99 protein-coding genes, 1 tRNA gene and 1 pseudogene are annotated in these 106,402 nt (G+C 54.6%); 56 read left to right on the plus strand and 45 right to left on the minus strand.

Going from position 1 to position 106,402, the window contains the following annotated elements; genetic code table 11:
* On the plus strand, positions 1 to 208 hold a 208-nt coding region (locus C5687_RS25010; RefSeq protein WP_238380451.1), incomplete at its 5' end, for a hypothetical protein.
* A 79-nt stretch (positions 209 to 287) separates the two neighbouring features.
* Positions 288 to 1,634 carry an argininosuccinate synthase gene (argG, locus tag C5687_RS06085; protein ID WP_104556604.1) on the plus strand — a complete coding sequence of 449 codons (1,347 nt, stop codon included), beginning with the start codon at positions 288 to 290 and terminating at the stop codon, positions 1,632 to 1,634.
* 186 nt (positions 1,635 to 1,820) lie between these two features.
* On the opposite strand, the gene C5687_RS06090 is transcribed toward argG, so the two are convergent.
* The 6 genes from C5687_RS06090 to rlmE all read right to left on the minus strand — a co-directional run bounded on the left by C5687_RS06090 (position 1,821) and on the right by rlmE (position 7,413).
* Positions 1,821 to 1,907: transfer RNA gene (locus C5687_RS06090), tRNA-Leu, on the minus strand.
* Between the two features lie 9 nt (positions 1,908 to 1,916).
* A complete protein-coding gene (gene secG, locus C5687_RS06095) occupies positions 1,917 to 2,249 on the minus strand; it encodes a preprotein translocase subunit SecG (protein ID WP_045284760.1) in 333 nt (110 codons plus the stop codon).
* Positions 2,250 to 2,472: 223 nt separating this feature from the next.
* Complete coding sequence (glmM, locus tag C5687_RS06100; RefSeq protein ID WP_025756711.1) at positions 2,473 to 3,810, minus strand: phosphoglucosamine mutase; 1,338 nt, start codon at positions 3,808 to 3,810, stop codon at positions 2,473 to 2,475.
* A complete protein-coding gene (folP, locus tag C5687_RS06105; protein ID WP_104556605.1) occupies positions 3,803 to 4,651 on the minus strand; it encodes a dihydropteroate synthase in 849 nt (282 codons plus the stop codon). The genes glmM and folP overlap by 8 nt, the downstream gene beginning before the upstream one ends.
* Positions 4,652 to 4,749: 98 nt before the next feature.
* A complete protein-coding gene (gene ftsH / locus C5687_RS06110; protein ID WP_013098921.1) occupies positions 4,750 to 6,684 on the minus strand; it encodes an ATP-dependent zinc metalloprotease FtsH in 1,935 nt (644 codons plus the stop codon).
* A gap of 102 nt (positions 6,685 to 6,786) precedes the next feature.
* Positions 6,787 to 7,413: a 23S rRNA (uridine(2552)-2'-O)-methyltransferase RlmE gene (gene rlmE, locus C5687_RS06115; protein ID WP_003861812.1), complete on the minus strand. Its 627-nt coding sequence runs from the start codon at positions 7,411 to 7,413 to the stop codon at positions 6,787 to 6,789.
* Between the two features lie 127 nt (positions 7,414 to 7,540).
* Between rlmE and yhbY the strand changes: the two genes are divergently transcribed.
* Positions 7,541 to 7,834: a ribosome assembly RNA-binding protein YhbY gene (gene yhbY, locus C5687_RS06120; protein ID WP_003861814.1), complete on the plus strand. Its 294-nt coding sequence runs from the start codon at positions 7,541 to 7,543 to the stop codon at positions 7,832 to 7,834.
* A gap of 151 nt (positions 7,835 to 7,985) precedes the next feature.
* Here the strand turns inward: yhbY and greA are convergent, their stop codons facing one another.
* Entirely contained in the window at positions 7,986 to 8,462 is a 477-nt protein-coding gene (greA, locus tag C5687_RS06125) for a transcription elongation factor GreA (protein WP_025756709.1), read from the minus strand.
* A gap of 227 nt (positions 8,463 to 8,689) precedes the next feature.
* On the opposite strand from greA, the gene dacB reads away from it, so the two are divergent.
* Genes dacB through pmrB form a run of 3 tightly spaced genes read left to right on the plus strand, consistent with a single transcriptional unit; the run spans position 8,690 to position 11,828 of the window.
* Positions 8,690 to 10,123, plus strand: coding sequence for a serine-type D-Ala-D-Ala carboxypeptidase (gene dacB / locus C5687_RS06130; RefSeq protein WP_104556606.1), 1,434 nt, complete (start codon positions 8,690 to 8,692; stop codon positions 10,121 to 10,123).
* Positions 10,124 to 10,125: 2 nt separating this feature from the next.
* Positions 10,126 to 10,788 carry a two-component system response regulator PmrA gene (pmrA, locus tag C5687_RS06135; RefSeq protein ID WP_025756707.1) on the plus strand — a complete coding sequence of 221 codons (663 nt, stop codon included), beginning with the start codon at positions 10,126 to 10,128 and terminating at the stop codon, positions 10,786 to 10,788.
* Complete coding sequence (gene pmrB, locus C5687_RS06140) at positions 10,785 to 11,828, plus strand: two-component system sensor histidine kinase PmrB (protein WP_059385409.1); 1,044 nt, start codon at positions 10,785 to 10,787, stop codon at positions 11,826 to 11,828. The genes pmrA and pmrB overlap by 4 nt, the downstream gene beginning before the upstream one ends.
* A gap of 37 nt (positions 11,829 to 11,865) precedes the next feature.
* Here pmrB and cgtA read toward each other — a convergent pair whose 3' ends face one another.
* The 4 genes from cgtA to rplU all read right to left on the minus strand — a co-directional run bounded on the left by cgtA (position 11,866) and on the right by rplU (position 14,707).
* Complete coding sequence (cgtA, locus tag C5687_RS06145) at positions 11,866 to 13,041, minus strand: Obg family GTPase CgtA (protein WP_045284746.1); 1,176 nt, start codon at positions 13,039 to 13,041, stop codon at positions 11,866 to 11,868.
* Positions 13,042 to 13,056: 15 nt separating this feature from the next.
* Positions 13,057 to 14,022, minus strand: a complete 966-nt coding sequence (locus tag C5687_RS06150) for a DMT family transporter (RefSeq protein WP_059385408.1) — start codon at positions 14,020 to 14,022, stop codon at positions 13,057 to 13,059.
* Positions 14,023 to 14,118: 96 nt separating this feature from the next.
* Positions 14,119 to 14,376 (minus strand): 50S ribosomal protein L27, encoded by a 258-nt coding sequence (gene rpmA / locus C5687_RS06155; RefSeq protein ID WP_004385076.1) that lies wholly within the window; start codon positions 14,374 to 14,376, stop codon positions 14,119 to 14,121.
* A 19-nt stretch (positions 14,377 to 14,395) separates the two neighbouring features.
* Positions 14,396 to 14,707, minus strand: a complete 312-nt coding sequence (rplU, locus tag C5687_RS06160; protein WP_003025032.1) for a 50S ribosomal protein L21 — start codon at positions 14,705 to 14,707, stop codon at positions 14,396 to 14,398.
* Positions 14,708 to 14,964: 257 nt separating this feature from the next.
* Between rplU and ispB the strand changes: the two genes are divergently transcribed.
* The gene (gene ispB, locus C5687_RS06165; RefSeq protein WP_047959542.1) at positions 14,965 to 15,936 is read left to right on the plus strand and encodes an octaprenyl diphosphate synthase; all 972 of its coding nucleotides are present in this window, start codon (positions 14,965 to 14,967) and stop codon (positions 15,934 to 15,936) included.
* Between the two features lie 228 nt (positions 15,937 to 16,164).
* Positions 16,165 to 16,452, plus strand: a complete 288-nt coding sequence (sfsB, locus tag C5687_RS06170; RefSeq protein WP_047959543.1) for a DNA-binding transcriptional regulator SfsB — start codon at positions 16,165 to 16,167, stop codon at positions 16,450 to 16,452.
* A gap of 61 nt (positions 16,453 to 16,513) precedes the next feature.
* Here sfsB and murA read toward each other — a convergent pair whose 3' ends face one another.
* The 7 genes from murA to mlaF all read right to left on the minus strand — a co-directional run bounded on the left by murA (position 16,514) and on the right by mlaF (position 21,307).
* Complete coding sequence (gene murA, locus C5687_RS06175) at positions 16,514 to 17,773, minus strand: UDP-N-acetylglucosamine 1-carboxyvinyltransferase (RefSeq protein WP_025756701.1); 1,260 nt, start codon at positions 17,771 to 17,773, stop codon at positions 16,514 to 16,516.
* 50 nt (positions 17,774 to 17,823) lie between these two features.
* Positions 17,824 to 18,078, minus strand: a complete 255-nt coding sequence (gene ibaG / locus C5687_RS06180) for a BolA family iron metabolism protein IbaG (protein WP_008501458.1) — start codon at positions 18,076 to 18,078, stop codon at positions 17,824 to 17,826.
* A 126-nt stretch (positions 18,079 to 18,204) separates the two neighbouring features.
* Positions 18,205 to 18,498, minus strand: coding sequence for a lipid asymmetry maintenance protein MlaB (mlaB, locus tag C5687_RS06185; protein WP_094919362.1), 294 nt, complete (start codon positions 18,496 to 18,498; stop codon positions 18,205 to 18,207).
* On the minus strand, positions 18,498 to 19,133 hold the full coding sequence (mlaC, locus tag C5687_RS06190) for a phospholipid-binding protein MlaC (RefSeq protein WP_014885387.1): 636 nt from the start codon (positions 19,131 to 19,133) through the stop codon (positions 18,498 to 18,500). Before mlaC ends, mlaB begins: the two co-directional genes overlap by 1 nt.
* Before the next feature lie 18 nt (positions 19,134 to 19,151).
* A complete protein-coding gene (gene mlaD / locus C5687_RS06195; protein ID WP_047959544.1) occupies positions 19,152 to 19,700 on the minus strand; it encodes an outer membrane lipid asymmetry maintenance protein MlaD in 549 nt (182 codons plus the stop codon).
* Between the two features lie 4 nt (positions 19,701 to 19,704).
* Positions 19,705 to 20,487 carry a lipid asymmetry maintenance ABC transporter permease subunit MlaE gene (mlaE, locus tag C5687_RS06200; protein ID WP_010436044.1) on the minus strand — a complete coding sequence of 261 codons (783 nt, stop codon included), beginning with the start codon at positions 20,485 to 20,487 and terminating at the stop codon, positions 19,705 to 19,707.
* Between the two features lie 7 nt (positions 20,488 to 20,494).
* Positions 20,495 to 21,307, minus strand: a complete 813-nt coding sequence (gene mlaF / locus C5687_RS06205; RefSeq protein WP_025756698.1) for a phospholipid ABC transporter ATP-binding protein MlaF — start codon at positions 21,305 to 21,307, stop codon at positions 20,495 to 20,497.
* A gap of 227 nt (positions 21,308 to 21,534) precedes the next feature.
* On the opposite strand from mlaF, the gene C5687_RS06210 reads away from it, so the two are divergent.
* From C5687_RS06210 to npr, 11 genes are all read left to right on the plus strand, one after another.
* Entirely contained in the window at positions 21,535 to 22,512 is a 978-nt protein-coding gene (locus C5687_RS06210) for a calcium/sodium antiporter (protein ID WP_045284743.1), read from the plus strand.
* Positions 22,513 to 22,525: 13 nt separating this feature from the next.
* Entirely contained in the window at positions 22,526 to 23,512 is a 987-nt protein-coding gene (kdsD, locus tag C5687_RS06215) for an arabinose-5-phosphate isomerase KdsD (RefSeq protein WP_059385406.1), read from the plus strand.
* 14 nt (positions 23,513 to 23,526) lie between these two features.
* On the plus strand, positions 23,527 to 24,093 hold the full coding sequence (gene kdsC / locus C5687_RS06220; protein WP_059385405.1) for a 3-deoxy-manno-octulosonate-8-phosphatase KdsC: 567 nt from the start codon (positions 23,527 to 23,529) through the stop codon (positions 24,091 to 24,093).
* A complete protein-coding gene (gene lptC, locus C5687_RS06225; protein ID WP_047959546.1) occupies positions 24,090 to 24,665 on the plus strand; it encodes an LPS export ABC transporter periplasmic protein LptC in 576 nt (191 codons plus the stop codon). The genes kdsC and lptC overlap by 4 nt, the downstream gene beginning before the upstream one ends.
* On the plus strand, positions 24,634 to 25,188 hold the full coding sequence (gene lptA, locus C5687_RS06230) for a lipopolysaccharide ABC transporter substrate-binding protein LptA (RefSeq protein ID WP_025756693.1): 555 nt from the start codon (positions 24,634 to 24,636) through the stop codon (positions 25,186 to 25,188). The genes lptC and lptA overlap by 32 nt, the downstream gene beginning before the upstream one ends.
* Before the next feature lie 6 nt (positions 25,189 to 25,194).
* Positions 25,195 to 25,920, plus strand: coding sequence for an LPS export ABC transporter ATP-binding protein (gene lptB / locus C5687_RS06235; protein WP_025756692.1), 726 nt, complete (start codon positions 25,195 to 25,197; stop codon positions 25,918 to 25,920).
* Between the two features lie 47 nt (positions 25,921 to 25,967).
* Positions 25,968 to 27,401 (plus strand): RNA polymerase factor sigma-54, encoded by a 1,434-nt coding sequence (rpoN, locus tag C5687_RS06240; RefSeq protein ID WP_025756691.1) that lies wholly within the window; start codon positions 25,968 to 25,970, stop codon positions 27,399 to 27,401.
* Between the two features lie 22 nt (positions 27,402 to 27,423).
* The gene (gene hpf / locus C5687_RS06245) at positions 27,424 to 27,711 is read left to right on the plus strand and encodes a ribosome hibernation promoting factor (RefSeq protein WP_013098943.1); all 288 of its coding nucleotides are present in this window, start codon (positions 27,424 to 27,426) and stop codon (positions 27,709 to 27,711) included.
* Positions 27,712 to 27,793: 82 nt separating this feature from the next.
* Positions 27,794 to 28,285, plus strand: a complete 492-nt coding sequence (gene ptsN / locus C5687_RS06250; RefSeq protein ID WP_008501443.1) for a PTS IIA-like nitrogen regulatory protein PtsN — start codon at positions 27,794 to 27,796, stop codon at positions 28,283 to 28,285.
* A gap of 45 nt (positions 28,286 to 28,330) precedes the next feature.
* Positions 28,331 to 29,185, plus strand: a complete 855-nt coding sequence (rapZ, locus tag C5687_RS06255; RefSeq protein ID WP_014885397.1) for an RNase adapter RapZ — start codon at positions 28,331 to 28,333, stop codon at positions 29,183 to 29,185.
* Positions 29,182 to 29,454: a PTS phosphocarrier protein NPr gene (gene npr, locus C5687_RS06260; protein WP_025756690.1), complete on the plus strand. Its 273-nt coding sequence runs from the start codon at positions 29,182 to 29,184 to the stop codon at positions 29,452 to 29,454. The genes rapZ and npr overlap by 4 nt, the downstream gene beginning before the upstream one ends.
* 39 nt (positions 29,455 to 29,493) lie before the next feature.
* Here the strand turns inward: npr and mtgA are convergent, their stop codons facing one another.
* From mtgA to lptF, 5 genes are all read right to left on the minus strand, one after another.
* A complete protein-coding gene (gene mtgA, locus C5687_RS06265) occupies positions 29,494 to 30,219 on the minus strand; it encodes a monofunctional biosynthetic peptidoglycan transglycosylase (RefSeq protein ID WP_095441913.1) in 726 nt (241 codons plus the stop codon).
* Positions 30,216 to 30,869 carry an isoprenoid biosynthesis glyoxalase ElbB gene (gene elbB / locus C5687_RS06270; protein WP_025756688.1) on the minus strand — a complete coding sequence of 218 codons (654 nt, stop codon included), beginning with the start codon at positions 30,867 to 30,869 and terminating at the stop codon, positions 30,216 to 30,218. The genes mtgA and elbB overlap by 4 nt, the downstream gene beginning before the upstream one ends.
* Positions 30,870 to 31,090: 221 nt before the next feature.
* Positions 31,091 to 33,436 (minus strand): aerobic respiration two-component sensor histidine kinase ArcB, encoded by a 2,346-nt coding sequence (arcB, locus tag C5687_RS06275; RefSeq protein WP_104556607.1) that lies wholly within the window; start codon positions 33,434 to 33,436, stop codon positions 31,091 to 31,093.
* A gap of 135 nt (positions 33,437 to 33,571) precedes the next feature.
* Positions 33,572 to 34,654 (minus strand): LPS export ABC transporter permease LptG, encoded by a 1,083-nt coding sequence (lptG, locus tag C5687_RS06280; RefSeq protein WP_025756686.1) that lies wholly within the window; start codon positions 34,652 to 34,654, stop codon positions 33,572 to 33,574.
* A complete protein-coding gene (lptF, locus tag C5687_RS06285; RefSeq protein WP_045284739.1) occupies positions 34,654 to 35,754 on the minus strand; it encodes an LPS export ABC transporter permease LptF in 1,101 nt (366 codons plus the stop codon). The genes lptG and lptF overlap by 1 nt, the downstream gene beginning before the upstream one ends.
* Before the next feature lie 266 nt (positions 35,755 to 36,020).
* Here lptF and pepA point away from each other — a divergent pair, with 266 nt between their 5' ends.
* The 5 genes from pepA to ahr all read left to right on the plus strand — a co-directional run bounded on the left by pepA (position 36,021) and on the right by ahr (position 42,645).
* Positions 36,021 to 37,532, plus strand: a complete 1,512-nt coding sequence (pepA, locus tag C5687_RS06295) for a leucyl aminopeptidase (RefSeq protein WP_104556608.1) — start codon at positions 36,021 to 36,023, stop codon at positions 37,530 to 37,532.
* A gap of 83 nt (positions 37,533 to 37,615) precedes the next feature.
* Positions 37,616 to 38,059, plus strand: coding sequence for a DNA polymerase III subunit chi (holC, locus tag C5687_RS06300; RefSeq protein WP_025756683.1), 444 nt, complete (start codon positions 37,616 to 37,618; stop codon positions 38,057 to 38,059).
* Entirely contained in the window at positions 38,059 to 40,914 is a 2,856-nt protein-coding gene (locus C5687_RS06305; RefSeq protein WP_025756682.1) for a valine--tRNA ligase, read from the plus strand. The genes holC and C5687_RS06305 overlap by 1 nt, the downstream gene beginning before the upstream one ends.
* A gap of 124 nt (positions 40,915 to 41,038) precedes the next feature.
* Complete coding sequence (locus tag C5687_RS06310; protein ID WP_025756681.1) at positions 41,039 to 41,542, plus strand: GNAT family N-acetyltransferase; 504 nt, start codon at positions 41,039 to 41,041, stop codon at positions 41,540 to 41,542.
* 83 nt (positions 41,543 to 41,625) lie between these two features.
* Positions 41,626 to 42,645, plus strand: coding sequence for an NADPH-dependent aldehyde reductase Ahr (gene ahr / locus C5687_RS06315; protein ID WP_059385402.1), 1,020 nt, complete (start codon positions 41,626 to 41,628; stop codon positions 42,643 to 42,645).
* Between the two features lie 89 nt (positions 42,646 to 42,734).
* Here ahr and C5687_RS06320 read toward each other — a convergent pair whose 3' ends face one another.
* Positions 42,735 to 44,372: a dihydroxyacetone kinase subunit DhaK gene (locus C5687_RS06320; protein WP_047959551.1), complete on the minus strand. Its 1,638-nt coding sequence runs from the start codon at positions 44,370 to 44,372 to the stop codon at positions 42,735 to 42,737.
* Positions 44,373 to 44,509: 137 nt separating this feature from the next.
* Between C5687_RS06320 and C5687_RS06325 the strand changes: the two genes are divergently transcribed.
* Entirely contained in the window at positions 44,510 to 46,012 is a 1,503-nt protein-coding gene (locus tag C5687_RS06325; RefSeq protein ID WP_104556609.1) for a helicase HerA-like C-terminal domain-containing protein, read from the plus strand.
* Here C5687_RS06325 and mnmL read toward each other — a convergent pair.
* Complete coding sequence (mnmL, locus tag C5687_RS06330) at positions 45,992 to 46,933, minus strand: tRNA modification radical SAM protein MnmL/YtqA (RefSeq protein ID WP_104556610.1); 942 nt, start codon at positions 46,931 to 46,933, stop codon at positions 45,992 to 45,994. The two genes, C5687_RS06325 and mnmL, sit on opposite strands and share 21 nt — an antisense overlap.
* 687 nt (positions 46,934 to 47,620) lie before the next feature.
* Between mnmL and gltB the strand changes: the two genes are divergently transcribed.
* The gene (gltB, locus tag C5687_RS06340; RefSeq protein WP_094919370.1) at positions 47,621 to 52,081 is read left to right on the plus strand and encodes a glutamate synthase large subunit; all 4,461 of its coding nucleotides are present in this window, start codon (positions 47,621 to 47,623) and stop codon (positions 52,079 to 52,081) included.
* A 9-nt stretch (positions 52,082 to 52,090) separates the two neighbouring features.
* Positions 52,091 to 53,509: a glutamate synthase subunit GltD gene (gltD, locus tag C5687_RS06345; RefSeq protein ID WP_025756676.1), complete on the plus strand. Its 1,419-nt coding sequence runs from the start codon at positions 52,091 to 52,093 to the stop codon at positions 53,507 to 53,509.
* A 26-nt stretch (positions 53,510 to 53,535) separates the two neighbouring features.
* Here the strand turns inward: gltD and sspB are convergent, their stop codons facing one another.
* The 5 genes from sspB to zapE form a co-directional block, all read right to left on the minus strand.
* Entirely contained in the window at positions 53,536 to 54,033 is a 498-nt protein-coding gene (sspB, locus tag C5687_RS06350; protein ID WP_025756675.1) for a ClpXP protease specificity-enhancing factor, read from the minus strand.
* Between the two features lie 5 nt (positions 54,034 to 54,038).
* Positions 54,039 to 54,677, minus strand: a complete 639-nt coding sequence (gene sspA / locus C5687_RS06355; protein WP_025756674.1) for a stringent starvation protein SspA — start codon at positions 54,675 to 54,677, stop codon at positions 54,039 to 54,041.
* Between the two features lie 307 nt (positions 54,678 to 54,984).
* Entirely contained in the window at positions 54,985 to 55,377 is a 393-nt protein-coding gene (gene rpsI, locus C5687_RS06365) for a 30S ribosomal protein S9 (RefSeq protein ID WP_003860436.1), read from the minus strand.
* 15 nt (positions 55,378 to 55,392) lie between these two features.
* Positions 55,393 to 55,821, minus strand: coding sequence for a 50S ribosomal protein L13 (gene rplM / locus C5687_RS06370; protein ID WP_003860434.1), 429 nt, complete (start codon positions 55,819 to 55,821; stop codon positions 55,393 to 55,395).
* A gap of 302 nt (positions 55,822 to 56,123) precedes the next feature.
* Positions 56,124 to 57,248: a cell division protein ZapE gene (gene zapE, locus C5687_RS06375; protein WP_047959553.1), complete on the minus strand. Its 1,125-nt coding sequence runs from the start codon at positions 57,246 to 57,248 to the stop codon at positions 56,124 to 56,126.
* A gap of 189 nt (positions 57,249 to 57,437) precedes the next feature.
* Between zapE and zapG the strand changes: the two genes are divergently transcribed.
* From zapG to degS, 3 genes are all read left to right on the plus strand, one after another.
* Entirely contained in the window at positions 57,438 to 57,836 is a 399-nt protein-coding gene (gene zapG / locus C5687_RS06380; protein ID WP_008502832.1) for a Z-ring associated protein ZapG, read from the plus strand.
* 171 nt (positions 57,837 to 58,007) lie between these two features.
* Complete coding sequence (gene degQ / locus C5687_RS06385) at positions 58,008 to 59,375, plus strand: serine endoprotease DegQ (RefSeq protein ID WP_025756671.1); 1,368 nt, start codon at positions 58,008 to 58,010, stop codon at positions 59,373 to 59,375.
* A 92-nt stretch (positions 59,376 to 59,467) separates the two neighbouring features.
* Positions 59,468 to 60,535 carry an outer membrane-stress sensor serine endopeptidase DegS gene (gene degS / locus C5687_RS06390; RefSeq protein WP_045284728.1) on the plus strand — a complete coding sequence of 356 codons (1,068 nt, stop codon included), beginning with the start codon at positions 59,468 to 59,470 and terminating at the stop codon, positions 60,533 to 60,535.
* A gap of 89 nt (positions 60,536 to 60,624) precedes the next feature.
* On the opposite strand, the gene mdh is transcribed toward degS, so the two are convergent.
* On the minus strand, positions 60,625 to 61,563 hold the full coding sequence (gene mdh, locus C5687_RS06395; protein WP_094919371.1) for a malate dehydrogenase: 939 nt from the start codon (positions 61,561 to 61,563) through the stop codon (positions 60,625 to 60,627).
* A gap of 395 nt (positions 61,564 to 61,958) precedes the next feature.
* Between mdh and argR the strand changes: the two genes are divergently transcribed.
* The 3 genes from argR (at position 61,959) to yhcN (C5687_RS06410) (ending at position 63,443) form a co-directional block, all read left to right on the plus strand.
* Positions 61,959 to 62,429, plus strand: a complete 471-nt coding sequence (argR, locus tag C5687_RS06400) for a transcriptional regulator ArgR (RefSeq protein WP_025756668.1) — start codon at positions 61,959 to 61,961, stop codon at positions 62,427 to 62,429.
* A gap of 375 nt (positions 62,430 to 62,804) precedes the next feature.
* Positions 62,805 to 63,068 (plus strand): peroxide/acid stress response protein YhcN, encoded by a 264-nt coding sequence (yhcN, locus tag C5687_RS06405; protein ID WP_025756667.1) that lies wholly within the window; start codon positions 62,805 to 62,807, stop codon positions 63,066 to 63,068.
* Between the two features lie 108 nt (positions 63,069 to 63,176).
* Entirely contained in the window at positions 63,177 to 63,443 is a 267-nt protein-coding gene (gene yhcN / locus C5687_RS06410) for a peroxide/acid stress response protein YhcN (RefSeq protein ID WP_045284727.1), read from the plus strand.
* 66 nt (positions 63,444 to 63,509) lie between these two features.
* Here yhcN (C5687_RS06410) and C5687_RS06415 read toward each other — a convergent pair whose 3' ends face one another.
* The 5 genes from C5687_RS06415 to aaeX form a co-directional block, all read right to left on the minus strand.
* Positions 63,510 to 63,782: a barstar family protein gene (locus tag C5687_RS06415; RefSeq protein ID WP_025756665.1), complete on the minus strand. Its 273-nt coding sequence runs from the start codon at positions 63,780 to 63,782 to the stop codon at positions 63,510 to 63,512.
* A gap of 45 nt (positions 63,783 to 63,827) precedes the next feature.
* A complete protein-coding gene (locus C5687_RS06420) occupies positions 63,828 to 65,282 on the minus strand; it encodes an NAD-dependent succinate-semialdehyde dehydrogenase (protein ID WP_104556611.1) in 1,455 nt (484 codons plus the stop codon).
* Positions 65,283 to 65,373: 91 nt separating this feature from the next.
* Positions 65,374 to 67,341 (minus strand): p-hydroxybenzoic acid efflux pump subunit AaeB, encoded by a 1,968-nt coding sequence (aaeB, locus tag C5687_RS06425; RefSeq protein ID WP_104556612.1) that lies wholly within the window; start codon positions 67,339 to 67,341, stop codon positions 65,374 to 65,376.
* Positions 67,342 to 67,346: 5 nt separating this feature from the next.
* Positions 67,347 to 68,279 (minus strand): p-hydroxybenzoic acid efflux pump subunit AaeA, encoded by a 933-nt coding sequence (gene aaeA / locus C5687_RS06430; protein ID WP_045284724.1) that lies wholly within the window; start codon positions 68,277 to 68,279, stop codon positions 67,347 to 67,349.
* Positions 68,280 to 68,286: 7 nt separating this feature from the next.
* Positions 68,287 to 68,490 (minus strand): p-hydroxybenzoic acid efflux pump operon protein AaeX, encoded by a 204-nt coding sequence (gene aaeX / locus C5687_RS06435; protein ID WP_003860416.1) that lies wholly within the window; start codon positions 68,488 to 68,490, stop codon positions 68,287 to 68,289.
* A gap of 179 nt (positions 68,491 to 68,669) precedes the next feature.
* On the opposite strand from aaeX, the gene aaeR reads away from it, so the two are divergent.
* Positions 68,670 to 69,596: an HTH-type transcriptional activator AaeR gene (gene aaeR, locus C5687_RS06440; protein WP_045284722.1), complete on the plus strand. Its 927-nt coding sequence runs from the start codon at positions 68,670 to 68,672 to the stop codon at positions 69,594 to 69,596.
* 217 nt (positions 69,597 to 69,813) lie between these two features.
* Entirely contained in the window at positions 69,814 to 70,428 is a 615-nt protein-coding gene (locus C5687_RS06445; protein ID WP_104556613.1) for a YagU family protein, read from the plus strand.
* Positions 70,429 to 70,474: 46 nt separating this feature from the next.
* Here C5687_RS06445 and tldD read toward each other — a convergent pair whose 3' ends face one another.
* From tldD to csrD, 8 genes are all read right to left on the minus strand, one after another.
* Positions 70,475 to 71,920, minus strand: a complete 1,446-nt coding sequence (tldD, locus tag C5687_RS06450) for a metalloprotease TldD (protein WP_025756662.1) — start codon at positions 71,918 to 71,920, stop codon at positions 70,475 to 70,477.
* Between the two features lie 84 nt (positions 71,921 to 72,004).
* Entirely contained in the window at positions 72,005 to 75,805 is a 3,801-nt protein-coding gene (gene yhdP, locus C5687_RS06455; protein WP_104556614.1) for an AsmA2 domain-containing protein YhdP, read from the minus strand.
* Positions 75,806 to 75,847: 42 nt separating this feature from the next.
* The gene (rng, locus tag C5687_RS06460) at positions 75,848 to 77,317 is read right to left on the minus strand and encodes a ribonuclease G (RefSeq protein WP_025756660.1); all 1,470 of its coding nucleotides are present in this window, start codon (positions 77,315 to 77,317) and stop codon (positions 75,848 to 75,850) included.
* Positions 77,307 to 77,900 carry a Maf family protein gene (locus tag C5687_RS06465; protein WP_095441904.1) on the minus strand — a complete coding sequence of 198 codons (594 nt, stop codon included), beginning with the start codon at positions 77,898 to 77,900 and terminating at the stop codon, positions 77,307 to 77,309. The genes rng and C5687_RS06465 overlap by 11 nt, the downstream gene beginning before the upstream one ends.
* Positions 77,901 to 77,909: 9 nt before the next feature.
* On the minus strand, positions 77,910 to 78,398 hold the full coding sequence (gene mreD / locus C5687_RS06470; RefSeq protein ID WP_025756658.1) for a rod shape-determining protein MreD: 489 nt from the start codon (positions 78,396 to 78,398) through the stop codon (positions 77,910 to 77,912).
* Complete coding sequence (gene mreC / locus C5687_RS06475) at positions 78,398 to 79,414, minus strand: rod shape-determining protein MreC (RefSeq protein ID WP_023309400.1); 1,017 nt, start codon at positions 79,412 to 79,414, stop codon at positions 78,398 to 78,400. Before mreC ends, mreD begins: the two co-directional genes overlap by 1 nt.
* Positions 79,415 to 79,476: 62 nt before the next feature.
* Positions 79,477 to 80,520, minus strand: a complete 1,044-nt coding sequence (gene mreB, locus C5687_RS06480) for a rod shape-determining protein MreB (protein ID WP_000913396.1) — start codon at positions 80,518 to 80,520, stop codon at positions 79,477 to 79,479.
* Between the two features lie 282 nt (positions 80,521 to 80,802).
* Positions 80,803 to 82,743: an RNase E specificity factor CsrD gene (gene csrD, locus C5687_RS06490; protein WP_104556615.1), complete on the minus strand. Its 1,941-nt coding sequence runs from the start codon at positions 82,741 to 82,743 to the stop codon at positions 80,803 to 80,805.
* 182 nt (positions 82,744 to 82,925) lie between these two features.
* Between csrD and acuI the strand changes: the two genes are divergently transcribed.
* From acuI to C5687_RS06565, 14 genes are all read left to right on the plus strand, one after another.
* Positions 82,926 to 83,900 (plus strand): acrylyl-CoA reductase (NADPH), encoded by a 975-nt coding sequence (gene acuI, locus C5687_RS06495; RefSeq protein WP_104556616.1) that lies wholly within the window; start codon positions 82,926 to 82,928, stop codon positions 83,898 to 83,900.
* A gap of 77 nt (positions 83,901 to 83,977) precedes the next feature.
* On the plus strand, positions 83,978 to 84,979 hold the full coding sequence (msrP, locus tag C5687_RS06500; protein ID WP_025756655.1) for a protein-methionine-sulfoxide reductase catalytic subunit MsrP: 1,002 nt from the start codon (positions 83,978 to 83,980) through the stop codon (positions 84,977 to 84,979).
* The gene (gene msrQ / locus C5687_RS06505; RefSeq protein WP_025756654.1) at positions 84,980 to 85,579 is read left to right on the plus strand and encodes a protein-methionine-sulfoxide reductase heme-binding subunit MsrQ; all 600 of its coding nucleotides are present in this window, start codon (positions 84,980 to 84,982) and stop codon (positions 85,577 to 85,579) included.
* Positions 85,580 to 85,812: 233 nt separating this feature from the next.
* Entirely contained in the window at positions 85,813 to 86,265 is a 453-nt protein-coding gene (gene aroQ, locus C5687_RS06510; RefSeq protein WP_104556617.1) for a type II 3-dehydroquinate dehydratase, read from the plus strand.
* Positions 86,266 to 86,286: 21 nt separating this feature from the next.
* Complete coding sequence (accB, locus tag C5687_RS06520; protein WP_013098992.1) at positions 86,287 to 86,751, plus strand: acetyl-CoA carboxylase biotin carboxyl carrier protein; 465 nt, start codon at positions 86,287 to 86,289, stop codon at positions 86,749 to 86,751.
* 10 nt (positions 86,752 to 86,761) lie between these two features.
* Positions 86,762 to 88,111 (plus strand): acetyl-CoA carboxylase biotin carboxylase subunit, encoded by a 1,350-nt coding sequence (gene accC, locus C5687_RS06525; RefSeq protein ID WP_003860388.1) that lies wholly within the window; start codon positions 86,762 to 86,764, stop codon positions 88,109 to 88,111.
* Between the two features lie 107 nt (positions 88,112 to 88,218).
* The gene (locus C5687_RS06530) at positions 88,219 to 88,461 is read left to right on the plus strand and encodes a YhdT family protein (RefSeq protein ID WP_025756652.1); all 243 of its coding nucleotides are present in this window, start codon (positions 88,219 to 88,221) and stop codon (positions 88,459 to 88,461) included.
* Positions 88,451 to 89,899 carry a sodium/pantothenate symporter gene (gene panF / locus C5687_RS06535; RefSeq protein ID WP_104556618.1) on the plus strand — a complete coding sequence of 483 codons (1,449 nt, stop codon included), beginning with the start codon at positions 88,451 to 88,453 and terminating at the stop codon, positions 89,897 to 89,899. Before C5687_RS06530 ends, panF begins: the two co-directional genes overlap by 11 nt.
* Before the next feature lie 11 nt (positions 89,900 to 89,910).
* Positions 89,911 to 90,792, plus strand: a complete 882-nt coding sequence (gene prmA, locus C5687_RS06540; protein WP_025756650.1) for a 50S ribosomal protein L11 methyltransferase — start codon at positions 89,911 to 89,913, stop codon at positions 90,790 to 90,792.
* 129 nt (positions 90,793 to 90,921) lie between these two features.
* The gene (locus C5687_RS06545; RefSeq protein ID WP_025756649.1) at positions 90,922 to 91,662 is read left to right on the plus strand and encodes a carbonic anhydrase; all 741 of its coding nucleotides are present in this window, start codon (positions 90,922 to 90,924) and stop codon (positions 91,660 to 91,662) included.
* Positions 91,663 to 91,992: 330 nt separating this feature from the next.
* Entirely contained in the window at positions 91,993 to 92,958 is a 966-nt protein-coding gene (gene dusB / locus C5687_RS06550) for a tRNA dihydrouridine synthase DusB (RefSeq protein ID WP_104556619.1), read from the plus strand.
* A 23-nt stretch (positions 92,959 to 92,981) separates the two neighbouring features.
* On the plus strand, positions 92,982 to 93,278 hold the full coding sequence (gene fis / locus C5687_RS06555; RefSeq protein WP_000462905.1) for a DNA-binding transcriptional regulator Fis: 297 nt from the start codon (positions 92,982 to 92,984) through the stop codon (positions 93,276 to 93,278).
* A gap of 176 nt (positions 93,279 to 93,454) precedes the next feature.
* The gene (locus tag C5687_RS06560; RefSeq protein ID WP_025756647.1) at positions 93,455 to 93,619 is read left to right on the plus strand and encodes a DUF2556 family protein; all 165 of its coding nucleotides are present in this window, start codon (positions 93,455 to 93,457) and stop codon (positions 93,617 to 93,619) included.
* A 139-nt stretch (positions 93,620 to 93,758) separates the two neighbouring features.
* Entirely contained in the window at positions 93,759 to 95,840 is a 2,082-nt protein-coding gene (locus C5687_RS06565; protein WP_104556620.1) for a putative bifunctional diguanylate cyclase/phosphodiesterase, read from the plus strand.
* Here the strand turns inward: C5687_RS06565 and envR are convergent.
* Positions 95,756 to 96,472 (minus strand): annotated as a pseudogene (gene envR, locus C5687_RS06570) (acrEF/envCD operon transcriptional regulator). The gene C5687_RS06565 and the pseudogene envR overlap by 85 nt on opposite strands.
* Positions 96,473 to 96,860: 388 nt before the next feature.
* On the opposite strand from envR, the gene C5687_RS06575 reads away from it, so the two are divergent.
* From C5687_RS06575 to C5687_RS06605, 7 genes are all read left to right on the plus strand, one after another.
* Positions 96,861 to 98,000 (plus strand): efflux RND transporter periplasmic adaptor subunit, encoded by a 1,140-nt coding sequence (locus C5687_RS06575; protein WP_104556621.1) that lies wholly within the window; start codon positions 96,861 to 96,863, stop codon positions 97,998 to 98,000.
* Between the two features lie 11 nt (positions 98,001 to 98,011).
* A complete protein-coding gene (locus C5687_RS06580; protein ID WP_104556622.1) occupies positions 98,012 to 101,125 on the plus strand; it encodes an efflux RND transporter permease subunit in 3,114 nt (1,037 codons plus the stop codon).
* 302 nt (positions 101,126 to 101,427) lie between these two features.
* A complete protein-coding gene (locus C5687_RS06585) occupies positions 101,428 to 101,649 on the plus strand; it encodes a lipoprotein (RefSeq protein ID WP_008502867.1) in 222 nt (73 codons plus the stop codon).
* Between the two features lie 473 nt (positions 101,650 to 102,122).
* A complete protein-coding gene (locus tag C5687_RS06590; RefSeq protein WP_094919383.1) occupies positions 102,123 to 103,148 on the plus strand; it encodes an amino acid ABC transporter substrate-binding protein in 1,026 nt (341 codons plus the stop codon).
* A 67-nt stretch (positions 103,149 to 103,215) separates the two neighbouring features.
* Positions 103,216 to 104,397, plus strand: coding sequence for an amino acid ABC transporter permease (locus C5687_RS06595; RefSeq protein ID WP_047959578.1), 1,182 nt, complete (start codon positions 103,216 to 103,218; stop codon positions 104,395 to 104,397).
* A gap of 9 nt (positions 104,398 to 104,406) precedes the next feature.
* Positions 104,407 to 105,510, plus strand: coding sequence for an amino acid ABC transporter permease (locus C5687_RS06600; RefSeq protein ID WP_104556623.1), 1,104 nt, complete (start codon positions 104,407 to 104,409; stop codon positions 105,508 to 105,510).
* Positions 105,511 to 105,517: 7 nt separating this feature from the next.
* Complete coding sequence (locus tag C5687_RS06605; RefSeq protein WP_014171880.1) at positions 105,518 to 106,276, plus strand: amino acid ABC transporter ATP-binding protein; 759 nt, start codon at positions 105,518 to 105,520, stop codon at positions 106,274 to 106,276.
* Positions 106,277 to 106,402: the final 126 nt, after the last annotated feature.

Below are 106,402 nucleotides of genomic sequence, written 5' to 3' on the forward strand. Positions count from 1 at the left end.
CCTGAAACGTGGCAAATTCTACGCGTTTTGGACAGAATTTGCAAATAATGCTGGGATTTGGTACCGAAGACGGGACGTAAAACCGGCGTTTAGTATATTGATAGTTGCCCCAACCTGTCAAGGCGACATCCGCCAGACAGAACAGACCAAAATTTTTACAAAAAACGCACGAGTCTCTTCCGGTCTTCGCCAAAAGATGATTAAATGAATACTCACTTATTTTGCATAAAAATGCACAAGAGAGCGAAAGCGGTCTCTAATCAGTCAATCAAGCAGGGTTTTATTCTATGACGACGATTCTCAAGCATCTTCCGGTAGGACAACGTATTGGCATCGCTTTCTCAGGCGGCCTGGATACCAGCGCTGCACTGCTGTGGATGCGCCAGAAGGGAGCGGTTCCGTATGCATATACTGCGAACCTGGGTCAGCCGGATGAGGACGACTATGATGCCATTCCTCGTCGCGCAAAAGAGTATGGTGCAGAGAACGCGCGCCTGATTGACTGCCGTAAGCAACTGGTCGCTGAAGGTATCGCGGCTATTCAGTGCGGTGCGTTCCATAACACCACCGGCGGCCTGACCTATTTCAACACCACTCCGCTAGGCCGTGCGGTTACCGGCACCATGCTGGTTGCCGCCATGAAAGAAGACGGCGTAAACATCTGGGGTGACGGTAGCACCTATAAAGGCAACGATATCGAACGTTTCTATCGTTATGGCCTGCTGACCAACGCCGAACTGCAGATTTACAAACCGTGGCTGGATACCGACTTCATCGACGAGCTGGGTGGTCGTCATGAGATGTCTGAGTTTATGATCGCCTGCGGTTTTGACTATAAGATGTCAGTCGAGAAGGCCTACTCTACCGACTCGAACATGCTGGGTGCGACGCACGAAGCAAAAGATCTGGAATTCCTGAACTCCAGCGTGAAGATCGTTAACCCGATCATGGGTGTGAAGTTCTGGGATGAGAGTGTCAAAATCCAGGCCGAAGAAGTGACCGTGCGTTTCGAACGCGGCCATCCGGTGGCGCTGAACGGTAGAACCTTCTCTGATGATGTCGAACTGATGCTGGAAGCTAACCGTATTGGCGGCCGTCACGGTCTGGGCATGAGCGATCAGATTGAAAACCGTATCATCGAAGCGAAAAGCCGTGGCATCTACGAAGCCCCGGGTATGGCGCTGCTACACATCGCTTACGAGCGTCTGCTGACCGGTATTCACAACGAAGACACCATCGAGCAGTATCACTCTCATGGCCGTCAGTTGGGTAAATTGCTGTATCAGGGCCGCTGGTTTGATCCACAGGCGCTGATGCTGCGTGATGCCCTGCAGCGTTGGGTGGCAAGTGCGATTACAGGTGAAGTGACTCTGGAACTGCGTCGCGGGAATGACTACTCCATCCTGAACACCGTGTCTGACAATCTGACTTACAAAGCAGAGCGTCTGACCATGGAGAAAGGCGAATCCGTCTTCTCGCCGGACGATCGTATTGGCCAGCTGACCATGCGTAACCTTGATATCACCGATACCCGTGAGAAGCTGTTCAACTATGTTGAGAACGGTTTGCTGTCAGCCAGTTCCGATAACGGTCTGCCGCAGGTTGAAAACCTGGAGCACAGCGACAAGAAGTAATCGCTGATGTGACAAGCAAAAGGCGCCCAACAGGCGCCTTTTTTGTAGCTTTCCCAGGCCCGGTAAGCGCAGCGCCACCGGGCAAAAATGGCGGGTGGCGCTGCGCTTACCCGCCCTACAAAAGATCAGATCCACAGAATACAAACGAAAAAAAAGACGTCTTTCGACGTCTTTCTTCTGGAATATTGGTACCGAGGATGGGACTCGAACCCACAAGCCCGTTAGGGCACTACCACCTCAAGGTAGCGTGTCTACCAATTCCACCACCTCGGTACAGAATACTTAGTGCGGGATATCGCTGGTTGGCTTAGCCGGTGCAGCTGGCTGAGTCTGCTCAGTTTTAGCTGGCGCGCTCAGATTTTCCCACTCGCTTCCTTTGTTGGTCTTGTTGCTGTTGATATTGCCAAGCACCAGACTGATGATGAAGAACAGCGTAGCCAGAATCGCCGTTGTGCGGGTCATGAAGTTCGCAGAACCACTTGAACCGAACAGCGTACCGGAAGCGCCTGCTCCGAAGGAGGCTCCCATATCAGCGCCTTTACCTTGCTGCAGCATGATCAGCGCTACGAGAGCGATGGCTACAATAAGGAAAACAACTAAAAGAGCTTCGTACATAATCAACCTGTTCCTTGCGGATTTGCCGCATACCAATGCTTCGACCAATTAGCAGGATTTTTGTTTCCCACTGAAGCGGGTGTGAATACTAACCAAAGCGAATGACCTTCGCAAGGGCATTTTCGACGCATTGTATCAACTGCGGAAAAAAACAGCAAAAAGCCATTAATTGCTTAAAACCAAGGCGGCAAACGCCGCCTTTTTAATCATTTAGTGTGCACGGTTATGCAGCTTTTACGGCATCCGCAATACGGTGCGCAAATTCCGTCACCTGCGCTTCGTCTTCGCCCTCTACCATCACGCGGATCAGCGGTTCAGTACCAGACTTACGCAGCAGAACGCGCCCACGGCTGCCAAGCGCGGCTTCAACCTCAGCCATTACCGCTTTCACATTTTCACTTTCCAGCGGATCGCCTTTGCCGGCGGTGAAGCGCACGTTTACCAGCACCTGCGGGAACATTTTCATGCCGCTGCAGAGATCCTGCAGGGTCATATGGTTACGTGCCATGGCGGCAACGACCTGCAGCGCGGCCACGATACCGTCACCGGTGGTCGTTTTGTCCAGCAGGATCACGTGGCCGGAGTTTTCAGCACCGATACGCCAGCCCTTCTCCTGAAGTTTCTCCAGCACATAGCGGTCGCCCACTTTCGCGCGGACAAACGGGATCCCAAGCTGTTTCAGCGCCAGTTCCAGACCCATGTTACTCATCAGGGTCCCCACCGCGCCGCCGCGCAGCTGACCCTGACGCAGACCTTCACGCGCGATGATATACAGGATCTGGTCGCCGTCGACTTTATTCCCTTCGTGGTCGACCATGATCACACGATCACCGTCACCGTCCAGCGCAATACCCAGATCGGCTTTCTCCGCCAGCACGCGCGCCTGGAGAGCACGAACGTCCGTCGCACCGACCTGTTCGTTAATGTTCAGACCATCCGGCTCACAACCGATAGCGATCACTTTCGCACCCAGCTCGCGGAAGACATTCGGAGCGATGTGATAGGTCGCACCGTTTGCACAGTCCACCACAATTTTGAGGTGCGCCAGGCTCAGCTCATTCGGGAACGTACCTTTGCAGAATTCAATGTAACGACCCGCTGCATCGACAATACGGTTCGCTTTCCCCAGCTCAGCGGAATCTACACAGGTGATCTCTTTTTCCATCTCGGCTTCAATGGCTTCTTCCACTTCGTCCGGCAGCTTGGTGCCATCGATAGAGAAGAATTTGATGCCGTTGTCATAGAACGGGTTGTGAGAAGCAGAAATGACAATCCCCGCTTCCGCGCGGAAGGTGCGGGTCAGATACGCGACAGCTGGCGTTGGCATTGGCCCTGTAAAGGAGGCAGAAAGACCGGCAGCCGCCAGACCGGCTTCCAGCGCAGACTCCAGCATATAACCCGAAATACGGGTATCTTTGCCGATAATGATCTTACGGGAACCATGACGTGCCAGTACCTTGCCAGCAGCCCAGCCAAGCTTCAGGACAAAATCAGGGGTGATTGGCGCATCGCCTACCCGCCCACGGATACCATCGGTACCAAAATATTTACGATTACTCATAGCGTTTGTTTTCCTTCGCTGCCAGTGTGGCTTCCACCACACGCATGGCTTCTACTGTTTCTTTGACGTCATGGACACGAATAATGTGCGCCCCCTGCATCGCCGCAATCACCGCGCAGGCCAGACTCCCGCTCAGGCGCTCACTCGGACCGACATTAAGCAACTGCCCAATCATCGACTTTCTCGACATACCCACCAGCAGCGGCAGGCCGAAATGATGAAACTCTGATAAGCGTGCAAGCAACGCATAATTGTGTGAGAGATTTTTACCGAAACCGAACCCCGGGTCGAGCAGCAATTTCTCTTTTGGGATGCCCGCACGTTCACAACGTGCGATGTGCTCAATAAAGAAGCGATTTACATCAGCAAAGACGTCGTCATACTTCGGCGCATCCTGCATCGTTTTCGGCTGACCCTGCATGTGCATCAGACAAACCGGCAGCCCGGTTTCCGCAGCCGCTTTAATCGCCCCCGGCTCTGTCAGTGAACGAATATCATTAATAATGTGAGCGCCCACTCTCGCCACTTCACGAATCACCTCAGGTTTGGAGGTGTCGACGGAGATCCATACCTCAAAGCGCTGGGCGATGGCTTCAACCACCGGCACCACGCGTGCCAGCTCTTCTTCCACCGAAACATCTGCCGCACCAGGTCGGGTCGACTCACCGCCAACGTCAATGATGGTGGCACCCGCGTTGATCATTAAATTGGCGTGCTTAACCGCCTCGATCAGGGTGTTATGCGTGCCGCCATCTGAGAAGGAGTCAGGGGTAACATTCAGGATCCCCATCACATGAGGATGTGAAAGATCGAGATGCGAGTCCTGGGCGAATAGTTTCATGGCTAAATCCCTGGTATTAGTGTGGTTTAACGGAAAAGAAAAACCCCGGAGCAAGCTCCAGGGTTTGAGGTACAGAAAAACATTTCAACAGCAGTGACTTACTTATCGCCCAACTGTTCTGACATGGTGTTGCCCGGGTTCGGCGTACGCGGTTCATCAACCGGACGCGGCGCACGCGGAGTGCCATTATTGTCAGAATTGTTGGAAGCGCCTGGGTCTTCCCAGCCTGCTGGCGGACGCACTTCGCGGCGAGCCATCAGGTCGTCAATCTGCGGAGCATCGATGGTCTCATATTTCATGAGTGCATCTTTCATCGAATGCAGGATGTCCATATTGTCGTTCAGGATCTGACGTGCGCGACCATAGTTACGTTCAATCAGCGCTTTCACTTCCTGGTCGATGATACGAGCTGTTTCATCGGACATATGTTTCGCTTTCGCCACGGAGCGGCCCAGGAACACTTCACCCTCTTCCTCTGCATACAGCAGCGGACCGAGTTTGTCGGAGAAGCCCCACTGAGTCACCATGTTACGCGCCAGATTTGTCGCGACTTTAATGTCGTTGGACGCACCGGTAGAAACATGCTCTGGCCCGTAGATGATCTCTTCCGCCAGACGACCACCGTACAGGGTCGAAATCTGGCTTTCCAGTTTCTGACGGCTGGCGCTGATCGCGTCGCCTTCAGGCAGGAAGAAGGTCACACCCAGCGCACGCCCGCGTGGAATAATCGTCACTTTATGCACCGGATCGTGTTCCGGCACCAGACGACCGATAATCGCGTGGCCTGCTTCGTGGTATGCGGTGGACTCTTTCTGCGCTTCCGTCATCACCATGGAGCGACGTTCCGCACCCATCATGATTTTGTCTTTCGCTTTCTCGAACTCTACCATCGACACCACGCGCTTGTTACCGCGAGCGGCAAACAGTGCAGCTTCGTTGACCAGGTTAGCCAGGTCCGCACCGGAGAATCCCGGGGTACCGCGCGCAATGATTGCCGCATCGATATCTGGCGCCAGCGGTACGCGACGCATATGGACTTTCAGAATCTGTTCACGGCCGCGAACATCCGGCAGACCGACAACAACCTGACGGTCGAAACGGCCTGGACGCAGCAGCGCAGGGTCAAGAACGTCCGGACGGTTAGTCGCCGCGATTACGATGATACCTTCGTTACCTTCGAAGCCGTCCATCTCAACCAGCATCTGGTTCAGGGTCTGTTCACGTTCATCGTGACCACCACCAAGGCCCGCGCCACGCTGGCGGCCTACGGCGTCGATTTCATCGATGAAGATAATGCACGGTGCTGCCTTCTTAGCCTGCTCGAACATGTCACGCACACGAGATGCACCAACACCCACGAACATTTCGACGAAGTCAGAACCTGAAATAGTAAAGAACGGCACCTTCGCTTCACCCGCGATGGCTTTCGCCAGCAGGGTTTTACCGGTACCCGGAGGACCAACCATCAGAACGCCTTTCGGGATCTTACCGCCCAGTTTCTGGAAACGGCTCGGCTCGCGCAGGTATTCAACCAGTTCACCCACCTCTTCTTTCGCTTCGTCACAACCGGCGACGTCAGCAAACGTGGTCTTGATCTGATCTTCCGTCAGCATACGCGCCTTGCTCTTACCGAACGACATGGCACCTTTGCCACCGCCGCCCTGCATCTGGCGCATAAAGAAGATCCAGACGCCGATAAGAAGCAGCATCGGGAACCAGGAAATGAAGATAGAAGCCAGCAGGCTTGGTTCTTCTGGCGGCTCGCCTACAACTTTGACGTTTTTGGTCAGAAGGTTATCAAGCAGCTTAGGATCGTTCACCGGGATGTAAGTCGTGTAACGGTTACTATCTTTCTTGGTAACGTTGATCTCACGTCCGTTGATACGCGCTTCGCGAACCTGGTCCTGATTGACCTCCTGCAGGAAGGTAGAATAATCCACCTTGCGGCCATTCGACTCGCTGGGCCCAAAGCTCTGGAATACTGACATCAGCACAACGGCAATGACCAGCCAGAGTATTAGGTTTTTCGCCATGTCACTCAAGGGATTAACCTCATATTACAACTGTGTTAAAAACAGCGTCAGGATACTCTATATCCAGTTTCATTCAAACTTTCGCCTGAAATCTACCGGTTATCATTTTCGCCCGGTCGCTACAATATACACTTCACGGGAACGGGCCCGGGAAGAGTCCGGCTTACGAACTTTGACCTTCGCAAACAGGGAGCGAATTTCCTTAAGATACTCCTCGAAACCTTCGCCCTGAAACACCTTCACAACAAAACTACCACCAGGCGCTAGTACATCACGACACATTTCTAACGCTAGCTCCACCAGATACATGGCGCGGGGGATATCCACCGCCGGTGTTCCACACATATTTGGTGCCATATCTGACATGACAACCTGGACCTTACTGTCACCTACACGATCAAGTAACGCTTTCAGCACTAATTCATCACGAAAGTCGCCCTGAAGGAAGTCGACACCGACGATGGGATCCATTGGTAAAAGATCGCACGCGATGATTCGGCCCGTTCCGCCGATCTGCGTTACCGCATACTGGGACCATCCGCCAGGTGCTGCTCCGAGGTCGACAACCGTCATCCCCGGCTTAAAAAGTTTGTCACTTTGCTGTATTTCATCAAGTTTAAACCAGGCACGGGAACGCAACCCCTTTTTCTGTGCCTGTTGAACATATTTATCGCTAAAGTGTTCCTGAAGCCAGCGGCTGGAGCTGGCAGAACGCTTTTTACCTGTCATTTAACATTTCCGTCCTGGTTCATCGTTGCTTGCCTGTGACGTAAATTTCTACGCAGCTATTTGGCGATATAAGGGAGATGGCGGTAGAATGAACCGTTTTCAATCCCAACGTAAGCAAAAATATACGATGAATCTGAGTACTAAACAAAAACAGCACCTTAAAGGTCTGGCACATCCGCTCAAGCCTGTAGTGATGCTTGGCAACAATGGTTTGACCGAAGGGGTGCTTGCCGAGATTGAACAAGCGCTGGAACACCACGAGCTGATCAAGGTGAAAATCGCCTCTGAAGACAGAGACACTAAAAACCTGATCGTGGAAGCCATCGTGCGCGAAACCGGCGCCTGTAATGTACAGGTCATCGGTAAAACGCTGGTGCTCTATCGCCCATCTAAAGAGCGTAAAATCTCGCTGCCACGCTAAGGATATCCTGAATCAAACACATTTTCTGTGTTAAACGAGGGATTTCTGTCAGCAGGTGAGCAAAATGCCATGCTCCTTGAGTTGTTAAAAGGCCGCTATGCGGCCTTTTTCCTTTCTTTACAATGTATCAACATCTTTGCAGAGAGGCGAATTACAGGTACTCAACCTTGATAATTTCGTATTCGACTTCACCGCCAGGGGTGCGGATGGTGACAACATCATCCTGCTCTTTGCCAATCAGGCCGCGAGCAATCGGTGAGTTCACCGAAATCAGGTTCTGTTTGAAGTCGGCTTCATCGTCACCCACGATACGATACGTTTGCTCTTCGTCGGTATCCAGGTTCAGCACGGTAACTGTTGAACCGAAGATCACGCGGCCATTGTTTGGCATTTTGGTAATATCGATAACCTGCGCATTCGACAGCTTCGCTTCGATATCTTTAATACGCCCTTCACAGAAACCCTGCTGCTCACGCGCCGCGTGGTATTCAGCATTCTCTTTCAGGTCGCCATGCTCACGCGCTTCCGCGATAGCGGCGATGATTTCAGGGCGGCGAACGGATTTCAGGAAATCCAGCTCTTCGCGCAGTTTTTCGGCACCACGTAAGGTCATCGGAATAGCTTGCATTTGTTATACCTCTTAAACATTCCTGTTGGGAGCAATGTTCCCTGCCCCAGCCCTCAAGAGCAGGCCAGAAGCAAAAAGAAAACCGACCCGGGAGCAACGCCCCAGGTCAGCAGCAATTTTCAATTAGATACGCATTTTACCGCGAAGTTCACTATGGGTCATCGTTTACTTTGCAGTGCCATGCACCGTAGTATGACGGTTTGTTTTCGGGTTGTTAGCGCGAGATTATGCGATTTTCCAGATTTATCATCGGATTGACTACCAGTATAACGTTCAGCGTTCAGGCCGCGAATGTTGATGAGTATATTAATCAACTGCCCGCAGGTGCCAACCTTGCCTTGATGGTGCAAAAGGTCGGGGCGCAGACGCCGGAGATTGACTACCATAGTCAACAGATGGCCCTGCCTGCCAGCACCCAGAAGGTGATCACTGCGCTTGCCGCCCTCCTTCAGCTTGGTCCTGACTTCCGCTTTACCACCACGCTAGAGACCAAAGGCAAGGTCGAAAATGGCGAGCTGAAAGGCGATCTGATCGCCCGTTTTGGCGGCGACCCGACCTTTAAACGCCAGGATATCCGCAATATGGTGGCGGTGCTGAAAAAATCGGGCGTGCAGAAGGTTGATGGCAACGTACTGATCGACACCTCCATCTTTGCCAGCCATGATAAAGCCCCCGGCTGGCCGTGGAATGACATGACGCAATGCTTTAGCGCCCCACCCGCCGCCGCGATTGTTGACCGAAACTGCTTCTCGGTTTCACTTTACAGCGCCCCCAAACCGGATGATTTAGCGTTTATCCGCGTGGCGTCTTATTACCCGGTCACGATGTTCAGCCAGGTACGCACGCTGGCCAAGGGCTCTCCGGATGCACAGTATTGCGAACTGGATGTGGTGCCCGGCGATCTTAATCGCTTCACGCTTACCGGCTGCCTGACGCAGCGTGCCGATCCACTGCCGCTGGCCTTCGCCATCCAGGATGGCGCAAGCTACGCAGGCGCTATTCTTAAGGACGAACTGAAACAGGCAGGGATCACCTATACCGGTACCCTGCTGCGCCAGACGCAGGTTAATCAACCCGGCACGGTTATCGCCAGCAAACAGTCTGAACCGTTGCACGATCTGCTAAGGATCATGCTGAAGAAGTCTGACAATATGATCGCTGACACGGTGTTCCGCATGATTGGTCACGCGCGCTTTGGCGTTCCTGGAACCTGGCGTTCAGGTTCCGATGCAGTCCGTCAGATCTTACGTCAGCAGGCGGGAATCGACCTGGGTAATACTATCGCTGTCGATGGCTCCGGGTTATCACGACACAATTTGATCGCCCCGGCAACCATGATGCAAGTGCTTCAGTACATTGCTCAACATGACACTGAGCTAAACTTTATCTCGATGCTGCCGCTCGCCGGGCATGACGGTTCACTTCAATACCGGGCCGGCCTTCACGCTGCCGGTGTTGACGGTAAAGTGTCAGCCAAAACAGGTTCACTGCAGGGGGTATACAACCTTGCAGGCTTCATCACTACCGCCAGCGGACAACGTATGGCATTCGTGCAGTATCTTTCCGGCTATGCCGTCGAACCGACCGACCAGCGCAACCGTCGTATTCCACTGGTTCGCTTCGAAAGCAGGCTTTATAAGGACATCTACCAGAATAACTAGCGATGAAACTACTTATAGTTGAAGACGATCTGTTATTACAGGAAGGGCTAGCGCTTGCGCTGGCCAGTGAAGGATATGCCCTCGACTGCGCCGCCACAGCGGCGGAGGCCGATGCCCTGATCCAGAGCGGCGAATACAGTCTGGTGATCCTCGATTTAGGTTTACCGGATAAAGACGGCGCGACCCTGCTCACCCAGTGGCGTCGCCGCGGCATCGCTAATCCGGTGTTGATCCTGACGGCACGCGATGCCATTGAAGATCGTATCACCGGCCTTGATGCTGGAGCCGATGATTACCTGGTGAAGCCCTTTGCTCTGGCAGAGTTGCAGGCGCGCGTCCGGGCCCTAATCCGCCGTTATCAGGGACACAGTGATAACTTACTCACCGACGGCGATATCACGCTGAATCTGCAAACCCAGCAGGTCCTGCGCCAGTCCCAGCCGGTAGAAGTCACGCCCAAAGAGTTTGCTCTGCTTACGCGCCTGATTATGCGCAGCGGACAGACGGTGCACCGTGAAACCCTCCAGCAGGATATCTACTCCTGGCAGGACGATCCGGGGTCGAATACCCTTGAGGTTCATATCCATAATCTGCGTCGTAAGCTCGGGAAAGACAGGATCAAAACCGTCCGCGGCGTGGGCTACCGTCTGGAGAGTCAGAAATGAACAGCATGCGTCGGCGGTTAATGGTCCTGCTGGCGGTGATACTGTTGTTTTTCCAGCTGATCAGCGTGATCTGGCTCTGGCATGAAAGCCGCGAGCAGATCGGTTTTCTGGTCAATGAGACATTGTCTGCCAAATCACGCAATAACCATGTCGAGAAAGAGATCCGTGAAGCGATTGCCTCGCTGCTGGTCCCTTCCCTGGTGATGGTCGGCTTCACCCTGTTTTTCTCCTTCTGGGCCGTTACCTGGATAACCCGGCCCCTGAATAAACTGCGTGCCAGTCTGGCGAATCGTTCGGCGGATAACCTGACCCCGCTTCCGATGTACTCTGACATGGAAGAAATTGGCGCTGTCACCACCTCTCTCAATCAGCTACTTGCCCGGCTGGATCACACCATTCAACAGGAGAGGCTGTTTACAGCCGACGCCGCACACGAGCTGCGAACGCCCCTCGCCGGGATCAGGCTGCATCTGGAACTCATGGCGCAGTCAGGCACGCCGCAGGCCGCGACATTGATAACCCGTATCGATCAGTTGATGCACACGATTGAACAGTTGCTGATGCTGGCGCGAGCCGGGCAGGCGATGGCGAGCGGTCACTACGAGACGGTGAACTGGACAGATACGATTATTACGCCGCTTGGCCTTGAGCATGAAGCCAAAGAGCATACGGTCATTTGGCCGCCTAAAAGTACGCTCACGGTGCAGGGAGACGCTGTGCTTCTGCGCCTTATGCTGCGCAACCTGCTTGAAAATGCCGGACGTTACAGCCCCGCAGGGACAACCATCACAGTGACATTATCCGCGCAGGGCGGCGGAACGCAGGTCAGCGTTATCGATCAGGGGCCTGGTATCGATGAAGCGCACCGACAGTCAATCACAGAACCGTTCCGTCGTCTCGACCAACGCTTTGGTGGCAGTGGCCTGGGCCTGAGCATCGTGCAGCGTATCCTGCAGCTTCATCATGGAAAACTGACGCTGGAGAATGGCGAGAAAGGCGGTCTCATTGCCAGCTGCTGGCTGCCTGCAACGTTAGAATAAAAAAAGCCCCTGAATCAACAGGGGCCTTTCACGACGATTAGTGCTTGTAGATGAACTCGACGCCTTCTTCGTCGTCTTCATCCCAGTCATCGTCCCAGTCTTCATCATCCTCTTCCGCTTCCAGCTCTTCGAGCTGCTGGCGGTGGTAGTCATCCCACATGAATTCGACTTTTTCAGGCTGTTTGGCTTCTTCCGCCTGAACAACTGGGTTCTCGATGATGAAGGTCATCACATCCCAGCACAGATCTTTCACGCCCACCTGGCTTGCGGCGGAGATAAGATAGTATTTATCTTCCCAGCCCATCGCTTCAGCAATGGCTTTCGCTTTTGCTTCCGCTTCGGCTTTATCCATCAGGTCGATTTTGTTAAAGACCAGCCAGCGCGGTTTGTTGGCCAGTTTTTCGCTGTATTTCTCCAGCTCGCCGACGATGATACGGGCATTTTCTACCGGATCGGAACCATCAATTGGATCGATATCGATCAGGTGCAGCAGGACGCGGCAACGCTCAAGGTGTTTCAGGAAGCGGATACCCAGACCGGCACCTTCCGCTGCGCCTTCAATCAGACCCGGAATATCGGCAACCACGAAGCTCTTCTCGTTATCCATACGAACAACGCCCAGGCTTGGCACCAGGGTTGTAAACGGATAGTCCGCCACTTTTGGTTTCGCAGCAGAGACGGCACGAATAAACGTCGATTTGCCCGCGTTTGGCATCCCGAGCATGCCCACGTCTGCCAGAAGCATCAACTCCAGCTGCAGATCGCGCTTATCGCCCGGCGTACCCATCGTTTTCTGACGTGGCGTACGGTTAACAGATGATTTAAAACGGCTGTTGCCCAGACCGTGCCAGCCACCTTTAGCGACCATCAGGCGCTGACCGTGTTTGGTCATGTCACCCATGGTTTCACCGGTCCCCTGGTCAATCACACGCGTACCGACAGGCACCTTAATGGTGACGTCTTTTCCGCGTTTACCGGTACAGTCACGGCTCTGGCCGTTCTGACCACGCTCAGCGCGGAAGGATTTTTCAAAACGGTAGTCGATCAGCGTGTTGAGGTTCTCATCCGCCTCCAGCCACACGTCACCACCATCCCCGCCGTCGCCGCCGTCAGGGCCGCCACGAGGGATATACTTTTCACGGCGGAAGCTCACGCAACCGTTGCCGCCATCACCAGCCACGACAAGGATCGTCGCTTCATCAACAAACTTCATTTTACACTCCGTAACTCATTCGCCTGAGCGGGGGACTACTACAACCGCTTCATTTTTGCGCCAACGTCCCCAAAGACGATGACCAATGGCGGAATACATCGCGCCCGCAACCACGACAAACGCACCGAGATAGCCCAACAGGTTGAGCATCGGTCTGACGAAGACATCGGGCCAGGCCATTGATAACAAATCTGAAAATAACAGCGTAAACAGCGGAGTAAGCGTAATTAATGCGCTCACCTGTGCTGCCTGCCAGCGCGCCATTGCTTCGGCCAGCGCGCCATAACCAACCAGCGTGTTCAGCCCACAAAAAAAGAGGCACGCCAGTTGCCAGTCGCTAAGCTCGGTGATTACCCCCGGCTTCGCTAACGGCAACAACGCCAGTGTACACAAAGTGTACAGCAAAAAGAGGATCTGCTGTGAGGCAAGACGACGCAATAACACCTTTTGCGCGACGCCATAGCTCACCCAGACCGTTGCTGCCCCTACACCGAAGATCACACCCCAGGTGTAATCGGTCAGCCGGGTAAAAATCTCGATCAGACTGGTATTGAAGAACATCACCAGACCGCATAGCAGCATGCTCGCCCCGATAATCTGCGTACCGCGCATCTTCTCCTTGAGGATAAAGACGCTGGCGACCATCATGCCCACGGGTGAAAGCTGACCAATCACCTGTGACGCCGTAGGGCTAAGATATTGCAGGGAAGAACTGAACAGAATGAAGTTCCCAAACAGTCCACCTGTCGCGATAGCCAATAACACCAGCCAGCGCGGTTTACGGAAGAGTCGCAGCGGAGGAAGCTTACCTTTGACAGCCAGAATCGCCCCGAGGCCGATACTTGCCATCAGAAAGCGATAAAAGACCACCGTAGGCGGCTCCATCACTTCCAGTACCTGCTTCATTGCAATTGGCAACGCACCCCAGCACATTGCGGTAGTGAGCGCCAAAAGAATACCTATGCCGGCCTGCTGCTTCATGCCCGTTTTCCCTACAGAAAAAATTACCGGGTTTCCAATGTAAAAAGCCCCGCAACAGGTTGCGGGGCTTTAATCCGTTACCGGACCGAGAAAACCTTACTCAGCAACGATGCTGATGTATTTACGGTTGTTCGGGCCTTTAACTTCAAATTTCACTTTACCGTCTGCTTTAGCAAACAGAGTGTGGTCACGACCGCAACCTACGTTATTGCCAGCGTGGAATTTGGTACCACGTTGACGAACGATGATGCTACCCGCCAGAACGGATTCGCCACCGAAACGCTTAACGCCCAGGCGTTTAGCTTCTGAATCGCGACCGTTACGTGTGGAGCCGCCAGCCTTTTTATGTGCCATTTAAATCTCTCCTCAGGTCTTAGGCGCTGATGCCAGTAATTTTCACATCAGTGAACCACTGACGGTGGCCCTGCTGCTTACGGTAGTGCTTACGACGACGAAACTTAACGATTTTAACTTTCTCGCCACGACCGTGTGCAACAACTTCAGCTTTGATAACGCCGCCATCAACGAAAGGAACGCCGATTTTGACTTCTTCACCGTTTGCGATCATCAGAACTTCTGCGAACTCAACAGATTCGCCAGTTGCGATGTCCAGCTTTTCCAGGCGAACGGTCTGACCTTCGCTTACTCGGTGTTGTTTACCACCACTTTGGAAAACCGCGTACATATAAACTCCGCTTCCGCGCACGTCCTCGTATGAATCAGAGTGCGCTATAAATATTCACAATAGGGCGCGAATATTACGCAAAACGCGAGCCTTTGACAAGTGCTACCGTCAATACATGAAGAAAAAAAACACAACACGTACGGTAACGTTTATCTGAGCCGTTTTTTCAGTACAATCAGCAATACTATTGATAAACCGAAACCCTTCGTTACCCCATAGTAGATGGGATCAACAGGATAAAAAGCCCGGCTTTTGCGATGAATTTAGAAAAAATCAACGAGTTAACCGCGCAAGATATGGCGGGTGTGAATGCAGCAATCCTGGAGCAACTCAACTCTGACGTTCAACTGATCAATCAGTTGGGCTATTACATTGTCAGCGGTGGCGGTAAACGCATACGCCCGATGATTGCCATTCTGGCTGCCAGAGCCGTTGGTTATCAGGGAAATGCCCACATCACCATCGCAGCGCTCATCGAATTTATTCACACAGCGACGCTTCTGCATGATGATGTTGTGGATGAATCGGATATGCGTCGTGGCAAAGCCACGGCGAACGCCGCTTTCGGGAACGCAGCCAGCGTACTGGTGGGGGATTTTATCTATACCCGCGCCTTCCAGATGATGACCAGTCTGGGCTCCCTGAAAGTACTGGAAGTGATGTCCGAAGCCGTTAACGTCATCGCAGAAGGCGAAGTACTGCAGCTGATGAACGTCAACGATCCTGATATTACTGAAGAAAACTACATGCGCGTGATCTACAGCAAAACCGCGCGCCTGTTTGAAGCAGCCGCCCAGTGTTCCGGCATTCTGGCTGACTGTACCGAGGCCCAGGAAAAAGGGCTGCAGGACTATGGTCGTTATCTGGGTACGGCATTCCAGCTGATAGATGATTTGCTGGACTACAGTGCGGACGGCGAGACGCTCGGCAAAAACGTTGGTGATGACCTGAACGAAGGCAAACCGACCCTGCCGCTGCTCCACGCCATGCGCAACGGAACGGCCGACCAGGCGAAAATGATCCGTGAAGCGATTGAGCAGGGAAATGGCCGCCATCTTCTGGAACCCGTACTGGAAACCATGGCCATTTGCGGATCGCTCGAGTGGACGCGCCAGCGTGCGGAAGAGGAAGCGGATAAAGCCATTGCTGCACTTCAGGTTATTCCAGACAGCCCGTGGCGCGATGCGCTGATCGGTCTGGCGCACATCGCCGTTCAGCGCGATCGTTGATCCCTCCTGTTTCTCCCCGCGCCTTTGCGGGGAGATTCCCGTACGTTCCTGTAAATTACGTCTTCATGTAAATGCATCGGTTTAGAGACTGCATGAATAAAGCTGTGTCTTATTCTGAATATCCCTTCAAGTAACGCGAACTTTTTAGAACAAGAGTGTGAAATGGGTATAGTAACCCCGTCGTTTCTGACGAAACGGCGAAGGTGAATCCGAACTAAGGACAGCGTTATGGACACGAAATTTATCGACTGGCACACGGCGGATATTATTGCCGCACTGCGCAAAAGAGGCACGTCACTGGCAGCAGAGTCACGCCGCCACGGACTGAGTTCTTCAACCCTGGCAAACGCCCTCACCCGCCCCTGGCCTAAGGGAGAGCTCATTATCGCAACGGCGCTAGATACGCACCCGTGGGTGATTTGGCCCTCGCGTTACCACGATCCTATTACCCATGAGTTTATTGACAGAACGCGCATGATTCGCCAGAAAAAGGCAAAGAAAGGATTGCAGGAATAACACGTTAATTGACAGGCACAGCAACCCCCCGGTCATTGCTGGCAGGGGGCTGCCGGAACGATTACTCGCCCTTCACACGCTCGATATTCGCACCCAGCGCGCGCAGTTTATCTTCGATACGCTCATAACCACGATCGATGTGATAAATACGATCCACAATCGTTGTCCCTTCCGCGATACAACCCGCCAGCACCAGGCTCGCAGACGCACGCAGATCGGTGGCCATCACCTGAGCACCCGACAGTTTCTCCACGCCGTGGCAAATTACGGTATTACTCTCGATTTCTGCATGCGCACCCATACGGATCAGCTCCGGTACGTGCATAAAGCGGTTCTCGAAAATGGTTTCAGTGATGAAGCCGGTCCCTTCGGCGACCAGGTTCAGCAGGGTGAACTGCGCCTGCATGTCGGTCGGGAACGCCGGGTGTGGCGCCGTACGCACATTGACAGCTTTTGGACGCTGACCGTGCATATCGAGGCTGATCCAGTCTTCACCGATTTCGATATCCGCGCCGGCATCGCGCAGCTTCGCCAGCACCGCATCCAGGGTATCAGGCTGTGCGTTACGGCAAACAATCTTACCGCCAGAGATCGCCGCTGCCACCAGGAAGGTGCCGGTTTCGATACGGTCCGGCAGGACGCGATAAACACCACCGCCCAGACGCTCAACGCCTTCAATGGTGATACGGTCAGTACCCTGACCGGAGATCTTCGCCCCCAGCGCCACGAGGAAGTTGGCGGTATCCACAATTTCCGGCTCACGCGCGGCGTTTTCGATGATCGTGGTACCTTCAGCCAGCGTTGCCGCAGACATAATAGTGACCGTTGCGCCCACGCTCACCTTGTCCATGACAATGTGTGCGCCTTTCAGACGACCGTTGACGGACGCTTTAACGTAACCTTCTTCCAGTTTGATCTCTGCGCCCAGTTTTTCCAGGCCAAAGATATGCAGGTCAACCGGACGCGCCCCGATGGCACAACCGCCCGGAAGTGAAACCTGCCCCTGGCCAAAACGCGCCACCAGCGGGCCAAGCGCCCAGATGGAAGCACGCATGGTTTTCACCAGATCGTAAGGGGCAGAGAAGTTATTCACATTGCTGGCGTCGATCCAGACAGAGCCGTTACGCTCAACTTTAGTGCCCAACTGGGTGAGCAACTTCATGGTCGTGTCGATATCTTTCAGTTTCGGGACATTCTGAATTTCTACCGGCTCTTCCGCGAGCAGCGCAGCAAAGAGGATTGGCAGCGCGGCGTTTTTCGCGCCAGAAATTGTGACTTCGCCCTGGAGGCGCGTAGGCCCCTGTACACGAAATTTATCCATTGTGTGCTCTCTTATAAATTCAACCGTGCTGCGGGCCTGTCGCCCTCAGCTCAAAAACCGTTTAGTTTGCGATCGCGTGCCCACTCTTGCGGGGTGAACGCTTTAATCGACAGGGCGTGGATGCGGTTATCCGCAATATATTCCATCAGCGGCGCGTACACAGCCTGCTGTTTCTTCACGCGGCTCATGCCGTCGAACATCTCACCCACAGCAATAACCTGGAAGTGACTGCCATCGCCAGTGACGTGGGCTTCCTGAAGGGAGAGTGCATTCATCAGCACTGTCTGGATTTCATGATTTTCCATGGGTTCTTAATCATCTGATAGTGAAAACAAGCCCAACATCTTAGAGCAAAGTGGCGTCGTCTTAAACAAGCAAAAAGCCCCGACGATGAAACTGTCAGGGCTTTCGGAAGTAACGCACTGAAAATATTAACGAGGCAGTACGTCCTGAGGAAGATTGTACAGCTGCGCAAGGGTCACGACATTATCGCTCGCGCCGTGAAGCCTGACGCTCGCCCCCTGCTTTTTCCCCTCGGCAACCAGATGGGCAAGCAGCGCAACACCTGCCGTATCCACCCGGGTGATACCGCTTAAGTCAATCAGCGTCACGCCCTGCATGGCTTCATGGCGTTGGTCCCATAACGGGTTCAGGAGGTCCTGATCCAGTTCGCCGGACAGTTTCAATGTCTCGCCTTCACGCGACCAGCTGAGTTGCTGTGACATTACTTCTTCTCGTCCAGCGTGATTTTCTGACGAGCAATGGACTGCAGCTGTGCAGTCAGGCCATCAATGCCTTTGGTGCGCAGCAGGTCGCTCCACTCGTTCTGCTTGGTCGTGATCATGCTTACCCCTTCGGCAATCATATCATACGCCTGCCAGTGGCCGGTCTGGCTGTTTTTACGCCACTGGAAATCCAGACGAACCGGTGGACGGCCGTTTGGATCGTTGATCGTCACACGGATAGGCACGATGGTCGCATCACCCAGCGGCTGCTCAGGCGCAATCTGGTAGGTCTGGCCGTGATACATCGCCAGCGCCTGACCATAAGCCTGCTTCAGGTATTCACGGAACGCGGCAAAGTAGGCCTCACGCTGCGCAGGGGTCGCGTCTTTGTAATAACGACCCAGCACCAGCGCACCCGCATATTTAATCTGCACATACGGCAGCAATTCCTGGTCAACAACGTCACGCAGGTAATCAGGATTCGCACGAATTTTAGGCTGTTCGTTTTTAAGACGGTCGAAGGTTTTCTTCGCCGCTTCGTCCATCAGTTTGTACGGGTTACTCTGATCCGCAGCATGGGCAGCGGTAAGAGGGGCAATGACCAGCATGGCCACCATTAACAGTCGTTTAAACATGAATGACTTCTCCTGAAATTAATGCGTCGAGCCAGGTGTCGGTGCGACGTCGGTATGATCTTCAGACTGCGCAGGGGCAGCGTCGGATTTTTTCTCATCCCCTTTACTGTTGTAAAGGAACTGACCAATCATATCTTCCAGCACCATTGCGGACTTCGTATCCTGAATAACGCTGCCGTCTTTAAGAATAGTAGTTCCCAGCTCGGGGTCTTCAAAGCCGACGTTAAGCGCCAGATATTGTTCACCCAGCAGACCGGAAGTCCGGATCGACAGGGAACTGGTGTCCGGAATATGGTTGTAACGCTCTTCGATATCCATCGCGACGCGTGGCAGATAGGTTTTCTCATCAAGCGTAATATCTGATACGCGTCCGATCACCACGCCGCCAATACGGACCGGTGAACGGGCCTTCAGCCCACCGATGTTATCGAAGGTGGCATAGATGCGATATGTCGGCTCGGTACGCACGGAGGTGATATCCGCCGCTCTCAGGCAGATAAACAGTGCGGCCAACAGCGCCAGCAGCAGGAACACGCCGACCCAAATTTCATTTTTTTTCGTTTGCATGAACTCAATTCCCAAACATCAGTGCGGTGAGCACAAAATCCAGACCCAGTACGGCCAGCGACGAGTGTACGACTGTACGTGTAGTTGCACGGCTAATGCCTGCCGACGTCGGGATGGCATCGTAACCATTGAACAAGGCAATCCAGGTGACCGTAATGGCGAATACCACGCTTTTAATCAAACAGTTAACCAGATCCATTCGCAGGTCGATGGCATCCTGCATGGCGGACCAGAAGAAACCGGCATCAATGCCTTTCCAGTGAACGCCAACCAGCGAACCGCCCCAGATACCCACGGCGACAAACAGAATAGTCAGTAACGGTAAAGAGATCACCCCAGCCCAGAAACGCGGTGAAATTACGCGACGCAGCGGGTCAACCGCCATCATCTCCATACTGGAGAGCTGCTCAGTCGCACGCATCAGGCCAATTTCAGCCGTTAATGCCGACCCCGCGCGTCCGGCGAACAACAGCGCCGCCACAACCGGCCCCAGTTCACGCAGCAGCGAAAGCGCCACCAGCATCCCGAGACTGGTTTCCGCACTGTAGGTTGTCAGAACGAGGTAGCCCTGCAGCCCCAGCACCATGCCGATAAACAGACCGGACACAATGATGATGAGCATCGACAGCACGCCGACGTTATAGAGTTGCCGCACCAGTAAAGGCGCATGCTTTCGGAACTCCGGCTTGCCGACCAGCGCGTTGAATAACATCAATCCGGCACGCCCGAACGTCCTGATGGTTTTTATGCCACGGTGTCCGAGAGCGGCCAACGCATTTAACAGCATGAGTGGCTTAACTCCCTATTCCCAGTAAATCGTCACGATAGTCGCCCGCCGGGTAGCGGAACGGCACAGGGCCATCGGCAATACCGTCGAGGAACTGTCGCACGCGCGGATCGCAATTTTCCTGCAACGCCTGGGCGCTACCGTGTGCGACGATCTTTTTGTCCGCCACAATATAGGCGTAATCGGCGATGCTCAACACTTCCGGTACATCGTGAGAAACCACAATGCAGGTTACGCCAAGTGCGCTGTTCAGCTCAGAGATGAGCTTCACCAGCACGCCCATCGTGATGGGATCCTGCCCGACGAACGGTTCATCGAACATGATTAAATCCGGTTCTAATGCAATGGCTCGCGCCAGCGCGGCGCGGCGCGCCATCCCGCCGGAGAGTTCCGAAGGCATCAGCTTCGCCGCCCCACGCAAACCGACGGCTTCAAGCTTCATCATCACCGTACTTTTCAGCAACGCCGGCGGCAGGCTGGTGTGTTCGCGAAGTGGATAGGCCACGTTATCAAAGACGTTCATATCGGTGAACAACGCCCCCGACTGAAAGAGCATGCTCATGCGCTTGCGAACGGTATACAGACGCGAGCGCGACATCTCCGGGACATTTTCGCCATCAAAGAGGATTTCACCGCTGTCGGGTGGGATCTGCCCACCGATAAGACGCAGCAGGGTCGTTTTACCGATCCCGGACGGCCCCATGATGGCCGTGATCTTGCCACGCGGTACGGTCAACGAAATATCATCAAATATCAATCTGTTGGCGCGAGAAAAACTCACACCGCGGACATCGACTAAATTCGCCATCGTTTGGCTCATTTATGGTTCCTTTCTTACCCTGCTCACGTTTAGGCATGCAGCCTGGATCAGCCCTAAACTCAGCATTTTTACAGAATAATAGCCGTTGAGGTTAGCGAAAGCTGGCATTTGTTTTACTTTTCCGGCGCATAAAGTCAAAATTAGGAATTCGTTACGCCTCAGACTGTATGCAGTCCAGCCATTCCCGCGCGATGGACCGACGAGTATACCTGAAGAAAGGACTTTTGATGCTTTTAGCAACAGCACTGTTAATAATTGGTTTACTTTTGGTGGTCTACAGTGCTGACCGTTTAGTGTTTGCTGCATCTATCCTGTGTCGCCTGACGGGCGTGCCACCTCTCGTCATCGGGATGACCGTTGTCAGCGTTGGAACATCACTTCCTGAAATCATCGTCTCTGTCTCGGCATCGCTGCATGGCCAGTTAGACCTGGCCGTCGGCACCGCGATTGGCTCTAATATCGTCAATATATTGTTGATTTTAGGGCTGGCGGCACTGCTCCATCCATTTCGCGTGCATTCTGATGTTCTGCGTCGTGAATTGCCGCTAATGTTAATCGTAAGTCTGCTGGCAGGATGCGTATTTTATGATGGCATACTGAGCGTCAGTGACGGCATTTTCTTGCTGGCGCTGGCCGTCATTTGGTTGCTGTATAGTGTTAAGATCGCCCGTCTGGCTGAGAAGCAGGGGCACGATAGCCTCACGCGTGAGCAGGTCGCCGAACTCCCGCGGGAAGGCACGCTCCCCGTTGCCCTGCTCTGGCTTGGCGTGGCGCTGATCATCATGCCGATGGCCACGCGCATGGTCGTAGATAACGCGACGGTCGTGGCGAACTATTTCGCCATCAGTGAACTGACCATTGGCCTGACGGTTATTGCCATCGGTACCAGTCTGCCGGAGCTGGCTACGGCCATCGCCGGGGCGCGAAAAGGGGAGGATGACATTGCCATTGGTAATATCATCGGCTCCAATATTTTTAATATCGCGATAGTAATGGGCCTGCCGGCCCTGATTACGCCGGGGCCCTTTAATCCCCTGGCGTTTTCACGCGATTACGGTGTGATGCTGCTGGTCAGCGTGATATTTGCCCTGCTCTGCTGGCGGCGGCAACGACAGATTGGCAAAGGCGCAGGCGCGCTGTTGACGGGTGGATTTATCGTATGGATGGCGATGCTGTACTGGCTCTCGCCTCTTCTCTCTGGGTAAACGGAAACGCATTATGTCGCAAATAGAATTGCAGCCGGGTTTTGACTTTCAGAAAGCAGGCAAAGACGTTCTGGAGATTGAACGTGAAGGTCTGGCGCAGTTGGATCAGTACATTAATCAGGATTTTAGTCTGGCATGTGAGAAGATATTCTACTGTGCCGGCAAAGTCGTGGTGATGGGGATGGGCAAGTCCGGCCACATTGGACGCAAAATGGCGGCAACGTTTGCCAGTACCGGAACCTCTTCATTCTTTGTCCACCCGGGGGAAGCCGCCCACGGCGATCTGGGTATGGTCACGCCGCAGGATATCGTCATCGCGCTGTCCAACTCCGGTGAGTCCAATGAAATTCTGGCGCTGATCCCGGTACTGAAGCGTCTGCAGGTGCCGCTCATTTGCATGACCAGCCGTCCGGAAAGTAGCATGGCGCGCGCAGCCGATATTCACCTGTGCGTAAAGGTGCCGAAAGAGGCCTGCCCGCTCGGCCTGGCGCCGACCTCCAGCACCACCGCGGCGCTGGTGATGGGTGATGCGCTCGCCGTGGCGCTGCTGGAAGCCCGTGGTTTTACGCCGGAAGATTTCGCCCTTTCCCACCCGGGCGGCGCGCTGGGGCGTAAGCTGCTGCTGCGGGTTAACGATATTATGCACACCGGGGATGAAATCCCCCACGTCAGTAAAGACGCCTCCCTGCGTGATGCGCTGCTGGAAATCACCCGTAAGAATCTGGGTATGACGGTCGTGTGCGACGATCTGATGAAAATTCAGGGGATCTTCACCGATGGCGACCTGCGTCGCGTGTTCGACATGGGTGTGGATGTCCGTACGCTGGGCATTGCCGATGTGATGACACCCGGCGGCATTCGTGTGCGTCCGGGTACGCTGGCAGTGGATGTGCTGAACCTGATGCAGTCCCGTCATATCACCTCCGTCATGGTTGCCGATGGCGACCAGTTGCTGGGTGTGGTACATATGCATGATCTGCTGCGCGCAGGCGTAGTGTAATGAAGGATAAGACAATGAGTAATGCGGGTGCATCCCTTGCAACCTGTTATGGTCCGGTCAGTACCCAGATGATGGCAAAGGCGGAAAACATTCGCCTGCTCATTCTGGATGTGGATGGCGTACTCTCCGATGGCCTGATTTATATGGGTAATAACGGTGAAGAGCTAAAAGCGTTTAACGTTCGCGACGGCTACGGTATCCGCTGTGCGCTGACCTCAGGTATCGAGGTGGCTATCATCACCGGACGGAAAGCTAAACTGGTAGAAGACCGCTGTGAAACCTTAGGCATTACCCATTTGTATCAGGGTCAATCCGATAAGATGGCGGCGTTCAACGATTTACTGGGTAAACTGGCTATCGCACCGGAAAAGGTGGCCTACGTCGGGGACGATCTGATTGACTGGCCAGTAATGGCTGAAGTTGGGCTGAGTATCGCCGTTGCCGATGCGCATCCGCTGCTGATCCCGCGTGCGGACTACGTTACCCACATCAACGGGGGCCGAGGTGCCGTCCGTGAAGTCTGCGATCTGCTCCTGCTGGCGCAGGGCAAGCTTGATGAGGCCAAAGGGCAATCGATATGAGTAAAACCAGACGTTGGGTTATCATTTTGCTTTCGCTTATCGCCCTGGTATTGATTGGCGTGAACCTTGCCGATCGCGACGATACGCAAACGGAAGTGATCAACAATAACGATCCAACCTATAAAAGCGATCACAGCGACACTGTGGTCTACAGCCCGCAAGGCGCGCTGAACTATCGCCTGATTGCCCAGCATGTTGAATATTTTTCAGATGACGGTATTTCGTGGTTTACCCAACCTGTTATGACCACGTTTGATAAGGACAAAGTACCGACGTGGTCAATCAAGTCAGACCGGGCAAAACTGACAAATGACCGTATGCTTTATCTGTATGGCCACGTTGAAGTCAACGCCCTGACCGCTGACTCGCAACTGCGAAAAATTACGACGGATAATGCCCAGATCAACCTGGTGACCCAGGATGTGACGTCGCAGGATCTGGTTACTCTGTATGGCACAACATTTAATTCCAGCGGTTTGAGAATGCGCGGGAACTTACGCAGCAAAAACGCCGAGCTGATTGAAAAGGTTAGAACCTCCTATGAAATTCAAAACAAACAAACTCAGCCTTAAAGTAATTATCGCCAGCGCGATGCTGGCGACCAGTCTCCCCGCGCTTGCTGTAACGGGCGATACCGAGCAGCCGATTCATATCGAGTCCGACACCCAGTCTCTTGATATGCAGGGTAATGTCGTCACCTTCACGGGTAACGTCGTCATGACTCAGGGCACCATCAAAATCAACGCCGACAAGGTGGTTGTTACCCGTCCGGGTGGCGAGCAGGGCAAAGAGATTATCGATGGCTACGGTAATCCGGCGACCTTCTACCAAATGCAGGACAACGGCAAACCGGTGAAAGGCCATGCCACGCATATGCACTATGAGCTGGCGAAGGATCTGGTGATCCTGACCGGAAATGCGTACCTGGAACAGCTGGACAGCAACATTACCGGCGACAAGATTACCTATCTGGTTAAAGAGCAAAAAATGCAGGCCTCCAGCGAGAAAGGCAAACGCGTCACCACCGTACTGGTACCGTCACAGCTGCAGGACAAAGGCAAAGGCCAGGCCCCGGCACAGAAGAAGAGTAACTAATTCGTTATGGCAACATTAACTGCAAAAAATCTCGCGAAGGCCTATAAGGGCCGCCGTGTCGTAGAGGATGTCAGTCTGACCGTTAACTCCGGCGAAATTGTGGGTCTGCTTGGCCCTAACGGTGCGGGTAAAACGACAACCTTCTACATGGTCGTTGGCATTGTGCCGCGCGATGCTGGCAACATTGTCATTGATGATGAAGACATCAGCCTTCTGCCGCTGCATGCACGCGCACGCCGCGGGATCGGCTATTTGCCACAGGAAGCCTCCATTTTCCGTCGCCTTAGCGTTTACGATAACCTGATGGCGGTTCTGCAAATTCGTAACGATCTGACCAGCGAACAGCGTCAGGATCGTGCCAACGAGCTGATGGAAGAGTTCCACATTGAGCATCTGCGCGACAGCCTCGGTCAGGCACTGTCCGGTGGGGAACGCCGACGCGTTGAGATTGCGCGTGCACTGGCCGCAAACCCGAAATTTATCCTTCTGGATGAACCGTTTGCGGGTGTTGATCCGATCTCCGTTATCGACATTAAACGTATCATTGAGCACCTGCGCGACAGCGGGCTTGGCGTGTTGATCACCGACCACAACGTGCGTGAAACGCTGGCCGTGTGTGAACGTGCGTATATTGTGAGCCAGGGTAACCTGATCGCCCACGGTACGCCGCAACAAATCCTCGAAGATGATCATGTTAAGCGCGTCTATCTTGGGGAAGACTTCAGACTCTGATAGGGTAGAGGTAACGTAACGCCGAACCGGAGAAAAATGCTCTGAACATGAAGCAAGGTTTGCAATTAAGGCTCAGCCAACAACTGGCAATGACGCCGCAGCTACAGCAGGCAATTCGCCTGTTGCAACTGTCCACGTTAGAACTTCAGCAGGAACTCCAGCAGGCGCTGGACAGTAACCCCCTGCTGGAACAAACCGATCTTCATGACGAGGTAGATACCCAGCAATCGCAGGATACAGAAGCGCTCGACACCGCGGATGCACTCGAACAAAAAGAGATGCCGGACGAGCTTCCGCTGGATGCCAGCTGGGATGAGATCTACACCGCCGGAACCCCATCCGGAACGCGTGCGGACTACCAGGACGATGAGCTACCGGTCTATCAGGGAGAAACCACCCAGTCGCTTCAGGATTACCTGATGTGGCAGGTGGAACTGACCCCCTTCTCCGACACCGATCGTGCGATTGCCACATCCATTGTCGATGCCGTTGATGACACCGGCTATTTAACCGTCACGCTGGACGACATCCTCGAAAGCATGGGCGACGAAGAGATTGAGCTTGAGGAGGTTGAAGCCGTTCTGAAGCGCATTCAGCGTTTCGATCCGGTAGGCGTGGCCGCAAGAGATCTGCGCGACTGCCTGCTGATCCAGCTTTCTCAGTTCAGCAAAGAGACGCCGTGGCTCGATGAGGCGCGCTTAATCATCAGCGATCATCTGGATCTGTTGGCTAACCACGATTTCCGCACCCTGATGCGCGTCACGCGGCTGAAAGAAGATGTGCTGAAAGAAGCGGTGAATCTCATCCAGTCGCTCGATCCGCGCCCCGGTCAGTCGATCCAGACCAGCGAACCCGAATACGTGATCCCGGATGTGCTGGTCCGAAAACACAATGGCCGCTGGGTCGTTGAACTGAATTCTGACAGCATTCCTCGCCTGCAAATCAACCAGCAGTATGCCTCCATGTGCACCAGCGTGCGTAACGACTCCGACAATCAATATATTCGTAGCAATTTGCAGGAAGCGCGATGGTTGATCAAAAGTCTGGAGAGCCGTAATGATACGCTGCTTCGCGTCAGCCGCTGTATTGTCGAACAGCAGCAGGCGTTCTTTGAGCAGGGCGAAGAGTATATGAAACCGATGGTGCTGGCGGATATCGCTCAGGCCGTCGAGATGCATGAATCAACCATTTCCCGTGTCACCACGCAGAAGTATCTGCACAGTCCACGCGGTATTTTTGAGCTTAAGTATTTCTTCTCCAGCCACGTTAATACCGAGGGTGGCGGCGAAGCGTCGTCAACCGCGATTCGTGCCCTGGTGAAGAAGTTGATCGCCGCGGAGAACCCCGCGAAGCCACTGAGTGACAGTAAGTTAACCACCATGCTGTCCGAACAGGGTATTATGGTGGCACGTCGTACTGTCGCGAAGTATCGAGAGTCTTTATCCATTCCGCCGTCCAACCAGCGTAAACAGCTGGTCTGACACAACCGATAAGGAAGACACTATGCAGCTCAACATCACTGGACAAAACGTCGAAATTACTGAGGCTTTACGCGACTTTGTGAATACGAAGTTTGCAAAACTCGAGCAGTATTTCGAAAGGATCAACCAGGTCTATATTGTGTTGAAAGTGGAGAAAGTGACTCATATCTCGGATGCCACCCTGCATGTTAACGGGGGGGAACTTCATGCCAGTGCGGAAGGGCAAGACATGTACGCGGCTATCGACGGCTTGATTGATAAGCTTGCGCGACAGCTCAATAAACATAAAGATAAACTGAAACAACACTAATTGTCCGGGCAGTTAACGGGTGCAGGACGGCCTGTTGTGAAACACAACAGGCCATTTGTACAGTTAGCGCTTAGGTGAAATTATGATGAACAACGATTCCGCTCTTCAACTGAGCAATGTCCTTAACCAGGAATGTACCCGCAGTGCTGTTCACTGCCAGAGCAAAAAACGTGCGCTGGAGATCATCAGTGAGCTGGCCGCAAAACAGCTGGGCCTGCCGCCACAGGTGGTGTTCGAAGCGATCCTGACCCGTGAAAAAATGGGCAGTACCGGTATCGGCAACGGCATCGCCATCCCGCACGGCAAACTGGAAGAGGATACCCTGCGTGCCGTGGGTGTGTTTGTGCAGCTTGAAACACCCATCGCCTTCGATGCCATTGATAACCAGCCCGTCGATCTTCTCTTCGCGCTGCTGGTGCCTGCCGACCAGACGAAAACCCATCTGCATACGCTGTCGCTGGTCGCCAAACGTCTGGCCGATAAAACCATTTGCCGCCGACTGCGCTCGGCCCAAAGTGATGAAGAGCTCTATCAGATTATCACTGAAGCAGAAGGCAATCAGGATGATGCATAACCAGGAGATGGCCTTCACATCTGTTGTCCTGAGGAGAAACGGAACATGGTGCTGATGATTGTCAGTGGTCGTTCAGGGTCGGGGAAGTCCGTTGCTCTGCGCGCGCTGGAAGACATGGGTTTTTACTGCGTAGATAATCTGCCAGTCGTGTTGCTGCCCGATCTGGCTCGCACGCTTGCGGAAAGACAAACCTCTGCCGCCGTCAGTATCGACGTTCGTAACATGCCTGAATCGCCTGAAATTTTTGAACAAGCAATGAGTAACCTGCCTGATGCGTTTTCGCCTCAGCTGCTGTTCCTTGATGCAGACCGCAATACCCTGATCCGTCGCTACAGCGATACCCGTCGTCTGCACCCGCTTTCCAGCAAGAACCTCTCTCTGGAGAGCGCTATCGACGAAGAGAGCGACCTGCTGGAGCCGCTGCGTTCACGCGCTGACCTGATTGTCGACACCTCTGAGATGTCCGTTCACGAGCTGGCGGAAATGCTGCGTACCCGGTTGCTGGGTAAGCGCGAGCGCGAACTGACGATGGTGTTCGAATCCTTTGGCTTTAAGCACGGGATTCCAATTGATGCGGATTATGTTTTCGACGTGCGCTTCCTGCCGAACCCGCACTGGGATCCGAAACTGCGTCCCATGACCGGTCTGGATAAACCCGTCGCGGCCTTCCTCGACAGGCACACAGAAGTTCACAATTTTATCTACCAGACGCGAAGCTACCTTGAGCTATGGTTACCTATGCTGGAGACAAACAATCGCAGCTACCTGACGGTGGCGATTGGCTGTACCGGCGGTAAACATCGTTCGGTCTACATCGCCGAACAGCTGGCCGACTATTTCCGCTCGCGCGGGAAGAACGTTCAGTCCCGTCATCGCACGCTGGAAAAACGTAAAACATGACCGTAAAACAAACCGTTGAGATCACCAATAAGCTGGGCATGCACGCGCGCCCGGCGATGAAGCTGTTTGAACTGATGCAGGGTTTCGATGCGGAAGTTCTGCTGCGAAATGATGAAGGTACCGAAGCGGAAGCAAACAGCGTGATTGCGCTGCTGATGCTGGACTCCGCCAAAGGCCGCCAGATTGAAGTTGAAGCTACCGGCCCTCAGGAAGAGGAAGCGCTGGCGGCGGTGGTTGCGCTGTTTAACGCTGGTTTTGACGAAGACTAACGCCTCATTTTCTGGCGGGTGGCGCTGCGCTTACCCGCCTTACATCAGCTGATTACGCTGCATAAACCCTTCCCCACCCAGCTGACGCATCTGACGCAGAATCCACGCCTGACGGCTTCGCACGTACCCTGACGGGGCACTGGCTTTAAAGCGGATAGGGTTAGGTAACACCGCGGCCAATAACGCCGCTTCAGACATACTCAACCGGCTGGCCGGTTTATTAAAATAGCGTTGTGCAGCCGCTTCCACGCCAAATACCCCATCGCCAAACTCAGCGATATTCAGGTAGACGGTCAGAATGCGCTTTTTACTCCAGACCGTTTCCATGCCCAGCGTCAGCCCCGCTTCCAGCCCTTTTCGTACCCAGCTGCGGCCGTCCCATAAAAACAGATTCTTTGCCGTCTGCTGTGACAGAGTTGATGCGCCGCGCACGCGGTTTTCGTGGCGTTCATTATGGGCCAGCGCCTTCTCTATGGCCGCGACGTCGAACCCCCAGTGTTCCGGGAATTTCTGATCCTCCGCCGCAATCACGGCCAGCCCCATAAAGGGCGAGATGTCGTCCATGCTCACCCAATCAGAATGCGCGACATAGCTGAAATCACCGGTAAACCATGCGCCGAGCTGACGTTCAACCATCACGGCAGAAAATGGCACGGGCAGAATGCTGAACAGGGCGAGTCCCCCGCCCCAGAAGACCGCCAGCACAAGAACGATGCGCAACAGGGTGCGCTTCACCCATGCGCCAGCACCGGATGGACGACTCATTCAGCCAGCACCAGCACTCTGGCCACCAGCTTCTCAATACCCGTGGCCGCTTCTGCAATATTCTGCGCCAGCATATACGCAGGCGTGGTGACGATCTTATTGTCTTCGTCCACCACAATGTCATCCACCGGACAAGGCACGTGCTCGCCGCCCATATCTTCAATGACTTCCGCGGTATCAATATCCGTCCCGATGGTCAGGCGCAGCGGGAAATCAAAAATGTTAGGCAGCATGGCGGGGGCGATGCAGATAAAGCCCAGCGGTTTTCCCGCCGCGTGCATAGCCTGCGACAGCGTTTTTAGATGCGGATCGATCTGACACTCCGCCCCCTGGGTGGCAAACGTACTGAGATTTTTGGCCGCGCCAAACCCACCGGGCACAATTAGCGCATCAAGCTCTGTGGCGTCTGCCTGAATAAGAGGGTGAATATTTCCGCGGGCAATACGCGCGGCCTCAACCAGTACGTTACGGGTTTCCGCCATTGGCTCACCCGTGAGATGGTTAATCACATCCGCCTGATTTTTGTCCGGCGCAAAACAAATCACCTCTGCACCCTGTTTTGCCAGGGCCAGCAGCGTAATGACGGCTTCATGTATTTCAGAGCCATCGTAAACACCGCATCCACTCAGCACGACACCAATCTTTTTCATCATGAGGATCCTTTTCTGCAACTTGCTGAAGCACATTAATAATTTTGATTAAAACGCTATGCTTCACACATTTCACTGATTCATGTAACAAACCATTTAAGATTTGCTATCTTATCTGCGTGCGGCCTAAATTTTTCAGGCGGCGCCGATTCGAAAAATACTTGAAAAAACAGGCGCAGCCACAATTTCCCTGGTGTTGGCGCAGTATTCGCGCACCCCGGTTAAGCCGGGGTCATTTTTTTTCTGGTATCGACCCAGGCTTTAAGCACCGCAACATCGTTTTGCCACTCTTGTTTCATCTCTTCAACCCAATCACCCACGTTATCTTCCCATGCAGGTAAATCAGGCGACTGAATCTGTTGACCCAGCTGCTGCAGGTGGCGCAGGCCGACCGAGCCGGCCGCACCTTTGATTTTATGTCCTTCTTCCACGATGCCCTTCTGGTCGCGCGCGGTCAGGTTGGACTCCAGCACACTCAGATAGCCTGGCATCATTTTTTCGAACACCGCCAGACCGTCGGTAATCAGTTTCGGGCCAACCAGATCGATATACTGCTCCAGCATCGCGGTATCGAGTATCGTTTGGGCTTTTGCGCTATCAACAGACGTCATGGTGCTCTCCTCTTCATCATGGGTATCCCAGAACTTCTTGATCATAGCGGTCAAAGCAGGCACCGCCAGCGGCTTGCTGAGCACATCGTCCATACCGGCATCGAGATACTCTTTTTTATCTTTCAGTACGTTCGCCGTCAGCGCAACCAGCGGCGGCAGCTCATCGGCCGCGTACTGACGCGTCAGCTCACGGGAGATATCAAGCCCGGTCATATCCGGCAGTTGAATATCCAGCAGAACGAGGTCGTATTCACCCGGTTTAAACATCTCCAGCGCGGCTTTGCCCGTCATCGCGACATCCACGCTGTTGCCCAGTTTTTCCAGCACCGAGCGCGCCACAATCACGTTCAGCTCGATGTCTTCCACCAGCAGGACATGCAGCGCAGGCAGCGGCATATCGTCGTCTTCAAAGGTATCCTCAACCTCTTCCGCCACCGCCGGAGCATGCACCGTCAGGGTGAACGTCGAGCCTTTGCCCGGCTGACTGGCAACGGTGATATCCCCGCCCATGCTCTTCGCCAGCCGTTTCGACACCGCCAGGCCAATGCCCGTACCGGTAGCCGGTTTCCCGCCGTTGCTGTCTTTCACCTGGTAGTACATGGCAAAGATTTTGTCCTGCTCCTCCTGCGGAATACCAATCCCGGAATCCTCAACCTCAAAGTGCAGCATGTCACCGTCGTCATAGCGGACACGCACGGCCACCTGCCCCTTCTGGGTAAACTTTACCGCGTTGCTGATCAGGTTCCACAGGATCTGACGCAGACGCGTACCGTCAGTCACCACTTTATGCGGCAGCGGCAGGGTTGGCTCCATGACAAAGCTCAGTCCCTTCTGCTGCGCCTGCAGGCCGGACAGGTTTTCCAGATCCGCAAGGAAGCTGGTGAAATCAACCGGCTGATTATCAAGCTGAACTTTTCGGCGCTCCATTTTATCCATATCAATAATATCGTTGAAGATATTCCCCAGCGTGACCGCCGAGACATGGATAGTTTTGAGGTATTTTTCCTGCTCCGCGGTCAGGTCGGTATCCAGCAGAAAGCGGCTCAACCCGACGATACCATTCAGCGGCGTACGCAATTCGTGGCTAATGGTAGAGATAAAGGTGGTCTTATCGCGGCTGGCACGCTCCAGGGCATCCTGATAGCGCTTACGCTCGGTAATGTCGCGGCCAAAGCCCATCAAGCCGTGGCGTTTCCCCACGCGGTCATAGTAGGGGACCTTACGGATCTCAAAGCAGGCTTTGCGTCCGTCCGGATAATCCAGCCACTGTTCATAGGTCAGCGAGACATTGTGACGGAACACTTTTTCGTCCGTTTCCATAACCTTGGCGGCCGCCTCTTCAGAGTAAACGTCCTGCGGCTTCAGGTGGATAAGCTGCTTCTCGCTTTTCCCGGTGAGCAGCTCCATAGCGCGGTTACAGCCGGAAAACTCTTTATCTTCATTGCGGTAGAACACCAGATCCGGCGACGCGTCCAGAAACGAACGCAGGAAAGAGGATTGCTGTTCAAGCTGGATCTGCGTGACCTCACGCTCTTTCATTTCGATTTTCAGCTGCTCAAGCGTGGCCTGACGCTCGGCTTCCGCCTTCTCACGATCCGAAATCTCCTGATTGAGCTGCGCAATGTTGTCTTTGAGCTGAACGTTAAGCTTCAGGTCGCGCTCGCGCATCTCTTCCAGTTTATCGACCAGTTTTGACAAACGCTGACGGGACTCTTCCAGTTGTTCAACTACCACAGACAGGAAATAGACCGCCCAGGGAGTAATCAGCAAGCCAAAGAAGATAGAGCGGATGACGTCGATACTCTCGACCTGACCATGCAGAACCATGGTGACGGCCATTTGCACGACGATGGCCAGAACGACCAGCGCCAGCGCAAGCAGCATGGAGAAACGCACCAGCCCAAGCTTCATCATCAGGTCGACGTAATACTGGGCAAGCATTCGAATTTGCTTCATAGAGGATCCCTTCACGACTTTATCGCTCAATAATACTCAAATTCGCGGCGGGACGTTGAAGGTTGTGAGAAAAAGTGCGGGGTGAAACAGGAGATTAGCCTCGCTCCCGGGTAACCGGAAGCGAGGAGAGGTCAATCAGGAGCGTTTAAGCAACAGCCAGAGGCTGATCAGGAGGAAACTGGCGCTTGGCAGCAGCGCGCCAATAATTGGCGGAATGCCATACACCAGCGTCAATGGACCGAAGATCTGATCGAGCACGTAGAACACAAAGCCGAAGCTGATACCGGTGACAACGCGCACCCCCATCGGCACACTGCGCAGCGGGCCGAAGATAAACGACAGCGCCATCAGCATCATCACCGCCACGGACATCGGCTGGAAGATTTTGCTCCACATGTTGAGCTGATAACGTCCCGCATCCTGGCCGCTCGACTTCAGGTATTTCACATAGTTGTGTAAACCGCTGATGGAAAGCGCGTCAGGATCCAGCGCCACGACCCCGAGCTTATCGGGCGTGAGGTTGGTCTTCCACGTACCAGACACCGTCTGAGAACCGGTGATCTGTTTCGGATCTCTCAGGTCAGACTCATCAACCTGCGACAAACGCCACTGCTTATGTTCAGGGTCAAACTTCGCCGAAGAGGCGTGTTTAACTGACTGCAAGCGGCGCTGGTCATTGAAGGCGTAGATGCTCACACCGCCTAACTCATCATCGCCTTTTACGCGTTCGATGTAGACGAAGCTGTTGCCATCTTTCGCCCATAACCCTTGCTGAGTGGAAAGCAGAGAACCACCGTACATCGCCTGAGCGCGGTAGTTACGCGCCATCTGTTCACCCTGCGGCGCAACCCACTCACCGATCGCCATGGTCAACAGCACCAGCGGGATCGCGGTTTTCATTACCGACAACGCAACCTGCATACGGGTAAAACCCGATGCCTGCATAACCACCAGTTCACTGCGCTGCGCCAGCATCCCCAGCCCCAGCAGCGCACCCAGCAGCGCCGCCATCGGGAAGAAGATCTGCACATCTTTCGGCACGCTGAGCAAGGTATACATTCCCGCGCCGAGCGCGTCATAACTTCCCTGCCCGGCTTTTTTCAGCTGGTCGACAAATTTGATAATGCCGGAGAGCGACACCAGCATGAACAACGTCATCATGATGGTGGTAAAAATGGTTTTACCGATATAGCGATCAAGAACGCCAAACGCCTGCATTAGATGGCTCCTTTACGCGAGAATCGGGCACGTATGCGGCGCACAGGCACCGTATCCCACAGGTTTAATCCCAGCGCCAGTAAGATATACAAGCTGTTCACGAACCATGTCCAGACCATAGGGTCCAGCTTACCCTTCGCGCCGTTGGAACGAATCGAGGTTTGCAGCAGGAAGTAGATCAGGTAAAGCAGCATCGCTGGCAGCATCGAGAGCACGCGTCCCTGACGCGGGTTCACCACGCTCAGCGGAACAACAATCAGCGCCATCATAAATACGGTAAATACGAGAGTAATACGCCAGTGGAACTCCGCACGCGCTCTGTTGGTATCGGTATTCCACAGGGTACGCATATCCATCTGCTCGGTATCGGTTGGATCGAGCGCCACCGTCTGATGGCCGATGATAGCCTGATAGTTCTGGAAATCCGTAATACGGAAGTCACGCAGCATCGCGGTCCCTTCGAAACGGGTACCTTTGTCCAGCGTCACGATCTGAGAACCGTCTTTGCGCTGAGCAAGTTGCCCGGAGTCGGCAATGACCACTGACGGACGCGCGTTACCTTTCGTACGCAGCTGCGCCAGGAAGACGTCGTTAAACTTGCTGCCGTCAACGCTCTCAATAAAGAGCACGGAGTTCCCGTCGGTCGCCTGCTGGAATTGCCCCTGGGCTAACGCCGCCATGCCGGGGTTGGCTTTCGCTTCGGCCAGCACTTCGTCCTGATGACGGGAAGACAAGGGGCCCGCCCACATTACATTCACCGCCGCAACAATTCCCGTGAACAGCGCCAGTATCATGGCCGCTTTCACCAGTACCGCTTTGCTCAGGCCACAGGCATGCATCACCGTGATTTCACTCTCGGTGTAGAGCTTCCCAAGGGTCATGAGCAGACCAAGGAAAAGACTTAGCGGCAGGATAAGCTGCGCCATTTCCGGGATCCCTAAACCAAGCAGGGAAAGCACCAGATTCGTTGGAATTTCGCCGTCAACAGCCGCACCGAGGATCTTAACCAGCTTCTGACAGAAAAAAATCAGCAGCAGGATGAAGAGGATCGCCAGCTGGCTTTTGAGCGTCTCCCGCACCAGATATCTTATGATTATCACTTTAAATACGCCCGTAAAAACCCGTCTCTTTGCAGGAATTTCGCTTGTTTCATGGCTTAAACGTCATTTATTCTCTTGAGTCGTCGAAATCATCGCTAAGATTAAAACATCCGGCGGATTCACGCTTCAGGACTTTTTCTGACGTGTCGAAACCGTAGTAACGTAAGATTAACACGAAGTCACCACAACAGCGGACATGAGTTACGAAAGGTTTCAATTCTATCCGTAGCCGCCGCCGTTGTCTTTAAGATTCAGGAGCGTAGTGCATGGAGTTCAGTGTAAAAAGCGGTAGCCCGGAGAAACAGCGGAGTGCCTGCATCGTTGTGGGCGTCTTTGAACCGCGCCGACTCTCCCCGATCGCCGAACAACTCGATAAAATCAGTGAGGGCTATATTAGCGCCCTGCTGCGCCGTGGCGAACTGGAAGGCAAACCAGGGCAGACGCTGTTACTGCATCATGTTCCAAACGTCCTGTCCGAACGCATTCTGCTGATTGGCTGCGGCAAAGAACGCGAGCTGGATGAGCGTCAGTATAAGCAGGTGATTCAGAAAACGATTAATACGCTGAATGACACCGGTTCAATGGAAGCCGTCTGTTTCCTGACGGAGCTGCATGTCAAAGGGCGTAACACCTACTGGAAAGTCCGTCAGGCGGTCGAAACGGCAAAAGAGAGCCTGTACAGCTTCGATCAACTGAAGACCAATAAAAGCGAGCCGCGTCGCCCGCTGCGTAAAATGGTCTTTAACGTGCCAACCCGTCGCGAACTGACCAGCGGCGAGCGCGCCATTCAGCACGGTCTGGCCATTGCTGCCGGCATTAAAGCGGCCAAAGACCTCGGCAACATGCCGCCGAACATCTGTAACGCCGCATACCTGGCCTCTCAGGCGCGTCAGCTGGCCGATGCCTACAGCAAGAATGTCATTACCCGCGTCATTGGCGAACAGCAGATGAAAGAGCTGGGAATGCACTCTTATCTGGCGGTGGGTAACGGCTCGCAGAATGAGTCGCTGATGTCGGTCATTGAGTACAAGGGCAATCCGTCCGAAGATGCGCGCCCTATCGTGCTCGTCGGTAAAGGCCTGACCTTCGACTCCGGCGGTATCTCCATCAAGCCGGCCGAAGGCATGGATGAGATGAAGTACGACATGTGCGGCGCGGCGGCGGTGTATGGCGTGATGCGCATGGTGGCGGAGCTTCAGCTGCCTGTTAACGTTATTGGCGTACTGGCGGGCTGCGAAAACATGCCTGGCGGTCGTGCCTATCGTCCGGGTGACGTCCTGACCACCATGTCCGGACAGACGGTTGAAGTGCTGAACACCGACGCCGAAGGCCGTCTGGTGCTGTGTGACGTGCTGACCTATGTGGAACGCTTCGAGCCGGAAGCGGTGATTGACGTCGCTACGCTCACCGGCGCCTGTGTGATTGCGCTGGGCCATCACATCACCGGTCTGATGTCGAACCACAATCCGCTGGCGCATGAGCTTATTAGTGCCTCGGAGCAGGCCGGCGACCGCGCATGGCGTCTGCCGCTGGGTGATGAGTATCAGGATCAGCTGGAGTCTAACTTCGCGGACATGGCGAACATCGGCGGACGTCCTGGTGGTGCTATCACTGCAGGCTGTTTCCTGGCACGCTTTACCCGCAAGTACAACTGGGCGCACCTGGATATCGCGGGCACCGCATGGCGCTCCGGTAAGGCCAAAGGCGCAACCGGTCGTCCGGTGGCGTTACTGTCGCAGTTCCTGCTGAACCGCGCGGGTTTTAACGGCGACGAGTAAGTCATCACGGCAGCAAACTGTAGGCCGGGTAAGCGTAGCGCCACCCGGCTTTGCCTTTGAATCCAAAACAAGAACCCCCATATATGAAGAATGCAACGTTCTACCTTCTGGACAACGACACCCATCAGGATGGCCTGAGCGCCGTCGAACAGCTGGTGTGTGAAATTGCCGCAGAACGTTGGCGCGCAGGTAAACGTGTGCTGATTGCCTGTGAAGATGAACAGCAGGCGATTCGACTTGATGAAGCGCTGTGGGCGCGCCCGCCGGAGAGCTTTGTACCGCATAACCTGTCAGGCGAAGGCCCACGCGGCGGCGCACCGGTTGAAATTGCCTGGCCGCAAAAGCGCAGCAGCAGCGCACGCGATATTCTGATTAGCCTGCGGATAGATTTTGCAGATTTTGCCACCGCTTTCACAGAAGTGGTAGACTTTGTCCCTTACGAAGAATCTTTGAAACAACTGGCGCGCGAACGCTATAAAGCGTACCGCCTGGCTGGTTTTAACCTGAATACGGCAACCTGGAAATAATGGAAAAGACATATAACCCACGCGATATCGAACAGCCGCTTTACGAGCACTGGGAACAGCAGGGCTATTTCAAGCCTAACGGCGACGAAAGCAAAGAGTCCTTCTGCATCATGATCCCGCCGCCGAACGTCACCGGCAGTTTGCATATGGGTCATGCTTTCCAGCAGACCATCATGGACACCATGATCCGCTACCAGCGTATGCAGGGTAAAAACACCCTGTGGCAGGCGGGGACTGACCACGCGGGTATCGCGACCCAGATGGTGGTTGAGCGTAAAATTGCCGCTGAAGAAGGGAAAACTCGCCACGACTACGGTCGCGACGCCTTCATCGACAAAATCTGGCAGTGGAAAGCAGAATCTGGCGGCACCATTACCCGTCAGATGCGCCGTCTCGGCAACTCCGTTGACTGGGAGCGCGAGCGTTTCACCATGGACGAAGGCCTGTCCAACGCCGTGAAAGAAGTTTTCGTCCGCCTCTACAAAGAAGACCTGATTTACCGTGGCAAACGCCTGGTAAACTGGGACCCGAAACTGCGCACCGCCATCTCTGACCTGGAAGTGGAAAACCGCGAGTCCAAGGGCTCCATGTGGCACATCCGCTATCCGCTGGCCGACGGCGCTAAAACCGCAGACGGTAAAGATTACCTGGTGGTCGCGACCACCCGTCCGGAAACCCTGCTGGGCGATACCGGCGTGGCCGTTAACCCGGAAGATCCGCGTTATAAAGATCTGATCGGTAAATTCGTGGTGCTGCCGCTGGTGAACCGCCGTATTCCGATTGTGGGCGACGAACACGCCGATATGGAAAAAGGCACCGGCTGCGTGAAAATCACCCCGGCGCACGACTTCAACGACTATGAAGTGGGCCGTCGTCACGCCCTGCCGATGATCAACATTCTGACCTTCGACGGTGATATCCGTGAAAGCGCAGAAGTGTATGACACCAAAGGCAACGAATCTGACGTTTACTCAAGCGACATTCCGGCTGAGTTCCAGAAGCTGGAACGTTTTGCGGCGCGTAAAGCGATCGTGGCTGCCGTTGACGCGCTCGGCCTGCTGGAAGAGATCAAACCTCACGATCTGACCGTGCCGTACGGCGACCGTGGCGGCGTGGTTATCGAGCCAATGCTGACCGATCAGTGGTACGTGCGTGCCGACGTGCTGGCGAAACCGGCTGTTGAAGCGGTTGAGAACGGCAGCATCCAGTTCGTGCCGAAGCAGTACGAAAACATGTACTTCTCCTGGATGCGTGACATTCAGGACTGGTGTATCTCCCGTCAGCTGTGGTGGGGTCACCGTATCCCGGCGTGGTACGACAACGAAGGCAACGTCTACGTAGGACGTAGCGAAGATGAAGTGCGTCAGGAAAACAACCTGAGTGCAGACGTTGCCCTGCGCCAGGACGAAGACGTGTTGGATACCTGGTTCTCCTCCGCACTGTGGACCTTCTCCACACTCGGCTGGCCGGAGAACACCGACGCGCTGCGTCAGTTCCACCCAACCAGCGTGATGGTGTCCGGCTTCGACATCATCTTCTTCTGGATTGCCCGCATGATCATGATGACCATGCACTTCATCAAAGACGAAGACGGCAAGCCGCAGGTTCCGTTCCATACCGTCTACATGACCGGTCTTATCCGTGATGATGAAGGCCAGAAGATGTCCAAGTCCAAGGGTAACGTCATTGACCCACTGGATATGGTTGACGGTATCTCTCTGGAAGAGCTGCTGGAAAAACGCACCGGCAACATGATGCAGCCACAGCTGGCAGAGAAAATCCGCAAGCGTACCGAGAAGCAGTTCCCGAACGGGATTGAGGCTCACGGTACCGACGCCCTGCGTTTCACCCTGGCGGCGCTGGCCTCTACCGGTCGCGACATCAACTGGGACATGAAGCGTCTGGAAGGTTACCGTAACTTCTGTAACAAGCTGTGGAACGCCAGCCGCTTCGTACTGATGAACACCGAAGATCAGGATTGCGGCTTCAACGGCGGCGAGATGACCCTGTCTCTGGCAGACCGCTGGATCCTGGCGGAATTCAACCAGACGGTGAAAGCGTTCCGCGAGGCGCTGGACAGCTTCCGCTTCGATATCGCGGCGGGCATTCTGTACGAATTCACCTGGAACCAGTTCTGTGACTGGTACCTGGAACTGGCGAAGCCGGTCATGAACGGCGGCACTGAGGCTGAACTGCGCGGTACGCGTAATACGCTGATTACCGTCCTGGAAGGTCTGCTGCGCCTGGCGCATCCGGTCATTCCATTCATCACCGAAACCATCTGGCAGCGCGTGAAGGTGATTGCAGGCATCAATGCCGACACCATCATGCTGCAGCCGTTCCCGGAATTCGATGCGGCGAAAGTTGATGACGCGGCATCTGCAGATACCGAGTGGCTGAAGCAGGCGATCGTAGCGGTACGTAACATCCGTGCTGAAATGAACATCGCCCCGGGCAAACCACTGGAGTTGCTGCTGCGCGGCTGCAGCGAGGCGGCGGTTCGTCGTGTCAACGAGAACAACACCTTCCTGAAAACCATGGCGCGCCTGGAAAGCATCACCGTGCTGCCTGCTGATGACAAAGGTCCGGTCTCCGTGACCAAAATCATCGACGGCGCCGAGCTGCTGATCCCGATGGCAGGCCTTATCGACAAAGATGCTGAGCTGGCGCGTCTGGCGAAAGAAGTGGCGAAAGTCGACGTGGAAATCGGCAAGATCGAAAGCAAACTGGCGAACGAAGGCTTTGTTGCCCGTGCGCCGGAAGCGGTCATCGCGAAAGAGCGTGAGCGTCTGGTGGCTTTCGCCGATGCGAAGACCAAGCTGATTGAGCAGCAGGCGGTTATCGCAGCCCTGTAATGCTATTACCCCCTTACGCTTCAGGGCGTAAGGGGTATCCTTCCTGAAAACTCCTCGCTTGCACTCCCCTTTCCGCGGTGCTATTAACAGCAAATGTGTGTCAATTTTTGTAATGAGTAATGCTATGAGCGTGATCACTCCCGTCGCGACGACGATGCGTCGGATCGCTGTGCAGGACAACCCGGCTATCGCCGCCGTCATCCGCACGGTTTCTGCCGAATATGGCCTGACGGCCGATAAAGGCTACACGGTTGCCGACCCGAATCTGGACGAACTGTTTCAGCTGTACAGCCAGCCGGGGCATGCTTACTGGGTCATCGAGCAGAACGGCCAGGTCGTCGGCGGCGGCGGCGTAGCGCCCCTCAGCTGCAGCGAGCCGGATATCTGCGAACTGCAAAAAATGTATTTTCTGCCGTCCGTTCGCGGACAAGGCCTGGCGAAAAAGCTGGCGCTGCTTGCCCTGGACCACGCGCGCAAACAGGGTTTTACCCGCTGTTACCTCGAAACAACCGCCTTCCTCAAAGAGGCCATCGGCCTGTATGAACATCTGGGCTTTGAGCATATTGATGCACCGCTGGGCTGCACCGGGCATGTCGATTGCGAAGTCAGGATGTTGAAAACGCTGTAAACCTTTTTGCTGCCCTCTTCTGTTAAACGGTGGTTAACTGAATGCTCTACACTCTCAGTTCACACCACAACGGGGGAAACACGATGTCGAAGATAAAAAGCTACGCCGCACCGCAGGCGGGTGCAGAACTTGAACTGTACGAGTACGATGCAGGCGTTCTAAAAGCAGAAGACGTCGAGGTACAGGTTGATTACTGCGGGATCTGCCACTCGGATCTCTCGATGATCGACAACGAATGGGGCTTTTCAAGCTATCCACTGGTTGCCGGGCACGAAGTCATTGGCCGTGTTGTCGCGCTCGGTAGCGCTGCGCAGGATAAAGGGCTGAAAGTAGGCCAGCGCGTGGGCATAGGCTGGACAGCACGCAGCTGTGGGCACTGCGACGCCTGTATCAGCGGGAATCAGATCAACTGTCTCGAAGGCGCTGTTCCCACCATTCTGAACAAAGGCGGTTTTGCCGAGAAGCTGCGCGCCGACTGGCAATGGGTCATTCCGCTGCCGGACAGCATTGATATTGAATCCGCCGGTCCGCTGCTGTGCGGCGGTATTACCGTCTTCAAACCGCTTCTGATGCACCATATCACTGCCACCAGCCGCGTGGGCGTCATCGGTATTGGTGGCCTCGGGCATATCGCCATTAAACTGCTGCACGCGATGGGTTGCGAAGTAACGGCATTCAGCTCGAACCCGGCGAAAGAACAGGAAGTGCTGGCGATGGGGGCGGATAAAGTCGTTAACAGCCGCGATCCGGACGCGCTGAAGGCGCTGGCGGGTCAGTTTGATCTGATCATTAACACCGTTAACGTGGATCTTAACTGGCAACCGTATTTTGAAGCCCTGGCCTACGGCGGTAACTTCCACACCGTGGGTGCGGTGATGAAGCCGCTGCCGGTTCCGGCGTTTACCCTGATCGGCGGGGATCGTAGCGTATCCGGCTCTGCGACCGGTACGCCGTACGAGTTGCGCAAACTGATGAAGTTCGCCGGGCGCACCAAAGTGGCACCGACCACCGAACTGTACCCGATGTCGAAAATCAACGAAGCCATCCAGCACGTGCGCGACGGCAAAGCCCGTTATCGCGTGGTGTTAAAAGCGGATTTTTGATGTGATAGTGCCGGGTGGCAGCTTCGCCTTACCCGGCCAGGGTTCGTTTTTGTAGGCCCGGTAAGCGCAGCGCCACCGGGCTTTTTCGACTACCGAGCCAGTGCCGCAAAGACTTCCGCGACAGCCACCGCCCCCGGATCCATTACGCCATCCAGATTCTCTTTATTCACGTACGACGAACGTCCCGCACCCGCTTTTACCATTTTCGCCGTTGCCTCCGCCCCCTGCTGCGCCGCCTGCGCCGCAGCCTGAAGATCTTTTTTCTGTAAAGCCTCCAGCGCCGGTTGCAACGCGTCGATCAGCGTGCGATCGCCGAGATCCGCCCCGCCATACTGCTTCATCTGCGCCAGCCCGCTGAGCAACGCCTCCGGGAGCGATTGTCCGTCATGCAGCTTTTGCCCGGCCGCGGTGAAGAAGATCGACATTAATACGCCGCTCGATCCGCCCATTACCGTGGCCAGCCGCTCGCCAGCCAGTAACAGGAGCGTAGAGACATCATTAAGCGGGAGGGTATTCTCCTCCAGACGCTGCGCAATATCCCGCGCACCTTGCGCAAAGGTGGAGCCGGTATCGCCATCTCCCACTTTCGCATCCAGCGCGTTGAGGCGGTTTTCCAGCTGGATCAGCGTTTTTGTCACTGAGAAGACACACTCTCCCACCTGCGGATTGTCCGAGGGGGTATATTCCACGCGGTCATGAATGGCACTGTGCTCAACGGTGCGCAAGGGCGCAAACGCCACGGGTTTCTGCCAGCCCAGCGTTTCGACGTCGGCATGAATCGCCTTTTCGAAGAAATCGTTAAGCTTCAGTAGCGTCAGCGAAAAGCCCTTCATATCCAGGGCGCTTACCAATGGTGCGGGACCTATCAGGTACGCGATCTCTTCTTTCAGCGCCGAGTGCGCCAGCTCTTTCGTCAGCAGCGCCATCTCCAGCGCCGATACGCCGCCGAGGTTGTTAATCAACACCGCAAAGCGCCCCTCACCCGCCTCTGTTTTCAGTGGCGTGACCAGCGTGTCGATAATGGCTTTGCTGTTTTGGGTATCCACCACGGACGCCCCGGGCTCGCCGTGAATGCCCAGACCCAGCTCAACGTGGCCCTGCTTAATGCGCCCCTCTTCCTCCTCGCTGCCGGGCAGGTTACAGGTTTGCATCGCAACGCCCAGGCTCCAGAGGTTGTCGCAGGCCTGTTGCGCGATCTCCCGCACTTCACTCAGCGATTTCCCGAGCTCCGCCGCATAGCCCGCAATCTTATGCACCAGCGCGGTGCCGGCAATACCGCGCGGTTGCTTGTTATCCGGCAGCGCGATGTCATCCGCTACAATCACCATCTCCACCTTCAGACCGTAACGTTTGGCCTTTTCCGCCGCGAGGCCGAAGTTAAGACGGTCGCCGGTGTAGTTTTTGACGATCAACAGACAACCGCGATCGCCGGTTACGGCGACGATGGCATTGAGTACCGCATCCACGCTCGGCGAGGCAAACAGATCGCCACACACCGCCGCCGTCAGCATGCCTTTGCCAACAAATCCGGCATGCGCGGGTTCGTGTCCTGAGCCACCACCGGAGATCACCGCCACGCGGCTTTTGTCCCAGTCGCCGCGCGCGACAATCCTGATGGCCGGATCGATATCAAGCTTGACGAGATTTGCATGGGGCGCAGAGAGCAGTATGCCTTCAATGGCATCGTTGACTAGCTGTTTGCGGTCATTAAAGAAGAATCTGGACATAGTTTCCCACTATTTTGTGAACCGTATGCAAAAGCATAGTCCGCGCTGGATAATGCGCCGCAAACTCAGGAATTTACTCATCCCTTTTGCCGTCAGGTTGCCTATACTCCACCCAGGACTACGAGAGGAAGCGCATCATGAGTACACCATTGTTAATTGCCCGGACGCTGGAAAAAGAGCTGTATTTACTGCCCGCCATGACGAACCGCCACGGCCTGATCACCGGTGCCACCGGGACGGGGAAAACCGTGACCCTGCAAAAGCTGGCGGAGTCGCTTTCAGAGATCGGCGTACCGGTGTTTATGGCTGACGTGAAAGGCGATTTAACCGGTGTGGCTCAGGAGGGTACCGCCTCAGAAAAACTGCTCGAACGGCTGAAGAATATTGGCATCACGGACTGGACGCCACACGGCAACCCGGTGGTCGTATGGGATATCTTTGGTGAGAAAGGCCACCCGGTGCGCGCCACCGTCTCCGATCTCGGCCCGCTACTGCTCGCCCGCCTGCTGAACCTTAACGACGTCCAGTCCGGGGTACTGAATATTATCTTCCGCATTGCCGATGACCAGGGTCTGCTGCTGCTTGATTTTAAAGATCTGCGGGCCATTACTCAGTACATTGGCGATAACGCGAAATCCTTCCAGAACCAGTATGGCAATATCAGCAGCGCGTCGGTAGGGGCCATTCAGCGCGGGTTACTGACGCTTGAGCAACAGGGGGCTGAGCATTTCTTCGGCGAGCCTATGCTGGATATCAAAGACTGGATGCGCACCGACAGTAACGGCAAAGGCATTATCAATATCCTCAGTGCAGAGAAGCTCTACCAGATGCCGAAGCTTTATGCCGCCAGCCTGCTGTGGATGCTCTCCGAGCTGAACGAACAACTGCCCGAAGCAGGCGATCTGGAAAAACCAAAGCTGGTGTTCTTCTTCGACGAAGCGCACCTGCTGTTCAACGATGCGCCGCAGATATTGCTGGACAAGATTGAACAGGTCATTCGCCTGATCCGCTCTAAAGGCGTCGGCGTCTGGTTTGTTTCGCAAAACCCGTCTGATATCCCGGATAACGTGCTTGGCCAGCTTGGTAACCGCGTTCAGCACGCCCTGCGCGCCTTTACGCCGAAAGATCAGAAAGCGGTGAAAGCCGCTGCGCAAACCATGCGCGCCAATCCGGCTTTTGATACCGAAGCCGCTATTCAGGCGTTAGGCACCGGTGAAGCGCTGATCTCATTCCTGGATGCGAAGGGCAGCCCGTCCGTGGTGGAACGCGCGATGGTGATCGCTCCCTGTTCGCGGATGGGACCGGTGACGGACGATGAACGCAACGGCCTGATTAACCACTCCCCGGTGTACGGGAAGTATGAAGACGAGGTGGATCGGGAATCCGCGTTTGAGATGCTGCAAAAAGGGGTCCAGGCGACAACGGAATCGCAGGATGCCCCTGCCGCTAAAGGGCAGTCGGTGGCGGTGGATGACGGTATTCTCGGTGGGCTCAAAGATATCCTGTTTGGTAGCACCGGGCCGCGCGGCGGTAAGCGCGACGGCGTGGTACAAACCATGGCGAAGAGCGCTGCGCGGCAGGTGACTAATCAGATAGTGCGCGGCATGCTGGGGAGCCTGTTAGGCGGCCGTCGCCGGTAGACGGGGAACCCACGGGCGCCCCAGAGCCGAACCCTGCACGCCGTTTTCCTGAAGATAGCGGTCAATTTCCACCATCCCCGTCCAGCGGTTCTCGCACCACAAGGGTGCCAGAAGCGTTGGACGGCGGGCGCTGGCAGAGATGCGATGGTAGACAATCTCCGGCGGCGTGTGACGAATCATCTCCCCCGCCGTCACCGTATAGGCGTCAAGTTCGATACCGTTCAAGCGCCCGGCTTCCCAGGCTTTGGCCATAATGCTGCCCTTCACGATATGCAGCGGGTGCAGCTTGATACCGTCCACGCCGGTCTCCACCACTTTTTCCAGCGTCTCCAGGCCGTGCCGCTGCCCTTCACCAGGCAACCCGACAATCAGATGCGAGCAGACTTTCAACCCGCGCTCACGGGCAAGACGGGTAGTGCGCTGGTAGCAGGCGAAATCATGACCACGGTTGATGCGGTGCAGGGTTTTGTCGTGCGCGGTCTGTAGGCCCAGCTCCAGCCAAACCTCGTAGCCTTGATCGTTATACTCGCTAAGCAGATCCAGCACCGCATCCGGTACGCAGTCCGGCCGCGTACCCACACAGAGCCCGACAATACTGGCCTGGCTGACAGCCTGCTGATACATGTCGCGCAGCACCTGGACTTCCGCCCACGTGCTGGTATAGGCCTGAAAATAGGCCAGATAGCGTCTGGCGCGGTTTACCAGACTCGCCTGATGAGAAAGCTGTTCGGCAATAGAGCGATGCTGCTGGGCCTCGTCTGCAAATGACGCAACGTTACAGAACGTGCAGCCCCCGCGCCCGATCGTCCCGTCCCGGTTTGGGCAGCTAAACCCGCCATGCAGCGTCAGCTTGTGAACCTTTTGCCCGTACCGCTGCAAAAGATCCCCACCAAACATATTGACTAATTTCTGTAACTGCATAATCTGATAGACCGTCCCGGAGAAAGGGGACAAGCCTGCCACTTTTAGCCTCTGTCGGCGATGACTTGGATCAATCGCCCTGGACGGCTTTTACCTATATGAATAACTACTCAGGATTACTGCAATTTCATTCACGCCAGCAGTGATTACTTTTCCTTATGTTCTGATTGTTTTTTTCATTTATAGCGCCACCTCTGAAAAACAGTGACTTTATGCGGGTTTAACCCCCACAGCAGCGTAATATTCTGTTAAAAAACCGCTATTCAGCATGCTGCATTGATAATACCGCTTTCAGATAGTGAGTCAGATCACACTCCGCTACGCCCTGCAAGGGCATTCATTCAATGTAAAATTACTTAAATTCCCTTTAATTACAAATAGATAACTTACCTTTAGCACATTTTTGTATAAATAAGATTGCCATTTGACCTGTGTACCAATTCCCGATAAGTTGGAAATCCGCTGGAAGCTTTCTGGATGAGCGGCCTGCTCATCATATTTATGCAGTAATTGAGATTCCCTCTGAAGCAAGTCCTCAAACTTGTTTACCTGCGCGAAAGGATGAAAAAGAGGGCGAATGCGAGGTCCGCGTATGAAACGCAAACCCCGTCGCCATGCTCTTTCTGCGCCTGTGCGCCACGGTTACGTTCAGAGAGAAGCCCGACGAGCCTGGGGAGGTTCACTGATATGTTGTACGATAAATCCCTTGAGAAGGATAACTGTGGTTTCGGCCTGATCGCCCACATAGAAGGCGAACCTAGCCACAAGGTAGTGCGTACTGCTATTCACGCACTGGCCCGAATGCAGCACCGTGGCGCCATCCTTGCCGATGGTAAAACCGGCGACGGTTGCGGCCTGCTGCTGCAAAAACCCGATCGTTTCTTCCGCATCGTGGCGGAAGAGCGCGGCTGGCGTTTAGCCAAAAACTACGCTGTCGGTATGCTGTTCCTGAACCAGGATCCTGAAAAAGCTGCCGCTTCGCGCCACATCGTCGAAGAAGAACTTCAGCGTGAAACCCTGTCTATTGTCGGCTGGCGCGATGTGCCTACCAACGAAGGGGTGCTCGGTGAAATCGCCCTCTCCTCGCTGCCTCGTATTGAACAGATTTTCGTCAATGCCCCTGCGGGCTGGCGTCCACGTGATATGGAACGCCGTCTGTTTATCGCCCGTCGCCGCATTGAAAAACGTCTCCAGGACGATAAAGAGTTCTACGTCTGTAGCCTCTCGAACCTGGTGAATATCTATAAAGGTCTGTGTATGCCGGCTGACCTGCCGCGCTTCTACCTGGACCTGGCGGACCTGCGTCTGGAATCGGCCATTTGCCTGTTCCACCAGCGCTTCTCCACCAACACCGTACCTCGCTGGCCGCTGGCGCAGCCGTTCCGCTATCTGGCGCACAACGGCGAAATCAACACCATTACCGGTAACCGCCAGTGGGCCCGCGCCCGTACCTATAAGTTCCAGACGCCACTGATCCCTGACCTGCACGATGCCGCGCCGTTCGTGAACGAAACCGGCTCCGACTCCAGCTCGATGGACAACATGCTGGAACTGCTGCTGGCGGGCGGGATGGATATCGTGCGCGCCATGCGTTTGCTCGTGCCACCAGCCTGGCAGAACAACCCGGATATGGATCCAGAGCTGCGTGCGTTCTTCGACTTTAACTCCATGCACATGGAGCCGTGGGACGGCCCAGCGGGCATCGTGATGTCCGACGGTCGTTTTGCCGCCTGTAACCTGGACCGTAACGGCCTGCGTCCGGCCCGCTACGTCATCACCAAAGATAAGCTCATCACCTGTGCCTCTGAAGTCGGTATCTGGGATTACCAGCCTGACGAAGTGGTTGAGAAAGGCCGCGTCGGTCCTGGCGAACTGATGGTTATCGACACTCGCGTTGGGCGCATTCTGCATTCCGCCGAAACCGATAACGACCTGAAAAGCCGCCATCCGTACAAAGAGTGGATGGAGAAAAACGTGCGTCGTCTGGTGCCGTTTGAAGATCTGTCGGACGAAGAGGTGGGCAGCCGCGAGCTGGACGACGATACCCTCGCCAGCTACCAGAAGCAGTTTAACTACAGCGCAGAAGAGCTGGACTCGGTTATCCGCGTGCTCGGTGAAAACGGCCAGGAAGCGGTCGGCTCGATGGGTGACGATACCCCGTTTGCCGTGCTCTCCAGCCAGCCGCGTATCATTTATGACTATTTCCGTCAGCAGTTCGCGCAGGTCACCAACCCGCCAATCGACCCGCTGCGCGAAGCACACGTGATGTCGCTGGCCACCAGCATTGGTCGTGAGATGAACGTCTTCTGCGAGGCCGAAGGCCAGGCGCACCGTCTGACCTTTAAATCGCCGATCCTGCTGTATTCCGATTTCAAACAGCTCACCACCATGAAAGAGGAGCACTACCGCGCTGACACGCTCGATATTACCTTCGACGTGAACGACGCGAGCCTCGAAGAGACGGTGAATGCGCTGTGTGACAAAGCCGAACAGATGGTACGTAACGGTACCGTTCTGCTGGTGCTGTCCGACCGTAATATCGCGAAAAACCGTCTGCCGGTGCCTGCGCCGATGGCGGTGGGTGCTATCCAGACGCGTCTGGTCGATAAGAGCCTGCGCTGCGACGCCAACATCATTGTTGAAACCGCCAGCGCTCGCGACCCACACCACTTTGCCGTGCTGTTAGGCTTTGGTGCGACGGCGATCTACCCATATCTGGCCTACGAAACGCTGGCCCGCCTGGTGGACACCCGCGCGATCGACAAAGACTACCGTACAGTGATGCTGAACTACCGTAACGGCATCAATAAAGGTCTGTACAAAATCATGTCCAAAATGGGCATCTCGACCGTTGCCTCCTACCGTTGTTCGAAGCTGTTTGAAGCGGTCGGTCTGCATAACGACGTGGCAAACCTCTGCTTCCAGGGCGTAGTCAGCCGTATCGGCGGAGCCGGATTTGCTGACTTCCAGCAGGATCTGGTGAACCTGTCGAAACGCGCATGGCTGGCACGTAAGCCGCTGGATCAGGGCGGTCTGCTGAAATACGTTCACGGCGGCGAGTATCATGCCTATAACCCTGACGTGGTGCGCACGCTGCAGCAGGCGGTGCAGAGCGGCGAATACAGTGATTATCAGCAGTATGCTGAGCTGGTGAACAACCGTCCGGCGGCGACGCTGCGTGACCTGCTGGCCCTCAATCCGGGTGATGAAGCGGTTAGCATTGACGAGGTTGAGCCAGCATCTGAACTGTTCAAACGCTTTGATACCGCGGCGATGTCCATCGGCGCGCTGAGCCCGGAAGCCCACGAAGCGCTGGCGGAAGCCATGAACAGCATCGGCGGCAATTCCAACTCCGGTGAAGGCGGTGAAGATCCGGCGCGTTACGGCACCAACAAAGTGTCCCGTATCAAGCAGGTGGCCTCCGGCCGCTTCGGCGTCACCCCAGCGTACCTGGTCAACGCCGATGTCATTCAGATTAAAGTCGCTCAGGGTGCAAAACCGGGCGAAGGCGGTCAGTTGCCGGGTGATAAAGTCACGCCGTACATCGCCAAACTGCGCTACTCCGTACCGGGCGTGACGCTGATTTCTCCGCCACCACACCACGATATTTACTCTATCGAGGATCTGGCGCAGTTGATTTTCGACCTGAAACAGGTCAACCCGAAAGCGATGATCTCCGTGAAGCTCGTTTCCGAACCGGGCGTTGGCACCATTGCCACCGGCGTGGCGAAAGCCTATGCGGATCTCATCACCATCGCCGGTTACGACGGTGGTACCGGTGCAAGCCCACTCTCCTCCGTGAAATATGCGGGTTGCCCGTGGGAACTGGGCCTGGTGGAAACCCAGCAGGCGCTGGTGGCTAACGGTCTGCGTCACAAGATCCGTCTGCAGGTGGACGGTGGCCTGAAAACCGGCCTCGACATTATCAAAGCGGCGATTCTGGGTGCGGAAAGCTTTGGTTTCGGTACCGGCCCAATGGTTGCGCTTGGCTGTAAATACCTGCGTATTTGCCACCTGAACAACTGCGCAACCGGTGTTGCAACTCAGGACGAGAAGCTGCGTAAGAACCACTACCATGGTCTGCCGTTCAAAGTGACTAACTACTTTGACTTCATCGCCCGTGAAACCCGTGAGCTGATGGCGCAGCTGGGCGTGAAGCGCCTGGTAGACCTGATTGGCCGTACCGACCTGCTGAAAGAGCTGGAAGGCTTCACCGCGAAGCAGCAGAAGCTGGAGTTGAGCAAGCTGCTGGAAACCGCGCAGCCACACCCTGGCAAAGCGGTCTACTGCACCGAGAACAACCCACCGTTCGATAACGGCGTGCTGAACGCGCAGCTGTTGCAGCAGGCGAAACCGTACGTGGATGACAAGCAGAGCAAAACGTTCTGGTTTGATATCCGCAACACTGACCGTTCTGTGGGTGCGTCCCTCTCCGGTTATATTGCGCAGACGCACGGTGACCAGGGGCTGGCGGCAGATCCGATTACCGCGCACTTCAGCGGTACCGCGGGTCAAAGCTTTGGCGTGTGGAACGCCGGTGGCGTTGAGCTATACCTGACCGGCGATGCCAACGACTACGTCGGGAAAGGCATGGCGGGCGGTCTGCTGGCGGTGCGTCCTCCGGTGGGTTCTGCCTTCCGCAGCCATGAGGCAAGCATCATCGGTAACACCTGTCTGTACGGCGCGACCGGTGGTCGTCTGTTCGCTGCAGGCCGTGCGGGCGAGCGTTTTGCGGTGCGTAACTCCGGTGCCATCACCGTGGTGGAAGGCATTGGCGATAACGGTTGTGAATATATGACGGGCGGGATTGTTTGCGTCCTGGGTAAAACCGGCGTGAACTTTGGCGCAGGCATGACGGGCGGTTTTGCATACGTCCTGGATGAAGACGGCGAGTTCCGCAAACGCGTGAACCCGGAACTGGTGGAAGTACTGGACGTTGATACGCTGGCCATCCACGAAGAACACCTTCGCGGTTTGATTACCGAACACGTGCAGCATACCGGTTCTTCGCGCGGCGAAGAGATCCTGGCGAACTGGCCAGCATTCTCTGCAAAATTCGCGCTGGTTAAACCGAAGTCCAGCGATGTTAAAGCCCTGTTGGGTCACCGTAGTCGTAGCGCAGCAGAGCTGCGTGTGCAGGCGCAGTAAGGAATTCAGATGAGCCAGAACGTATACCAGTTTATCGACCTGCAGCGTGTTGATCCGCCAAAGAAACCGCTGAAGATCCGTAAAATTGAATTTGTAGAAATCTATGAGCCGTTTTCAGAAGGCCAGGCCAAAGCACAGGCAGACCGCTGCCTGTCCTGCGGTAACCCTTACTGCGAGTGGAAATGTCCGGTACATAACTACATCCCGAACTGGCTGAAGCTGGCCAACGAGGGGCGTATTTTTGAAGCCGCCGAGCTGTCTCACCAGACCAACACCCTGCCGGAAGTGTGCGGCCGCGTGTGTCCTCAGGACCGTCTGTGCGAAGGCTCCTGTACGCTGAACGACGAGTTTGGCGCGGTGACCATCGGCAACATCGAGCGCTATATCAACGATAAAGCCTTCGAGATGGGCTGGCGTCCGGATATGTCCGGCGTGAAGCAGACCGACAAGCGCGTGGCGATTATCGGCGCGGGCCCGGCGGGCCTGGCCTGTGCGGACGTCCTGACCCGTAACGGCGTGAAGGCGGTGGTCTTTGACCGTCACCCGGAGATCGGCGGTCTGCTGACCTTCGGGATCCCGGCCTTCAAGCTGGAAAAAGAGGTCATGACCCGCCGCCGTGAAATCTTCACCGGCATGGGGATTGAGTTCAAACTGAACACAGAAGTGGGCCGCGACGTGCAGCTCGACGACCTGCTGAAAGATTACGACGCCGTCTTCCTGGGCGTGGGCACCTATCAGTCCATGCGTGGTGGTCTGGAAAACGAAGACGCGCCGGGCGTTTATGACGCGCTGCCGTTCCTGATTGCCAACACTAAACAGATTATGGGCTATGGCGAAACAGCCGATGAGCCTTTCGTCAGCATGGAAGGTAAACGCGTGGTTGTGCTGGGCGGGGGTGATACCGCGATGGACTGCGTGCGTACCTCTATTCGTCAGAATGCGGCACACGTAATCTGCGCCTATCGTCGTGACGAAGAGAACATGCCTGGCTCCAAACGCGAAGTGAAAAACGCGCGTGAAGAGGGTGTCGAGTTCCAGTTCAACATCCAGCCGCTGGGTATTGAAGTGAATGCCAACGGAAAAGTGAGCGGCGTGAAGATGGCGCGCACGGAGATGGGCGCGCCGGATGCCAAAGGCCGCCGTCGTGCGGAGATTGTGGCGGGCTCTGAGCATGTGATTCCGGCCGATGCCGTCGTCATGGCGTTCGGTTTCCGTCCGCACAGCATGGAGTGGCTGGCGAAGCACAGCGTCGAGCTGGATTCGCAGGGCCGTATTATTGCGCCAGAAGGCAGCGATAACGCGTTCCAGACCAGCAACCCGAAAATCTTCGCCGGTGGTGATATCGTTCGCGGTTCCGACCTGGTGGTGACGGCGATTGCCGAAGGCCGTAAGGCGGCAGACGGTATACTGAACTACCTGGAAGTGTAAAAAAACAGGCCCGATTGGGCCTGTTTTTATTTTACAACGCGAAGAGCAGGACGCCCCCCGCGCGGTGGCGGATCGTCATCCGGATCGTTATCATCCTGGTGATCGGGTTTGTCACCGTCAATAACGGACATGACCGTGTCGCTTTCACGCTCCCCGGCGGTATCGTCATCATTCAGGCTGGCAACGTCTTCATCGTAAGCCGCTTCCGGCTCGAACATGGTACCCGCACCGTTTTCACGCGCGTAGATAGCCAGCACGGCAGCCAGCGGCACCGATACCTGACGCGGCACTCCACCAAAACGCGCGTTAAAGCGCACTTCGTCGTTGGCCAGTTCCAGGTTACCCACTGCTCGCGGCGCAATATTCAGCACGATCTGTCCGTCGCGTGCGTATTCCATTGGAACCAGCACGCCCGGCAACGTCACATCCACTACCAGGTGCGGCGTGAGCTGGTTATCCAGCAGCCATTCATAGAAGGCGCGCAGCAGATACGGACGGCGTGGGGTGAGTTGTGACATTTCCACAGTCATTAGCCTCGGCCGAGACGCATTTCACGTTCCGGTTCAGTTAAAGATGCCAGGAAAGAGTCGCGTTCAAAGACGCGAGTCATATAGCCCTTCAGCTCTTTGGCGCCAGGGCCGCTGAATTCAACACCCAGGGTTGGCAGACGCCACAACAGCGGCGCCAGGTAGCAATCTACCAGGCTGAACTCATCGCTCAGGAAGAACGGTTTCTGGCCAAACACAGGGGCGATAGCCAGAAGCTCTTCACGCAGTTGCTTACGCGCAGCGTCAGCTTCCGCAGCGGAACCGCTGGTAATCACGTTCATCAGCGAGTACCAGTCTTTCTCGATACGCTGCATGTACAGGCGGCTTTCACCACGTGCAACAGGGTAAACAGGCATCAGCGGCGGATGCGGGAAACGCTCATCCAGATATTCCATAATGATACGGGATTCCCACAGGGTCAGCTCGCGATCCACCAGCGTCGGTACGCTTTGGCTCGGGTTGAGATCGATCAGATCCTGAGGCGGGTTATCCTTTTCCACATGCTCGATCTCAAAACTGACACCCTTCTCGGCCAGCACGATACGAACCTGATGGCTATAAATGTCAGTAGGACCAGAAAACAGCGTCATTACCGAACGTTTGTTGGCAGCGACAGCCATGAAAACCTCCAGGTATATTCAGAATTTTTACTGCTACCGGCCCAACAGGGGCCAGCCAGATGTTGTATCGCCCATCCCAGAGAAAACACATTGTTCAATAATCGAACAAAAAGCGAGTATTCACCGATATTTGGGCAGAAAATTGGATGATAGTTTACCAGATTTTGATGACTTTGTGGTGAGCGTTTCTGGAAATGTGGAAAAAGAGAAGATATATGCATTGATATTGTGGATAACCTGCGCATTATCCATAAAAAAACCCGCCGAAGCGGGTTTTTCGCCAATCGTTCTGCGCAAGCAGAATGGATTAACGTTTGGAGAACTGTGGACGACGACGTGCTTTACGCAGACCCACTTTCTTACGTTCAACCTGACGAGCGTCACGAGTAACGAAGCCAGCTTTACGCAGTTCAGAACGCAGGGATTCGTCGTACTCCATCAGAGCGCGGGTGATACCGTGACGGATCGCACCTGCCTGACCGGAGATACCACCACCTTTAACAGTGATGTACAGATCCAGTTTTTCTACCATATCAACCAGTTCCAGCGGCTGGCGAACTACCATGCGGGCAGTTTCGCGACCGAAGTACTGTTCCAGAGAACGCTGGTTGATAACGATTTTACCACTGCCCGGTTTGATGAAAACGCGAGCTGCGGAACTTTTGCGGCGACCAGTGCCGTAGTATTGATTTTCAGCCATTGCCTATAATCCCGATTAGATGTCAAGAACTTGCGGTTGCTGTGCCGCGTGGTTGTGCTCGTTGCCTGCGTAAACTTTCAGTTTACGGAACATAGCACGACCCAGCGGGCCTTTTGGCAGCATGCCTTTAACCGCGATTTCAATCACACGCTCAGGACGGCGGGCAATCATCTCTTCAAAGGTCGCTTCTTTGATACCACCGATGTGGCCGGTGTGGTGGTAGTACATTTTGTCAGTACGCTTGTTGCCGGTTACAGCAACTTTATCAGCGTTCAGAACGATGATGTAATCACCGGTATCAACGTGCGGAGTGTATTCCGCTTTATGCTTACCGCGCAGGCGACGAGCCAGTTCAGTAGCCAGACGGCCCAGAGTTTTACCGGTCGCGTCAACAACATACCAGTCGCGCTGTACGGTTTCTGGTTTAGCTGTAAAAGTTTTCATTAAAAGCTTACCCAAATAATAAGTTACACGTTGGTGAACACCCAAACGTTTAGTCAGTTGAGGTTCACACGACAAAGTCCGGCAAACCTACCCCTTCGAATAGCTCATGCCGACACATAGAAAGTTTCGGGAAAAAAACCTTCTCGTAACGTGGGGTCGCAAGATTATAGAGAAGTTGAGGTCAAAGATCGACCCTTAAATGTGATTCAAATTGGGTTTTTCGAGGCGGTGGAAAATGCCGGGTGGCGGCTGCGCCTTACCCGGCCTACAAGTCCCCCTTCACAGGGAGAGGGTGGCATTTATTATGGCATATGCTCAAGCTTCAGGTATTCCTCGCTCTGCATCTCCTGCAGGCGCGAGAGGCAGCGCTGGAACTCAAACTTCAGCCGCTCCCCCTGGTAGATCTCATATAAAGGTACCTCGGCGCTGACCACCAGCTTGACGTGACGCTCATAAAACTCGTCCACCAGCGCAATGAAGCGCCGTGCTTCGCTCTCCATCAGCCGGGTCATCACCGGCACATCCAGCACCATCACGGTGTGGAACAGACGCGAAAGCGCAATGTAGTCATGCTGACTGCGGGCATCAACGCAGAGCGTCGTAAAGGAGACCGCCAGCGTTTGGTTCTCAACACCGAGGGTAGGTAACGGGCGATGGTTAATCTCAAGTTCCGGGGCATGCTCGCGTTTTGCCCCCGCCAGCGCCAGCCATAGTTTGTCCATCTGGCGGGTGGTCTCGGTATTTAACGGTGAAAGCCACAGGTGCGCCTGGGTCAACGTGCGCAGGCGGTAATCCACCCCGGCATCCACGTTCATGATGTCGCAGTGCTGCTTGATGGCGTCAATCGCAGGCAGGAAGCGAGCCCGCTGCAGGCCATTGCGGTACAGTTCGTCCGGCGGGATATTCGAGGTAGCAACCAGCGTAATCCCGCGGGCAAATAACGCTTTCATCAGGCCGCCTAACAGCATGGCATCGGTGATATCAGAGACAAAAAACTCATCAAAGCAGAGCACGTCCGTTTCCGCCTTGAATCTGTCGGCCACAATCTCCAGGGGATCGCTTTTACCCTGCAGCGCCGTCAGCTCTTCATGCACCCGCAGCATAAAACGATGGAAGTGCAGACGCTGTTTACGCGACCCCGGCAGGCTCAGATAGAACAGATCCATCAGCCAGGTTTTTCCCCGCCCGACACCGCCCCACATATATAAACCGCGCACCGGCGTGTGCTCTGGTGGCGCTTTTTTACCGAGTAACCGCCCAAACGCCGCCTTTAGCCCACTGCTCTGCTCTGTTTCAGCGGGTCTGGCCGTGAGCTCCTGATAAATCATCTCCAGACGGCTCACCGCCTCACGTTGAACGTCATCCGGCTGATGCGTGCCCTCGTTAAGGGCCAGTTGATATCGTGATGCAGGGGACAGGTTTTGCATAATCTTATTGTTATTCCTTCAATTAACGCTCATCAGCAGGCGTGACTGATGAAAAAAAGGCCGTTCTACACTACGCGATGATACGTCAGGATTCCACTTCTGCGGAAATAGCGGTTATAGTGGCATTATCAGGCACAGGCAGGAGCCGAGCCAACACCCTACGGAACAACAAGACAACGGGAGAAGTTCATGACCTGGGAATATGCGCTAATCGGTTTAGTCGTCGGCATCGTCATTGGTGCTGTGGCCATGCGTTTCGGTAACCGCAAATTGCGTCAGCAGCAGTCACTGCAGTACGAACTGGAAAAGAACAAAGCCGAGCTGGAAGAGTATCGTGAAGAGCTGGTCAGCCACTTTGCCCGTAGCGCCGAGCTGCTGGACAACATGGCGACCGACTATCGTCAGCTGTATCAACATATGGCCAAAAGCTCCAGCAGCCTGCTGCCGGAAATGACGGCGGAAACCAACCCGTTCCGCAACCGTCTGGCAGACTCTGAAGCCGGTAACGATCAGGCCCCTGTCCAGATGCCTCGCGACTATTCAGATGGCGCGTCCGGCCTGCTGCGCGGCGGTGTAAAACGCGATTAATCGCACAACCTGAATTTATTTTACGGGCGCAGCGATTGCGCCCGTCCTTTCTTCATGACCCCAGCTATCATTTAGTTAAACACCTCATTGTTCAGCGGTTTAAAATTCAATAACATCAACGTGTTTTTAGGGCCGTTTTTCCTTTATTCCAGGTTACGAGAGTCAACATCGATGAAGAAAAAAAACCAGCTGTTGAGCGCTATCGCGTTAAGTGTCGGGTTATCTCTCTCGGCGTCCTTCCCCGTAGTGGCCGCCATTCCCTCCCAGGTGCCCGGGCAAGCGGCCGTTCCAAGCCTCGCCCCCATGCTGGAAAAAGTGTTGCCGGCGGTCGTTAGCGTACAGGTTGAAGGCACGGCCGTACAAAGCCAACGCGTCCCTGAAGAACTGAAAAAATATTTTGGCGATGAGGCTCCCGACCAGCAGGCTCAGCCTTTTGAAGGCCTGGGTTCAGGCGTCATTATTGATGCAGCCAAAGGCTATATTCTGACTAACAACCATGTCATCAGCCAGGCTGATAAAATCAGCGTTCTGCTTAATGATGGGCGCGAGTTTGATGCCAAACTGATTGGCGGCGATGACCAGAGCGACATCGCGCTGTTGCAGGTGCAAAACCCCAGCAACCTGACCCAGATTGCCATCGCGGATTCCGACAAACTGCGCGTCGGTGATTTTGCCGTCGCCGTGGGCAACCCCTTTGGTTTAGGGCAGACCGCGACGTCCGGGATCGTCTCGGCGCTGGGCCGCAGCGGCCTGAATCTGGAAGGGCTGGAAAACTTTATCCAGACCGATGCCTCAATCAACCGCGGGAACTCCGGCGGGGCATTGCTCAACCTTAACGGCGAGCTGATTGGAATCAACACTGCGATCCTGGCCCCGGGCGGCGGCAGCATTGGGATCGGTTTTGCTATTCCGAGCAATATGGCCAAAACCCTGGCGCAGCAGCTCATCCAGTTCGGCGAGGTCAAACGTGGGCTGCTGGGTATCAAAGGAATGGAGATGAGCGCGGATATTGCGAAGGCGTTCAATATTAACGTGCAGCGCGGGGCGTTCGTCAGTGAAGTGCTGCCAAACTCCGGCTCGGCAAAAGCGGGCGTGAAGTCGGGGGACGTGATCGTCAGCCTGAACGATAAACCGCTGAGCAGCTTTGCAGAACTGCGCTCGCGGATTGCCACAACCGAACCCGGCGCCAAAGTGAAGCTGGGCCTGATCCGCGACGGCAAGCCGCTCAGTGTTGAAGTGACGCTGGATAAGAGCACCTCTTCCTCCGCCAGTGCAGAGCTTATCGCTCCAGCGCTACAGGGGGCTACGTTGAGCGACGGGCAGTTGAAAGACGGGACGAAGGGGATCACCATCGACACCGTTGAGAAGAGCAGCCCTGCCGCACAGGCCGGATTGCATCAGGATGACGTTATCATTGGTGTAAACCGTAATCGCGTGCAGTCCATTGCTGAACTGCGCAAGCTGCTGGAAAGTAAACCGGCTGTGATTGCCCTGCAGGTCATGCGTGGCAATGAGTCTATCTATATTCTGTTGCGCTAAGCATTTGCGATCCCGGACATCACCGCTGCGTGTGATGTCCGGATAACTCATGTTATGCTGCAAATCGTTCCTTTTTTCACGACACGCGCATCATGCTTTTAAAGCTCTTACGTTCTATTGTCATCGGTTTGATTGTCGCTGGCCTGCTGCTGCTGGCGCTGCCGTCTTTACGTCAGTTCAATAAACTGTCGGCTCCCCAGTTTGATAGCACGGATGAAACACCGGCCACCTATAATCAGGCCGTTCGCCGTGCCGCACCTGCCGTCGTCAACGTCTATAACCGTGGTCTCAATACCTCAGCCCATAACCAACTGGAGATCCGTACCCTCGGCTCCGGGGTGATTATGGACGAGCGGGGCTACATTATTACCAACAAGCACGTGATTAACGATGCCGATCAGATCATCGTCGCCCTGCAGGATGGCCGCGTGTTTGAGGCGTTACTTGTGGGGTCGGATAGCCTGACCGACCTGGCTGTTCTGAAAATTAACGCTACGGGCGGTTTACCGGTTATCCCGATCAACCGTAAACGTACCCCGCATATTGGTGACGTCGTACTGGCTATCGGCAACCCCTACAACCTGGGCCAGACTATCACCCAGGGGATTATCAGCGCGACCGGTCGTATTGGTCTCAACCCATCGGGACGGCAGAACTTCCTGCAAACCGATGCCTCAATCAACCACGGTAACTCCGGTGGCGCGCTGGTCAACTCGCTGGGTGAGCTGATGGGCATCAATACCCTCTCGTTCGATAAGAGTAACGACGGAGAGACGCCGGAAGGGATCGGCTTTGCCATTCCGTTCCAGCTGGCAACCAAAATTATGGATAAGCTGATCCGCGATGGCCGTGTGATCCGCGGCTATATCGGTATCGGCGGCCGTGAAATTGCGCCTATGCATACCCAGGGCGGCGGTATCGATCAGATTCAGGGCATCGTGGTCAACGAGGTCGCACCGGGTGGTCCGGCGGCTAACGCGGGAATTCAGGTCAATGATGTCATTGTGTCGGTCAACGGCACGCCGGCGGTTTCTGCGCTGGAGACCATGGACCAGGTAGCAGAAATTCGCCCGGGTTCCATCATCCCTGTTGAAGTCATGCGCAACGATAAGAAACTGACGCTGCATGTGACCATTCAGGAATACCCGGCCACCAACTGACAGCCATAAAAAAACCGAAGCCAGTAAGTGCTTCGGTTTTTTTGCCGGGTGGCGCCAACGCTTACCCGGCCGACAAAAGCGGGTTCGTTTTACTTGTTAACGAACTCTTCGCCCAGGGTGATATCTTTCTTCAGCGTATCCAGCATGCCTTCCATCGCGTGTTGTTCAAACGCGCTCAGCGTGCCAATCGGCTTACGCTCTTCGATACCGTTTTTACCCAGCAGCAGCGGCTGAGAGAAGAAACGAGCGTGTTCGCCATCACCTTCAACGTAAGCGCATTCAACCACGCCTTTCTCGCCCTGCAGCGCGCGAACCAGTGACAGACCGAAACGCGCAGCCGCCTGGCCCATAGACAGGGTCGCAGAGCCGCCACCCGCCTTCGCTTCCACCACTTCGGTGCCCGCGTTCTGGATGCGTTTGGTCAGATCAGCCACTTCCTGCTCGGTGAAGCTCACGCCAGGGATCTGTGACAGCAGAGGCAGAATGGTGACGCCAGAGTGTCCGCCAATGACCGGGACTTCAACGTCAGTTGGCTGTTTGCCTTTCAGCTCAGCAACAAACGTGTTGGAGCGGATGATATCCAGCGTGGTCACGCCGAACAGTTTGTTCTTGTCGTAAACACCCGCTTTCTTCAGCACTTCTGCCGCGATAGCAACGGTGGTGTTCACCGGGTTAGTGATGATACCGATGCACGCTTTCGGGCAGACTTCTGCGATCTGCTGCACCAGGTTTTTCACGATGCCCGCGTTGACGTTGAACAGGTCTGAACGATCCATGCCTGGCTTACGCGCCACGCCTGCAGAAATCAGCACCACGTCTGCACCCTGGAGGGCAGGACGCGCGTCTTCACCGGAGAAGCCTTTGATTTTTACAGCGGTCGGGATGTGGCTCAGGTCAACCGCCACACCTGGGGTTACCGGAGCAATATCGTACAGGGAGAGTTCTGAGCCTGAAGGCAGTTGGGTTTTCAGTAGTAGGGCAAGCGCCTGGCCGATACCACCAGCAGCGCCGAGGACTGCGACTTTCATCCTAAACTCCTTATTATGGTTAACTTAAGTATCTGTAAATCCGTTGCGGCGACCATAATTCAGCAAGTGTTTAATTACAATTTTCGTAGCTAAAGAATTTGAGGTCGCGCGACTTTATCTCTCTTCAGAAGGCTCTGACGACAGACGGCAACGCATTAAGAGGGGGTTACAATACACCCTGCCCCGCCACCAAAACAACATCATTTTGATAACATTTAATTTACTTTTAAGCTTATTTGCGTGGCGTGACCCAGGCATGTTTTCTGATAACGAAATCTGATAAAATCACTCCCTTTCATAACATTATTTCAGGCTGCTGCCTGGTAGATAATTTGCATAAAAATTCATCCACATGCATAATAATGTTGTTTCTATCGTCATATTCCGGGTGACTTATGCGAAGCTCGTCTAAGCAAGAAGAATTAGTCAAGGCGTTCAAAGCGCTACTCAAAGAAGAGAAATTCAGTTCTCAGGGAGAAATTGTTCAGGCGCTGCAGGAACAAGGCTTCGATAACATCAATCAGTCGAAAGTCTCCCGCATGTTAACCAAGTTTGGTGCGGTACGTACCCGCAATGCCAAAATGGAGATGGTCTATTGCCTGCCTGCGGAACTTGGCGTGCCAACCACCTCCAGCCCGCTCAAGAACCTGGTTCTCGATATCGACTACAACGACGCTGTTGTGGTGATCCACACAAGCCCGGGTGCTGCGCAGCTGATTGCCCGCATGCTGGACTCGTTGGGTAAAACGGAGGGTATTCTCGGCACCATCGCCGGTGATGACACCATCTTTACCACTCCGGCTAACGGATTCTCGGTGAAAGACCTCCACGAAGCGATTCTGGTGCTGTTCGAACAGGAACTGTAATCCTCTCTCCCCGTAGCACCGCTGCGGGGATCGTTCTGCTCCCCCTCTTTTTCTCCCGCTATTCCACTGCCCCTGCTTTGACAAATAGTGCTTTTTACCACCCTTTAACATTCACTTGGTGAATGATAAATCAAAAAATCGCACAAAATATCAAAATCAAATATCCATATGATTTAATTAGAGATAACCACGATTAGCGAACAAAAAACATTCAATCTTATGCGTTTTGGTTATTAAAAAAAGACCGGTTAATACGTAATAACAACAGAAACCATTAGTCTGGTATTAATTTTTTCCGTTATTAGTGTATACTTGATTTTGTGATGAGGGTCACGAAACAAGACCCCACTAAAAAATTCGACGAGGTAAAGAATCATGAAAATCAAAACCACTGTAGCGACGCTGAGCGTCCTGTCTGTCCTGTCATTCGGTGCTTTCGCAGCGGACTCCATCAATGCCGAACAGGCGCAATCCCGCCAGGCAATCGGTACGGTTTCTGTCGGCGCGATCGGCACGTCTCCGATGGACATGCATGAAATGCTGAACAAAAAAGCGGAAGAACAGGGTGCGTCATCCTATCGCATCATTGAAGCGCGTTCAGGTGACCACTGGCACGCTACTGCTGAGCTGTATAAATAAGTTTTAGTAATAACTGAATACGTAAATCTCCACTCAACGGCACCAGGCATAAAAATAGCGGTTCAACCCTTCTCGCCGTTGAGCAAAACCTCTTCAGGAGTAAAGACTATGAAAACTAAATTGATCATCGCAACCCTCGGTCTGGCATCGGTTCTCTCTTTCGGCGCAAGCGCAGCCGTTCAGCAGGTGAACGCAGACCAGGCACAAAATCTGCAGCCTATGGGCAGTGTGTCCGTAACATCCGTTACCGGCTCGCCGATGGATATTCGTTCCGAACTTGCCGCCAAAGCTGAAAAAGCAGGCGCCAGCAGCTATCGCGTCACCGAACTGAATCAGGGTGACCACTGGCATGCTACGGCAGAACTGTACAAATAAACCCTCGTCGTATCTCATCATACGACTTGCCCCTGGCCTCATGGTCAGGGGCTTTTTTTATCTCTTTCAATGCCGCGCGTTAAAACGCAGTTGCCCTTCCAGCTCTTCTTCCGCCTCATCGAACAGTAATATCAGTGCGCCAAAACGTCTGCGCAGCTTATCGGGCAAATGGATGAACTCGATCTCCAGCGGTAGCGGCAACAGGCTACCGGTCACCACATCCCACAGCGTATCCAGATTCGTCACGCTTTGCCGTTCAAGATCAAACACCCGGATAAATTCACGATAGAAGTCTTCCTGACTGTCGATCTCGTCAAAATCAAAGGTATAGGTTTTCATTGCCAGCCACCCAGTCCAGGCGAGCGGCATCTGCCGCCCTGTCTATTATAATCCCCCAATATGCAGGGTTTTCACTTCCAGATACTCTTCCAGCCCCAGTACGGAGCCCTCACGTCCCAGCCCTGACTCTTTGACGCCACCAAATGGCCCCAGCTCCGTGGAGACGGCGCACTCGTTGATGCCAATCATCCCGCTCTCGATGGCCTGCGAAACGCGGAATACCCGCGAGAGGTTCTGGGTGTAGAAGTAAGCCGCCAGCCCATAGGGCGTGTTGTTGGCACGCTGGATCACTTCATCTTCCGAGGTGAAACGGAAGCAGGCCGCCACGGGGCCAAACGTCTCTTCTTCTGCCAGTTTCATCCCTTCATGGCAGTCACCCAGTACGGTTGGCATCCAGAAGTTCCCGCCCAGCGGGTGCGGTTTGCCGCCTGCCAGAACGGTCGCGCCCCGGGCAACAGCATCCTCAACGTGCTCGCGCACTTTGTTCACCGCCGAAGGTTCGATCAGCGGGCCAACGACAACCCCCTCCTCCAGGCCATTCCCGACTTTCAGCGCCGTGACCGCATCGGCCAGTTTATTGACAAACTTGTCGTAGACGGTTTCCTGAATATAGAAGCGGTTAACGCTGACGCAGACCTGCCCGGCATTACGGAATTTATTGGCGATGGCCCCTTTAACAGCCGCGTCGATGTCCGCATCCTCAAACACGATATACGGCGCATTTCCCCCCAGCTCCATGGAGACTTTCTTCATGGTTTCTGCGGCGTTACGCACCAGCGTTTTGCCAACGGCGGTCGAACCGGTAAAGGAAATTTTGCGCACCTCCCGGCTTGCCATAATCGCATCGCTGATCTCATGCGTATTCCCGGCCACGGCGTTGAGGACGCCGTCAGGCACACCGGCCTGTTTCGCCAGCGTAAGCAGCGCAAAAGCACTGAGGGGCGTGTTATTTGCCGGTTTGATGACCCCGGTACATCCCGCAGCCAGGGCCGGGCCTAACTTGCGGGTGAGCATCGCCATCGGGAAGTTCCACGGCGTAATCGCCGCAACCACACCCACGGGTTCCCGGGTCGCCAGAATGCGCGAGCCGGGTTTGATCGGCGGAATAATTTCCCCGTTTGCGCGCTTGGCTTCTTCGGCAAACCACTGGATAAAGCTGGCAGCGTACTCTACTTCTCCTTCCGCTTCTTTCAGGGGTTTACCCTGCTCGGTCGTCATTAAGCGACCGAGCCAGCTTTTATTCTCAATAATCAGCTCGTACCAGCGATAGAGAATGGCAGAGCGCTCCTTCGCGGTTTTGGCGCGCCATGCCGGGAAGGCTTTGGCGGCCGCTGCGATAGCGTCTTCGGTTTCCGCTTTGCCGGCTTTCGCCACTCTGGCGATGACCTCACCGGTCGCGGGGTTCTGCACATCAAACGTGGTGTCCAACGTTTTCCAGATCCCGTTGACCAGATAACCGGTCTGAAAAAGGATGTGGTCCTGTAGCGCCTGGGTCGTCATATGCCCTCCCTTTCTGAAATGTAAGAACATGCTGGAATTAAGTATAGCCACAAAAAAACCGACGCTTTTGGCGTCGGCTTTTTTACTTCAGTCAGTTATCCGTGAGGGCATTCTGGTAGCGATGTAGCATAAAGACCAGCCGTCCTACCGGCTCGGTCACCTGAGGCGGTGCTTCCCAGACCTTAAGTTTCTCCTGGTAGATATCGAGCTCTTCCAGCAGTTGCGTAAAGTAACGACGCCGTTTGTCATCACTGCTGGCGGACAGCACGTGGTCGGCAGTGCGACGCAGCTGACGGTGCCAGGCCGACAGATCGTCGTTAATCGGCACCGGCGCGTTACGCAGGCGCTGGTGTGCAATGATCATGGTCAGCGCCAGGCGGAACTTGGCGATATCGCCCGGGAACTTGTTCAGCAGTAAAAACAGCTGCTGATAGAGTGCGGGCAGATGGTTCTCTTTCCGACGTGCCGTATTGGTGGTCATGGACGAGACGGCAGCCGATACAAACTGGTTCAATAACACGCGTCCCGTTCTTGCCTGTGAGTTATCCCGTACCAGCAGAATAACCATCATCGCCAGGAAACAGCCCACCAGCTGGCCTAACGCGCTGTCGAGAAACTGGCTGAAATGGAAGGTCATCGGGTTATCCAGCACAATAATGTTAATCGTGCTCGCCAGCGCCCCCAGCGATCCGAGACGTCGTTTTTGCACCTCAATGCCGATAAAGAACGCCATTACCGCCAGGCTAATACAGAGCAGCAGCATACTCTGCTGGGTAGACGGAATGATCACCAGGAAGTAAAGCGCACCTATCGGCAATGCGGCGATGGTGCCGTACAGGAAATCAATGGCGACCATACGCGGGTTAGGCAGGCGCATCGCAAGGGCGGTAACGACGGCAATCATCACCATCGCGCCGCTGCCGGAGGTCCAGCCCGTCCACAGCCAGAACAGCGTGCCGAGCATGCAGGCCAGCGTCGTACGCCAGAAGTTGACCATCGCATGATGACGTTCGGCAGATTCCGCCTTGATCACCACTTCCCCCTGCAGTACCTCTTCTTCCGCCGCGCTGATTTTAGTGTTACCGATCACGCCGCGTTTCAGCAACAGGTAGCGCGTCGCCGCGCCGACCCAGGTGTAGATCGTCACCGGCGTATCGCGCTCCCCGGTCCAGGCGATGACCCGGCGCATGCGCTTAAGCTGCTTGTGCACGTCCTGCACCGTTTCCACCGGTTCGGCAAACAGTTCGCGAAAGGTATCAGTGACCATTTCAGGTCGGGTGTTTTGAATGAGGTAGGTTTCGCATGCCTGGGTAATCAGCGTTAAGGAGACGGTGTTGAGCGCTTTAAGGCGACGGTTGGCGCGCGCCCAGCGCGACGACTCCATATTGAGGTTGCTGCGCATCCCTTCCAGGGCCTGCGTACGGCGAACCAGACCACTCCAGGCTTTATCTACCTCTTCACTGTCACCGTGCTTAATGCATAGCTGCATCAGCTGGTACTGGGCCACAATCAGCGCGTCGAGCTCGCGATCTACTTCCTGTTTAATCGAGCGCGGAGAGAAAAGCAGGTCAGCGACAATGGCGCTGACGATACCAATCACAATCTCACTGCAGCGTTCAACCGCAAACTGCGGCGCGAGCAGCGGCTCGGACTGAATGGTGATGACAATAATCAGCGCGGTATAGCCCGCCAGTCCCCAGGCATAGGAGTTCTCGACTTTCACCAGCGAGGAGATCCAGGTGCAGAACCCCGCCCAGATGCAGCACACCATCAGCATCAGCAGCGGCGTGCGGATCATCAGAATAATAATGGTGAGCGCCGCGAAACAGCCGATGAACGTCCCGATGATACGCAGCATCCCGCGATAGCGGATCGCGCCTGAATAGGGCTCCCCACCCGCGGCAAAGGCTGGGCCCGCCGCGACAATCGCCGCCGTCAGCACCGCCCAGCGAGGGGTTTCAAGCTGGAAGTGGAAGCCCACAAACAGCGCCAGCACAATGGCACACGCCAGCTTCACAGCGAAGCGAATGTGCTGGCTGGCGATGGAAAAGATACCCATACCGGTTAACCAAACTCGCGCAGGCGATGGGCAATTTTACGGAAGAATGAGTCCTGGCTGGCGTCCCGGTCTTTTTCCCCGGTGATCACCACCGTCGCCGTGGTACCGGCAGGCCACACATTACCCTGCTGTTCATCCAGGTGGATACGTACCGGCACACGCTGGGCCAGACGTACCCACTCAAGGTTGGAATCGACGGTCGCCATCCCTTTTGCATCGTTAGAGCTGCTGGAGTTGGTCACCCCTGCCGCGACGCTGTCCACGGTACCTTTAAAGACGCGGTTGCTGCCAAGCGGCGTGATTTCCGCCCTAAAACCGGGACGTACGCCTTCCAGCTTGGTCTCTTCCATATAGGCGAGCACGTAGAAGGAGTTCTGTTTCACCAGCGCCACAGCGGTTGAACCGCGGGTGATAAATTCCCCGGCATAGACATTCAGGTTGGTCACCCAGCCGTCAGCGGGCGCACGGATCACGGTGCGCTCCAGATCAAGCTTCGCCAGATCGCGCGTCGCCTGTGCTTTCGCCAGCTGATGCAGTACGGTTTGCAGCACGTTATTGGACTGATCAATCTCTTCGCGGGACATCGCCTGAACGCCCAGCTGATTACGACGCCCTGCCTCACGACGTTTCTCTGCGGCCAGCGCCTGGTAATAGGCCACGTCCGCTTCCGCTTCTTCCAGCGCCTTCTGGTAACGCGGCTGGTCGATGGTGAACAGCACCTGGTCTTTCTTCACTAACTGGTTATCGTGAACGTTAACCGCCGTGATAAGCCCGGCCACATCGGGGGCGATCGCCACAACATCCGCGCTGAAACGCGCGTCACGCGTCCACGGCGATTCGGTGTAATAGACCCAGGCGCGAAAAATAGCGATGAACGCGAGGATAACCAGCGCCATGGTGATGGCGGTGCGGGAGATTTTTCTTGTTAGCGTTTTCACATCAACCTCAGACAAACATGCGCGATATCAGGTAAAACAGGCAGCAATACAGCGCGGTATTGAACAATGCAGGATGCCAGACGAAATCGTAGATCCCGGTAGGAACCAGCACCTTGCGCACCAGCCAGAAGATCGCCAGTGATAAAAGCAGCTCGAAAAATATCGGTGGGAACGACAGACCGAACACCACGATAACGGGAAACAGACTCATGTTGACCTTGATAAGCGAGAGTGCAGGCTTCAGAATTTTTTAGCGTACGCCACCGCGGGAGAGCAAGAAACGCCGGGCGGGAATGGCGCAGCCGTTATGTAATTAATAATATATTAACGTAACTGTTATGCTGTTATCTATAATATGTGATCTAAATCACTTTTAAGCCAGAGTGAACAATGGAACGTTTAAAACGCATGTCGGTCTTCGCCAAAGTGGTAGAACTGGGCTCTTTTACCGCGGCGGCACGCCAGCTTCAGATGAGCGTCTCATCCATCAGCCAGACAGTGTCCAAACTGGAAGATGAGCTTCAGGTCAAGCTGCTCAACCGCAGTACCCGCAGCATTGGGCTGACGGAAGCAGGTAAAATTTACTATCAAGGTTGTCGCCGCATGCTGCATGAAGTGCAGGATGTTCACGAGCAACTCTACGCCTTTAACAACACGCCTATTGGCACCCTGCGCATTGGTTGTTCTTCAACTATGGCACAAAATGTTCTCGCCGCCATGACCGCGGATATGCTGAAAGAATACCCGGGGCTGACCGTCAATCTGGTGACGGGTATTCCGGCGCCGGATCTGATTGCCGACGGGCTGGATGTGGTGATCCGCGTCGGTGCATTACAGGATTCCAGCCTGTTCTCGCGTCGGCTGGGCAGCATGCCGATGGTGGTCTGCGCCTCAAAAAGCTATCTGGCGCAGTACGGTGTCCCTGAGAAACCCGCCGATCTCAGCAACCACTCGTGGCTGGAGTACAGCGTACGGCCCGACAATGAATTTGAGCTGATTGCCCCGGAAGGGATCTCCACCCGACTGCTGCCGGAAGGCCGGTTTGTGACCAACGACCCGATGACCATTTCGCGCTGGCTGGTGGCCGGGGCCGGGATCGCCTACGTGCCGCTGATGTGGGTGATCAACGAGATCAACAGCGGCGTGCTGGAGATCCTGTTCCCGCGCTATCAATCCGATCCGCGCCCGGTGTACGCCCTGTATACCGAAAAAGACAAGCTGCCGCTCAAGGTACAGGTATGTATTAACTATCTGACCGACTATTTTGTGGACGTGGCAGAGCTGTTTCAGGGGATGCGGGGAAGAAGAAAGGAATAAGTGATTAATTTCTGAAATATCCGCGCCATTAATATTTCAGGATGAAGCAGACCTTCATCCAGGAATATTCTTTTGCCATTATCAGGAATAGCGAATTGACACTGCCGCCGCCTGCCCTTTACCTTAATAACAGTCTGGCATTCAGACTGTTATTAATTTGTTGCTGATTTGAATAATAAAATGTATTCCGCAGGATGACGTTAAACAAGGAAAAGAAATGAATATATTTGAACAAACACCGCCGTCACGCAGGCGCTATGGACTCGCCGCGTTCATCGGTTTGATTGCAGGGATTGTCTCCGCGTTTGTTAAATGGGGTGCCGAGGTCCCCCTCCCGCCACGAAGCCCCACCGATTTATTCAACGCCGCCTGTGGGCCGGAGCAATTAATAAGAGCCGCAGGTCAGATAGATTGCTCTCGTAATTTCTTAAACCCACCTTATGTTTTTTTACGCGACTGGCTGGGCGTCGTTGATCCTAACGCGGCGGTTTATACCTTTGCCGGACATATATTTAACTGGGTTGGTGTAACACATATTATTTTCTCCGTTGTCTTCGCGGTGGGATATTGTGTAGTTGCTGAAGTTTTTCCGAAAATTAAACTCTGGCAGGGTTTGCTGGCGGGTGCGTTAGCCCAGCTTTTTGTTCATATGATCTCCTTCCCGCTGATGGGGCTGACACCACCGCTGTTTGCACTTCCCTGGTATGAGCACGTGTCAGAGATCGTAGGTCATCTGGTCTGGTTCTGGTCGATCGAGATCATTCGTCGCGATTTACGCAACCGCATCACCCACGAGCCGGATCCGGAGATACCGCTGGGTCACTTACGTTAAAAAAAAGGCGCTACCCGGTAGCGCCTGTTTTTTATGTGGACGCAGGTCAGGCCGTACCGCCCACCGTCAGGTTGTCCACTTTCAGCGTTGGCTGGCCCACGCCAACCGGCAGGCTCTGGCCCTCTTTACCGCAGACGCCCACGCCGTTATCGAGCCTGAGATCGTTACCGACCATGGAAATCTGCTGCATGGCTTCAATACCGGAGCCAATCAGCGTTGCGCCTTTCACCGCTTTGGTCACTTTACCTTTCTCGATCAGGTACGCTTCTGACGTGGAGAAGACGAACTTCCCGGAAGTGATGTCCACCTGGCCGCCGCCAAAGTTTGGCGCAAAGATACCGTAATCAACGGATTCGATAATCTCTTGTGGCGTCGATTTGCCCGGCAGCATATAGGTGTTGGTCATGCGCGGCATTGGCAGGTGCGCATAGGATTCACGACGGCCATTACCCGTTGGCGCAACGCCCATCAGGCGCGCGTTGAGTTTGTCCTGCATGTAGCCTTTCAGCACGCCGTTTTCAATCAGCACATTGTACTGGCCTGGGGTGCCTTCGTCGTCGATAGCCACCGAACCACGGCGATCGCGCAGAGTGCCGTCATCCACCACGGTGCACAGCTCAGAGGAGACAAGTTGCCCGATCTGACCGCTGAATACGGACGTACCGCGGCGGTTAAAATCGCCTTCCAGACCGTGTCCTACCGCTTCGTGCAACAGCACGCCCGGCCAGCCGGCACCCAGCACCACCGGGAATGACCCCGCCGGTGCCGCGACAGCATTCAGATTCACCAGCGCCATGCGCACGGCTTCTTTTGCCCACGCGTCAGCGCGCGCTTCACCGTCAACATCCCCCAGGAACCAGTCGTAGCCGAAACGACCGCCGCCGCCGCTGGAGCCGCGCTCGCGTTTGCCGTCATCATCGACCTGCACGCTGATGGAGAGACGCACCAGCGGACGCACATCCGCCGCCAGCGTACCGTCAGTGGCCGCAACCAGAATCAACTCGTATACACCGCTCAGGCTGGCTGAGACCTCCTGCACGCGTTTATCGGCAGCACGCGCCACTTTGTCTACGCGGCGCAGGATATCCAGCTTCTCTTCACGGCTCATGCTCTGCAGCGGATCGATGGTGGTATAGAGCGCAGAGTGCGACACTTCACCGAGGGTTTTCACGCGACCATCGCCGGTATCGCGCACAATGGTACGCGCGGCCTGCGCGCTCTGCTCAAGTGCGGTCAGGCTAATCTGATCGGCATAGGCAAAACCGGTTTTCTCGCCGCTGACGGCACGAACACCCACGCCCTGATCGATGTTATAAGAGCCATCTTTGATGATGCTGTCTTCTAAAACCCAGGATTCGTGATAGCTCGACTGGAAATAGAGATCGCCGTAGTCGAGACGGCGTTCGGTCAATTGACCAAGAATGGAGAACAGGTCCTGATGGCTCAGGCCGTTCGCTGCGAGCAAATGTTCACTTACCAGGTTCAGACTCATCGTATTGCTACTCGTTCGTTGCCGCCCGTGGCGGTATAAAGATCGTATTTATTGAGAGTGAGGCAATTACCTGCCCACGTCAAATCATTGCTGTGCATCTTTGCGCGGCTGGCGCAGCACCTCGTTAATCTGTGGTTTATCCACCGGACCGGTAATGCGGTAGCGCAGAATGGAGACCTTGCTCCACAGCGGCCCCAGCACTTTGCTGGCGGCAAACACCGCCGCACCGACAATCGGGTTCACCACAAAGGCCGCCGCCACACCCACGCTGGCGGAAATTTCCGGCGCCACCACGGCTTCCATATCCAGCTCGCGACGCACGAGGTTGACCGAGCCTTTCATGGCGATATCCGCTTCGAGGCCGTCCACCAGCGTGTCGTCCGTATGCATCACGCCGTCCTTGATCCACGCCGTACTGCGGATGGAGTCGTAGTAGAACCCTTCGCTGAAGGTATCGCTGAAATCAAAGCGCAGCTTGCGCAGCAGCGCATCAAAGCTCAGCAGGCGCAGGATCTGCCCGGCACGCCCCGTGCTCACATCAGCGATTTCACCTTTGCCGAAGCGGGTTTTCAGAATGCCGTTCAGCGAGGCCTCATCCGGCTTCCACGGTGCGTCACGCCAGTGAAGATCGTAATCGACGTCAAATGACGAACCGCGCAGCGGCGTACTGATACCAAAGAAATTGGTGGCCGCATCCAGTTTGTTACCTTTAATGTCGCCTTTCAGAGACGTACGTTGTTCACCGGGATTATTCACCCATTCCCCTGCGGCGGTCATGCGACCAAAACCGGTATCTACCAGGCCGCCGGAGAGCTTCAGCGTGTTTCCATCAATGGCAAAATCACCGTCGATACGGCCATATTTTTGCCCCCACAGCCAGCACTCCGCACAGCGCAGCTGGAGATCGGGCCAGCCGCTAAAATCAACGCGGGATGTCTTACTCAACGGCGATGTCTCGTCCGGCGAGTTTTTCCCGCTCGCGCTTGCCGGGTTGTAATAGAGATAGCGGATCGCCGCTTGCCATGGGGCGTTATCACGCATGGTGAGCGTACCGTTGATCTCCCTGCCCTGAGCCTCCACTTTCGAGCCGTTAGCGGTGGGCTGAGACACGATGCTCAGGTTGTTCCACTGCTGCCCGCCCAGCATCAGCGACGGGGTGCGTACGGTAATGGTTTGCGGGAACTGAGCCGATTCATCAACGTTTTGCCCCACACCTTTCTGGAACAGTGCCAGCCATTCTGCACCGTCCATTGGCGGGAGATTAAGCTCAATGCCCGACTGCTGCGGCAGCGGTGGCGTGGAGCGGCTATCCGTCGTCCAGATGGCTTTATCGAGGGTGAGCTTGCGGTTAAGCAGCCAACGGCTGTTGAAGTGGTTCATCCCGCCAGCGTTTCCGGTTAGCTCGAAGCTGTTCAGGTTGCCGTCAACGTTCAGCTTCACCGGCAGCGGCTGTCCGGGCTGTTTATCCAGCGGTGCAGGCAGCTGGCTCTGCAGGTTTTTCAGATCGCCCGTAATGTCGACCTGATAACGCGCCTCCGCGTGATAAGGCAGATCGATTGCAACCTTGCCCTGCCAGGCGACCGCGCCATTCACTGACGCCTCAATCGGCTTCGGTAGGACATCCATGCGCGATGGCTGCCAGTTACCGTTCAGATTGACGGCCACCTGATACGCCTTTTCCCCCTCGGTCGTCGAGAAGTCAATATTCACGGGCTGATTAAACCAGCTGGCGGTCAGCGGCTCGCTTTTCAGGTTACCGTTCTCAAAACTGAACTGCCCGCTGAGGTTTTTCAGGGTGCTCTCAAGGGGTTTGATATACAGACTGTTGTTCTTCAGACGGACGTCACCTTTGGCGGTAGTCATTTCGCCGTCCAGCGGAATATCAAGATGTAAGCGAGCATTCACATCGCCATCAAGCTGGAGTTGCTGCAGCGTCGCCGCCAGCGACGCTTTTAGCGGCGTCTCCTCAAAATAGGGCCCCACGGCTTTACCCGGACCGTTGATGTCGGCATCAATCAGCAGTTTCTCTTTTGAATAGTCGGGAATGTTTGCCGTCAGGTTGCTGGCCGTCACGCCGCCCAGCGCCACGTTGTCTGACTTCATCCACAATCCGTCATTGAGGAAATTAAGCTCAATGTCCAGGTTTTTCAGCGCCGGCCAGCCCGGCTGGAACGCGAAGGTGGCGTTGTGTAACGGCACCAGTACCTGGAACTGACCTTCATTATGTTTGTACGGGAAAAGATGTGGATTGCCACCGTAAACCAGCGTGGCATTATCGGCCTGACCGCCCTGAATGGCACCGCTCAGATAATCTACCAGCGCTTTACCCATCAGGTTTTCCGGGAAATAACGCCAGGCCTGAGAACCATCAGTGGTACTGATCCCCGCCAGGATCCCCAGCCAGGGTTCATCACCTGCTGGCTGCAGATAGCGGAAATCGCCACGGGCATGTACGGCTTTGGCTTTAACGTCGATATGGCGGCCATCAAGCTGGAAACCCTTATCGTTACGCAGCCAGTTAAGCACCGCGTTGCCCTGTTCAATTTCCAGCGGCGCGCGGAACACCGTCTCGTAAGGCATTCTGGCGTCGTGCATATCAACCGTCAGCCGGCCGTCTTCCACGCTGCCTTCCAGCTTGCCACTAAAGTGTTCCGCCCCCGGCAGCAGCTTCCACTGCTTCCAGGCAAGATCTTTCCACGAGGCCTGAAAACGGGTCTTTTCCGTTGCCTGCAGCGGGATGTCGAGCGCCAGGGCGTCTATCTTCCCGCTCGGCTGCGTGGCCAGCCAAATCTCGCCGAGATCCGGGGAGAGCTTTGCGGCCATCGAGCGCAGGCCTTCAATGGCACCGAGATCCAGATTGCTGGCGCGGATGCGCAGTTCATCGCTGCGTTTGTTTGCCACGCCGCCGACATCCTGCTCCGGCATCCAGGCCAGCGTCAGCGCGCCGCGCGGCCAGGCCTTGCCGTCCATGGTGATACGCGTATCCGGAATGGCGAACTGCCATCCCTCTTTCTCTTGGGTCACGTGCGCCGTGAGGTTGTCGACGGAAAGCTGGTGCTGCTGGTTTTCACCTTTCCAGCTTGCGCCTCCCTGCTTGAGCCAGATATCCCCGCTGGCAAATTCGCCTTTCGTCAGGGTCAGCCAGCCTTCAAGGCTGAAACGGGCGGTTTCCAGCTGCATATTCTGCTGGATCCACTTCCCCAGCCACGGCTTCACATCCACATCGTCGGCCTGCAGCCAGACTTTGCCGTTGTTGAGCAGACCGTCATCATCCCGCAGATCCATGCGTACCTGCATGACGCCGTGCTGACCGTTCAGGCTGGAGAGACTCACCTGCCCTTCAGCGCGGTGCCGGTTTCTGCCATTGAGCCAAGTCAGCTGTGGGATCGCCAGTTCCGCGCGCTGTCCAGAGAGGGTAATAAAGCTCACCTCGCTGTCGCGCAGATCGAAATGATCGAACTGGCGCAGGAAAAGATCGCTAAAACGGTTGGCCTCAAGCCCCTGACTGCTGTCGCCACCCGAGATGGGGGTATTGGTCAGAAACTGGAGCTGATAAAAGGTGAGATCGCGAAACTGCCAGCGCAGATGCAGCAGGCTTTGCCAGACATCGAGCGCCAGGGTCACGCGTTTGATTTTGAGGTGGCCGCCATCTTTCAGGCTGGCATTAATATCCCGGGCATCGAGCGTCGGGCCAAAATTCTGCCAGCTGGCGCTTATCTGGCTGACGTCCACCGGCACGCCGGTGGTGGATTCGATTTTTGCCAGCAGTTGCGGACGCCAGCTGTCCAGATGCGGTAAAACGAGGCGTAGCCCGCTCACGAGCAACGCGACAATCACGACCAGCGTTGCCCCTGTAAGCAATAAAATCCCCGGCAATCGCCTCACGCATCTCTCCTTGTCAGCTTTGGTCACACAGCGAACTGCGTCTTACATCATCACGACGTCGAACTGCTCCTGGTTATAGAGCGGTTCAATTTGTACTTTTACCTGTTTGCCGACAAAAATTTCCACCTCCGCCAGCGCGTGTGACTCTTCGCCTTTCAGCGCTTCAGCCACCGCAGGGGAAGCATAGACCAGAAAACGATCGGAGTCGTAGGCATGATGAACGCGGACGATTTCACGCATAATTTCGTAGCAGACGGTCTCAACCGTCTTTACCGTTCCGCGTCCATGGCAGGTTGGGCATTCATTACACAGCACATGCTCCACGCTTTCACGGGTACGCTTACGCGTCATTTCCACCAGCCCCAGCTGTGAGAACCCGTTGATGCTGGTCTTCACGCGATCCTTACTCAGCGCCTGCTCAAGCGAGTGCAGCACGCGGCGGCGATGGTCTTCATTACTCATATCGATAAAGTCGATGATGATAATGCCGCCCAGATTACGCAGACGAAGCTGGCGCGCAATGGCCTGCGTGGCTTCGATGTTGGTGTTAAAGATGGTGTCATCCAGGTTGCGATGGCCGACAAACGCGCCGGTATTGATATCGACGGTGGTCATCGCCTCGGTCTGATCGATGATCAGGTACCCGCCAGATTTCAGCTCGACCTTACGCTCCAGCGCACGCTGGATCTCGTTTTCGACATCATACAGATCGAAGATCGGCTGACGCCCCGTGTAATGCTCCAGCAGGCCGGGCATCTCCGGAATGTACTCGGCGGTAAATTCCAGCAGCGCTTCGTAAGTCAGGCGAGAGTCCACGCGAATGCGGTCAAGCTGAGCATCGGCAAAGTCACGGAGAACACGCTGAGCAAGAGCCAGCTCACCATAGAGCTGGCAGCGGGTCTGGTTGCGTTTTTTACGCTCCATCACTTTGGTCCAGACGCGCTTGAGGTACGCCGCGTCGGACGCCAGGTCTTCTTCGCTGATCCCTTCCGCGGCGGTACGGATGATAAATCCGCCCTGTTCATCGCAGTACGCGCTGACCACTTTTTTAAGGCGCTCACGCTCGCTTTCGCTCTCAATACGCTGCGAAACGCCCACGTGCGACGCGCCAGGCATAAAGACCAGATAACGGGAAGGTAAGGTGATGTCGGTGGTCAGACGGGCACCTTTAGTGCCGAGGGGATCTTTCACCACCTGCACCATCAGATCCTGTCCCTGACGCACCAGCTCAGAAATATCGCGCACGGCAAACTGCTTTTGCTCTTCGCCAGCGACGCACTCGGTGTGCGGCATAATATCGGAGGCATGTAAAAATGCCGCCTTATCCAGTCCAATATCTACAAAAGCCGCCTGCATACCCGGTAGTACACGACTGACACGACCTTTGTAGATATTGCCTACTATTCCGCGCCGCGCTTCACGCTCAATATGAATTTCCTGAAGAATGCCACCATCAATGTAGGCCACACGGGTTTCCGATGGCGTTACGTTTACCAACAATTCAGCCGTCATAATTATCCCTTCCCTCACGCAGTGAGTTAAAATTGCTCAGCAACTCATACGTTTCCACCAGCGGTAAGCCGACTACGGCGTGATAGCTGCCATTAATCTTCCTGACAAAACAGCCACCCAGCCCCTGAATACCGTATGCACCTGCCTTATCCATCGGTTCACCGCTGGCGATATAAGCGGCGATCTCGTCGTCGGTAAGTACTCTGAATGTCACATCCGTCACCACCAGGCAATCCAGCACGTGCTGACTGTCAGCCAGCGCGACCGCCGTCATCACCTGATGCGTTTGTCCGGACATTTTGCGCAACATGCGCGCCGCATGATCGGCGTCGCAGGGTTTCTCAAGCACTTCACCATTAAGGATAACGATGGTATCTGCTCCCAGCACGGGAAGATCGCGCGGTACACTGGCGACGCCAGCCTGCGCTTTCTCGCGCGCCAGGCGCGACACGTACTGTTGAGCACTTTCGCCCTCGGCACGTTTTTCTTCAATGCCGGTCACGATGCGTTCAAAAGATACCCCTAACTGCGTCAGGAGTTCCTGGCGGCGCGGGGAGCCGGAAGCGAGATACAAAGACGTCATAGAAACCTTTTATTGCACAGCAAACTGCTGGCGAACCTTACGCATCAGCAGGAACAGCCATGGCCAGAGCACACCGTTTACTACACTACTCCAGAACACTTCCGGTCGGAAAGAGACGTTGATCACTAAAAACTCTGCCCAGAAAACAACGATATCCGCAGCGAGCGACAATAACATCACGACCAGAGCCTGTTGCCAGAGCGCAAGGTTACGAAAGAGCTGGAATTTAAGTGCGACGAGGTACGCAATAATACTCATGGACAAGGCGCGCACGCCAAGCGTAGAGCCGCTAATGAGATCCAGTATGGCACCCATCACAAAACCTGTGCCGACATTTACGCGATGCGGCAGGGCAAGGATCCAGTAAAGCAGAATGAGCAATACCCAGTTTGGCCGGAAAACGAGAATCTCATCCGGCCAGGGCATCACCTGCAGTAACAGTGCAATGAGAAACGAGAGCCAGATGACCCAGCGTCCCTGGCTACGATAACTTGCCACTACTGCCCTCCCGAAGAGAGTTTAGGCGGTGGCGGCGCATCCGGCAGCGGCTGCGTTAACCCTGTAGCCGGCGCTGGCACGGGCGCAGGCGGCCCCATGGAATCCGCAGGCGGGAGAACCTGCGGCATCATCTGCATCAGGCGTTCATTCGCTACACGATGCACCTCTTCAGGCGTCATCGGGTTAGCGCCATTCCGATCGGCACCCCACAACAGCAGCAGATAGCGCAGACGCTGTAAACCTGCGGTTGGACGCGCCTGGATCACGGTATAGGCCCGTTGCGTATCCAGCTTAACTGACGAGACCACCGCAACCGGATAGCCCTCAGGGAAGCGTCCACCCAGACCGGAGGTCACCAGTACGTCACCAACACGGATATCCGTGTTGGCAGGCAGGTGTTCCAGCTGCAGGTCATCGGTACAGCCGTTACCGGCCGCGATCACGCGAATGTCGTTACGCAGAACCTGGATCGGCAGCGCATGGGTAGCATCACAAATCAGCAGCACGCGGCTGGTCAGCTTGGCCACGGCGACCACCTGGCCCACCACGCCTTTATCGCTGATAACAGGCTGGCCTTCATACACGCCGTTTACGCTCCCTTTGTCGATCACAACCTGATCGCTGTAAGGGTCGTTCACGGTGGAGATCACCTGCGTGACCATTTTCTGCTCATCCTGACGCAGCGGCGAGCCGAGGAGCTCACGCAGACGCGCGTTTTCCTGCTTGTATTGCCCCAGCATCAGCAGTTCGCTGTTTTTCAGCAGCAGTTCCTGGCGTAATGCCCGGTTTTCGAGTTCGAGTTGGTCACGCGAAGACAGCGTTTGTGAAACGGAGTCGAGGAGTTCACGGGGACCATTTGATACAAAGTAGAAAGGACTGACGGCGGTATCCATGTACGTTCTGATCTGGCTGAACGTACCGAGGCGGCTATCGGCAATAATGACCCCAAGCGCAACCAGAACCGCCAGAATAAGGCGAAACTGTAGCGATGGGCCACGGCTAAAAATTGGCTTCATAGGCTATGCGTATTCTCGCGTCAGAGAGAAAGGGTAGCAAATTGCTACCCTCTCAAACTCGACTACTCTTCGCTGAACAAATCGCCGCCGTGCATGTCGATCATTTCCAGCGCCTTGCCACCACCACGGGCGACGCAAGTCAGTGGATCTTCTGCAACTACGACAGGAATACCTGTCTCTTCCATTAACAGGCGGTCGAGGTTACGCAGCAGCGCACCACCACCGGTCAGAACCATACCGCGCTCGGAGATATCGGACGCCAGTTCTGGTGGGCACTGTTCCAGCGCAACCATTACTGCGCTCACGATGCCCGTCAGTGGTTCCTGCAGTGCTTCCAGAATTTCGTTGGAGTTCAGGGTAAAACCGCGTGGAACACCTTCAGCCAGGTTACGGCCACGCACTTCGATCTCACGCACTTCATCGCCCGGATACGCAGAGCCGATTTCGTGTTTGATACGCTCTGCGGTCGCTTCACCGATCAGAGAGCCGTAGTTACGGCGCACGTAATTAATGATGGCTTCATCGAAGCGGTCACCACCGATACGTACGGAAGAGGAGTAGACCACGCCGTTCAGAGAGATAACGGCCACTTCAGTGGTACCGCCACCGATATCCACCACCATCGAACCGGTGGCTTCAGAAACAGGCAGACCTGCACCGATTGCCGCCGCCATTGGCTCTTCAATCAGGAACACTTCACGTGCACCTGCACCCTGGGCAGATTCACGGATTGCGCGACGTTCTACCTGGGTTGCGCCAACCGGCACACATACCAGAACACGCGGGCTTGGACGCATGAAGCTGTTGCTGTGAACCTGCTTGATGAAGTGCTGAAGCATTTTTTCAGTCACGAAGAAGTCGGCGATAACGCCGTCTTTCATTGGGCGAATGGCGGCGATGTTGCCAGGGGTACGACCCAGCATCTGCTTCGCGTCATGACCCACTGCAGCGACGCTTTTCGGCGAGCCTGCACGATCCTGACGAATGGCCACAACAGAAGGCTCATTCAATACGATGCCTTGTCCTTTTACATAAATAAGGGTATTCGCGGTACCCAGGTCAATGGACAGGTCATTGGAAAACATGCCACGAAATTTTTTCAACATACTAAGGGATAATCCTGAAAGCTGGGGCGGAAAACAAAATCCGCTTACTTTACCAACCACACGCAGCAGCGACAAGGCGCAAAAATCATCTGCAACGGTGAAAATTTGTGCAGTACGTTTCCTGATGTTACAAATTCATCCCCTGACTCCCTCAGGGCTGAGTAAACAGTAGCGTTCCCCACTGACATTTGTAACCCGTTAAAGGTCGTTCACTGGCTATTTGCTCGACATACTCAAAGCTACAGGCGCGATATTCTACGTGAAAACAGCGTAAACGGCAGGTCAAACAGAGTATCTTTGCAAATATTTTTTCACGTTGGTGTCAAGCGGTTGAGAGGCAGCAAAAAAATCCCCCTGACCACCCATGACGCCGCGCTCTGTTAACATCTGCCATTCGCTTCTGGAGCGCACGCCCGTGGCAAAGACTTGTGTCCGCGTTCCCTTGCAAGCTTCAACCAGACTCTGTACCAGCAGCTGGTTTTCCGTTCGCTTCTCAATATTCCTTACCAGGCCTGGATGTAGCTTTAATAACTCCACATCCAGCTCCTTGATCCAGTTGGTACTCACCAGCGTTAAACCGGCCTGCGTCACCGCTATACGCGCGCCGAGCGCATTGATCAAACGTACCACCGGGCGTAACCGGCTGATGTGTTGACCAACATCCGCCTCTGCAAGTTCAAAAATAATGTGTTTGCGTTGCGATTTTTCGCATTGCATTAAGGTATCACGCAGCCAGCGCTGAAACCGCGGGCGTATTAACGACTCCACGGTGACCTGTAACGCCAGGTTTTCTTCAGGCCAGAACGATAAAAACGGAATCAGCCGGGTAATTTGCTGGCGGTCATACTCTTCAGAGAGGCCAAATTGCAGCACCATCGGCAGATATTCCGCTGAGATAACCTCTTCCGTACCGTCAAAAATACGACACATCAACTCGCGATGATGCACATTGCCATTTTTCATGACCGCGGGTTTTTGATAAATACGTGGTCCGCCGCGGCTAAGCATTTGCTCGATCAGCGTTCGCCAGCGCACATTGCCGCGCCCTTTTTCCGGTAGCGAGTCATCATACACTGCCCATCCGTTCGCTCCCTGCAGCACGGCGTTGCGGGTGGCGGCTTCGGCATATTCCATCACCTGTTCAGCCGATTGCCCACCGCGCCAGGCGCAGATCCCCATGTGCACCATATCGTCCCTGTCGAGCATTTTGCTCTGCGGTAGCGCATCCACCGCCTTCAGCAGCTGGCTGGCAATGCTTTCCGACTCCTTCAGCGTGCGATGAGGCAGCAATACGGCAAAGTCGCTGCGGTGATAGCGGGCCAGTAACGCGCCCGGGTAGCGCATAATAAAGGTGGAGAGCAGGTTAATCAGCGTGAAGAGATTCTCTTCCGCGGCCCGCTGTCCCCAGGTGTCGCGCAGGAGATCGAAATCGGGCAGTCGAATCATCATTACCACCCCGTGTGTCCCTACCTTTTCTGAATCGTCGAGCAGCGTGGCGAGCTGATTATCAAAGAAAAGACGGTTGTTAAGGCCGGTTTTATTATCCTGGGCGGCATAAGAGCGGATCAGCGTGTCCATACGGCTACGCTGATCGCTGGCAAACTGGATTTCGGAGAGCAGCGTATCCAGCGCGCTGCTGGCGCGTGCAGGCCATTCATGGACCGAGCCCCTCACCTGCGGCCCGCGTTCACCGTTGAGGATCCGTACCGAGCGGAGCTCCAGTAGCTCCTGCCCAGAGAGCTGGCGCCGCAGCCAGCGGACCGCGAGAAAGATCAGCATGACAATAAACACCACGGAGACGGTGAGCGGCGCAGTGGTCATCATGGAGCGGAAATAGCTGGCCATCGGATCGAGGTAGACCATGTGTATAGTCATCCCTGGATTTTTAAGGGAATGTACCGTCACTTCCCGGTACTGGCTCACCACGCCCGCAGGCCGATAACCACCCTGCCGTTCATGGCTTAATACGCGATGCTTTCCCTGTTGAATGTCGATCTGCACAATATCGACAGGGACCATTAACTCATCAAGTTCACGGGACAGCACCGGTAACGACGTCGTCACCAGACGCGTATCAATCACCGATGCGACAGACTGTACCCGGTTGACCAGTTTGTCCTGAATGGCGTTATAAAAGCTTAAAGAGCAACCCAGAAGGGTGACAAAAATGGTAAGTCCCGTCAGCAAGGTTATAAAAGCTGAGAACTTCGTCGTTAATCGCATCCTTGAGATTACTCCGTGGGTTGATGGGGTAGCGAGTAAGCGCTAACTTGCATTTCAAATGCGGCATACTACCAAATCGGGTGTATCTGGCAATTTATTGCGTTAAATCGGCATCGCGTTTCAATGAGCGAGTATAGTCTTCAGGACAAATTTTCCAATCATCAGAATAGTGAGGATCCTGTATGCAGGCTTTGATCTTAGAACAGCAGGACGGCAAAACCGTTGCTTCGGTGCAGGCCATTGAAGAGAGCCGACTGCCTGAAGGCGACGTCACTGTCGACATCGACTGGTCCAGTCTGAATTACAAGGATGCGCTGGCCATTACCGGCAAAGGTAAAATTATCCGAAATTTCCCGATGGTTCCCGGGATTGATTTCGCGGGCCGGGTTCGTAACAGCGAAGATCCGCGATTCCATACCGGCCAGCAGGTGTTGCTCACCGGGTGGGGCGTCGGTGAAAATCACTGGGGCGGGCTGGCCACGCAGGCGCGGGTGAAGGGCGACTGGCTGGTGCCGGTGCCGAAAGGTATGGATGGCCGTAAAGCGATGATCATCGGCACCGCAGGCTTTACCGCCATGCTGTGCGTGATGGCGCTGGAAGATGCCGGCATCCGCCCTGAGTCGGGTGAAATTGTCGTCACCGGTGCCAGCGGCGGCGTGGGCAGTACGGCCGTCACGCTGCTGCACACGCTGGGCTATCAGGTCGCTGCAGTTTCGGGTCGCGAAAGCATGCACGACTATCTGCGCCAGCTCGGTGCCAGCCGTATTCTTGGTCGCGACGAGTTTGCCGAAACCCGCCCACTGGAAAAACAGGTCTGGGCAGGTGCGGTGGATACCGTTGGTGATAAGATGCTGGCAAAAGTGCTGGCACAAATGAACTACGGCGGCTGCGTTGCCGCCTGCGGACTGGCGGGGGGCTTTGCCCTGCCAACCACCGTGATGCCCTTTATTCTGCGTAACGTACGCCTGCAGGGTGTCGATTCCGTTATGACACCATCCGCCCGTCGTCAGGAAGCCTGGGAACGGCTGGTGCGCGATCTGCCAGAATCCTTCTATACCCAGAGCGCTACGGAAATCACACTCGACCAGACGCCGGAGTATGCCAGCAAGATCATGGCAAATCAGTTCCACGGTCGCGCGCTGGTGAAAATCGCCTAATCTTCAAATTTTCGTGACATATTCGCGCGAATCTCTCTCCTCCGTCATGCTTAGAAAAACGCATGACGGAGGATGCCATGAAAAATCGAAAACTGACGGAAGCCGACGTAACGTCCGAGTCTGTCTTTATGTTACAGCGCCGCCAGATCCTGAAAATGCTTGGCATCAGCGCCACCGCGCTCACCCTTTCGCCGGCGGCACACGCCGACCTGCTCGACTGGTTTAAAGGCAACGATCGGCCTAAGGCCCCTTCCGGCGCCCCGCTCACCTTTACGAAACCTGCCGAGTGGCAAAACAAACTGACGCTCACGCCGGAAGATAAAGTCACTGGCTACAATAACTTCTACGAATTTGGCCTCGACAAAGCCGATCCTGCCGCCAACGCTGGAAGCCTCAAAACCGATCCGTGGACGTTGAAGATCGATGGCGAAGTGGCCAAACCCCTGACCCTGGACCATCACGACCTCACCACCCGTTTCCCGTTAGAGGAGCGCATCTATCGTATGCGCTGTGTGGAAGCCTGGTCGATGGTGGTGCCCTGGGTCGGCTTCCCGCTGCATAAATTACTGGCAATGGTTGAGCCCACCAGCAACGCAAAATATGTCGCTTTCCAGACGCGTTACGCGCCGGATGAGATGCCAGGGCAGAAAGACCGGTTTATCGGTGGTGGACTGGACTATCCCTATGTAGAAGGATTACGTCTTGACGAAGCGATGCACCCTCTGACCCTGCTGACCGTCGGCGTTTATGGCAAAGCGCTTCCCCCGCAGAACGGCGCCCCTGTCCGTTTAACCGTGCCGTGGAAATATGGCTTCAAAGGAATTAAATCGATCGTCAGCATTAAGCTGACCCGCGAACGTCCGCCAACCACCTGGAACCTGGCCGCGCCGGACGAATACGGGTTCTTCGCGAATGTGAATCCGCATGTGGATCACCCGCGCTGGTCGCAGGCAACCGAGCGTTTTATCGGTTCCGGCGGTGCGCTGGACGTGAAGCGGCAGCCGACGCTGCTGTTTAACGGCTATGCCGATGAGGTGGCGTCTCTCTATCGTGGGCTGAACTTACGGGAGAATTTCTAAGTGCGTTTAACGGCAAAGCAGATTACCTGGCTGAAAGTGCTGCTGCACCTGGCCGGGTTACTTCCTTTTATCTGGCTGTTCTGGGCCGCCAGCCAGGGCCTCTTTAGCGCCGACCCGGCCAAGGATATCCAGCATTTTACAGGTCGGATGGCGCTGAAATTTTTGCTGGCCACCTTGCTCGTGACGCCGCTGGCACGCTACGCTAAACAACCATTATTGATTCGCACCCGTCGGCTTTTGGGGCTATGGTGTTTTGCCTGGGCGACGCTGCACCTTACCAGCTATGCGCTGCTGGAACTGGGAATTAACAATCTGGCGCTGCTGGGCCGCGAGCTGGTGACACGTCCTTATCTGACGCTGGGTATTGTGAGCTGGGTGATTTTACTGGCGTTAGCGCTGACCTCCACGCAATATGCGCAGCGTAAACTGGGCAGGCGCTGGCAGCTGCTGCACAACTTCGTCTATCTTGTCGCGATCCTCGCTCCTATTCACTACCTGTGGTCAGTGAAGATCCTCTCGCCTCAGCCCGTTCTGTACGCACTGGCGGCCGCAGTGCTTTTAGCATGGCGTTACAAGAAGTTCCGCCAGTGGTTGCGATAGTTCGCGAAACTGTGCGTTTTCCCGCAGATTCCCCGTCAACCGCAAATCTTTTTCGGATAGCGGTTGATAATCTTCCCTGATAAGACCAGTATTTAGCTGCCAAATGCTACGAAATCGTTATAATGTGCGACTTTGGTTTCCCTGACGGAGTTTTCGGACTCTGATTAGGTGACAATCGCGCGTTGAAGGTATATTTTGTTTTTTACCCGAGATTCGCAGGAGATAGCGGCACAATGGCTGATAAATTCCAGATCTTAGTTTTAAACGGACCGAACCTCAACATGCTCGGCATCCGCGAGCCAGAGAAGTACGGAACGCTGACATTGAGTGAAATTGTTAACCGTCTGGGTACGGAAGCAGCGTCACTGAATGTGGATTTGGACCATTTTCAGTCAAATGCGGAGTACGCACTCATCGACCGTATTCATCAGGCTAAAGACAATGTGGACTATATCCTGATCAATCCGGCCGCGTTTACGCACACCAGTGTTGCTATCCGCGACGCACTGCTGGCGGTGAGTATCCCGTTTATCGAGATCCACCTCAGTAACGTGCACGCCCGAGAGCCGTTCCGCCACCATTCGTATCTGTCGGATATCGCCGCTGGCGTTATCTGCGGACTGGGCGCTGACGGTTATTCATACGCTTTACAGACAGCGGTAAAACGCTTGTCACAATCACACTAAACAAGAGTACGGAACCCACTCATGGATATTCGTAAGATTAAAAAACTGATCGAGCTGGTTGAAGAATCAGGCATCTCCGAACTGGAAATTTCTGAAGGCGAAGAGTCTGTACGCATCAGCCGTGCAGCCCCGGCCGCTAGCTTCCCGGTAATGCAGCAGGCTTATGCTGCGCCAGTGCAGCAGCCTGCGCTCTCCGCAGCCGTTGCACCAGCAGCAACTGAAGCCGCACCTGCCGCTGCAGCAGAAATCAGTGGTCACATCGTACGTTCCCCAATGGTTGGTACTTTCTACCGCACCCCGAGCCCGGACGCGAAGGCGTTCATCGAAGTGGGTCAGAAAGTCAACGTAGGCGATACCCTGTGCATCGTTGAAGCGATGAAAATGATGAACCAGATCGAAGCAGACAAATCAGGTACTGTGAAAGCGATTCTGGTCGAAAGTGGTCAGCCGGTTGAATTTGACGAGCCGCTGGTCGTCATCGAGTAACGAGGCGAACATGCTGGATAAAATTGTTATCGCCAACCGCGGCGAGATCGCACTGCGTATTCTTCGTGCCTGTAAAGAGCTGGGCATCAAGACCGTCGCTGTGCACTCAAGCGCGGATCGCGATTTAAAACACGTATTGCTGGCGGATGAGACGGTCTGTATTGGCCCGGCTCCGTCCGTAAAAAGCTATCTGAATATCCCGGCTATCATCAGCGCCGCTGAAATCACCGGCGCGGTGGCAATTCATCCGGGTTACGGCTTCCTCTCTGAGAACGCCAACTTTGCTGAGCAGGTTGAACGCTCTGGCTTTATCTTCATCGGTCCGAAAGCTGACACCATCCGCCTGATGGGCGACAAAGTGTCCGCGATCACCGCGATGAAGAAAGCCGGTGTTCCAACTGTTCCAGGCTCTGACGGCCCTCTGACCGACGACATGGATGCTAACCGTGCTCATGCGAAACGCATTGGCTACCCGGTTATTATCAAAGCGTCCGGCGGCGGCGGCGGTCGCGGTATGCGCGTTGTGCGCAGCGATGCTGAACTGGCGCAGTCCATCTCCATGACCAAAGCTGAAGCGAAAGCCGCGTTCAGCAATGACATGGTATACATGGAAAAATACCTGGAAAACCCACGCCACATCGAAATTCAGGTGCTGGCAGACGGTCAGGGTAACGCTATCTATCTGGCAGAACGTGACTGCTCCATGCAGCGTCGTCACCAGAAAGTGGTCGAAGAAGCACCGGCACCGGGCATCACCCCGGAACTGCGTCGCTACATCGGCGAGCGTTGCGCCAAAGCGTGTGTCGATATCGGCTATCGCGGTGCGGGTACCTTCGAGTTCCTGTTCGAAAACGGCGAGTTCTACTTCATTGAGATGAACACCCGTATTCAGGTTGAACATCCGGTTACCGAAATGATCACCGGCGTTGACCTGATTAAAGAGCAACTGCGTATTGCTGCCGGCCAGCCGCTGTCCATCAAGCAGGAAGAAGTTGTGGTGAAAGGCCATGCGGTCGAGTGCCGTATCAACGCCGAAGACCCGAACACCTTCCTGCCAAGCCCGGGTAAAATCACGCGTTTCCACGCGCCGGGTGGCTTTGGTGTGCGTTGGGAGTCTCATATCTACGCCGGTTACACTGTACCGCCGTACTATGACTCGATGATCGGCAAGCTTATCTGCTACGGTGAAAACCGTGACGTGGCGATTGCCCGCATGAAGAACGCCCTGCAGGAACTGATCATCGACGGTATCAAAACCAACGTTGATCTGCAGATGCGTATCATGAGCGATGAGCACTTCCAGAATGGTGGTACCAACATCCACTATCTGGAGAAAAAACTCGGTCTGAACGAGAAGTAATAAAGCAGCGTTGCAAAAAGGCCGGATTTCCGGCCTTTTTTATTTCTGGGGCCAGGAAAGCCTCATCATGTACAATCCCCGCTTTCTTCATCCACAAGGGACAAACAATGGACAAACGTTTTGTTCAGGCCCATAAAGAAGCGCGCTGGGCGCTGTGGCTGACCCTTCTCTATCTTGCCGCATGGTTAGTAACCGCTTACTTACCTGACTCCAGTATCGGTATTACCGGCCTGCCGCACTGGTTTGAAATGGCCTGCCTGCTCGTACCGCTGATCTTCATCCTCCTTTGCTGGGCAATGGTGAAGTTCATTTATCGCGATATTCCCCTGGAGGACGACGATGCAGCTTGAAGTCATTCTGCCTCTGATCGCTTACTTACTGGTCGTATTTGGCTTGTCCGTGTATGCCATGCGTAAAAGGAGCACCGGCACCTTTCTGAACGAATACTTCCTCGGCAGCCGTTCGATGGGGGGCATTGTTTTAGCGATGACGCTGACAGCCACCTATATCAGTGCCAGTTCGTTTATAGGCGGTCCCGGTGCCGCCTACAAATACGGATTAGGCTGGGTGCTGCTGGCGATGATCCAGCTTCCGGCCGTCTGGCTCTCTCTGGGGATACTCGGCAAGAAGTTTGCCATCCTGGCGCGTCGCTATAACGCCGTGACGCTGAACGACATGCTGTTTGCCCGTTACCGCAGCCGTTTATTGGTATGGCTGGCAAGTCTGAGCCTGCTGGTCGCCTTTATTGGCGCAATGACGGTGCAGTTTATCGGCGGAGCCCGTCTGCTGGAGACCGCAGCAGGGATCCCGTACGAAACGGGCCTGCTTATCTTCGGCATCAGTATCGCGCTCTATACGGCGTTTGGTGGATTCCGCGCCAGCGTGCTGAACGACACCATGCAGGGCATGGTGATGCTCATCGGAACCATCGTGCTGCTGGTGGGGGTTGTCCATGCAGCAGGTGGGCTGAGCCACGCTGTGGAAACCCTTGAAGCGATTGACCCGAAACTGGTCGCTCCGGAGGGCGCAGATGACATCCTTTCGCCAACCTTTATGACCTCGTTCTGGGTGCTGGTCTGCTTCGGGGTTATTGGTCTGCCGCATACTGCCGTACGCTGTATCTCATATAAGGACAGTAAAGCGGTCCACCGCGGGATTATTATCGGGACCATTGTGGTGGCAATACTGATGCTGGGAATGCATCTGGCAGGAGCATTAGGACGGGCCGTGATTCCGGACCTCACCGTGCCCGATCTGGTGATCCCAACCCTGATGGTGAAAGTGCTGCCACCGTTTGCTGCCGGGATTTTCCTTGCCGCGCCGATGGCTGCCATTATGTCGACCATCAACGCTCAGCTGCTGCAAAGTTCCGCTACGATTATCAAAGATCTCTATCTGAATTTGCGTCCTGAGCAGATGGAAAACGAACGACGCTTAAAGCGCATGTCTGCCGTAATTACGCTGGTATTAGGCGCGCTGTTGCTGCTTGCCGCATGGCGTCCGCCGGAGATGATCATCTGGCTGAATCTGCTGGCGTTTGGCGGCCTCGAAGCCGTTTTCCTCTGGCCGCTGGTGTTAGGGCTCTACTGGGAACGGGCGAATGCTGCGGGCGCTTTGAGCGGCATGATTGTCGGCGGTGTGCTGTATGCCGTTCTCGCAACGTTTAAAATTCAGTACCTGGGCTTCCATCCGATTGTGCCTTCGTTACTGCTAAGTTTACTGGCGTTTGTGGTGGGGAACCGTTTTGGTCAGCCCGTCCCACAACCTGTGATTTCTACTGATAAATAAAGAGTTTTGCCATGCCGTGGATCCAACTAAAACTGAACACAACCGGCGCTAACGCCGAGGAACTGAGCGATGCGCTGATGGAGGCCGGTTCGGTCTCTATCACCTTCCAGGACACGCATGACACGCCGGTCTTTGAGCCACTGCCGGGCGAAACCCGCCTGTGGGGCGACACCGACGTTATTGGCCTGTTTGATGCCGAAACTGACATGAAAGAAGTGGTCGCCATTCTGGAAAACCATCCGCTGCTGGGCGCGGGCTTTGCTCACAAAATCGAACAGCTGGAAGACAAAGACTGGGAACGCGAGTGGATGGATAACTTCCACCCCATGCAGTTCGGCAAACGTCTGTGGATCTGTCCGAGCTGGCGTGAAGTCCCTGATGAAAACGCCGTTAACGTGATGCTCGATCCGGGCCTGGCGTTTGGTACAGGCACCCATCCAACTACGTCCCTGTGCCTGCAGTGGCTGGATGGCCTGGATCTTGACGGTAAGACAGTGATCGACTTCGGGTGCGGATCCGGGATCCTCGCCATTGCCGCACTGAAACTGGGCGCGGCAAAAGCCATCGGGATCGATATCGATCCACAGGCGATTCAGGCCAGCCGCGATAATGCTGAGCGCAACGGCGTCTCCGATCGTCTGGAGCTGTATCTCCCGGACGCGCAACCAGACGCCATGAAAGCCGATGTGGTAGTCGCAAACATTCTGGCGGGTCCACTGCGCGAGCTGGCGCCGTTAATCAGCGTGCTGCCCGTTGAGGGCGGTCTGCTGGGGCTCTCCGGCATTCTGGCAAGCCAGGCTGACAGCGTATGCGAAGCCTATGCCGATCTCTTCACTCTCGACCCGGTGGTGGAAAAAGAAGAGTGGTGCCGTATCACCGGCCGTAAAAAATAAGCTTTTGGCGTGGTCATCTGACCACGCCGCTTTCCCTGCCGATCGGCTTCATTCCTCTACTCATTCTCCGGTAAAATATCCACACAAATCATGTTGATTTGTATTACAAAAATTCACCGGAAGAATATGATGAAACACATTACAGGCAAGGCAGCGCTGCTGGCGCTGAGCATGGTTACGGCTTCAGCATTCGCATCACACTGGGGCTACGAAGGGAAGGAATCACCGGAACACTGGGGCGAATTGGACGAGGCATACAAGACCTGTCAGAAAGGAATGAACCAGTCGCCGATTAATATTGATTCGACCCTGGACGCCCATCTCTCCCCGCTCCAAACGCACTACATTGATGGCCCCGTGACGCTGACGAACAATGGCCACACCATTCAGGCAAGTGAACCGGCTGACACCCGCGATACGATCACGCTGGATAAGCAAACCTGGACGTTACAACAGTTCCATTTCCACTCTCCGAGCGAAAACACCGTTCACGGCAAGAAATATGCAATGGAAATGCACCTGGTTCATAAAAATGCCGCAGGGGAGCTGACGGTGGTTGCGGTGATGTTCGATAAAGGCGCCGCAAACCCGGAGCTTGAAAAGCTGTGGAGCGTGATGCCTCAGTTGGCCGAGCAGAACGTCTCCATCAAAGGAGATCTCAACCTGAACACGCTGCTGCCGGAAGATAAAACGTACTTCCGCTTTAGCGGTTCACTGACCACGCCTCCGTGTTCAGAAGGCGTCACCTGGATTGTGCTTAAGCACCCGATGACAGTCTCCGCAGAACAGCTCGATAAGTTTACCCATACCATGCATCACGATAATAACCGTCCGGTACAGTCTCTGCATGGACGTGTAGTGGTCGAATAAGAGGCATTTCTCGCAATACGATCATCTTCTAAAATGCGACGCAGATCGCAAAGAAGCGGGATAAACTGCTGCTAAAAACAGCAGAATATCCCGCTTCAGTGACGCTTTTATTCAGAAATGACGAGAAGTTACGGTAAATTGTAAGCGTCCATAAAATAACCACCCCCACCTAACATAATGATTTAAATAGTGAATAATTTTGAACAGAAAGACAGAGCGGCGATTCCATGATCTATAACAGTGGATTGTTCAAAGTTTGGCCTTTCATCTCGTGCAAAAAATGCGTAATATACGCCGCCTTGCAGTCACAGTATGGTCATTTCTTAACTCATGCGCATCGGACACCACCAGCTTAGAAATCGCCTGATCGCAGCCCCAATGGCAGGTATAACAGACCGGCCGTTCAGGACGCTGTGTTATGAGATGGGAGCCGGTTTAACCGTATCCGAGATGATGTCGTCTAACCCGCAGGTCTGGGAAAGCGATAAATCCCGCCTTCGGATGGTGCACATTGATGAACCAGGTATCCGCACCGTGCAAATTGCCGGAAGCGTGCCTGAAGAGATGGCAGATGCCGCGCGGATTAACGTGGAAAGTGGTGCCCAGATTATTGATATCAATATGGGGTGCCCGGCCAAAAAGGTGAATCGCAAGCTTGCAGGTTCAGCCCTTCTGCAATACCCCGACCAGGTGAAATCTATCCTGACGGCGGTTGTCAGCGCAGTGGACGTTCCTGTTACGTTGAAGATTCGCACGGGTTGGTCGCCGGAACACCGTAACTGTGTAGAAATTGCCCAACAGGCCGAAGACTGTGGCATTCAGGCCCTGACCATTCATGGACGCACTCGCGCCTGTTTGTTCAACGGTGAAGCTGAATACGACAGCATTCGGGCAGTTAAGCAGAAAGTTTCCATTCCGATTATCGCGAATGGCGACATAACTGACCCGCTTAAAGCCAGAGCTGTGCTCGACTATACGGGAGCTGATGCTCTGATGATAGGACGTGCCGCTCAGGGAAGACCCTGGATCTTCCGGGAAATCCAGCATTATCTGGACACTGGGGAGCTGCTTGCCCCCCTGCCACTGGCAGAGGTTAAGCGCTTGCTTTGTTCGCATGTTCGGGAATTGCATGACTTTTATGGTCAGGCAAAAGGGTACCGAATTGCGCGTAAACACGTCTCCTGGTATCTCCAGGAGCATGCTCCAGATGACCAGTTTCGGCGCACATTCAACGCCATAGAGGATGCCAGCGTACAGCTGGAGGCGTTGGAGGCATACTTCGAAAATCTTGCGTAATGAAATAAAGAGCTGACAGAACTATGTTCGAACAACGCGTAAATTCTGACGTACTGACCGTTTCTACCGTTAACTCTCAGGACCAGGTAACTCAAAAGCCCCTGCGTGACTCGGTTAAACAGGCACTGAAGAACTATTTTGCTCAACTGAATGGTCAGGATGTTAATGACCTGTATGAGCTGGTACTGGCTGAAGTTGAACAGCCACTGTTGGACATGGTGATGCAATACACCCGCGGTAACCAAACCCGCGCTGCGCTGATGATGGGTATCAACCGTGGTACTCTGCGTAAGAAACTGAAAAAATACGGCATGAACTAATTTCGGTTAGCAAATGCTTGTTTAAAAAGGCGCTACCTGGCATGGGGATGCGCCTTTTTTATTACTTTCTCTTCTCCGTCAACGCTGTGTAAACCTTCGTTTATCCCGCTTTTAAAGCTCGGTTTTTCGTGTATATTTCACCCACCCTACTGGCGCTCTTCTCGCGGAATGACACAATGATTCGTAAATACTGGTGGCTGGTTGTCTTTGCAATCTCCGTTTTCATTTTCGATACACTGCTGATGCAGTGGATTGAACTGATGAGCACCGAAACCGATAAGTGTCGCAATATGAACTCCGTGAATCCGCTCAAGTTGGTGAACTGCTCAGAACTCGACTGACCGCCCGATTGCGCAAACCACCCTGCTATTACCCAGTAAAAACGGGGATTTAAATCCCTTTGAGCCGTTACCTTACGGTGATAATGTCTCGCCCTTCTCAACCGCTCTGGCGTAACTTCACACTCGAGTAGAACCGACCATGCTGGTTAGCCAATACAACTCAATCCTTGTCGTCCTCTCCTTTGTTGTTGCCATCCTTGCGGCGTATACCGCCCTGAATATGGCTGCACGTGTCGCCGGGAGTCAGGGCGTCGCCGCACGCGTCTGGCTGGCTGGCGGGGGCATTGCAATGGGCATTGGCGTGTGGGCCATGCATTTTATTGGCATGCTGGCGATGGACCTCTCCATGAGCATGAGCTACAACGCCACCCTGACGGTGTTATCCATGGTTATCGCTGTGGGATCGTCACTGTTTGCACTGTGGCTTGTCAGCGGCGAACAATTGCGCTTGCGCCGTCTGCTGCCAGGCGCGCTGGTGATGGGTGGCGGTATTGTTGCCATGCATTACACCGGCATGGCGGCGCTGGAAGTGATGCCCGGGATTATCTGGGATAAGCTCTGGGTCGCCATTTCGGTTATGATTGCCCTTGCCGCTTCACTCGCGGCACTCTGGCTAACCTTCCGCCTGCGCCACGAAGCCGCGCAGGTCGTACTGATGCGCATGGGTGCCGCCATCACCATGGGGATTGCCATTGCCGGTATGCACTACGCCGGGATGAAAGCCGCGCAGTTCCCGATGTCCACCATGGTTCATCATGACGGTATAAACGGGAGCTGGCTGGCGGTGCTGGTCAGCGTCGTCGCGCTCTCTATTCTTGGGATCACCCTGCTGGTGTCGATGCTGGATGCCCGTCTCCAGGCACGCACCGCCCTTCTGGCCTCATCGCTTGCAGAAGCGAACCGGGAACTCGCACAACTGGCCCTGCATGATACCCTGACGCGGCTGCCCAACCGTATTCTTCTGGAAGACAGACTCGATCAGGCCATCAGCAAAGCCGATCGGGAAGGCACCCGTTTTGCGCTGATGTTCATGGATCTCGACGGTTTTAAAGCCGTCAATGATGCCTACGGCCATGATGTCGGCGACAGGCTGCTGGTCGCCGTCACGCAGCGTCTGCTGCTTCTCCTGAAAGGCCAGTTCACCCTTGCACGTATCGGCGGTGATGAGTTTGTTCTGCTGGCAGAGGGTGAAGGTCCCGACGATGCGGCCTCGCTAGCAAATTCGCTGGTGCATGCCATCGATAGCCCGTTCAATCTCGACCCCTATGAACTGGTGGTGACCCTCAGTATTGGCATCGCACTTTATCCTCACGACGGCAAAACCGAGCGTGAGCTGATGTTTAATGCCGATGCCGCGATGTATCACACGAAGCATATGGGCCGGAACGGTTACCACTTTTTCCAGCCCTCCATGAATACCCTGGCGCAGACCCATCTTCAGCTAATGAACGATCTGTGGATGGCGATCGATCGCCATGAGCTGCGCCTGCTGTATCAGCCAAAATTTCACGCTCCCGCAGGTCCAGTACTCGGCTTTGAGGCGTTATTACGCTGGCAACATCCAAAGCAGGGATTACTGACTCCGGATCTCTTCCTGCCGCTGGCGGAAAAAACGGGGCTGATCATCCCCATTGGCAACTGGGTCATTAATGAAGCCTGCCGCCAGCTGCGGGAATGGCATCTTCAGGGGCATCAAAGCTGGTCAATGGCGGTCAACCTGTCAACGTTGCAGTTCGAACAACCTTCGCTGGTTAAAACGGTTCTCGACTGTCTGGCGCGTCATCATGTACCACCGGAAATGTTGATCCTGGAAGTGACGGAGACCACGGCAATGAGCAACCCGGATGAAAGTGTCCGGGTGCTGACAGAGCTGACGGATGCAGGCGTGAAGGCCTCGATTGATGATTTTGGCACCGGATATTCAAGCCTTCTTTATCTCAAGCGCTTGCCGGCCTGCGAACTCAAGATCGACAGGGCATTTGTGAAAGAGTTAAGCGGTGAGAGCGAGGATGCCACCATTGTTTCGGCGATTGTGGCCCTCGCAAAAACACTTAACCTGAAAGTCGTGGCGGAAGGGGTGGAAACCGAAGCACAGCAAAACTTTTTGACCAAGCTTGGCTGTAACACCCTTCAGGGTTATCTGTTAGGTAAACCTGTCAGCGCACAGACCGTAGAGGCACTTTGTGCCCGGGGAGAAATGTTACCTGGCGCGGAGCTGTAATCATCATGAGGCGATACGCGAACAATCGGGAGTGTCGCCAGAATGCTATCGACAAGGGCGGGCGCCTGCTGATAGAGATTAAAACTGTCGTTATTCATTAACCAGTTTTTAATGATTCCGCTAAAAAAACCGTGAAATACGATCAAGGTGAGGTCCACATTCATCCTGGGTGAAATAATCCCCCGTGAAATACAGCCCTCCAGCGTGACACGTAACGCGTCATCATTGAACCCAATACGCTTTCTGATTTCACTTTCTGAAATCATATCGCTGCTAAATTCACACTTATGATACAGAATTTGTAAAAGCGCACATTGCCGCGGCTCATGGGCAATATACTGCAATGCTGTAATAAACTGCTCACGAAGCATTAACAACGGATCGTCACTTTCGGAAAGGGAAAGCCGGTCGCGAATAATATCGCGAAGCGGTAATTGCTGTTCTCAGATGGCATTAAAAATTTCAGATTTACTGGTGAAGTGCCAGTAGATCGCGCCGCGCGTCACCCTGGCGGCATCCGCGATGTCCGTCAGCGTCGTATTGGCTACGCCACGTGATGCAAACTGTCCGATAGCCGCCTCAATCAGCTGCTGTCGGGTCTGTTGAGCCTCTTCTTTCTTTTTACGCGCCATAGACGACTACTCGTTATACACAAGGTTTATAGATATTGCTGCGTTCATAAAAATGAAAGTATTCACCAAATTCCTTTTTCATTTTGCACAAAAAAAGTCAACGCACATAATTTATCATTAATACAAATACATTAAGCAAATTAAATTCATGACCTGAATGAATGAATAACCTTAAACGCTGTTTATCTGATAATTATGCCAGACGTATATTACCGTAAACCTCAGGCCCGATTCTGATTTTGTCTTCAGGCCAGCTCATTCGCACTTATAAATTAAAAAACATTAAATACCTTCATTATTATACGCAGCTACATTTTATTTTTTATCCCTCTGCCCCAACTACCGGTTCATGACATATATCGGTTAATGGGTATTTAAAGGAACAGTAATGACGAATCATTTCAGACGCTTACCCTTATCCGGTTTCATTGTCTGCGCGGTACTGCTCACTGGATGCGATGGTCAGGAAAAACAACAACAACCCCCGCAGGCACCTCAGGTCAGCGTGCATATCGTGAAAAGCGCGCCTCTGGCTGTTACCACTGAACTCCCGGGCAGAACCGATGCATTTCGGGTTGCGGAGGTTCGTCCTCAGGTTAGCGGCATCATCCTGCGTCGCAACTTCACGGAAGGGAGTGATGTTAAAGCGGGTGAGTCACTTTATCAGATTGATCCCGCGACCTATCAGGCAGCCTATGACAGCGCGAGAGGCGAGCTGGCGAAGGCCCAGGCGGCAGCCAATATTGCGCACCTGACCGTGAAACGTTATCTCCCACTGGTGGGCACACAGTATGTCAGCAAGCAGGAGTATGACCAGGCTGTAGCAACGGCTCAGCAGGCAGACGCCAGCGTCGTTGCTGCCAAAGCCGGTGTTGAAAGCGCGCGTATTAACCTTGCGTACACCAAAGTTACGTCTCCTGTCGATGGCCGCATCGGTAAATCCAGCGTAACCGAAGGGGCTCTCGTCACCAACGGACAAGCCACAGCCCTGGCAACGGTCCAGCAGCTTGATCCGATTTATGTCGATGTCACCCAGTCCAGTAATGAGTTTATGCGTCTGAAACAGACGAGTCTGCAAAAAGGCGAGTCCGCCAGTACCGTTGAGCTGCTGATGGAGAATGGGCAGCCCTACCCACTGAAAGGCACTTTGCAGTTCTCTGACGTCACGGTCGATGAGAGTACCGGCTCGATAACCCTGCGCGCCATTTTCCCGAATCCGCAACATCTGCTGTTACCCGGCATGTTCGTTCGTGCCCGCATTGATGAAGGCACGCAGCCGGATGCGATCCTGGTTCCACAGCAGGGTGTGACGCGTACGCCACGAGGCGATGCAACCGTTATGGTGGTGAATGATAAAAACCAGGTTGAGGCACGTACCGTCGTCGCCCCACAGGCAATTGGCGATCGCTGGCTGGTAACAGAAGGGCTGAAAAACGGTGACCGCGTTATTGTCAGCGGGTTACAGAAAGTCAGACCGGGAGCAATCGTGGTCGCCACGCCTGATACCACCACCGCTCCAGCCAGTTAAGGGACGACAACATGGCTAATTTCTTTATTCAGCGACCGGTTTTCGCCTGGGTACTTGCCATCATTTTAATGATTGCCGGCGGGCTGGCCATTCTCAAACTTCCCGTCGCCCAGTATCCGACCATTGCGCCTCCTGCGGTGGCCATATCCGCAACCTACCCGGGTGCTGATGCCCAAACGGTGCAGGATACCGTGACCCAGGTTATCGAACAGAACATGAACGGTATCGATAACCTGATGTATATGTCTTCCACCAGCGACTCGGCAGGTAACGTCACGATCACCCTCACCTTCGAGTCAGGGACCGATCCGGACATCGCCCAGGTGCAGGTTCAGAACAAACTGCAGCTCGCCATGCCGCTGCTGCCGCAAGAGGTACAGCAGCAAGGGATTGGCGTTGAGAAGTCCAGCAGCAGCTTCCTGCTGGTAGCAGGTTTTGTTTCAGATAACAAACATCTCACGCAGGATGACATCTCCGACTATGTCGCCTCAAACGTCAAAGATGCCATCAGCCGAACGTCTGGCGTCGGCGACGTCCAGCTGTTTGGGGCCCAGTATGCGATGCGCATCTGGCTCGACAGCAATGCGATGAACAAATATCAGCTGACGCCGCTGGATATTATCAACCAGCTGAAAACGCAGAATGACCAGATAGCGGCAGGCCAGTTGGGTGGAACGCCGTCCATTCCCGGGCAGCAGCTGAACGCCTCGATCATCGCGCAAACCCGCCTTAAATCGCCGGAAGAGTTTGGTCGGGTCACGCTCAAAGTGAATCAGGATGGCTCAATGGTGCATCTGAAAGATGTGGCTCGCATTGAGCTGGGCGGCGAAAACTACAACATGGTGACCAAAATCAACGGGCAGGCGGCAACCGGCCTGGGGATTAAGCTGGCGACCGGAGCAAATGCGCTGGACACGGCGGCAGCCATCAAGAGCAAACTGGCGCAACTGCAGCAGTTCTTCCCGCAGGGGCTGAAGGTTGTCTACCCCTATGACACCACACCTTTTGTGAAAATCTCCATTCACGAAGTGGTGAAGACCCTGTTTGAAGCGATTATTCTCGTCTTCCTGGTCATGTACCTGTTCCTGCAAAACCTGCGGGCGACACTCATCCCGACTATCGCGGTTCCGGTCGTTCTGCTGGGGACCTTCGCGGTTCTGGCGGCGTTCGGTTTCTCCATCAATACCCTGACAATGTTCGGCATGGTGCTGGCGATAGGTCTGTTGGTGGATGACGCCATCGTGGTCGTCGAGAACGTTGAACGCGTCATGGTAGAAGACAAGCTGCCGCCGAAAGAGGCCACGCAGAAATCGATGGGGCAAATCCAGGGTGCGCTGGTGGGGATCGCCATGGTGCTCTCAGCGGTCTTTATTCCAATGGCCTTTTTTGGCGGTTCAACGGGGGCAATCTATCGCCAGTTCTCACTGACGATCGTTTCCGCCATGGCGCTCTCCGTACTGGTGGCGCTGATCCTGACGCCCGCACTCTGTGCAACATTGCTCAAGCCCGTCTCCGGCGACCATCATGCGCAGAAAGGGGGGTTCTTCGGCTGGTTTAATGCGCGCTTTGATAAAAGTGTGGAGCACTACAGCAACAGCGTGAGCGGTATTTTGCGCAAGACCGGCCGCTATCTGGTGGTGTATGTCATTATTGTCGGCGGGATGGCGGTGCTCTTTCTTCGTTTACCGACCTCCTTCCTGCCCGAAGAGGATCAGGGGGTGTTTATGACGATGGTTCAGCTCCCGGCGGGGGCAACCCAGACGCGCACTCAGCAGGTCCTCGACCAGGTTCAGGATTACTATCTGAACAAAGAGAAGGCGAATGTGGAATCCGTCTTCACCGTTAACGGCTTTAGCTTTAGTGGCCAGGGTCAGAACTCCGGCATTGCCTTCATCAGCCTGAAGCCCTGGGAGGAGCGCCCGGGGGCGGAAAATGGCGTCGAAGCCATTGTGGGTCGCGCGACCAAAGCCTTCAGTCAGATTAAGGATGGTCTCGTGTTCCCGTTTAACCTGCCAGCAATTATTGAACTGGGTACCGCCACGGGCTTCGACTTTGAGCTGATTGACCAGGCTAACCTGGGGCATACCCAGCTGACGCAGGCGCGTAACCAACTGCTCGGCATGGTGAAAGAGCACCCTAACCTGCTGGTTCGCGTGCGTCCTAACGGTCTTGAAGATACGCCTCAGTTCAAGCTGGATGTCGATCAGGAGAAAGCGCAGGCGCTGGGTGTCAGTATTTCTGACGTCAACCAGACGATCTCGACGGCGTTAGGTGGCACCTATGTGAATGACTTTATCGATCACGGACGCGTGAAAAAGGTCTACGTCCAGGCCGACGCAAAATTCCGTATGCTGCCAGGCGATATTAACAACCTTTACGTGCGCAGCGCGAATGGGGAAATGGTCCCGTTCTCAGCCTTTAGCAACGCGCACTGGGTCTATGGTTCACCTCGCCTGGAACGCTACAACGGGATGCCATCAATGGAGATCCTCGGTGAATCAGCCCCGGGGAAAAGTACCGGTGAGGCGATGGTGATGATGGAAAGCCTGGCGGCAAAACTGCCTTCCGGCATCGGCTATGACTGGACGGGAATGTCTTATCAGGAGCGGCTTTCGGGTAACCAGGCGCCGGCGCTGTACGCCATTTCACTGATTGTGGTGTTCCTGTGTCTGGCGGCCCTGTATGAAAGCTGGTCCATTCCGTTCTCAGTCATGCTGGTGGTGCCGCTGGGTGTCATTGGAGCGCTGCTTGCAGCGTCGCTGCGCGGGTTAAACAATGACGTCTATTTCCAGGTCGGCCTGCTGACGACGATTGGTTTATCGGCGAAAAACGCCATCCTGATCGTCGAGTTTGCCAAAGACCTGATGGAGAAAGAAGGTAAAGGTATTATTGAAGCCACACTGGAAGCGTCAAGGATGCGCCTTCGCCCCATCCTGATGACCTCCCTGGCCTTTATTCTCGGCGTCATGCCGCTGGTGATCAGCACCGGGGCCGGGAGCGGCGCACAAAACGCGGTGGGTACGGGCGTGATGGGAGGGATGCTTTCCGCAACGCTTCTGGCCATTTTCTTCGTGCCCGTTTTCTTTGTGGTTGTCCGCCGACGATTCACCCGCCATAAAGAGTAATGTTTTCCTGAAAGGCACCTTTGGTGCCTTTTTATTTTTAACATAAACAACGAATTAGACTTTACAAAATAGCAGCGTTAAAACCAGGGTGGTTTGCATTAAGTAAAAACAGCCTTTTGCAGCTTCATAATTTCTCCATTAATTCTTCCTGAAACCGACTTTTCTCCACGATTTTTACAAACGACATAAATTGAGATTATTCCTTGTGTAACACGGTCTTACCCCGGTGGTAAAATAACCTCCAGTTCGCTAATTGCCCTCCTGGCTTTATAGCGGACGAGAAATAATACTGAGGTAACATCATGAAAAGATTCATTTCCGTTGCACTCCTCGCTGCGTTGCTTGCTGGTTGCGCGCACGACTCTCCATGTGTACCGGTTTACGATGACCAGGGCCGACTGGTTCATACCAATACCTGTATGAAAGGCACCACCCAGGATAACTGGGAAACCGCGGGTGCTATCGCCGGTGGTGCAGCCGCTGTGGCGGGTTTGACGTTGGGTATCGTTGCCCTGACCAAATAACATCTGTTCAGAAGCGCGGCTCCGGCCGCGCTTTTGCTTTTAAAGAGTGCAGTGTTTTCAAATAAGTAAAAAAATAGCCCCGTATTTATTCACATAATTAATTTCAGCCAGAAGCCAGTCACAACTTTTCCGTATACTCATTTAAATTTCATATTCTATCGTGATGATTTTCACACATTATTCCTATTGAATACCCTGCCAATATTCACTCTGGAAACTATCTCTACATTTCCTCTGACTCTCGTTAAAACTTTTGCTCCGATTTGTGGCACAGGTTGTAATTTCGCACCGTTTCGGGGCGCTCGTTTTATTTAAGCCTGTCTACACTCAGCATTAAGCGTTCACTTCTCACTTATTTTGTCGAACGCAAAACTGGCATTACGTTTGCTTTATAAACGTTGGCCAACGCCACAGACAGGTAAAGCGTTTTTAAAACGCCTCTATAACGATAAATTCGCCACACAGGATGCATTATGAAAAAGACGATGATAGCCAGCCTGGCCGCTGCAGGCATGTTGTTTGCCGTAGCCGGTCAAGCCCATGCGGGAACGACACTGGATGCCGTTAAAAAGAAAGGTTTTGTTCAATGTGGTATCAGTGACGGTTTGCCTGGCTTCTCCTATGCCGATGCGAACGGCAAATTTACCGGTATTGATGTGGATGTCTGCCGTGGCGTCGCTGCTGCCGTTTTTGGTGATGACAGCAAAGTAAAATATACCCCGCTGACGGCGAAAGAGCGCTTTACGGCGCTGCAGTCCGGCGAGGTAGACATGCTCTCCCGTAATACCACCTGGACCTCCTCCCGCGACGCGGGTATGGGAATGTCATTTACCGGCGTGACCTATTATGACGGCATCGGCTTCCTGACCCATAACAAAGCGGGCCTGAAAAGCGCGAAAGAACTGGATGGTGCCACCGTCTGTATCCAGGCTGGTACTGATACCGAGCTGAACGTCGCAGACTATTTCAAAGCAAATAACATGAAGTACACCCCTGTGACATTTGACCGCTCGGATGAATCGGCTAAAGCGCTGGAGTCCGGTCGTTGTGACACCCTGGCTTCTGACCAGTCACAGCTGTATGCCTTACGTATTAAGCTGAGCAACCCGGCTGAGTGGATTGTCCTGCCTGAAGTGATCTCAAAAGAACCTCTCGGACCCGTGGTACGCCGTGGCGATGAAGACTGGTTCTCCATTGTTCGCTGGACATTGTTCGCCATGCTGAACGCAGAAGAGATGGGCATCAGCTCGAAAAACGTGGATGAGAAAGCCGCGAATCCATCCAACCCGGATATGGCGCACCTGCTCGGTAAAGAGGGTGATTTCGGTAAAGATCTGAAGCTGGATAACAAGTGGGCTTACAACATCATCAAACAGGTGGGCAACTACTCTGAGATCTTTGAGCGCAATGTGGGATCGGATAGCCCGCTGAAGATCAAACGCGGCCAGAACAATCTCTGGAATAACGGCGGTATTCAGTACGCGCCACCAGTACGTTAAGTCATAGCTGTAACGGGCACTGCTCAGGCGGTGCCCACTCCAGAGTCATGGTTATTGAGGTTTCTTTATGTCCCATCGCCGCTCAGCCGTAAAAGGATCGCTATCCTTTTCTCATCCCGCGGTCCGCGCCTGGCTATTCCAGATTATTGCTATCGTTGCGGTTGTTCTCATCGCCGTGTATCTCATCCATAACACAATCACCAACCTGAATAACCGCGGCATTACCTCCGGTTTTGCGTTTTTGGATCGCAGCGCAGGGTTTGGCATTGTTCAGCACCTTATTGATTACCAGGAAGGAGACACCTACGGACGCGTGTTCGTCGTCGGTTTATTGAATACGCTGTTGGTCTCGGCGCTGTGTATCGTCTTCGCATCGATACTGGGGTTCTTTATCGGCCTGGCGCGTCTTTCTGAAAACTGGCTCCTGCGGAAACTGTCGACTGTTTATATCGAGACGTTCCGTAATATCCCACCACTGCTGCAGATCTTCTTCTGGTATTTCGCCGTACTGCGTAACCTTCCGGGTCCCCGTCAGGCCGTCGACGCGTTTGAGCTGTTTTTCCTCAGTAACCGAGGGTTATCCATTCCTTCTCCTCTGCAAGGTGAAGGGTTGTATGCGTTCATCGCCGCAATTGTGATAGCGCTTGTTCTCTCAGCCGGAGTATTCCGTTTTAATCGCAAGCATCAGATCAAAACCGGGCAGCTTCGCAGAACCTGGCCCACGGCGGCTGTCCTGATTGTTTGCCTGCCACTGCTGGCACACTGGCTGTTCGGAGCAGCGCTACACTGGGATATTCCGCATCTGCGTGGCTTTAACTTTCAGGGCGGGATGGTATTAATTCCTGAGCTGGCAGCACTGACGCTGGCGCTGTCGATTTATACGTCCGCGTTTATCGCTGAGATTATCCGAGCAGGGATCCAGGCCGTACCTCACGGACAGCACGAGGCGGCACGCTCTCTGGGTTTGCCCCATACCGTGACGCTTCGCCAGGTCATCATTCCTCAGGCTTTACGGGTCATTATTCCTCCCCTGACCAGCCAGTATCTGAACATTGTCAAAAACTCGTCGCTGGCCGCAGCCATAGGCTACCCCGATATGGTGTCACTCTTCGCCGGAACCGTGCTTAACCAGACCGGACAAGCCATTGAAACCATCGCGATCACCATGTCTGTCTATCTGATCATCAGCCTGGTGATTTCATTGCTGATGAACCTTTATAACCGTCGTATAGCACTGGTCGAGCGCTAAGGATCTATGATGACAAAAGCGATACTGTCGCACGCCTCGCGCCCTGCCAATTCGACAGGTGGACGCTTCATTCTGTGGACGCGTAAGAATCTGTTCTCCAGCTGGAGTAATAGCCTGCTGACGATCGTCTGTATGTGGCTAATGTGGGAATTGATCCCGCCTCTGCTGAACTGGGCATTTTTACAGGCTAACTGGGTCGGTACCACCCGGGCAGACTGCACCAAAGCTGGTGCTTGCTGGGTATTTATTCATGAGCGTTTCGGTCAGTTCATGTATGGATTGTATCCACATGAACAGCGCTGGCGTATAAATCTGGCGCTGGTAATCGGCCTGCTCTCTGTCGCGGTCATGTTCTGGAAAAAGCTGCCTCATCGTGGACGCTACATTGCCGGCTGGGCGGTAGTTTATCCCATCATTGTCTGGATACTGCTGTATGGCGGGTTCCTGGGGCTGGAACGCGTAGAAACACGCCAGTGGGGTGGTCTGACGCTGACGCTGATCATCGCTTCGGTGGGAATAGCCGGCGCACTGCCGTGGGGGATTTTACTTGCCCTGGGACGGCGTTCAAAAATGCCGATCGTACGCGTGCTCTCCGTTATCTTCATTGAGTTCTGGCGCGGCGTGCCGCTTATCACAGTTCTGTTTATGTCTTCGGTCATGCTGCCGCTGTTTATGGCAGAAGGCACCACGATAGACAAACTGATCCGTGCGCTGGTCGGGGTGATTCTCTTCCAGTCCGCCTATGTTGCTGAAGTTGTACGAGGTGGGCTGCAGGCGTTACCTAAAGGCCAGTACGAAGCGGCGGAATCACTGGCGCTCGGTTACTGGAAAACGCAGGGACTGGTCATTCTTCCACAAGCTCTCAAGCTGGTTATCCCGGGACTGGTCAACACAATCATTGCCCTCTTCAAAGATACCAGCCTGGTGATCATCATCGGGTTGTTCGATCTCTTTAGCAGCGTGCAACAGGCCACCGTGGACCCTGTCTGGCTGGGCATGTCCACAGAAGGATATGTTTTTGCAGCCCTTATCTACTGGATCTTTTGTTTTAGCATGTCGCGCTACAGCCAGCATCTGGAAAAGCGCTTTAACACCGGGCGTACACCGCACTGAGGAAATTATGAGCCAAATAACTATGACACCCGCCGACGCGATGATTACGCTGGAAAATGTGAATAAATGGTACGGACAGTTCCATGTCCTGAAAGACATTAATCTCAAGGTAAAGCAGGGGGAACGCATCGTTCTTTGCGGCCCTTCCGGCTCCGGGAAATCCACAACCATTCGCTGTATTAACCATCTTGAAGAACACCAGCAAGGACGCATTGTGGTTGATGGTATCGAGCTGAATGAAGATATCCGCAACATTGAACGCGTACGTCAGGAAGTGGGAATGGTATTCCAGCACTTTAATCTGTTTCCACACCTGACCGTTCTGCAGAACTGTACGCTTGCGCCAATTTGGGTACGAAAGATGCCGAAAAAGGAAGCGGAGGCGCTGGCGATGCACTACCTCGAACGCGTACGTATTGCAGAGCATGCCAATAAATTTCCTGGTCAGATATCGGGTGGCCAACAGCAGCGCGTGGCTATCGCCCGCTCGCTGTGTATGAAGCCGAAAATTATGCTGTTTGATGAACCGACATCAGCCCTGGATCCTGAGATGGTGAAAGAGGTGCTGGATACCATGATTGGGCTGGCACAATCCGGCATGACCATGCTGTGTGTAACACATGAAATGGGATTCGCGAGAACCGTGGCCGACCGGGTGATTTTTATGGATCGCGGAGAGATTGTTGAGCAGGCGCCGCCGGATGAGTTCTTTGCCCATCCTAAGTCAGAACGCACGCGAGCCTTCCTGTCGCAGGTGATTCATTAATCTGCTGTCTTGCCCGGAGGCGCGTTGCCTGCCGGGCCTACGGTTTTCACGGCAATCATAACGCAAAAAGGCCATCCTTTCGGATGGCCTTTTCACTTGTTTGATGTCTGGCAGTTCCCTACTCTC

It is taken from the genome of Enterobacter sichuanensis, assembly GCF_002939185.1.
GTDB classification, from domain to species: Bacteria; Pseudomonadota; Gammaproteobacteria; order Enterobacterales; family Enterobacteriaceae; genus Enterobacter; species Enterobacter sichuanensis.

What these genes read in the sequence shown, in the direction of transcription:
- argG (WP_104556604.1), top strand. Translation starts at nt 288, where the DNA reads ATGACGACGATTCTCAAGCATCTTCCGGTAGGACAACGTATTGGCATC.
- secG (WP_045284760.1), bottom strand. Translation starts at nt 2,249, where the DNA reads ATGTACGAAGCTCTTTTAGTTGTTTTCCTTATTGTAGCCATCGCTCTC.
- glmM (WP_025756711.1), bottom strand. Translation starts at nt 3,810, where the DNA reads ATGAGTAATCGTAAATATTTTGGTACCGATGGTATCCGTGGGCGGGTA.
- folP (WP_104556605.1), bottom strand. Translation starts at nt 4,651, where the DNA reads ATGAAACTATTCGCCCAGGACTCGCATCTCGATCTTTCACATCCTCAT.
- ftsH (WP_013098921.1), bottom strand. Translation starts at nt 6,684, where the DNA reads ATGGCGAAAAACCTAATACTCTGGCTGGTCATTGCCGTTGTGCTGATG.
- rlmE (WP_003861812.1), bottom strand. Translation starts at nt 7,413, where the DNA reads ATGACAGGTAAAAAGCGTTCTGCCAGCTCCAGCCGCTGGCTTCAGGAA.
- yhbY (WP_003861814.1), top strand. Translation starts at nt 7,541, where the DNA reads ATGAATCTGAGTACTAAACAAAAACAGCACCTTAAAGGTCTGGCACAT.
- greA (WP_025756709.1), bottom strand. Translation starts at nt 8,462, where the DNA reads ATGCAAGCTATTCCGATGACCTTACGTGGTGCCGAAAAACTGCGCGAA.
- dacB (WP_104556606.1), top strand. Translation starts at nt 8,690, where the DNA reads ATGCGATTTTCCAGATTTATCATCGGATTGACTACCAGTATAACGTTC.
- pmrA (WP_025756707.1), top strand. Translation starts at nt 10,126, where the DNA reads ATGAAACTACTTATAGTTGAAGACGATCTGTTATTACAGGAAGGGCTA.
- pmrB (WP_059385409.1), top strand. Translation starts at nt 10,785, where the DNA reads ATGAACAGCATGCGTCGGCGGTTAATGGTCCTGCTGGCGGTGATACTG.
- cgtA (WP_045284746.1), bottom strand. Translation starts at nt 13,041, where the DNA reads ATGAAGTTTGTTGATGAAGCGACGATCCTTGTCGTGGCTGGTGATGGC.
- C5687_RS06150 (WP_059385408.1), bottom strand. Translation starts at nt 14,022, where the DNA reads ATGAAGCAGCAGGCCGGCATAGGTATTCTTTTGGCGCTCACTACCGCA.
- rpmA (WP_004385076.1), bottom strand. Translation starts at nt 14,376, where the DNA reads ATGGCACATAAAAAGGCTGGCGGCTCCACACGTAACGGTCGCGATTCA.
- rplU (WP_003025032.1), bottom strand. Translation starts at nt 14,707, where the DNA reads ATGTACGCGGTTTTCCAAAGTGGTGGTAAACAACACCGAGTAAGCGAA.
- ispB (WP_047959542.1), top strand. Translation starts at nt 14,965, where the DNA reads ATGAATTTAGAAAAAATCAACGAGTTAACCGCGCAAGATATGGCGGGT.
- sfsB (WP_047959543.1), top strand. Translation starts at nt 16,165, where the DNA reads ATGGACACGAAATTTATCGACTGGCACACGGCGGATATTATTGCCGCA.
- murA (WP_025756701.1), bottom strand. Translation starts at nt 17,773, where the DNA reads ATGGATAAATTTCGTGTACAGGGGCCTACGCGCCTCCAGGGCGAAGTC.
- ibaG (WP_008501458.1), bottom strand. Translation starts at nt 18,078, where the DNA reads ATGGAAAATCATGAAATCCAGACAGTGCTGATGAATGCACTCTCCCTT.
- mlaB (WP_094919362.1), bottom strand. Translation starts at nt 18,498, where the DNA reads ATGTCACAGCAACTCAGCTGGTCGCGTGAAGGCGAGACATTGAAACTG.
- mlaC (WP_014885387.1), bottom strand. Translation starts at nt 19,133, where the DNA reads ATGTTTAAACGACTGTTAATGGTGGCCATGCTGGTCATTGCCCCTCTT.
- mlaD (WP_047959544.1), bottom strand. Translation starts at nt 19,700, where the DNA reads ATGCAAACGAAAAAAAATGAAATTTGGGTCGGCGTGTTCCTGCTGCTG.
- mlaE (WP_010436044.1), bottom strand. Translation starts at nt 20,487, where the DNA reads ATGCTGTTAAATGCGTTGGCCGCTCTCGGACACCGTGGCATAAAAACC.
- mlaF (WP_025756698.1), bottom strand. Translation starts at nt 21,307, where the DNA reads ATGAGCCAAACGATGGCGAATTTAGTCGATGTCCGCGGTGTGAGTTTT.
- C5687_RS06210 (WP_045284743.1), top strand. Translation starts at nt 21,535, where the DNA reads ATGCTTTTAGCAACAGCACTGTTAATAATTGGTTTACTTTTGGTGGTC.
- kdsD (WP_059385406.1), top strand. Translation starts at nt 22,526, where the DNA reads ATGTCGCAAATAGAATTGCAGCCGGGTTTTGACTTTCAGAAAGCAGGC.
- kdsC (WP_059385405.1), top strand. Translation starts at nt 23,527, where the DNA reads ATGAGTAATGCGGGTGCATCCCTTGCAACCTGTTATGGTCCGGTCAGT.
- lptC (WP_047959546.1), top strand. Translation starts at nt 24,090, where the DNA reads ATGAGTAAAACCAGACGTTGGGTTATCATTTTGCTTTCGCTTATCGCC.
- lptA (WP_025756693.1), top strand. Translation starts at nt 24,634, where the DNA reads ATGAAATTCAAAACAAACAAACTCAGCCTTAAAGTAATTATCGCCAGC.
- lptB (WP_025756692.1), top strand. Translation starts at nt 25,195, where the DNA reads ATGGCAACATTAACTGCAAAAAATCTCGCGAAGGCCTATAAGGGCCGC.
- rpoN (WP_025756691.1), top strand. Translation starts at nt 25,968, where the DNA reads ATGAAGCAAGGTTTGCAATTAAGGCTCAGCCAACAACTGGCAATGACG.
- hpf (WP_013098943.1), top strand. Translation starts at nt 27,424, where the DNA reads ATGCAGCTCAACATCACTGGACAAAACGTCGAAATTACTGAGGCTTTA.
- ptsN (WP_008501443.1), top strand. Translation starts at nt 27,794, where the DNA reads ATGATGAACAACGATTCCGCTCTTCAACTGAGCAATGTCCTTAACCAG.
- rapZ (WP_014885397.1), top strand. Translation starts at nt 28,331, where the DNA reads ATGGTGCTGATGATTGTCAGTGGTCGTTCAGGGTCGGGGAAGTCCGTT.
- npr (WP_025756690.1), top strand. Translation starts at nt 29,182, where the DNA reads ATGACCGTAAAACAAACCGTTGAGATCACCAATAAGCTGGGCATGCAC.
- mtgA (WP_095441913.1), bottom strand. Translation starts at nt 30,219, where the DNA reads ATGAGTCGTCCATCCGGTGCTGGCGCATGGGTGAAGCGCACCCTGTTG.
- elbB (WP_025756688.1), bottom strand. Translation starts at nt 30,869, where the DNA reads ATGAAAAAGATTGGTGTCGTGCTGAGTGGATGCGGTGTTTACGATGGC.
- arcB (WP_104556607.1), bottom strand. Translation starts at nt 33,436, where the DNA reads ATGAAGCAAATTCGAATGCTTGCCCAGTATTACGTCGACCTGATGATG.
- lptG (WP_025756686.1), bottom strand. Translation starts at nt 34,654, where the DNA reads ATGCAGGCGTTTGGCGTTCTTGATCGCTATATCGGTAAAACCATTTTT.
- pepA (WP_104556608.1), top strand. Translation starts at nt 36,021, where the DNA reads ATGGAGTTCAGTGTAAAAAGCGGTAGCCCGGAGAAACAGCGGAGTGCC.
- holC (WP_025756683.1), top strand. Translation starts at nt 37,616, where the DNA reads ATGAAGAATGCAACGTTCTACCTTCTGGACAACGACACCCATCAGGAT.
- C5687_RS06305 (WP_025756682.1), top strand. Translation starts at nt 38,059, where the DNA reads ATGGAAAAGACATATAACCCACGCGATATCGAACAGCCGCTTTACGAG.
- C5687_RS06310 (WP_025756681.1), top strand. Translation starts at nt 41,039, where the DNA reads ATGAGCGTGATCACTCCCGTCGCGACGACGATGCGTCGGATCGCTGTG.
- ahr (WP_059385402.1), top strand. Translation starts at nt 41,626, where the DNA reads ATGTCGAAGATAAAAAGCTACGCCGCACCGCAGGCGGGTGCAGAACTT.
- C5687_RS06320 (WP_047959551.1), bottom strand. Translation starts at nt 44,372, where the DNA reads ATGTCCAGATTCTTCTTTAATGACCGCAAACAGCTAGTCAACGATGCC.
- C5687_RS06325 (WP_104556609.1), top strand. Translation starts at nt 44,510, where the DNA reads ATGAGTACACCATTGTTAATTGCCCGGACGCTGGAAAAAGAGCTGTAT.
- mnmL (WP_104556610.1), bottom strand. Translation starts at nt 46,933, where the DNA reads ATGCAGTTACAGAAATTAGTCAATATGTTTGGTGGGGATCTTTTGCAG.
- gltB (WP_094919370.1), top strand. Translation starts at nt 47,621, where the DNA reads ATGTTGTACGATAAATCCCTTGAGAAGGATAACTGTGGTTTCGGCCTG.
- gltD (WP_025756676.1), top strand. Translation starts at nt 52,091, where the DNA reads ATGAGCCAGAACGTATACCAGTTTATCGACCTGCAGCGTGTTGATCCG.
- sspA (WP_025756674.1), bottom strand. Translation starts at nt 54,677, where the DNA reads ATGGCTGTCGCTGCCAACAAACGTTCGGTAATGACGCTGTTTTCTGGT.
- rpsI (WP_003860436.1), bottom strand. Translation starts at nt 55,377, where the DNA reads ATGGCTGAAAATCAATACTACGGCACTGGTCGCCGCAAAAGTTCCGCA.
- rplM (WP_003860434.1), bottom strand. Translation starts at nt 55,821, where the DNA reads ATGAAAACTTTTACAGCTAAACCAGAAACCGTACAGCGCGACTGGTAT.
- zapE (WP_047959553.1), bottom strand. Translation starts at nt 57,248, where the DNA reads ATGCAAAACCTGTCCCCTGCATCACGATATCAACTGGCCCTTAACGAG.
- zapG (WP_008502832.1), top strand. Translation starts at nt 57,438, where the DNA reads ATGACCTGGGAATATGCGCTAATCGGTTTAGTCGTCGGCATCGTCATT.
- degQ (WP_025756671.1), top strand. Translation starts at nt 58,008, where the DNA reads ATGAAGAAAAAAAACCAGCTGTTGAGCGCTATCGCGTTAAGTGTCGGG.
- degS (WP_045284728.1), top strand. Translation starts at nt 59,468, where the DNA reads ATGCTTTTAAAGCTCTTACGTTCTATTGTCATCGGTTTGATTGTCGCT.
- mdh (WP_094919371.1), bottom strand. Translation starts at nt 61,563, where the DNA reads ATGAAAGTCGCAGTCCTCGGCGCTGCTGGTGGTATCGGCCAGGCGCTT.
- argR (WP_025756668.1), top strand. Translation starts at nt 61,959, where the DNA reads ATGCGAAGCTCGTCTAAGCAAGAAGAATTAGTCAAGGCGTTCAAAGCG.
- yhcN (WP_025756667.1), top strand. Translation starts at nt 62,805, where the DNA reads ATGAAAATCAAAACCACTGTAGCGACGCTGAGCGTCCTGTCTGTCCTG.
- yhcN (WP_045284727.1), top strand. Translation starts at nt 63,177, where the DNA reads ATGAAAACTAAATTGATCATCGCAACCCTCGGTCTGGCATCGGTTCTC.
- C5687_RS06415 (WP_025756665.1), bottom strand. Translation starts at nt 63,782, where the DNA reads ATGAAAACCTATACCTTTGATTTTGACGAGATCGACAGTCAGGAAGAC.
- C5687_RS06420 (WP_104556611.1), bottom strand. Translation starts at nt 65,282, where the DNA reads ATGACGACCCAGGCGCTACAGGACCACATCCTTTTTCAGACCGGTTAT.
- aaeB (WP_104556612.1), bottom strand. Translation starts at nt 67,341, where the DNA reads ATGGGTATCTTTTCCATCGCCAGCCAGCACATTCGCTTCGCTGTGAAG.
- aaeX (WP_003860416.1), bottom strand. Translation starts at nt 68,490, where the DNA reads ATGAGTCTGTTTCCCGTTATCGTGGTGTTCGGTCTGTCGTTCCCACCG.
- aaeR (WP_045284722.1), top strand. Translation starts at nt 68,670, where the DNA reads ATGGAACGTTTAAAACGCATGTCGGTCTTCGCCAAAGTGGTAGAACTG.
- C5687_RS06445 (WP_104556613.1), top strand. Translation starts at nt 69,814, where the DNA reads ATGAATATATTTGAACAAACACCGCCGTCACGCAGGCGCTATGGACTC.
- tldD (WP_025756662.1), bottom strand. Translation starts at nt 71,920, where the DNA reads ATGAGTCTGAACCTGGTAAGTGAACATTTGCTCGCAGCGAACGGCCTG.
- rng (WP_025756660.1), bottom strand. Translation starts at nt 77,317, where the DNA reads ATGACGGCTGAATTGTTGGTAAACGTAACGCCATCGGAAACCCGTGTG.
- C5687_RS06465 (WP_095441904.1), bottom strand. Translation starts at nt 77,900, where the DNA reads ATGACGTCTTTGTATCTCGCTTCCGGCTCCCCGCGCCGCCAGGAACTC.
- mreC (WP_023309400.1), bottom strand. Translation starts at nt 79,414, where the DNA reads ATGAAGCCAATTTTTAGCCGTGGCCCATCGCTACAGTTTCGCCTTATT.
- mreB (WP_000913396.1), bottom strand. Translation starts at nt 80,520, where the DNA reads ATGTTGAAAAAATTTCGTGGCATGTTTTCCAATGACCTGTCCATTGAC.
- csrD (WP_104556615.1), bottom strand. Translation starts at nt 82,743, where the DNA reads ATGCGATTAACGACGAAGTTCTCAGCTTTTATAACCTTGCTGACGGGA.
- acuI (WP_104556616.1), top strand. Translation starts at nt 82,926, where the DNA reads ATGCAGGCTTTGATCTTAGAACAGCAGGACGGCAAAACCGTTGCTTCG.
- msrP (WP_025756655.1), top strand. Translation starts at nt 83,978, where the DNA reads ATGAAAAATCGAAAACTGACGGAAGCCGACGTAACGTCCGAGTCTGTC.
- aroQ (WP_104556617.1), top strand. Translation starts at nt 85,813, where the DNA reads ATGGCTGATAAATTCCAGATCTTAGTTTTAAACGGACCGAACCTCAAC.
- accB (WP_013098992.1), top strand. Translation starts at nt 86,287, where the DNA reads ATGGATATTCGTAAGATTAAAAAACTGATCGAGCTGGTTGAAGAATCA.
- accC (WP_003860388.1), top strand. Translation starts at nt 86,762, where the DNA reads ATGCTGGATAAAATTGTTATCGCCAACCGCGGCGAGATCGCACTGCGT.
- C5687_RS06530 (WP_025756652.1), top strand. Translation starts at nt 88,219, where the DNA reads ATGGACAAACGTTTTGTTCAGGCCCATAAAGAAGCGCGCTGGGCGCTG.
- panF (WP_104556618.1), top strand. Translation starts at nt 88,451, where the DNA reads ATGCAGCTTGAAGTCATTCTGCCTCTGATCGCTTACTTACTGGTCGTA.
- prmA (WP_025756650.1), top strand. Translation starts at nt 89,911, where the DNA reads ATGCCGTGGATCCAACTAAAACTGAACACAACCGGCGCTAACGCCGAG.
- C5687_RS06545 (WP_025756649.1), top strand. Translation starts at nt 90,922, where the DNA reads ATGAAACACATTACAGGCAAGGCAGCGCTGCTGGCGCTGAGCATGGTT.
- dusB (WP_104556619.1), top strand. Translation starts at nt 91,993, where the DNA reads ATGCGCATCGGACACCACCAGCTTAGAAATCGCCTGATCGCAGCCCCA.
- fis (WP_000462905.1), top strand. Translation starts at nt 92,982, where the DNA reads ATGTTCGAACAACGCGTAAATTCTGACGTACTGACCGTTTCTACCGTT.
- C5687_RS06560 (WP_025756647.1), top strand. Translation starts at nt 93,455, where the DNA reads ATGATTCGTAAATACTGGTGGCTGGTTGTCTTTGCAATCTCCGTTTTC.
- C5687_RS06565 (WP_104556620.1), top strand. Translation starts at nt 93,759, where the DNA reads ATGCTGGTTAGCCAATACAACTCAATCCTTGTCGTCCTCTCCTTTGTT.
- C5687_RS06575 (WP_104556621.1), top strand. Translation starts at nt 96,861, where the DNA reads ATGACGAATCATTTCAGACGCTTACCCTTATCCGGTTTCATTGTCTGC.
- C5687_RS06580 (WP_104556622.1), top strand. Translation starts at nt 98,012, where the DNA reads ATGGCTAATTTCTTTATTCAGCGACCGGTTTTCGCCTGGGTACTTGCC.
- C5687_RS06585 (WP_008502867.1), top strand. Translation starts at nt 101,428, where the DNA reads ATGAAAAGATTCATTTCCGTTGCACTCCTCGCTGCGTTGCTTGCTGGT.
- C5687_RS06590 (WP_094919383.1), top strand. Translation starts at nt 102,123, where the DNA reads ATGAAAAAGACGATGATAGCCAGCCTGGCCGCTGCAGGCATGTTGTTT.
- C5687_RS06595 (WP_047959578.1), top strand. Translation starts at nt 103,216, where the DNA reads ATGTCCCATCGCCGCTCAGCCGTAAAAGGATCGCTATCCTTTTCTCAT.
- C5687_RS06600 (WP_104556623.1), top strand. Translation starts at nt 104,407, where the DNA reads ATGACAAAAGCGATACTGTCGCACGCCTCGCGCCCTGCCAATTCGACA.
- C5687_RS06605 (WP_014171880.1), top strand. Translation starts at nt 105,518, where the DNA reads ATGAGCCAAATAACTATGACACCCGCCGACGCGATGATTACGCTGGAA.